At 72.8% G+C, this 114,667-nt stretch carries 104 protein-coding genes and 2 tRNA genes (2 of these 106 cut by a window edge); 45 read left to right on the forward strand and 61 right to left on the reverse strand.

The window, feature by feature from the left end:
- On the forward strand, positions 1-630 hold the 3' portion of the coding sequence (locus ACWAT2_RS02570) for a beta-ketoacyl-[acyl-carrier-protein] synthase family protein (protein ID WP_402371307.1). The gene continues 621 nt to the left of window position 1, outside the view; the window shows 630 of its 1,251 coding nt (coding positions 622-1,251); the start codon falls outside the window, past its left edge; its stop codon occupies positions 628-630.
- A gap of 77 nt (positions 631-707) precedes the next feature.
- Here ACWAT2_RS02570 and ACWAT2_RS02575 read toward each other — a convergent pair whose 3' ends face one another.
- Together ACWAT2_RS02575 and def are read right to left on the reverse strand one after the other, a co-directional pair.
- Complete coding sequence (locus tag ACWAT2_RS02575; protein WP_402371305.1) at positions 708-1,208, reverse strand: DUF3145 domain-containing protein; 501 nt, start codon at positions 1,206-1,208, stop codon at positions 708-710.
- Between the two features lie 160 nt (positions 1,209-1,368).
- Entirely contained in the window at positions 1,369-1,854 is a 486-nt protein-coding gene (def, locus tag ACWAT2_RS02580; RefSeq protein WP_402371302.1) for a peptide deformylase, read from the reverse strand.
- Positions 1,855-1,958: 104 nt separating this feature from the next.
- On the opposite strand from def, the gene ACWAT2_RS02585 reads away from it, so the two are divergent.
- The 3 genes from ACWAT2_RS02585 to ACWAT2_RS02595 all read left to right on the forward strand — a co-directional run bounded on the left by ACWAT2_RS02585 (position 1,959) and on the right by ACWAT2_RS02595 (position 3,672).
- Positions 1,959-2,035 (forward strand) — tRNA-Ile (locus ACWAT2_RS02585).
- 47 nt (positions 2,036-2,082) lie between these two features.
- On the forward strand, positions 2,083-2,265 hold the full coding sequence (locus tag ACWAT2_RS02590; protein ID WP_402371300.1) for a hypothetical protein: 183 nt from the start codon (positions 2,083-2,085) through the stop codon (positions 2,263-2,265).
- 18 nt (positions 2,266-2,283) lie between these two features.
- Positions 2,284-3,672, forward strand: coding sequence for a metallopeptidase domain-containing protein (locus ACWAT2_RS02595; RefSeq protein WP_402371297.1), 1,389 nt, complete (start codon positions 2,284-2,286; stop codon positions 3,670-3,672).
- Positions 3,673-3,696: 24 nt separating this feature from the next.
- On the opposite strand, the gene ACWAT2_RS02600 is transcribed toward ACWAT2_RS02595, so the two are convergent.
- Positions 3,697-3,870, reverse strand: coding sequence for a CsbD family protein (locus ACWAT2_RS02600; RefSeq protein WP_402371295.1), 174 nt, complete (start codon positions 3,868-3,870; stop codon positions 3,697-3,699).
- 94 nt (positions 3,871-3,964) lie between these two features.
- Here ACWAT2_RS02600 and ACWAT2_RS02605 point away from each other — a divergent pair, with 94 nt between their 5' ends.
- The 3 genes from ACWAT2_RS02605 (at position 3,965) to ACWAT2_RS02615 (ending at position 6,144) form a co-directional block, all read left to right on the forward strand.
- Complete coding sequence (locus ACWAT2_RS02605) at positions 3,965-4,480, forward strand: hypothetical protein (protein WP_402371293.1); 516 nt, start codon at positions 3,965-3,967, stop codon at positions 4,478-4,480.
- A 29-nt stretch (positions 4,481-4,509) separates the two neighbouring features.
- Positions 4,510-4,582 (forward strand) — tRNA-Asn (locus tag ACWAT2_RS02610).
- 101 nt (positions 4,583-4,683) lie between these two features.
- On the forward strand, positions 4,684-6,144 hold the full coding sequence (locus ACWAT2_RS02615) for an MDR family MFS transporter (RefSeq protein ID WP_402371291.1): 1,461 nt from the start codon (positions 4,684-4,686) through the stop codon (positions 6,142-6,144).
- 14 nt (positions 6,145-6,158) lie between these two features.
- Here ACWAT2_RS02615 and ACWAT2_RS02620 read toward each other — a convergent pair whose 3' ends face one another.
- The 3 genes from ACWAT2_RS02620 to ACWAT2_RS02630 all read right to left on the reverse strand — a co-directional run bounded on the left by ACWAT2_RS02620 (position 6,159) and on the right by ACWAT2_RS02630 (position 9,627).
- Positions 6,159-6,725, reverse strand: a complete 567-nt coding sequence (locus ACWAT2_RS02620) for a Dps family protein (protein ID WP_402371289.1) — start codon at positions 6,723-6,725, stop codon at positions 6,159-6,161.
- Positions 6,726-6,789: 64 nt separating this feature from the next.
- The gene (gene dnaG / locus ACWAT2_RS02625) at positions 6,790-8,745 is read right to left on the reverse strand and encodes a DNA primase (protein ID WP_402371286.1); all 1,956 of its coding nucleotides are present in this window, start codon (positions 8,743-8,745) and stop codon (positions 6,790-6,792) included.
- Between the two features lie 9 nt (positions 8,746-8,754).
- Positions 8,755-9,627, reverse strand: coding sequence for an AraC family transcriptional regulator (locus ACWAT2_RS02630; RefSeq protein WP_402371284.1), 873 nt, complete (start codon positions 9,625-9,627; stop codon positions 8,755-8,757).
- 78 nt (positions 9,628-9,705) lie between these two features.
- On the opposite strand from ACWAT2_RS02630, the gene ACWAT2_RS02635 reads away from it, so the two are divergent.
- A complete protein-coding gene (locus ACWAT2_RS02635) occupies positions 9,706-10,164 on the forward strand; it encodes a VOC family protein (RefSeq protein WP_402371282.1) in 459 nt (152 codons plus the stop codon).
- Between the two features lie 63 nt (positions 10,165-10,227).
- On the forward strand, positions 10,228-10,833 hold the full coding sequence (locus ACWAT2_RS02640) for a GrpB family protein (protein ID WP_402371280.1): 606 nt from the start codon (positions 10,228-10,230) through the stop codon (positions 10,831-10,833).
- A gap of 20 nt (positions 10,834-10,853) precedes the next feature.
- Here ACWAT2_RS02640 and ACWAT2_RS02645 read toward each other — a convergent pair whose 3' ends face one another.
- The 7 genes from ACWAT2_RS02645 to ACWAT2_RS02675 all read right to left on the reverse strand — a co-directional run bounded on the left by ACWAT2_RS02645 (position 10,854) and on the right by ACWAT2_RS02675 (position 18,040).
- On the reverse strand, positions 10,854-12,185 hold the full coding sequence (locus tag ACWAT2_RS02645) for a deoxyguanosinetriphosphate triphosphohydrolase (protein ID WP_402371278.1): 1,332 nt from the start codon (positions 12,183-12,185) through the stop codon (positions 10,854-10,856).
- A 33-nt stretch (positions 12,186-12,218) separates the two neighbouring features.
- Positions 12,219-12,977, reverse strand: a complete 759-nt coding sequence (locus tag ACWAT2_RS02650; RefSeq protein ID WP_480048424.1) for a metallophosphoesterase family protein — start codon at positions 12,975-12,977, stop codon at positions 12,219-12,221.
- Between the two features lie 9 nt (positions 12,978-12,986).
- Positions 12,987-13,502 carry a mycothiol transferase gene (locus ACWAT2_RS02655; protein WP_402371275.1) on the reverse strand — a complete coding sequence of 172 codons (516 nt, stop codon included), beginning with the start codon at positions 13,500-13,502 and terminating at the stop codon, positions 12,987-12,989.
- 41 nt (positions 13,503-13,543) lie between these two features.
- Positions 13,544-14,116 carry a hypothetical protein gene (locus ACWAT2_RS02660; protein ID WP_402371273.1) on the reverse strand — a complete coding sequence of 191 codons (573 nt, stop codon included), beginning with the start codon at positions 14,114-14,116 and terminating at the stop codon, positions 13,544-13,546.
- Between the two features lie 54 nt (positions 14,117-14,170).
- Positions 14,171-15,085, reverse strand: coding sequence for a sugar ABC transporter permease (locus ACWAT2_RS02665; RefSeq protein WP_402371272.1), 915 nt, complete (start codon positions 15,083-15,085; stop codon positions 14,171-14,173).
- 1 nt (position 15,086) lies between these two features.
- Positions 15,087-16,724: an ABC transporter permease subunit gene (locus ACWAT2_RS02670; RefSeq protein WP_402371269.1), complete on the reverse strand. Its 1,638-nt coding sequence runs from the start codon at positions 16,722-16,724 to the stop codon at positions 15,087-15,089.
- A gap of 68 nt (positions 16,725-16,792) precedes the next feature.
- The gene (locus tag ACWAT2_RS02675; RefSeq protein ID WP_402371267.1) at positions 16,793-18,040 is read right to left on the reverse strand and encodes a sugar ABC transporter substrate-binding protein; all 1,248 of its coding nucleotides are present in this window, start codon (positions 18,038-18,040) and stop codon (positions 16,793-16,795) included.
- A gap of 193 nt (positions 18,041-18,233) precedes the next feature.
- Between ACWAT2_RS02675 and ACWAT2_RS02680 the strand changes: the two genes are divergently transcribed.
- Together ACWAT2_RS02680 and ACWAT2_RS02685 are read left to right on the forward strand one after the other, a co-directional pair.
- The gene (locus tag ACWAT2_RS02680; protein WP_402371265.1) at positions 18,234-19,256 is read left to right on the forward strand and encodes a LacI family DNA-binding transcriptional regulator; all 1,023 of its coding nucleotides are present in this window, start codon (positions 18,234-18,236) and stop codon (positions 19,254-19,256) included.
- Positions 19,257-19,394: 138 nt separating this feature from the next.
- Positions 19,395-21,143 carry a glycoside hydrolase family 13 protein gene (locus tag ACWAT2_RS02685; RefSeq protein WP_402371264.1) on the forward strand — a complete coding sequence of 583 codons (1,749 nt, stop codon included), beginning with the start codon at positions 19,395-19,397 and terminating at the stop codon, positions 21,141-21,143.
- 46 nt (positions 21,144-21,189) lie between these two features.
- On the opposite strand, the gene dusB is transcribed toward ACWAT2_RS02685, so the two are convergent.
- Positions 21,190-22,443 (reverse strand): tRNA dihydrouridine synthase DusB, encoded by a 1,254-nt coding sequence (dusB, locus tag ACWAT2_RS02690; protein ID WP_402371261.1) that lies wholly within the window; start codon positions 22,441-22,443, stop codon positions 21,190-21,192.
- A gap of 157 nt (positions 22,444-22,600) precedes the next feature.
- Between dusB and ACWAT2_RS02695 the strand changes: the two genes are divergently transcribed.
- The gene (locus tag ACWAT2_RS02695) at positions 22,601-22,750 is read left to right on the forward strand and encodes a hypothetical protein (protein WP_402371258.1); all 150 of its coding nucleotides are present in this window, start codon (positions 22,601-22,603) and stop codon (positions 22,748-22,750) included.
- 94 nt (positions 22,751-22,844) lie between these two features.
- Here the strand turns inward: ACWAT2_RS02695 and ACWAT2_RS02700 are convergent, their stop codons facing one another.
- Positions 22,845-24,233 (reverse strand): glycine--tRNA ligase, encoded by a 1,389-nt coding sequence (locus ACWAT2_RS02700; protein ID WP_402371255.1) that lies wholly within the window; start codon positions 24,231-24,233, stop codon positions 22,845-22,847.
- A gap of 165 nt (positions 24,234-24,398) precedes the next feature.
- On the opposite strand from ACWAT2_RS02700, the gene ACWAT2_RS02705 reads away from it, so the two are divergent.
- From ACWAT2_RS02705 to ACWAT2_RS02755, 11 genes are all read left to right on the forward strand, one after another.
- Entirely contained in the window at positions 24,399-24,524 is a 126-nt protein-coding gene (locus ACWAT2_RS02705; protein ID WP_402371252.1) for a hypothetical protein, read from the forward strand.
- Positions 24,521-24,925 (forward strand): type II toxin-antitoxin system VapC family toxin, encoded by a 405-nt coding sequence (locus tag ACWAT2_RS02710; RefSeq protein WP_402371250.1) that lies wholly within the window; start codon positions 24,521-24,523, stop codon positions 24,923-24,925. The genes ACWAT2_RS02705 and ACWAT2_RS02710 overlap by 4 nt, the downstream gene beginning before the upstream one ends.
- Before the next feature lie 77 nt (positions 24,926-25,002).
- Complete coding sequence (locus ACWAT2_RS02715; protein WP_402371247.1) at positions 25,003-25,956, forward strand: metal ABC transporter substrate-binding protein; 954 nt, start codon at positions 25,003-25,005, stop codon at positions 25,954-25,956.
- Entirely contained in the window at positions 25,953-26,756 is an 804-nt protein-coding gene (locus ACWAT2_RS02720; protein WP_402371244.1) for a metal ABC transporter ATP-binding protein, read from the forward strand. Before ACWAT2_RS02715 ends, ACWAT2_RS02720 begins: the two co-directional genes overlap by 4 nt.
- Positions 26,757-26,770: 14 nt before the next feature.
- On the forward strand, positions 26,771-27,679 hold the full coding sequence (locus ACWAT2_RS02725; RefSeq protein WP_402372077.1) for a metal ABC transporter permease: 909 nt from the start codon (positions 26,771-26,773) through the stop codon (positions 27,677-27,679).
- On the forward strand, positions 27,676-28,104 hold the full coding sequence (locus tag ACWAT2_RS02730) for a Fur family transcriptional regulator (protein ID WP_402371242.1): 429 nt from the start codon (positions 27,676-27,678) through the stop codon (positions 28,102-28,104). The genes ACWAT2_RS02725 and ACWAT2_RS02730 overlap by 4 nt, the downstream gene beginning before the upstream one ends.
- Positions 28,105-28,118: 14 nt before the next feature.
- A complete protein-coding gene (locus ACWAT2_RS02735; RefSeq protein ID WP_402371239.1) occupies positions 28,119-28,679 on the forward strand; it encodes a DedA family protein in 561 nt (186 codons plus the stop codon).
- 57 nt (positions 28,680-28,736) lie between these two features.
- Entirely contained in the window at positions 28,737-29,774 is a 1,038-nt protein-coding gene (locus ACWAT2_RS02740; RefSeq protein WP_402371236.1) for a FecCD family ABC transporter permease, read from the forward strand.
- 1 nt (position 29,775) lies between these two features.
- Positions 29,776-30,804, forward strand: coding sequence for a FecCD family ABC transporter permease (locus ACWAT2_RS02745; RefSeq protein ID WP_402371233.1), 1,029 nt, complete (start codon positions 29,776-29,778; stop codon positions 30,802-30,804).
- On the forward strand, positions 30,801-31,703 hold the full coding sequence (locus tag ACWAT2_RS02750) for an ABC transporter ATP-binding protein (protein WP_402371231.1): 903 nt from the start codon (positions 30,801-30,803) through the stop codon (positions 31,701-31,703). Before ACWAT2_RS02745 ends, ACWAT2_RS02750 begins: the two co-directional genes overlap by 4 nt.
- Positions 31,704-31,827: 124 nt before the next feature.
- Positions 31,828-32,877 carry an iron-siderophore ABC transporter substrate-binding protein gene (locus ACWAT2_RS02755; protein ID WP_402371229.1) on the forward strand — a complete coding sequence of 350 codons (1,050 nt, stop codon included), beginning with the start codon at positions 31,828-31,830 and terminating at the stop codon, positions 32,875-32,877.
- A 119-nt stretch (positions 32,878-32,996) separates the two neighbouring features.
- Here ACWAT2_RS02755 and ACWAT2_RS02760 read toward each other — a convergent pair whose 3' ends face one another.
- The 13 genes from ACWAT2_RS02760 to hrcA form a co-directional block, all read right to left on the reverse strand.
- Positions 32,997-33,791: an isoprenyl transferase gene (locus tag ACWAT2_RS02760; RefSeq protein ID WP_402371226.1), complete on the reverse strand. Its 795-nt coding sequence runs from the start codon at positions 33,789-33,791 to the stop codon at positions 32,997-32,999.
- Entirely contained in the window at positions 33,791-34,525 is a 735-nt protein-coding gene (gene recO / locus ACWAT2_RS02765; RefSeq protein ID WP_402371225.1) for a DNA repair protein RecO, read from the reverse strand. Before recO ends, ACWAT2_RS02760 begins: the two co-directional genes overlap by 1 nt.
- A 39-nt stretch (positions 34,526-34,564) precedes the next feature.
- Entirely contained in the window at positions 34,565-36,346 is a 1,782-nt protein-coding gene (gene leuA / locus ACWAT2_RS02770) for a 2-isopropylmalate synthase (RefSeq protein ID WP_402371222.1), read from the reverse strand.
- 184 nt (positions 36,347-36,530) lie between these two features.
- Complete coding sequence (locus ACWAT2_RS02775) at positions 36,531-38,222, reverse strand: DUF7937 domain-containing protein (RefSeq protein ID WP_402371220.1); 1,692 nt, start codon at positions 38,220-38,222, stop codon at positions 36,531-36,533.
- Between the two features lie 98 nt (positions 38,223-38,320).
- The gene (locus ACWAT2_RS02780; RefSeq protein ID WP_402371218.1) at positions 38,321-39,901 is read right to left on the reverse strand and encodes an alpha/beta hydrolase family protein; all 1,581 of its coding nucleotides are present in this window, start codon (positions 39,899-39,901) and stop codon (positions 38,321-38,323) included.
- 57 nt (positions 39,902-39,958) lie between these two features.
- Entirely contained in the window at positions 39,959-40,909 is a 951-nt protein-coding gene (gene era, locus ACWAT2_RS02785) for a GTPase Era (RefSeq protein ID WP_402371216.1), read from the reverse strand.
- Entirely contained in the window at positions 40,906-42,228 is a 1,323-nt protein-coding gene (locus tag ACWAT2_RS02790; protein WP_402371214.1) for a hemolysin family protein, read from the reverse strand. Before ACWAT2_RS02790 ends, era begins: the two co-directional genes overlap by 4 nt.
- Before the next feature lie 8 nt (positions 42,229-42,236).
- Entirely contained in the window at positions 42,237-42,689 is a 453-nt protein-coding gene (ybeY, locus tag ACWAT2_RS02795) for an rRNA maturation RNase YbeY (RefSeq protein ID WP_402371212.1), read from the reverse strand.
- Positions 42,686-43,750: a PhoH family protein gene (locus ACWAT2_RS02800; protein WP_402371210.1), complete on the reverse strand. Its 1,065-nt coding sequence runs from the start codon at positions 43,748-43,750 to the stop codon at positions 42,686-42,688. Before ACWAT2_RS02800 ends, ybeY begins: the two co-directional genes overlap by 4 nt.
- Before the next feature lie 2 nt (positions 43,751-43,752).
- Entirely contained in the window at positions 43,753-44,106 is a 354-nt protein-coding gene (locus tag ACWAT2_RS02805; protein ID WP_402371207.1) for an HIT domain-containing protein, read from the reverse strand.
- A 10-nt stretch (positions 44,107-44,116) separates the two neighbouring features.
- Entirely contained in the window at positions 44,117-44,899 is a 783-nt protein-coding gene (locus ACWAT2_RS02810; RefSeq protein WP_402371205.1) for a 16S rRNA (uracil(1498)-N(3))-methyltransferase, read from the reverse strand.
- 1 nt (position 44,900) lies between these two features.
- Positions 44,901-46,022, reverse strand: a complete 1,122-nt coding sequence (gene dnaJ / locus ACWAT2_RS02815; RefSeq protein ID WP_402371202.1) for a molecular chaperone DnaJ — start codon at positions 46,020-46,022, stop codon at positions 44,901-44,903.
- A gap of 49 nt (positions 46,023-46,071) precedes the next feature.
- Positions 46,072-47,103, reverse strand: a complete 1,032-nt coding sequence (gene hrcA / locus ACWAT2_RS02820; protein WP_402371199.1) for a heat-inducible transcriptional repressor HrcA — start codon at positions 47,101-47,103, stop codon at positions 46,072-46,074.
- Between the two features lie 265 nt (positions 47,104-47,368).
- Here hrcA and ACWAT2_RS02825 point away from each other — a divergent pair, with 265 nt between their 5' ends.
- The 3 genes from ACWAT2_RS02825 to ACWAT2_RS02835 all read left to right on the forward strand — a co-directional run bounded on the left by ACWAT2_RS02825 (position 47,369) and on the right by ACWAT2_RS02835 (position 51,462).
- Positions 47,369-47,548: a hypothetical protein gene (locus tag ACWAT2_RS02825; protein ID WP_402371197.1), complete on the forward strand. Its 180-nt coding sequence runs from the start codon at positions 47,369-47,371 to the stop codon at positions 47,546-47,548.
- 56 nt (positions 47,549-47,604) lie between these two features.
- On the forward strand, positions 47,605-50,463 hold the full coding sequence (locus tag ACWAT2_RS02830) for a helix-turn-helix transcriptional regulator (protein WP_402371195.1): 2,859 nt from the start codon (positions 47,605-47,607) through the stop codon (positions 50,461-50,463).
- A 117-nt stretch (positions 50,464-50,580) separates the two neighbouring features.
- On the forward strand, positions 50,581-51,462 hold the full coding sequence (locus ACWAT2_RS02835) for a DUF3097 domain-containing protein (RefSeq protein ID WP_402371193.1): 882 nt from the start codon (positions 50,581-50,583) through the stop codon (positions 51,460-51,462).
- Here ACWAT2_RS02835 and ACWAT2_RS02840 read toward each other — a convergent pair whose 3' ends face one another.
- Entirely contained in the window at positions 51,463-51,981 is a 519-nt protein-coding gene (locus tag ACWAT2_RS02840; RefSeq protein WP_402371191.1) for a DUF4282 domain-containing protein, read from the reverse strand.
- Positions 51,982-52,099: 118 nt separating this feature from the next.
- Between ACWAT2_RS02840 and ACWAT2_RS02845 the strand changes: the two genes are divergently transcribed.
- Positions 52,100-52,495 carry a DUF4870 domain-containing protein gene (locus ACWAT2_RS02845; RefSeq protein ID WP_402371189.1) on the forward strand — a complete coding sequence of 132 codons (396 nt, stop codon included), beginning with the start codon at positions 52,100-52,102 and terminating at the stop codon, positions 52,493-52,495.
- A gap of 117 nt (positions 52,496-52,612) precedes the next feature.
- On the forward strand, positions 52,613-53,050 hold the full coding sequence (locus ACWAT2_RS02850; protein ID WP_402371187.1) for a DUF4870 domain-containing protein: 438 nt from the start codon (positions 52,613-52,615) through the stop codon (positions 53,048-53,050).
- Positions 53,051-53,092: 42 nt separating this feature from the next.
- On the opposite strand, the gene hemW is transcribed toward ACWAT2_RS02850, so the two are convergent.
- Together hemW and lepA are read right to left on the reverse strand one after the other, a co-directional pair.
- Entirely contained in the window at positions 53,093-54,367 is a 1,275-nt protein-coding gene (gene hemW / locus ACWAT2_RS02855) for a radical SAM family heme chaperone HemW (RefSeq protein ID WP_402371185.1), read from the reverse strand.
- Between the two features lies 1 nt (position 54,368).
- Positions 54,369-56,264, reverse strand: a complete 1,896-nt coding sequence (gene lepA, locus ACWAT2_RS02860) for a translation elongation factor 4 (protein ID WP_402371182.1) — start codon at positions 56,262-56,264, stop codon at positions 54,369-54,371.
- Between the two features lie 144 nt (positions 56,265-56,408).
- Between lepA and ACWAT2_RS02865 the strand changes: the two genes are divergently transcribed.
- The gene (locus ACWAT2_RS02865) at positions 56,409-57,179 is read left to right on the forward strand and encodes a maleylpyruvate isomerase N-terminal domain-containing protein (RefSeq protein ID WP_402371180.1); all 771 of its coding nucleotides are present in this window, start codon (positions 56,409-56,411) and stop codon (positions 57,177-57,179) included.
- 107 nt (positions 57,180-57,286) lie between these two features.
- Entirely contained in the window at positions 57,287-58,075 is a 789-nt protein-coding gene (locus ACWAT2_RS02870) for an enoyl-CoA hydratase/isomerase family protein (RefSeq protein WP_402371177.1), read from the forward strand.
- Between the two features lie 6 nt (positions 58,076-58,081).
- Here ACWAT2_RS02870 and ACWAT2_RS02875 read toward each other — a convergent pair whose 3' ends face one another.
- Positions 58,082-58,894, reverse strand: a complete 813-nt coding sequence (locus tag ACWAT2_RS02875; RefSeq protein ID WP_402371175.1) for a MerR family transcriptional regulator — start codon at positions 58,892-58,894, stop codon at positions 58,082-58,084.
- Between the two features lie 11 nt (positions 58,895-58,905).
- Positions 58,906-59,433, reverse strand: coding sequence for a VOC family protein (locus ACWAT2_RS02880; protein WP_402371173.1), 528 nt, complete (start codon positions 59,431-59,433; stop codon positions 58,906-58,908).
- A 57-nt stretch (positions 59,434-59,490) separates the two neighbouring features.
- Between ACWAT2_RS02880 and ACWAT2_RS02885 the strand changes: the two genes are divergently transcribed.
- Complete coding sequence (locus ACWAT2_RS02885; protein ID WP_402372076.1) at positions 59,491-60,033, forward strand: type II toxin-antitoxin system PemK/MazF family toxin; 543 nt, start codon at positions 59,491-59,493, stop codon at positions 60,031-60,033.
- A 150-nt stretch (positions 60,034-60,183) separates the two neighbouring features.
- Positions 60,184-60,444 (forward strand): 30S ribosomal protein S20, encoded by a 261-nt coding sequence (gene rpsT / locus ACWAT2_RS02890; protein ID WP_402371171.1) that lies wholly within the window; start codon positions 60,184-60,186, stop codon positions 60,442-60,444.
- A gap of 79 nt (positions 60,445-60,523) precedes the next feature.
- On the opposite strand, the gene holA is transcribed toward rpsT, so the two are convergent.
- Both holA and ACWAT2_RS02900 read right to left on the reverse strand, forming a co-directional pair.
- A complete protein-coding gene (holA, locus tag ACWAT2_RS02895) occupies positions 60,524-61,549 on the reverse strand; it encodes a DNA polymerase III subunit delta (RefSeq protein ID WP_402371168.1) in 1,026 nt (341 codons plus the stop codon).
- A 72-nt stretch (positions 61,550-61,621) separates the two neighbouring features.
- Positions 61,622-64,780 (reverse strand): glycoside hydrolase family 9 protein, encoded by a 3,159-nt coding sequence (locus ACWAT2_RS02900; protein WP_402371165.1) that lies wholly within the window; start codon positions 64,778-64,780, stop codon positions 61,622-61,624.
- 150 nt (positions 64,781-64,930) lie between these two features.
- On the opposite strand from ACWAT2_RS02900, the gene ACWAT2_RS02905 reads away from it, so the two are divergent.
- Positions 64,931-66,070: a glycosyltransferase family 4 protein gene (locus ACWAT2_RS02905; protein ID WP_402371163.1), complete on the forward strand. Its 1,140-nt coding sequence runs from the start codon at positions 64,931-64,933 to the stop codon at positions 66,068-66,070.
- A gap of 77 nt (positions 66,071-66,147) precedes the next feature.
- Positions 66,148-68,343, forward strand: coding sequence for an ATP-binding protein (locus tag ACWAT2_RS02910; RefSeq protein ID WP_402371161.1), 2,196 nt, complete (start codon positions 66,148-66,150; stop codon positions 68,341-68,343).
- Between the two features lie 133 nt (positions 68,344-68,476).
- Here ACWAT2_RS02910 and ACWAT2_RS02915 read toward each other — a convergent pair whose 3' ends face one another.
- The 3 genes from ACWAT2_RS02915 to ACWAT2_RS02925 all read right to left on the reverse strand — a co-directional run bounded on the left by ACWAT2_RS02915 (position 68,477) and on the right by ACWAT2_RS02925 (position 72,879).
- Positions 68,477-70,918, reverse strand: coding sequence for a ComEC/Rec2 family competence protein (locus ACWAT2_RS02915; protein WP_402371159.1), 2,442 nt, complete (start codon positions 70,916-70,918; stop codon positions 68,477-68,479).
- Positions 70,915-71,871 carry a ComEA family DNA-binding protein gene (locus ACWAT2_RS02920; RefSeq protein WP_402371157.1) on the reverse strand — a complete coding sequence of 319 codons (957 nt, stop codon included), beginning with the start codon at positions 71,869-71,871 and terminating at the stop codon, positions 70,915-70,917. The genes ACWAT2_RS02915 and ACWAT2_RS02920 overlap by 4 nt, the downstream gene beginning before the upstream one ends.
- 93 nt (positions 71,872-71,964) lie before the next feature.
- Positions 71,965-72,879: a DegV family protein gene (locus ACWAT2_RS02925; RefSeq protein ID WP_402371155.1), complete on the reverse strand. Its 915-nt coding sequence runs from the start codon at positions 72,877-72,879 to the stop codon at positions 71,965-71,967.
- A 102-nt stretch (positions 72,880-72,981) separates the two neighbouring features.
- On the opposite strand from ACWAT2_RS02925, the gene ACWAT2_RS02930 reads away from it, so the two are divergent.
- Positions 72,982-73,161 carry a hypothetical protein gene (locus ACWAT2_RS02930; RefSeq protein WP_402371153.1) on the forward strand — a complete coding sequence of 60 codons (180 nt, stop codon included), beginning with the start codon at positions 72,982-72,984 and terminating at the stop codon, positions 73,159-73,161.
- 55 nt (positions 73,162-73,216) lie between these two features.
- On the opposite strand, the gene ACWAT2_RS02935 is transcribed toward ACWAT2_RS02930, so the two are convergent.
- The 10 genes from ACWAT2_RS02935 to ACWAT2_RS02980 form a co-directional block, all read right to left on the reverse strand.
- On the reverse strand, positions 73,217-75,697 hold the full coding sequence (locus ACWAT2_RS02935; protein WP_402371151.1) for a glycogen/starch/alpha-glucan phosphorylase: 2,481 nt from the start codon (positions 75,695-75,697) through the stop codon (positions 73,217-73,219).
- Positions 75,698-75,829: 132 nt separating this feature from the next.
- On the reverse strand, positions 75,830-79,207 hold the full coding sequence (locus ACWAT2_RS02940; RefSeq protein ID WP_402371149.1) for an ATP-binding protein: 3,378 nt from the start codon (positions 79,205-79,207) through the stop codon (positions 75,830-75,832).
- The gene (locus ACWAT2_RS02945) at positions 79,204-79,947 is read right to left on the reverse strand and encodes a DUF4194 domain-containing protein (RefSeq protein ID WP_402371146.1); all 744 of its coding nucleotides are present in this window, start codon (positions 79,945-79,947) and stop codon (positions 79,204-79,206) included. Before ACWAT2_RS02945 ends, ACWAT2_RS02940 begins: the two co-directional genes overlap by 4 nt.
- A complete protein-coding gene (locus tag ACWAT2_RS02950) occupies positions 79,940-81,445 on the reverse strand; it encodes a DUF3375 domain-containing protein (protein ID WP_402371143.1) in 1,506 nt (501 codons plus the stop codon). Before ACWAT2_RS02950 ends, ACWAT2_RS02945 begins: the two co-directional genes overlap by 8 nt.
- A gap of 55 nt (positions 81,446-81,500) precedes the next feature.
- Positions 81,501-84,458 (reverse strand): leucine--tRNA ligase, encoded by a 2,958-nt coding sequence (gene leuS / locus ACWAT2_RS02955; protein WP_402371141.1) that lies wholly within the window; start codon positions 84,456-84,458, stop codon positions 81,501-81,503.
- Between the two features lie 51 nt (positions 84,459-84,509).
- On the reverse strand, positions 84,510-85,172 hold the full coding sequence (locus tag ACWAT2_RS02960) for a vitamin K epoxide reductase family protein (protein WP_402371139.1): 663 nt from the start codon (positions 85,170-85,172) through the stop codon (positions 84,510-84,512).
- A 46-nt stretch (positions 85,173-85,218) separates the two neighbouring features.
- The gene (locus ACWAT2_RS02965) at positions 85,219-86,427 is read right to left on the reverse strand and encodes an MFS transporter (protein WP_402371138.1); all 1,209 of its coding nucleotides are present in this window, start codon (positions 86,425-86,427) and stop codon (positions 85,219-85,221) included.
- 86 nt (positions 86,428-86,513) lie between these two features.
- Positions 86,514-87,209: a metal-dependent transcriptional regulator gene (locus ACWAT2_RS02970; protein WP_402371136.1), complete on the reverse strand. Its 696-nt coding sequence runs from the start codon at positions 87,207-87,209 to the stop codon at positions 86,514-86,516.
- A 29-nt stretch (positions 87,210-87,238) separates the two neighbouring features.
- Positions 87,239-88,924 carry a metallophosphoesterase family protein gene (locus ACWAT2_RS02975; RefSeq protein ID WP_402371133.1) on the reverse strand — a complete coding sequence of 562 codons (1,686 nt, stop codon included), beginning with the start codon at positions 88,922-88,924 and terminating at the stop codon, positions 87,239-87,241.
- 49 nt (positions 88,925-88,973) lie between these two features.
- On the reverse strand, positions 88,974-90,503 hold the full coding sequence (locus tag ACWAT2_RS02980) for an MFS transporter (RefSeq protein WP_402371130.1): 1,530 nt from the start codon (positions 90,501-90,503) through the stop codon (positions 88,974-88,976).
- A gap of 102 nt (positions 90,504-90,605) precedes the next feature.
- On the opposite strand from ACWAT2_RS02980, the gene ACWAT2_RS02985 reads away from it, so the two are divergent.
- The gene (locus tag ACWAT2_RS02985) at positions 90,606-91,145 is read left to right on the forward strand and encodes a TetR/AcrR family transcriptional regulator (RefSeq protein WP_402371127.1); all 540 of its coding nucleotides are present in this window, start codon (positions 90,606-90,608) and stop codon (positions 91,143-91,145) included.
- A 24-nt stretch (positions 91,146-91,169) separates the two neighbouring features.
- On the opposite strand, the gene ku is transcribed toward ACWAT2_RS02985, so the two are convergent.
- The gene (gene ku / locus ACWAT2_RS02990; protein WP_402371125.1) at positions 91,170-92,021 is read right to left on the reverse strand and encodes a non-homologous end joining protein Ku; all 852 of its coding nucleotides are present in this window, start codon (positions 92,019-92,021) and stop codon (positions 91,170-91,172) included.
- Between the two features lie 46 nt (positions 92,022-92,067).
- On the reverse strand, positions 92,068-92,298 hold the full coding sequence (locus tag ACWAT2_RS02995) for an SCO4848 family membrane protein (RefSeq protein WP_402371123.1): 231 nt from the start codon (positions 92,296-92,298) through the stop codon (positions 92,068-92,070).
- A gap of 124 nt (positions 92,299-92,422) precedes the next feature.
- Between ACWAT2_RS02995 and ACWAT2_RS03000 the strand changes: the two genes are divergently transcribed.
- Entirely contained in the window at positions 92,423-94,054 is a 1,632-nt protein-coding gene (locus ACWAT2_RS03000; protein ID WP_402371121.1) for an RICIN domain-containing protein, read from the forward strand.
- 93 nt (positions 94,055-94,147) lie between these two features.
- Here ACWAT2_RS03000 and ACWAT2_RS03005 read toward each other — a convergent pair whose 3' ends face one another.
- Together ACWAT2_RS03005 and ACWAT2_RS03010 are read right to left on the reverse strand one after the other, a co-directional pair.
- Entirely contained in the window at positions 94,148-94,831 is a 684-nt protein-coding gene (locus ACWAT2_RS03005; RefSeq protein WP_402371119.1) for a response regulator, read from the reverse strand.
- Complete coding sequence (locus ACWAT2_RS03010; RefSeq protein ID WP_402371117.1) at positions 94,828-95,967, reverse strand: sensor histidine kinase; 1,140 nt, start codon at positions 95,965-95,967, stop codon at positions 94,828-94,830. Before ACWAT2_RS03010 ends, ACWAT2_RS03005 begins: the two co-directional genes overlap by 4 nt.
- A 112-nt stretch (positions 95,968-96,079) precedes the next feature.
- Here ACWAT2_RS03010 and ACWAT2_RS03015 point away from each other — a divergent pair, with 112 nt between their 5' ends.
- Genes ACWAT2_RS03015 through ACWAT2_RS03025 form a run of 3 tightly spaced genes read left to right on the forward strand, consistent with a single transcriptional unit; the run spans position 96,080 to position 100,198 of the window.
- Positions 96,080-96,814 (forward strand): ABC transporter ATP-binding protein, encoded by a 735-nt coding sequence (locus ACWAT2_RS03015; RefSeq protein ID WP_402371115.1) that lies wholly within the window; start codon positions 96,080-96,082, stop codon positions 96,812-96,814.
- Entirely contained in the window at positions 96,811-97,599 is a 789-nt protein-coding gene (locus tag ACWAT2_RS03020; RefSeq protein WP_402371113.1) for an ABC transporter permease, read from the forward strand. Before ACWAT2_RS03015 ends, ACWAT2_RS03020 begins: the two co-directional genes overlap by 4 nt.
- 43 nt (positions 97,600-97,642) lie before the next feature.
- The gene (locus ACWAT2_RS03025; RefSeq protein ID WP_402371110.1) at positions 97,643-100,198 is read left to right on the forward strand and encodes an ATP-dependent DNA ligase; all 2,556 of its coding nucleotides are present in this window, start codon (positions 97,643-97,645) and stop codon (positions 100,196-100,198) included.
- Positions 100,199-100,222: 24 nt separating this feature from the next.
- Here the strand turns inward: ACWAT2_RS03025 and ACWAT2_RS03030 are convergent, their stop codons facing one another.
- Positions 100,223-101,044, reverse strand: a complete 822-nt coding sequence (locus ACWAT2_RS03030) for a siderophore-interacting protein (RefSeq protein WP_402371108.1) — start codon at positions 101,042-101,044, stop codon at positions 100,223-100,225.
- 107 nt (positions 101,045-101,151) lie between these two features.
- Between ACWAT2_RS03030 and ACWAT2_RS03035 the strand changes: the two genes are divergently transcribed.
- Positions 101,152-101,925 carry a DUF2599 domain-containing protein gene (locus ACWAT2_RS03035; RefSeq protein WP_402371107.1) on the forward strand — a complete coding sequence of 258 codons (774 nt, stop codon included), beginning with the start codon at positions 101,152-101,154 and terminating at the stop codon, positions 101,923-101,925.
- 42 nt (positions 101,926-101,967) lie between these two features.
- On the opposite strand, the gene ACWAT2_RS03040 is transcribed toward ACWAT2_RS03035, so the two are convergent.
- From ACWAT2_RS03040 to ACWAT2_RS03050, 3 genes are read right to left on the reverse strand one after another with little or no spacing between them, the layout of a single operon-like run.
- Entirely contained in the window at positions 101,968-102,543 is a 576-nt protein-coding gene (locus ACWAT2_RS03040) for a GNAT family N-acetyltransferase (protein ID WP_402371105.1), read from the reverse strand.
- Entirely contained in the window at positions 102,540-102,776 is a 237-nt protein-coding gene (locus ACWAT2_RS03045) for a VOC family protein (RefSeq protein ID WP_402371103.1), read from the reverse strand. The genes ACWAT2_RS03040 and ACWAT2_RS03045 overlap by 4 nt, the downstream gene beginning before the upstream one ends.
- A gap of 45 nt (positions 102,777-102,821) precedes the next feature.
- A complete protein-coding gene (locus ACWAT2_RS03050; protein WP_402371100.1) occupies positions 102,822-104,183 on the reverse strand; it encodes an MFS transporter in 1,362 nt (453 codons plus the stop codon).
- A gap of 71 nt (positions 104,184-104,254) precedes the next feature.
- Between ACWAT2_RS03050 and ACWAT2_RS03055 the strand changes: the two genes are divergently transcribed.
- The 3 genes from ACWAT2_RS03055 to mqo all read left to right on the forward strand — a co-directional run bounded on the left by ACWAT2_RS03055 (position 104,255) and on the right by mqo (position 107,872).
- A complete protein-coding gene (locus tag ACWAT2_RS03055; protein WP_402371098.1) occupies positions 104,255-105,484 on the forward strand; it encodes a GNAT family N-acetyltransferase in 1,230 nt (409 codons plus the stop codon).
- Between the two features lie 19 nt (positions 105,485-105,503).
- A complete protein-coding gene (locus tag ACWAT2_RS03060; protein ID WP_402371096.1) occupies positions 105,504-106,199 on the forward strand; it encodes a pyridoxine/pyridoxamine 5'-phosphate oxidase in 696 nt (231 codons plus the stop codon).
- A 101-nt stretch (positions 106,200-106,300) separates the two neighbouring features.
- Positions 106,301-107,872 (forward strand): malate dehydrogenase (quinone), encoded by a 1,572-nt coding sequence (gene mqo / locus ACWAT2_RS03065; RefSeq protein ID WP_480048444.1) that lies wholly within the window; start codon positions 106,301-106,303, stop codon positions 107,870-107,872.
- 16 nt (positions 107,873-107,888) lie between these two features.
- Here mqo and ACWAT2_RS03070 read toward each other — a convergent pair whose 3' ends face one another.
- From ACWAT2_RS03070 to ACWAT2_RS03085, 4 genes are all read right to left on the reverse strand, one after another.
- Complete coding sequence (locus ACWAT2_RS03070) at positions 107,889-108,818, reverse strand: ketopantoate reductase family protein (RefSeq protein ID WP_402371093.1); 930 nt, start codon at positions 108,816-108,818, stop codon at positions 107,889-107,891.
- Between the two features lie 25 nt (positions 108,819-108,843).
- On the reverse strand, positions 108,844-110,247 hold the full coding sequence (gene pntB / locus ACWAT2_RS03075) for a Re/Si-specific NAD(P)(+) transhydrogenase subunit beta (protein WP_402371091.1): 1,404 nt from the start codon (positions 110,245-110,247) through the stop codon (positions 108,844-108,846).
- Complete coding sequence (locus ACWAT2_RS03080; protein WP_402371089.1) at positions 110,244-111,839, reverse strand: Re/Si-specific NAD(P)(+) transhydrogenase subunit alpha; 1,596 nt, start codon at positions 111,837-111,839, stop codon at positions 110,244-110,246. The genes pntB and ACWAT2_RS03080 overlap by 4 nt, the downstream gene beginning before the upstream one ends.
- An 88-nt stretch (positions 111,840-111,927) precedes the next feature.
- A complete protein-coding gene (locus tag ACWAT2_RS03085) occupies positions 111,928-112,785 on the reverse strand; it encodes a formate/nitrite transporter family protein (protein ID WP_402371087.1) in 858 nt (285 codons plus the stop codon).
- A 227-nt stretch (positions 112,786-113,012) separates the two neighbouring features.
- On the opposite strand from ACWAT2_RS03085, the gene ACWAT2_RS03090 reads away from it, so the two are divergent.
- A complete protein-coding gene (locus tag ACWAT2_RS03090; RefSeq protein WP_402371085.1) occupies positions 113,013-113,141 on the forward strand; it encodes a hypothetical protein in 129 nt (42 codons plus the stop codon).
- 170 nt (positions 113,142-113,311) lie between these two features.
- Here the strand turns inward: ACWAT2_RS03090 and ACWAT2_RS03095 are convergent, their stop codons facing one another.
- Positions 113,312-114,667, reverse strand: the 3' portion of a protein-coding gene (locus ACWAT2_RS03095; RefSeq protein WP_402371083.1) for an aldehyde dehydrogenase family protein. Its footprint extends 27 nt past the window's final position; only the last 1,356 of its 1,383 coding nucleotides appear in the window; its start codon lies beyond the right edge, outside the window; its stop codon occupies positions 113,312-113,314.

Genomic DNA, 114,667 nt, shown 5'->3' on the forward strand with positions numbered 1-114,667 from the left:
TCCCGCACCCTGTCCCTGCGCAACGACGACCCGGCCGGCGCCTCGCGGCCGTACGACGTCGACCGCGACGGCTTCGTCATCGGCGAGGGCGCGGCCGTCGTCGTGCTGGAGAGCGCGGAGCACGCCGCTGCCCGCGGCGCCCGGGTGTACGCGCAGCTCGCCGGAGTGGGCCTCTCGGCCGACGCCTACCACATCACCTCCCCGGACCCCGAGGGCAAGGGGCAGGTCTCGGCCATGCGCCGGGCGCTCGCCGACGCCGGCGCGACCGGGCCCGACGTCGTGCACATCAACGCGCACGCCACCTCCACCAAGGTCGGGGACCTGACCGAGACGCGATCGATCCGTGCCCTGCTCGGATCGGACGCCGACCACGTGCAGCTCTCCGCGACGAAGTCGATGACGGGCCACCTGCTCGGTGGTGCCGGGGCGCTGGAGACGTTGTTCGCGGTCAAGGCCGTGCACGAGCGGCTCGCACCACCGACGATCAACGTCGCGAACCCTGATCCAGAGCTCCAGGTCCCGCTGGTCCGCGACCAGCCGTCGGCGCTGCCCGACGGTGACATCGTGGCGCTCAACAACTCGTTCGGGTTCGGCGGACACAACGTGGCGCTGGCGGTGACGAACGTCTGACCTGCGGAGCAGCCCGAGCGGGTGCAACGGCAGACGGCCCGGCGCGAGAGGTTCTCGCGCCGGGCCGTCTGCCGTTCTCACCCGACGCGGTGCAGCCAGCGCACGGGGGCGCCCTCACCGGCGTACCGGAAGGGCTCGAGCTCGTCGTCCCACGCGCTGCCCAGCACGAGGTTCATCGCTGCCCGCAACGCGTGCGGGTCGTGGATCGACTCCATCGCGCTGCGCACCCTGTCCTCGGGCACGACCACGTTGCCGTGGACGTCGGTCATCGCGTGGAAGAGACCCAGGTCCGGGGTGTGCGACCACCGGGCACCGTCCGCCCCATGGCTGGCATCCTCGGTGACCTCGTAGCGCAGGTGGTCCCACCCGCGCAGGGCGGAGGCCAACGCTGCACCCGTCCCCTGGGTGCCCTGCCACGGATATTCCGCGCGGTAGAGCCCTCTGGCCGCCGGCTGGGGCGACCAGTCGAGCGACACGTCTCCGCCCAGCACGTTGCCCGCCGCCCACTCGAGGTGGGGGCAGAGCGCGCGCGGCGCAGAGTGCACGAACAGCACGCCGCGGGTGATTGCGCCAGCCATCTTGTCCTCCCTGGGTTTCGAGGTCCGTCTTCCCCTACGTCCTCAAGACCCATGAAGCTGCTGGTCAGCGCACTTCTTCGGCGTGTCGCGTTGCGTTCCTCGTCACAGTCTGCCCGAACCCCCACGCCCGTGCGAGAGGAATCCAGACATTTGAGGCACCTCAGAGGCGCTCTCGCAGCTCCCGCATGGCCTTCTTCCGGGTTCCCCGCTCGAGGCGGTCCAGATAGAGCTTGCCGTCGAGGTGGTCGCACTCGTGCTGCAGGCACCTCGCCATGAGGTCGGTCCCCTCGACCACGACCGGCTCGCCGTCCAGGTCGATCCCCTCGACCCGGGCGTACCACGCACGCTCGGTCGGGTAGTAGAGCCCGGGCACGGAGAGGCAGCCCTCGTCGCCGTCCTGCGTCTCCTCGGAGAGGTCGACGATCCGGGGGTTGAGCACGTAGCCGATCTCGTCGTCGACGTTCCACGAGAACGCCCGCAGGCTCACCCCGATCTGGTTGGCGGCCAGTCCGGCACGGCCCTCGGCGTCCACGGTCTCGAGGAGATCGTCGACGAGTCCGCGGACCCGGTCGTCGATCGTCGTGATCTCGTCGCACGCCGTGCGCAGCACGGGGTCGGGCACCACCCGGATCTCTCGCATCGCCATGGCGGTCATTCTTCCACGTCGAGGCCATGACCTGCGGCATCCAGGCGCCCGACGACGGTACGTCACACCGGCGGGTCGGTGACGTTCCGATAGGCTCACGCCGCGCCCCGTTAGCTCAGCTGGTCAGAGCAGTCGACTCATAATCGATCGGTCGCGGGTTCAAGTCCCGCACGGGGCACCATCCCCCCTGCGGGTATCACCAGGCCGCCGCCCGGCCTCTCTTCGGGTATGGACATCGCACGTTCCGTGCTCGTCCTCGACGACAGCTCCGATCTCGCCGAGATGCTGGAGAGCGCCACCTGGCTGAACCGGCGTCGCGTCGACGACGTCCAGGTTCGCCTCCGCGCGCTCACCTCCTCGCCGCGAGCCGGGCCCGACTGCGCACCGAGCTGCGGCGGCTCGGCGCGCTGACCGGCCGAGGTGAGTCCGATGGCAGAGATCTGCCGTGACATCGACGAATGGATCGAGGAGGAGGTCTCCCGCCCCATCGAGGAGTGGGAGGAGCGACAGGAGGAGAGGTGCCGCGAGGAGGAGTGCAACTGGTGGATGCTCTGCCTGAACAAGCTCTTCTGCTGGTTGGTGACGGTACTGGTCAAGGTGGTGCGCTGGATCGTCGTCACCGTCGGGCGCTGGGTGACCCGCACCGTGTGCACGATCATCGCCATCGTCGTCGACCTGGTCGTGGCGCTCGCGACCGGGCTGTGGGACGTCGTCGTCGGCATCTTCACGTGGGACTGGGAGCGGGTGCGGGACGGCTTCGTCACGGTCCTCGGCGGCGCGCTCGTGGCCGTGCTCGGGCTGCTGCGCGTCGGCCTGCTGCTGGACACGGTCGACTTCGTCCGCGAGGAGATCCAGGAGTCGCGGCTGCGCGATCACGTCCGCGGACTGCTCGCTCGCCGGTTCGCCAGGGATCCCGAGGCCCTCGCAGCGGCACGTCGGGCGACGGGAGTGGACCACGGCGCGTTCGGCCTGCGCCTGCTGGGCCGGGCCACGCGGGCCTTCGTCCGGTCCGACCGCACCGGTCCGGACGGTGGCGTCCCCGAGCTGGTCCGCTGGCACGAGGACCCTGCGCTCGACATCGACGTCCGCGTGCTGGCCGGCTACGACAGCGAGGGCTTCTGGCGACACGGACGCCCGCAGGTCGTCGGGGCCGATGAGAGGCAGGTGGACGCCTACCTGCGCGACCGCGGCGGCCGCAGCTTTCAGATCTACCCGATGAGCGAGGGCACCCTGCGGCACAAGACGTCTGTCTGTGCCGAGCGGTCGCGCGAGCTGGGCCTCATCTACCAGTTCGTCCTGGACGAGCGCGAGGTCACCGACCCGGCCCACGTGGTGCTCACCACGGGTCAGGACGACTACGACATCGACGTGCTGGGCCGGGTCAACGAGCGCGTCGACCCGGTGGGTGCACGCGAGGACCTCCCGACGCCGCACGCCGGGACGGTCTTCGCGTATGCGGGCACCCTCATCGGGTTGAGCGCCCACCTCGACGACGCCACCGGCGTCGACGGCACGCCGTTCCCCGGGAGCTTCACGTCGGGGGTGTCCGTACGGGACCGCGTCCCCGACCTCGTCTACGAGTACGTCCTCGCGCACGAGCTGGGCCACTACTTCGGTCTGACCCATGTGGACGGGTACCACCGGATCATGTACACGGCGAACCCCGATGCCGGGACGGCACCCGTCACGTGGTGGACGCTGCCGTCACTGATCCTCGTCGAGCAGCAGCCCAAGTTCGTGCTCGACGAGGCCAAGGCGGTGTGGGACTACATCGTCGCGGGCTTCCCGACGGAGGCGCTCACGACGCGCGCGCACTGACGCACGTCGTGAGTGCTCGTGTCGCTACTTCTTGAAGGCGTCCCTCACGTTGTCCCCCGCCTGCTTGAAGTTGGCCTTGGACTGGTCCGTCTCGCCCTCCGCCTGCAGCTTCTCGTCGTCCGACGCCTTGCCCGCGCCTTCCTTGAGCTTGCCCGCCGCCTCTTCCGCGGCGTGCTTGGCCTTGTCGCCGATACCCATGAGTGGCCTCCTTCGTCGGGCTATCGACGATACGAGCGCCAGGGTGTCGTCGCACCCGGGACATCGGCTGTCCGGCGGCCGCTACCGTGGCCCCATGTTCTCGCGCCGCCGACAGCTCACGCCCGCCGCCCGCCGTGCCGTCCCCGTCCGGGGAGGCGAACGGCACCTGGCAGCGGCCGAGCTGGCCGACGGCGGCCGGGCCGTGGCGACGACGGCGAGCCTGGCGGTCGTCAGCGGCGGCGACGACGCTCTGCTGACGCTGCGGCGCCCGTGGTGCGACGTCGACCGGGCGGCGTTCGACCCGGAGCGGTCGGTGCTGACGGTGGAGTGGGTCGACGCCGAGCCCGACCTGCGCCTGCAGATGACCGACCCGACGGTGACCGACCTTCCCGCCGTCCTGCACGAACGCGTCCTGTGGTCCGTCGTCCTGGCCGAGACCGTGGACGTGCCGGGCGGTCGGGTGAAGGTGGCGGTGCGGCGCCGGCCCGACGGCTCGCTGTTCTCCCAGGCGCTCGCCGAGGAGGGTGTCGACCTCGCCCGGCCGGAGATCGCCCACGTGGTGAACGCCACCGAGTCCAACCTGCGGGGTGCGTGCGGACTACCCCTGTGAACCTGGTATTGTTTTCTCCGGTTCGCCGATCCCGCGTAGCTCAGCTGGCAGAGCATCCGACTGTTAATCGGACGGTCACTGGTTCAAGTCCAGTCGCGGGAGCACCAGAAGAGGCCCTGTCACCGAGTTCGGTGGCAGGGCCTCTTTGCCGAGGTTCCTTCCGTAGCGGAATATCGCACCGCCGCCGCACGCTTGCCAGTGACGTGGCCCACAACACCTCCGTCGGACTGCGTTCCGAACGCGGACCGATCCTCCTCGCCCTCATGCTCTCCACAGCGTTGGTCGCGCTGGACGCGACGATCATCGCGACCGCGTCGGCGACCATCGCCAGAGACCTGGGCGGGTTCGAGCAGCTCCCGTGGCTCTTCTCGACCTATCTCCTGGCGCAGGCGGTGGGGACGCCGCTGTCCGGCCGCCTGGCGGACGTCCTCGGCCGCAAGCGCATGATGCTGGCCGGTGTCGCGCTGTTCTTCCTCGGGTCGGTGCTCTGCGGGGCCGCATGGTCGATGGGTGCCCTCATCGCGGGCCGCGTCCTGCAAGGGCTGGGCGCAGGTGCCGTGATGCCGGCGTCGCTGACCATCGCCGCGGACATCTACACGCTCGAGGAGCGCGCCAGAACGCAGGGCTATCTCGCGTCGGTGTGGGCGATCTCGTCGGTCGTCGGCCCGACGCTCGGCGGGGTCTTCTCGGAGTTCGTGAGCTGGCGCTGGATCTTCTTCGTCAACATCCCGCTCTGCGCGTTCGCCGCCTGGATGCTGGTGCGCCGCTACCACGAGTCCCCACGCGAGGGCGCACGGGAGCCCATCGACTACCTCGGTGCGGCCCTGCTGGCGAGCGGCAGCACCTTCCTGCTCCTGGGACTGCTGGAGGGCGGCAGCTCGTGGAGCTGGGACTCCCCCGCGTCCGTGGCGATCTTCGTGGCCGCCGCGGCCCTGCTCGCCGGGTTCGGGCTGCGGGCGCGCCGTGCGCGGCACCCGATCATCGACCTGGGCATCCTGCGACGGCGGGTGGTCGCCGTCCCCACAGCCGTGGCGCTGATGGTCGGCGTCATCGTGCTGGGGCTGGCCACCTACGTCCCGATCTACGCTCAGGGGGTGCTCGGCGTCGGACCCCTGGTGGCCGGCTTCGCCCTCGCGGCGATGATGGTCGGGTGGCCGCTGTCCGCCACCAACGCCGGCAGCCTCTACCTCCGGATCGGGTTCCGGCTGACCGCGATGATCGGTTCGTCCCTCGTGCTCACCGGGCTGGTGCTCGCCCTGCTGCTCGGCGCGTCGAGCGCGGTCGTCGCCGTCGCCGGCGTGTGCTTCCTGGTGGGCGTCGGGATGGGCCTCACCGCGGTTCCCACCTTGATCGCCGCCCAGTCGTCGGCGTCCTTCTCCGAGCGCGGCGCCGTGACGGGGACCAACATGTTCGCCCGGTCGCTGGGTTCCGCCGTCGGGGTCGCCGTCTGCGGGGCGATCGTCAACGCCCGCACCACCGCGGGGCCGGACGGCGTCCCGGAGGGTCCCGGACTCCTGTCGGCGATGCACGTCGTGTTCATCATGCTGGCCGTGTGCGCCGTGGTCCTCGTGGCGCTGACCACGCTGATGCCGGTCGACCGGCAGGAGGCGCGCGGACGCCGCGCGGGTGTGGCGGAGGATCCCGCCCCCACCCGCGCGGCATAGCGGCGGTCAGGTGGTCAGTCCGCGTCCCGGGCAGCTCGAGCCGCACCGAGCTCGGAGCTCTCACCAGCCGTGGACAGCTTCCCCGACGCCGACTCGAGGTGTGCCCGCACGAACCAGTGGAACTGCTCCAGGTCGCCCAGGTGCCCGATCAGCATGTCGTTGGTGACGTCGTCGAGCTCCTCGGTCGCCTTGGCGGCCTCGCGATGTGCGGTGATGACGCCCTCGTAGACCTCGTCGAGCGCGCCGAGGTGCTCGATGGTCGTGGCCCTGCCGAGGTGGTAGTCCTCCCAGGTGCGGGACGCGACGAGGGCTCCCGGCGTGCCCACGGGCTCCGCACCGAGCGTCGCGATCCGCTCGGCTGTGGCGTCCGTCATCAGGCGCACCGCGTCGACCTGCGGGTCGAGCATCTCGTGCACCGCGATGAAGTGCGGGCCCACTACGTTCCAGTGGACGTGCTTGAGGGTCAGGTGCAGGTCGGTGAGCGAGTTCAGCCGGCCCTGCAGGATCTCGGCGACCTTCGCACCGTCCTCGGCCGTCAGCGACGGCACGGTATAGGTGGGCACGTGCTTGGCAGCGGACATCAGCAGCTCCTTCTCTCGGGTCCGCCCATCGTGCCCAGGTGTGCTCGCCGCCGCGACCGGGGCGTCACGCGCTGTCGCGCAGCTCGCGACGCTCCTTCTCGATCGCGACGAGGCGTTCGAAGGCGATCCGGTAGGCCTCGGCGTCCGCAGCCGGGTCGAGCCGCTGGACGCGGCTCTTGGCATCCGCGATGCGGCGCGTGAGGCCGAGGTCGATGACCTTGCGGACGACGTCGGCCACGTAGGCCGCGATCACGTTCTCCCGGTCCTCGGGCACGGGAGCCACGGCCAGCTCCGTGACGAGGGGCCCGACGGCGTCGCCAGCCTCTTCGACCACCGACTCGACCCAGCGGCTCCCGCCGAGCCCTCGGCCGGTGCCGACGCCGCCGGCCGCCCGGACGGCTGCGTGCACGGCACGCCACGCGGGCGTGGCGAACGCGTCCTCGTCCAGCCCGTCGAACGTCGCGGGGACGTGCTGGGGATACTGCAGCGCGACGACCAGGGCGAGCCGCTCGATGCGCGCCACCGGGTCGCGCGGGTCCGGTGCCGTCACCAGGGGCGTGACCGGCCCGTCCGTGCCCGACGCCGGCGCCTCGGCGCGCGAGCCCCGGACGTCGCGCTCGTCCCGCCGTCGGCCCGGCGCAGGGCGTCCGGAGACGCTGCCCACCTCTCGGCGGACCTCGTCCGGGTCGAGGCCGATCCACCGGGCGAGAGAGCGGCTGTAGCCGAGCTGCATCGAGCGGTCACGGATACCGGCCACGAGCGGCGCCGCTGCTCGCAGCGCGCCCACCCGGCCCTCGACGGTCTCGAGGTCGTAGGCGTCCAGGGTGGTGCGGATGACGAACTCGAACAGCGGGACACGGCCGTCCACGAGGGACTTGACCGCCTCGGGGCCGCGAGCCATGCGCAGGTCGCAGGGATCCATGCCGCTCGGCTCGACGGCCACGAACGTCTGGGCGTGGAAACGCTGGTCCTCGCCGAACGCCCGCATCGCCGCCTTCTGCCCGGCGGCGTCGCCGTCGAACGTGAAGATGATCTCGCCGCCCAGGGAGGCTCCCGAGGCGAGCTGGAGGCCGCCACCGGCGGTGGTGTCCCCCATGAGCCGCCGCACCACCTTGGCGTGGTCGCCGCCGAACGCGGTACCGCAGGTCGCCACGGCCACCTCCACGCCGGACAGGTGGGCCGCCATGACGTCGGTGTACCCCTCCACGATCACCACGCGCTTGGACTGCGCGATCGCACGCTTGGCCAGGTCGATGCCGTACAGGACGTGCGCCTTCTTGTAGAGGCTGGTCTCGGGGGTGTTGAGGTACTTGGGTCCCTGGTCCTCGTCGAACAGCTTGCGTGCGCCGAAGCCGATGACCGCACCGGTGACGTCGCGGATCGGCCAGACGAGCCGGCCGCGGAAGCGGTCGTAGATGCCGCGCTGGCCCTGGCTGACGAGCCCGGAGGCAACGAGCTCCGCCTGGGTGAAGCCGCGGCCCTGCAGGTGGCGCATCAGTGCGTCCCATCCGGTGGGCGCGAAGCCGAGACCGAACGTCTCGGCGTCGTCGCGGCCGAAGCTGCGCTCGGCGAGGAACGCCCGCGCGGCCTGCGCCCCGGGGGCGAAGAGCTGGTCGGCGTAGAACTCCGCGGCGACGCGGTGGGCCTCGATGAGCCGCTGCCGCCGTCCCGGCTCCTCCCGGGGTCCGCGCTGGGCGGCACCGCCGGTTCGCGAGTCCTCGTAGCGCAGCTGCATGCCGACCCGGTCCGCGAGGTGCTCGACGGCGTCGGTGAAGCCCATGCCGTCGATCTTCTGCACGAACGAGATGACGTCGCCGCCCTCGCCGCAGCCGAAGCAGTGCCAGCGGCCGACCCCCGGGCGCACGTGGAACGACGGCGTGCGCTCGTCGTGGAAGGGGCAGAGACCCTTCATCGAGCCGACGCCGGCCGTCTTCAGGGTGACGTACGCCGAGACGATCTCCTCGATCCGCGCGCGCTCGCGAACGGCCTCGACGTCCTCCCGTTTGATCAGCCCAGCCACGCAGGGAGTCTATGCCCGGGAGAGAGCCCCCTCCCGCGCTCGTGCACAACGCCGGGCGTAGGCGGCCGGTGTCGTGCCGAGGACGCGGGCGAAGTCGGCCCCGAGGTGCGCCTGGTCGTAGTAGCCGACCGTTGTCGCCAGCATGGCGAGGTCGGCCGAGGGGTCCGCTGCGAGCGCCTCCGCCGCCACGTGCACCCGGTGGCGCGCCAGCACCCACTTGGGGCTCACGCCGACCCAGTGGGCGAACAGCCGCTGCAGCGTGCGTGGTGTGGTCCCGGCGAGCGTCGCGAGGTCGGGCACGGTGGCGTGCGGGCCGACGGCGCCGCTCACGACCGCGCTCAGCACGTCGGCCACCTGGGCGAGCGCCGCGGCCGACCGCCGGGTGCGCCCGCGCTCCGCGGCGGCGAGCAGCAGGGGCGTCACCGCGGCGACCGCCTCGGCGTCGCGCCCGTCCCGCGCCGCGAGGACGGCTGCTGCTCCCGCGGTGCCGGCCGCCGGTCCGAGCACCCGTTCGGCGGGCAGCACGACGTCGGGCCGGACGGAGTCCGGGTGGTCGACCAGCAGGCGCAGCGCTCCGGGGCGGAGCTTGGTCCCGACGACGGCGCCGCTCCCTCGCAGCGTCCGGTCGAACAGCCCGGAGGGGATGCCGTGTGCGGCGAACACGTCGGCCTCGGCGACGACATTGGCGTGCGGGTGCGGGATGACGGTCTGAGTGAACTCCGCGCCGGGCGGCAGGTCCCAGCGGATCACCCAGTGCCGCTCGACGACGTCGGCCAGGTCGGGTGCCGGCTCCAGCCGGACGAGCTCGAACGCGCGGCGCGCCGCCGCCGGGTCCACGATGCCCGCCTCGCCCCGTGGCCCGGGCACCGGTCGCTCGAACACCTGTCGCATTCTTCCAAGAATGGCACGCACCGCCGACAGCACCATGGGAGCACGACCACCACCAGACCGGGAGGAACCATGGACCTGTCCCCGCTGCACCCCAACCTGACCGTCGCCGACCCCCGTGCCGCCATCGACTTCTACGTCGCCGGCCTCGGCGCCGAGCTCCTCGACGAGATCACCGCCGGCGACGCGATCATCCACTCCGACCTGAGGATCACGACGGCGCGCGGCAGCTCGACGTTCACCGTGGCCGCGGCGTTCCCGGGGGCCGGCGCCGTCGCTCCCGAGCCGGACGGCGGCACGACGGCGTCGTTCACGCTGCACGTCGAGGACACCGACGCCGCGCACGACCGCGCCGTCGCGGCGGGCGCCACCAGCGTGCAGCCTCCGGAGGACTGGTTCCCCGGCTTCCGGCAGGCCGCCGTGCGATGCCCGGCCGGGCACCGCTGGTTCCTCGTGACCGTCGCCGACCACGTCACCACCGCGGACATCCAGCGGGCCAGCGACGCGTGGATGGCCGACCAGCAGTCGTGACGTCGTTGCGGCGACGGGCCGGTGCCGCACCGGCGCCGCCCGCGTCCGGATAGGGTGCGGAGAATGCCCACCGCCGCGCAGATCGTGACCTTCGACGACGCACCCGGACCACCCGGCAGCACGCCGTGGGTGGACGGCGCCCTCCTCGAGACCGACGTGGCGATCGCCGACCACGACCCGGCCTGGGCAGACCGCTTCGCGCAGGTCGAGAGCCTGGTCCGCGGGGCGCTGGACTTCCGCGCGCTCGTCGTGGAGCACGTGGGGTCCACCGCGGTGCCGGGCCTGCCGGCCAAGCCGATCATCGACATCGACCTCACGGTCGCCGACTGCACCGACGAGCAGGCGTACGTGCCCGCCCTGACCGCTGCCGGGTTCGTGCTCCGCGTGCGCGAGCCGTGGTGGTACGAGCACCGGTGCCTCCGCCACGACGGCCTGCCGACCAACCTGCACGTCTGGTCCCCGGGGAGCCCGGAGGCGTTCCGGCACCGCCTGTTCCGCGACTGGCTGCGCTCCGCGCCCGAGGACCGCGCCCGCTACGGGCACGCCAAGCTCGCAGCGGCCGAGGCGGCGAACGCGGCCGGAGAGCACGTCATGCAGTACAACGCCCGCAAGCAGCAGGTCGTGCGGGAGATCTACGCGCGCGCCTTCGCCGCGGCAGGGCTCGTCTGACCCGCCGGCCCGGTACGCGGTCAGTCGCCGCGCACCAGCCGCGCGTGCAGCTGCATCGCCGAGACGTCGGTGAGCGAGGCCACCTGGTCGACGACGACGCGCAGCCGGGCGTCGTCGTCGGCCGCCTCGGCCCAGTCGGCCGCGAAGGCCGGCTCCAGCGCCACCGGCGCCCGGTCCGCGATCGCCGTCACCAGGTCGGCGATGATCTCCCGCTGCGCACCGTAGACCGGCTCGGACTCGCGCGGCGCCATCACGTAGGTCACGGCCACGCCCTTGAGCGCGAGGATCTCGTCGGCCGTGTCGTCCGGGACCACCAGCCGGGCGGAGTACCGGGTGAGCGGGCCGTCGCCGTAGACGTCACGCGTCGCGCGCTGCGCCGCGCCGCTGAACCGGCCGATGAGCTGGCTCGTGGCGTCCTTGAGCGCGGCGAGCGACCGCCGTGAGCCGTCGAAGTCGGTCACGAGATGGCCGGTGCCCAGCAGCCGGCACAGGGCGGCGTCGAGCGCCTCGGGGTCGTGCCAGTCGCCGTACCAGGACCGCACGTGCTCCACCACCCGCCGGCGCTCGGACTCGTCGTCCAGCAGGCGCAGGTCCACCCGGCCGCCGACCACGGCGTCCTCGACGTCGTGCACCGAGTAGCTGATGTCGTCGGCCAGGTCCATCACCTGGGCCTCCATGCAGCGCACTCCCCCGCGCGGCGCTCCCTGGCGCAGCCACGCGAACACCGGGGCGTCGTCCGGGTAGACACCGAACTTGTGGGTGGAGCGGCCGTCGGGCCGTGGCGGTCCCTCGCCGAGACGCCACGGGTACTTGACGCTGGCGTCCAGCGAGGCACGCGTGAGGTTCAGACCGCGGGGGGCGCCGTCGTCGGCGATGATCTTCGGCTCGAGGCGGGTCAGGAGCCGCAACGTCTGGGCGTTGCCCTCGAACCCGCCGATGCCGGCCGCGATGTCCGCGAGCGCCCGCTCGCCGTTGTGCCCGAACGGCGGGTGGCCGAGGTCGTGCGTCAGGCAGGCCGTGTCCACGAGGTCGGGGTCGCAGCCCAGCGCGCGGCCCATCTCGCGCCCCACCTGGGCGACCTCGAGGGAGTGGGTCAGGCGCGTCCGTACGAAGTCGTCGCTGCCGGGGGTGAGCACCTGGGTCTTGGCGCCGAGGCGGCGCAGCCCCGAGGAGTGCACCACCCGCGCCCGGTCCCGCTCGAAGGGCGTGCGGTGCTTCGACTTGGCGGGCTCGACCGCCCACCGCTCGGTGTCGGCGTCGGTGTACGACGCCGTACCCTCCTCGCCCGGGGCGGGGCGCGGCCCGGTCCCGACGACGGTCGGGTCGAACGCGTCCTGCGAGAACGTCTGCACGGGGAGCAGCCTACCGAGCACCACCGACGGTGCTCACGGCGTCAGCGCCCGGTAGACGGCGGTACGCAGCTCCTGCTCCCAGGCGGCGTACTGCGGCATATCCGCCGCGCGGGCGGCGGCGAGCTCGGCGTCGACGTCGTAAGGCAGCCGCACGAGCTGCAGACCGAACGGAGCGGGGTAGACGGTGTCGGGCACGCCCTCGAGGATCGCGTAGGCGGCGCTCGGCTCGTCGAGGGCGTTGCCGACGCTGCCGACGTTGAACAGCGTGCGGCCGCGGTCCGTCTCGACGTAGGCGTCGTGCACGTCGCCGTAGCCCACCATGTCGGGCTCCGGGCCGGGACCGGTGAGCTCGGTGGCGGCGAACATGCCGGCGAACTCCTCCGGCGTGTGGTGGAAGTGCACGCGCGTGTGCACGCTGGCCGCCGAGGCGTGGAACAGGCGGATGCGCCGACCGGACAGCCGCAGGTCGTGGCACAAGGGTCGGCGCCGGATCGCCGCGAGCCGGTCGGCGCCGACCTCGTCGCGCCACCACACCATCTCCGGTGCGCCGTCGTCGAGGATCTGCGGCAGGAAGTCGTCCCAGTTGCCGCGCACGTTGACCTCGCACACCTCGGTGGTGCGGTCGACGACGGCACGCCCCCGCGGCCCCTTGCCGACGTCGTCCCCGAGGTTGACGACGCGCTCGATGCCGCGCGCCGCGACGTCCGCGAGGACCGCCTCCAGCGCGGTGAGGTTGCCATGGACGTCGGAGATGATCGCGATCCGCTCGGTGGCCACGCCCGATGCTCCCACAGCCGACGGCTACGCCCGCCCCGTCCTCTCGAGGACGCCGCGCAGGTAGTCGATCTGCGCGGCGTGCTCCAGGGAGTCGACGGCGATGCTCACGAGGCGGGCACCGAGCGTCACCGGCGGGTCCCACGACCGGTCGACCACCGTCTCCAGGTCGACGTCGGCCAGACCGGTGAGCACGTCGAGGGACTCGTTCTGGACGTCCTCGACGTAGCCCAGCAGCAGCTCGGCAGGTGCGCGTACCGCTGCGACGTCGTCCGCGGTGTGGCCGTTGCCGGAGTCCTCCGGGCCGAACGGCAGCGCGAACTTCTCGTCCCACGCGCCCGCGGTCCACACCTGTTCACGCTCGCAGGCTTCGGACACCTGCAGGTCCTGCCCCCGTGCGGCGTGCCAGGCGAGCCACGCGATGGTGTTCGACGCCGGGTCGAGCCGTGCCGTCAGGGCGTGGTCGGACACCCCCTCGACGCCACGGCGCAGCGTGGGCCCGATCCGTGCGTACAGGTCCTCCAGCAGCTGCATGCCGTCCATCAGTCCTCCGTGCTTCCGGGTGGTTCGGCTCGGGGCGGGCCTCAGCGTCGGCGGCGGCCGAGCGCCCACCCGGCGGCGAGCGCGACCGCGATCCCGACGACCTGCCCGCCGAGGATCACCTTGTTCAGGTCGAGCACGGGCTGCCAGCGGGCACCCTCCGGCGAGACGACGTAGACGCCGAGCGGCTTGACCTGGAGACCGAAGCCGCCGCCCCCGCCCCCACCTTCGCCCGACCCTTCGCCGTGGGTCTCGGCGCGGATCTCGCCCTGGGCGTCACCGGAGGCGTCACCCGCGTCGGACCCGTTCGCCGAGTCGTCGCCGGGCTCGTCGGCAGCCCTGGAGCGCGAACCGAGCTGGAAGCTCCGGGACCAGCCGCCGAGGTGGCCGGAGCCCTTCCCCGTGCCGGTCCCCTGCCCGGAGCCGTGGCCTGCGCCCGTGCCGCCGCCACCTCCGGAGCCCGTGCCGATCCCGCCCCAGACCTTGGCGACGGGGATGACGAGGTGGCCCTGATGCTCATAGGGCTCGCCGTACGCGCGGCGCACGGAGAACGAGTCGTCGGCGGCGTCGGTGAGGCGCCCGAGATCCGGGGTGTAGCTGCGCGTGTCATCCGTCATGTGCTCAGGCTAGAGCCGGGATGTGACCACCGCCACAGCCCGCGCGGATGTTCGTCAGCCCTTCACCGACCCGGCGGTCAGCCCGCCGACGATGTACTTCTGCAGGAACAGGAACAGCGCGAGGATCGGGATCGTCGAGATGACGGCGCCGGCGGCGAACAACCCCCAGTTGGCCTCGAGCAGGCTGGACACCCACGAGTAGAGGCCGACGGCGAGGGTCCAGTTCGACTCGGACTGCAGCAGCACGCGCGCGATGACGAACTCGCCGAACGTCGCGATGATCGACAGCAGCGCGACGACGGCGAGGATCGGCGTGACCAGCCGCAGGATGATCGTCCAGTAGGTCTGCGCGTGCGTGGCGCCGTCGATCTTCGCGGCCTCGTCCAGCTCGCGCGGGATCGTGTTGAAGAACCCGTACATGAGGAACGTGTTCACGCCCAGCGCCCCGCCCAGGTAGACGCACACGAGCGCCACCTTGGAGTTGAGCCCGAGGGCCGGCACCACCTCTCCGAGGCTGATGAGCAGCAGGAAGATCGCCACGAACGCGAGCATCTGCGGGAACATCTGCACGATCAGCAGCGTCGTGAGCCCGGCCCGGCGGCCCTGGAAGCGGAACCGGCTGAGGGCGTACGCCGCGGCCGCCCCCATCAGCACGGTGCCGATCGAGGTCACCACCGCCACCTGGACCGAGTTGACGAACCAGGACCAGAACGCCGTGCCGGACAGTGCGGCGTAGTTCCCGCCGTCGATCGAGTCGAAGAGCTGGTTGGACCCCGTCAGGGTGCCGCCCTCGGAGAGCGACGCCGAGAGCACGTAGACGATCGGGAACACGGCGTAGACGACGAACACGACGCCGACGACGTGCCGCCAGCCGGTCTCGGCGAACCAGCGTCCGGCGGGCTGCCGACGACGGGACGCCGCCGCCACCGGACGTGCGGCACGGTTCTCGGGGAGCGTGGAGGCGGTCATGTCAGTTGATCTCCTCGAGCGAGCGGGTCCGCTTGAACGCGATGGCCGAGATCGTCGCGATGATCACGAAGATGACGATGGACAGCGCGCTGGCCAGCCCGAAGTTCTTGGGTGCGCTGCCGTCCAGCCCGGCCACGGAGTAGACCATCGTGATGAGGATGTCGGTGTGGCCGAGCGGCACGGAGGCGTCGTCGAACCGCGGCCCGCCGCCGGTGAGCATGTAGATCAGCGCGAAGTTGTTGAAGTTGAACGCGAAGCTCGAGATGAGCAGCGGCGTGGTGGAGACCAGCAGCAGCGGCATCGTCACCGAGCGCCACGTGCGCAGCCGCCCCGCGCCGTCGATCTTGGCCGCCTCCAGCACGTCGGTGGGCAGCGACTGGAGAGCCCCGGTGCAGATGAGGAACATGTAGGGGAACCCCAGCCACAGGTTGACCGCGATGATCGAGAACTTCGCGAGCCAGGGGTCCGTGAGCCACGGGATCGCGGCCCCGCCGAGCAGCACCTGGTTGACGAACCCGAAGCTGCGGTTGAGCAGACCGGACCACAGCAGCGGCGCGACGAACCCGGGGATCGCGTACGGCAGGATCAGCAGCGTGCGGTAGAGCTTGCGGCCCCGGATCGGGGCGTTGAAGACGGTCGCCAGGAACATCCCGAGCAGGAACGTGGTGGCCACCGACGCGAACGCGAACACGAAGGTCCACACCACGACCTGGAAGAACGGGCCCGCGTACCGGGAGTCGGAGAACGCCGTGGTGAAGTTGTCGAACCCGACGAACACGCGCCAGCCCACCTGCAGGGTGGTGCCGTCGGCGGCCTCGAACTGCCCGTCGTCGTTCGGGGCGTAGACCGTCCCGGTGACGGTGTCCGTCATCGTGTCGGCGGCCTCGTCGTAGACGAGAGTCGGCTTGAACGTGTACCCGGTCCGGGCGTCCTGGGTGCGGACGGACCCGTCGTTCGGGTCGTCGGAGACCGGCACCCGCAGGTCGGTGACCTCGCCCTGACGTTCGAGGATCTCCTGGCGGTCCAGGACCTCCCAGCCGTCGACGGCCGTGACCTGTCCGTCCGTCACCGTCGCCTCGACGGGGGCGAGCGCGTCGTCCGCGTCGCCCACCGCCGTCGTGCCGTCCGGACGGACGACGGCGAAGCCGAGGTCGTCGCCGTCGGTCACGACGGTCACGGGCAGGCTGGGCGAGCCCTCGACGCGGCGCTCGTTCTGCGCGAGCAGCGCGGTGATCGCGTCGTCCTTGGTGGAGTTGTGGCCGTCGCCGTAGTTCGTGAAGGCCACCCAGCCGGTGTACGCGATGGTGAAGATCTGGAACGTGAACAGGAAGACCAGGCCGGGCAGCACGTACTTCATCGGCACGGTGCGCCGGGAGAAGTAGACCCAGTTCGCGACGGCGAGCATCGCCACCATCGCGCCCAGGATCACCCAGGACTCCGCGACCCACGCCGACCAGACGACGTAGACGCCGAACGCGTCGATGACGGCCATCAGCGCGAGCTTGACGAGGAACCCGGGGCCGTAGCGCCCGGCCGGGGACTCGTCGCGTCGCGCGGCCCGACGGCGGCGCTCGTCAGGGGGCGGGGTGGCGTCGCCGGACGTCTCGCGGGCGTCGGCGACGTGCTGCAGGTCGGTCATCGGTGGCCTTCCGGGCTCGCGTGCCGGGCCGCGGCGTCACCGCGGCCCGGCACAGGGAGGTCAGGACGTCAGGAGTCGAGCGCGCCCTCGATGTCCGAGATCATCTTGTTCCACGCCTCGGCCGGCTCGGCCTTGCCGGAGATGATGCCGGCCTCGGTCACGCCCCAGAAGGCCCACACCGAACCCATCTCGGGGATGGAGGGCATCGGCACGGCGTCGGCGCCGACCTCGCGGAAGCCCCCGACGATCGGGTCAGACGACGCGGCGTCGGCAGCGGCCGTCAGGGCCGGCGGACGGCCGCCCGCCTCGAAGAGCGCCGTCTGCGCCTCCTCGGTGGACAGGTAGTTGACCAGGAAGTCGTTGGCGAGCAGGGCGTTCTCGCTCTTCGCGCTGACGTAGAAGCCCTGGACGCCGACGAACGGCTGGGCGGGCTCGTCACCGGGAGCCGGGACGGGGTCGATCGCCAGGTCGAGGTCGGAGAACTGCTCGAGCATCCACGGACCCCCCACGATGAAGGGCGACTCGCCGTTGGCGAACGCCTCGACCGCGATGTCGTAGGTGGTGTCGATGGTCAGGTTGCCGGCCTCGCCCTGGTCGGCGAGCCACTGCGCGTAGGCCTCGCCGTTCTCGCCGCCCATGGCGAGCTCCGGGGAGTAGGAGCCGTCGGCGTTCTGCTCGAAGACGGGGGCGCCGAACGACGTCTGGAAGGGGTAGTACGTGTACGGGTCGCCGTTCTCCCCGTCGGACTGGATGAGGAACGGGAACTTCGTCCCCGCGTCCTTGCCGGCGGCGATCGCGTCGTCCCACGTGGCCGGGGCGGAGTCCGCCAGCTCGGTGTTGCGGATCAGGGCGATGTTCTCGATCGCGTACGGCAGGCCGTAGACCTGCTCGTCGGCGGTGAACGCCTGGACGGCGACCTCCTCGAACTCGGCGGCCTTGTCGCCGAGCTCGACGGGTGCCACGACGCCGTTGGTGATGAGCTCGCCGAGCCAGTCGTGCGCTCCGACCGTCACGTCGGGGCCCTCGCCGGTGGGGACCTGCGCGATGAAGTCGGCGCGGATGTCCTCGAACGGCTTGAGGACGAGCTCGACCTCCGCGCCCGTCTCGGCCTCGAAGTCCTCGGCGGCGGCCTCGACGGCAGCCTGCCGGGTCTCGTCGACCCAGACCGTCAGGGCGCCGCCGTCCGCGGCGGTGTCCTCGGCGGCCGACTCCTCGGTGTTCCCCTCGGCTGCCTCACCGGCATCGTCGGTCCCGCCGCACGCCGACAGGGCGAGGGTGGTGACCAGGGCGGAGGCAAGAAGGATGCTCCGTCGCATCGTGGTACTCCCAGCGTCAGAAGGATGGCCCGACGGCTTGGACGCCGGTGGGCCCTGCTGGCGGAGAATCTAGGAGGTTCAGTCGCCTTTTGCAAGATCTTGCAATAACATTTCTGCAACACGACGTACGAACTGGCGTCCAGCCGATGGTCGCCCAGGACGAGGGGGTCCGTTGTCACCTACGATCGGCGGCGTGCGAACCCGACTGAGCGACCTGGCCGAGCAGGCCGGCGTCTCCACCGCAACGGTTTCGCGCGTGCTCAACGGCAAGCCAGGCGTCGCCAGCTCGACGCGACAGGCCGTCCTGGCCGCCCTCGACGTCCTCGGGTACGAGCGGCCCACCGCCCTGCGCGGGCGCTCGGCCGGGCTCGTCGGCCTGGTCGTCCCCGAGCTGACGAACCCCGTCTTCCCCGCCTTCGCGCAGGCCGTCGAATCGATCCTGGCGCAACGCGGCTACACGCCGCTGCTGTGCACCCAGGCACCCGGCGGCACCACGGAGGACGAGTACGTCTCCACGCTGGTGGACCACTCCGTCGACGGCATCGTCTTCATCTCCGGTCTGCATGCGGACACCCGGGCGGACCACACCCGCTACGAGCTGCTGCGCGGACAGGGCATCCCCATCGTGCTGGTCAACGGCTACGCCCCGGGGATCGACGCCCCGTTCGTCTCCCCCGACGACGTCGCCAGCGTGGACGTCGCGGTCCAGCACCTGGTGACGCTGGGTCACCGCCGGATCGGCCTCGCGATCGGGCCCGAGCGGTACGTCCCGGCCCAGCGCAAGGTGGCCGCGTTCATGGCGGCGCTCGTGCGGCACGGGCTGGCCGACGACGAGGCCGACGCGCGCGGCCACGTCACCAGCACGCTGTACACGCTGGAGGGTGGTCAGGCCGCCGCCGCGGAGCTCCTCGCCTCCGGCCACACGGCCGTCGTCTGCGGCTCGGACCTGATGGCCCTCGGGGTCGTGCGGGCTGCCCGGGCGCGCGGGCTCCGCGTCCCGGAGGACGTCTCGGTCGTCGGGTACGACGACGCTCCGCTCATCGCCTTCACCGACCCGCCGCTGACCACCGTGCGCCAGCCGGTCGAGGCGATGGCCCACGCCGCGGTCAGCGCGCTGCTGACCGAGATCGGCGGCGACCCGGCCCCGCGCACGGAGCTGCTGTTCGCACCGGAGCTGGTGGTGCGCGGATCCACGGGCATCGCCCCCCGCGCCTGATTTGCCCGCACCCAGCCTGCCACGCAGGCTGGTCTGCAAGTGCGACACGCCCGGGCGCGCCCCGCGCCAGCGTTGCAAACCTTGCAGCAAGGAATACACTCGACCGACATACCTACCGCCGACTCATCGAGGACCCTCATGGCCACCACCGAGCCGACCCCTCCGACGCCCGCGCCGCTCACCGCCGACGGCACCGTGCACGTCGGATCCGCCGCAGCCCGCGAATGGTGGCGCGACGCCGTCATCTATCAGGTCTACCCGCGCTCCTTCGCGGACGGCAACGGCGACGGCATCGGTGACATCCCGGGCATCACGTCCCGGCTCGACCACCTGCAGACCCTCGGGGTCGACGCCGTCTGGCTCTCGCCGTTCTACCGGTCCCCGCAGAAGGACGCCGGCTACGACGTCGCCGACTACCGCGACGTCGACCCGCTGTTCGGCACCCTCGCCGACTTCGACGCGATGCTGGCCGGCGCCCACGAGCGCGGCATGCGGGTCATCGTCGACCTGGTCCCGAACCACACCTCGGACCAGCACGTCTGGTTCGCCGAGGCGCTGGCCGCCGAGCCCGGGGCGCCCGCGCGCGACCGCTACATCTTCCGCGACGGCCGCGGGCCGGACGGCTCCGAACCGCCCAACAACTGGCAGTCGATCTTCGGCGGCGCGGCCTGGACGCGCGTCGACGACGGCCAGTGGTACCTGCACCTGTTCGACGCCTCCCAGCCCGACCTGGACTGGAACCACCCCGAGGTCCGCGCGGAGTTCGAGGACGTGCTGCGGTTCTGGCTCGACAAGGGCGTGGACGGGTTCCGCATCGACGTCGCCCACGGCATGGTCAAGGCCGACGGCCTGCCGGACTGGCACGGTCACGTCTCGATGGTCGAGGGCAGCGCCGCCGAGGAGGACCAGCCCGTCGACCCCGGCGCGCCCGAGGACGGCTCCACCGGTGCCGGCAACCAGGGCCCGATGTTCGACCAGGACGGCGTCCACGAGATCTACCGGTCCTGGCACCGCGTGCTCGCCGAGTACGACGGCGACCGCTGCCTCGTGGCCGAGGCATGGGTGGAGCCCCTCTCCCGCCTGGCGCGCTACGTGCGACCGGACGAGATGCACCAGGCGTTCAACTTCTCGTTCCTGACCACCGCGTGGGACGCGGCCGCTCTGCGCCGCGTGATCGCGGCGTCGTACCGTGCCAACGACGAGGTGGGCGCCCCCACGACGTGGGTCCTGTCCAACCACGACGTGGTGCGCCACGCCACCCGCCTCGGGCTGCCGGAGGTGGGCGTGCGCCCGAACGGCGTGTTCGCGACCGACCCGCAGCCCGACGAGGAGCTGGGTCTGCGCCGGGCGCGGGCCGCCTCGCTGCTCATGCTCGGCCTGCCTGGCTCGGCCTACATCTACCAGGGCGAGGAGCTCGGCCTGCCCGAGCACACGACACTGCCGAACGAGGTGCGCCAGGACCCCGGACACTTCCGCACCGGTGGCGCCGAGGCCGGCCGCGACGGCTGCCGCGTGCCGCTGCCCTGGGAGGCCGACGCCCCCGGGTACGGGTTCGGACCGTCCGGTGAGACCTGGCTCCCCCAGCCCGAGTCCTACGGCCGCTACGCCGCCGACACCCAGTACGGCGTCGACGGCTCGACGTTCGAGCTGTACCGGGCGGCGCTGGCGACGCGGCGCGCCGAAGGGCTCGGGCACGGCGGGCTGACCTGGCTCGAGGCCTGGGCCGACTCCCCCGACGTCGTGGCGTTCGTCGACCGTGGCGTCGCCGTCGTGGCGAACCTGGGATCCGATCCGGTCGCGCTGCCCGAGAACGAGGTGCTCCTTGCCTCCGGCGACCTTGCCGAGGGCATGCTCCCGGCCGACACGACGGTCTGGCTGCGCGTCTGACGCTCCGAGGGTTCGCGCCGAGGTAGTGGGGCGGTCTCGGCGGGGATCAGCCGCCGGAGACGCTCAGCTCGGCCTCGCGCAGCTTCGCCTCGAACTCGGCGTCCAGCTCGCGCGAGTCCAGCCAGCCGTAGGGCAGGTGCGGCTTCTTCGGCGTGCCGGCGCGCCCGCGCGGCCCTTCGGCGTCGGCCCCCGGGTAGCCGAGCGTGAGGTCGAGCGTGTCGAGGAGCGTACGCAGCTCGTCGAGCGTGGACACCATCGCCAGCTCACGGCGGGTCTCGCCGCCGACGGCGTAGCCCTTGAGGTACCAGGCCATGTGCTTGCGCAGGTCGCGCATCGCCTTGGACTCGTCGCCGTCGTAGTAGGAGATCATCAGCTCGCCGTGGCGGTGGATCGTCCCGGCCACCTCGCGCAGACCGGGCCGCACCCGCTGGTCGGAGCCGTTGAAGGCGGCGGCCAGATCGGCGAACAGCCAGGGGCGGCCCTGGCAGCCGCGGCCGACGACGACACCGTCGGCGCCGGTCTCGCGGACCATGCGCAGTGCGTCCTCGGCGGACCAGATGTCACCGTTGCCGAGCACCGGCACCGTGGTCACGGCCTCCTTGAGGCGAGCGACAGCGGACCAGTCCGCCGTCCCGGAGTAGTGCTCCGCCGCCGTGCGGGCGTGCAGCGCGACGGCGGCCACCCCGAGGGACGCGGCCGTCCGGCCGGCGTCGAGGTACGTCAGGTGGTCGTCGTCGATGCCCTTGCGCATCTTGACCGTCACGGGGACGCCGTACGGCTCGGCGGCGTCCACGGCGGCGCGCACGATGTCGCTGAAGAGCTGCTTCTTCCACGGCAGCGCGGAGCCGCCGCCCTTGCGGGTCACCTTGGGGACGGGGCAGCCGAAGTTGAGGTCCACATGGTCCGCGCGGTCCTCGCTCGCGATGATCTTCACGGCGGCGCCGACGGTCGCGGGGTCGACGCCGTAGACCTGCGCCGAGCGCGGCGTCTCGTCGTCGCCGAAGGTGACGATGCGCAGCGCCTCGGTGTTGCGCTCCACGAGCGCCCGGCTCGTGACCATCTCCGCCACGTAGAGCCCCGGGTCGAACCCGGTGGAGCGGCCGGCCTCGCGGCACAGCGTGCGGAAGGCGCGGTTGGTGACGCCGGCCATGGGTGCGAGGACCACGGGCGTGCCGACGGTGATCGGCCCGATCTGCAGCGGGGGCAGCACGCGCGTGCCCGACGACGGAGCCCCGGTCGCGGTGGCGGGCTGCGGCGTCGTCGTGCTGACGGGTTCGAGCGTGGAAGTCACATCCGCCATTGTCGCAAACGTCTCCCGGCGACACCGGGCCGTCAGAGCCTCCCGGATGCGTGACACCGGTCACCGGACGATCGCTCGACGTGCCTGCACAGCGATCCTGTGCCAGGTTCGGAACATGTCGCGACAAAAACTGTCGTGACGGACGAAGGAGGTCGACATGCCCCTCTGGCTGATTCTGATCCTGATCGGCGTGGTGCTGGTCATTCTCGGTGTTGCGACCGAGATCGGGATGTTCCTGCTCTGGATCGGCGTCGCGGTCCTGGTCGTCAGCCTCGTGCTGGCGCTCATGAGGCGCGCCAAGACCTGATCGTCGTCTTGACGTGCTCCCGCCCGAGTGCGGGAGCAGAACGGGGGCCGTCCACTCGGGACGGCCCCCGTTCGCGTGCTCGGGCGGATCAGCCTCAGACGCCTGGCATCCGCTGGGCGAGGTAGCCCGCGACCTGGTCGAGCGCGACACGCTCCTGGGCCATGGTGTCCCGGTCACGGATCGTGACGGCCTGGTCCTCGAGGGTGTCGAAGTCGACCGTCACGCAGTACGGCGTGCCGATCTCGTCCTGACGGCGATACCGCTTGCCGATCGCCTGGGTGACGTCGTGGTCGACGTTCCAGTGCTGGCGCAGCTCGGCGGCGAGCTTGTCCGCCGTGGGCAGCAGGTCGGCGCTCTTGGACAGCGGCAGCACGGCGGCCTTGACCGGCGCGATGCGCTTGTCGAGACGCAGCACGGTGCGCTTGTCGACGCCGCCCTTGGTGTTGGGGGCCTCGTCCTCGGCGTAGGCCTCGACGAGGAACGCCATGAGCGACCGCGTCAGGCCGGCGGCCGGCTCGATGACGTACGGGAAGTACTTCTCGTTGGTCACCGGGTCGCGGTACATCAGGTCCTTGCCCGAGTGCTTCGCATGCGTGCTGAGGTCGAAGTCGGTGCGGTTCGCGATGCCCTCGAGCTCGCCCCACTCGCTGCCGGTGAACCCGAAGCGGTACTCGATGTCCACGGTGCGGGTCGAGTAGTGCGAGAGCTTGTCCTCGGGGTGCTCGTACAGGCGCAGGTTCTCCGGGTCGATGCCCAGGTCGGTGTACCAGGCCATGCGCGTGTCGATCCAGTACTGGTGCCACTCGGCGTCCGAGCCCGGCTCGACGAAGAACTCCATCTCCATCTGCTCGAACTCGCGCGTGCGGAAGATGAAGTTGCCCGGCGTGATCTCGTTGCGGAACGACTTGCCGATCTGCGCGATGCCGAACGGCGGCTTCTGGCGGGACGCGGCGGCCACGTTGGCGAAGTTCACGAAGATGCCCTGCGCCGTCTCGGGACGCAGGTAGTGGCGGCCCGACTCGTCCTCGACCGGGCCGAGGTACGTCGAGAGCATCATGTTGAAGTCGCGCGGCTCGGTCCACTCGCCGCGGGTGCCACAGTTCGGGCAGGCGATCTCGGCGAGCCCGCCCTCAGGCGCGCGGCCCTTGCGCTCGGTGAACTCCTCGATCATCTGGTCCTCGCGGAACCGCTTGTGGCAGCTCAGGCACTCGGTCAGCGGGTCGGTGAACGCACCGAGGTGGCCGGAGGCCTTCCACACGGGGGTGGGCAGGATGACGGCCGAGTCCAGGCCGACGACGTCGGGCCGGCGGGTCATCGCCTTCCACCACTGCCGCTTGATGTTGTCCTTGAGCTCCACGCCCAGCGGGCCGTAGTCCCACGCGGAGCGGGTCCCGCCGTAGATCTCGCCGGACTGGAAGACGAACCCCCGGCGCTTGGCGAGGGAGACGACGGCGTCGAGCTGGGCGGTCGCGGATGCAGCCACGGATCACTCCTGAGGTCGACCCCGCAGGTGGCTCCTGCGGGGCGGGTGTGCACGGTAGGTCGGCGCCTGCGAACTGCCGGCGGCGCCGGTCTGCCAGCCTACCGGGCGGGGCGGAGCGAGCCTGCGACCCGACTGCTGACACACCTGATCGAAGAGGGCGCCACCGTGATCGAGCAGGAGTGCGGCTCTCGCGATGTCGAGCACGATCGGGCCGTGGAGGAGCTCACCTCCTTGGCCGCCTTCTACTCGAAGGGATACCTGGACGACGTGCGTGAAGGGTGGGGCGAGTGATCGTCGCCGACGCGAACGTCGTGATCGCCGCAGCCCAACCGGACCACGTCCACCACTCAGGTGCCCGACGCATCGTGCGGGAACACGGACTCGAGCACATCGCGATGCACTCCCTGACCCTCGCCGAGCTCCTCGTCGGCCCGGCCCGCGTGGGTGCTCACGCCTCAGTCCGCGCGAAGCTCGCCGAAGCCGGGTTCGCGCTCTCCCCTCAGGGCGACCCGGCGCCGGAAGCGCTCGCCGTGGTGCGGGCCGAGACGTCGTTGAAGATGCCTGCCGCATGCGTGCTCGCACTCGCCGAGCACCTCGACGTTGCTCTCGCCACCTTCGACCAACGCTTGGCCCGCGAGGCCGGGGCGCGTGGGAGGCACGTCTACGGACTCGAGTCGGGCTACCACGCCTGACACTCGGCGCGCAGCGTGACGAACGCCCCACCCGACCTCTTTGACAGAGGTTCCTGCCAAGGCTGAGAATGGTTCTCATGCCCCGACGCCTCGCGCTGCCCGTCGCAGCCGCCCTGCCCCTCGCTCTCGTCCTGGCCGCCTGCGGCACCGACGGTGTGGGTACCGGAGCCGACGGCACGGGCGACGGGATGCAGGTGCTCGCCTCCTTCTACCCGCTGCAGTACGTGGCCGAGCAGGTCGGCGGCGACCTGGTGAGCGTCGACAACCTCACTCCCCCGGCCGCCGAGCCGCACGACCTCGAGCTCGCGCCCTCCCAGGTGCGCGAGGTCGGTGACGCCGACCTGGTCGTCTTCCAGTCCGGGTTCCAGCCGGCCGTCGACGAGGCCGTCGAGGCCCGCGCCCCCGAGCACGTGGTGGACGCCGCCGAGCTCGTCACGCTGGAGGAGAACCCCGGGTCCGCCGAGCACGCGGACGAGGAATCCGGCGACACCCACGATCACGGCAACACCGACCCGCACTTCTGGCTCGACCCCACCCTGCTGATCCCCGTGGCCGACGAGGTCGCCACCGAGCTCGGTGCCGCTGACCCGGACAACGCCGCCACCTACACGGCCAACGCGGACGCCCTCCAGGCCACGCTCGAGGACCTCGACACGGAGTACGCCGCCGCGCTGGAGCCGTGCCAGGGCGAGACCCTCGTGACGAGCCACGCCGCGTTCGGGTATCTCGCCGAGCGGTACGGGCTGTCCCAGATCGGCATCTCCGCCCTCGACCCGGAGGCCGAGCCGTCCCCGGCCCGCCTGCGCGAGATCGGCGACGTCGTCGCCGACAACGACGTGCGGACCATCTTCACCGAGACCCTCACCAGCCCGAAGGTCGCCGAGACCCTCGCCGACGACCTCGGCGTGACCACCGCCGTCCTGGACCCGCTGGAGGGCCTGTCCACCGACGCCGCGGAGTCCGGGGCGGACTACCTTTCTGTCATGGACAACAACCTCGCCGCCATCACCGAGGGGCTGGGCTGCGCGTGACCTCTCCCGTCATCGACGCCCGTGACGTGCACGTACGCCTCGGCGCGAGCCACGTGCTGCGCGGCGTGGACCTGCGCGTCGACGCCGGCGAGGTCGTCGCCCTCCTGGGCGCCAACGGGTCCGGGAAGTCGACCCTCGTGCGCACCGTGGTCGGCGTCCTGACCCCGTCGCAGGGCGAGGTCAGCATGCTCGGCCATCCGCTCGGCAACGGCGTGCCCTGGCAGCGCATCGGCTACGTCCCCCAGCGGGTCAGCGCCGCCGCGGGTGTCCCGTCGACGGCGGCCGAGGTCGTCGCCTCCGGGCTGCTGCACGGCCGCCGTCTCGCCCTGCCCCGCGGCTGGCGGAGCCGGGCGCGCGACGCCCTCGACCAGGTCGGCCTCGCCGACCGCGCCGACGACGCCACCAGCCAGCTCTCCGGCGGGCAGCAGCAGCGCGTCCTCATCGCCCGCGCCCTGGTGCGCGAGCCCGAGGTGCTCGTGCTCGACGAACCCGTCGCGGGCGTCGACCGGCCCAGCCAGGAGGCGTTCGCCGCCACCATGACGCGGCTCGTCGGCAGCGGCCTGACCGTGCTCGTCGTCCTGCACGAGCTCGGTGAGCTCGCCGGTCTCGTCACCCGCGCCGTCGTGCTGCGGCACGGCAAGGTGGTGCACGACGGCGCCCCGCCCCGCCCGCACGGCGCCCACGACGCCACGGGCCACGAGCACGTGCACCCGCACACCTCGGAGCTGCCCGTGCAGACGCCGGAGGTCGGCCTCTCCGACGGCCCCCTCGGTACCGGATCGACGGAGGCGGGCTCGTGAGCGAGATCGGCCTCATGCTCACCGACCCCCTCATGCAGCGGGCGCTCGTCGCAGCCCTGCTCGTCGGCGTGAGCGCGCCCGTGGTCGGCACCTACCTGGTGCAGCGCCGGCTCGCGCTGCTCGGTGACGGCATCGGGCACGTCGCCCTCACCGGCGTGGCGCTCGGCTGGCTCGTCGGGGCGGCCCTCGGCCTGGTGCCGGACGACGTCCTGGCCATCCCGGGCGCCGTCGTGGCCGCCGTCGTCGGCTCCGTCCTCATCGAGGTGGTCCGACGGCGCGGGCGCACCTCGGGCGACCTGGCCCTGGCCATCATGTTCTACGGAGGCATCGCCGGCGGCGTGCTCATCATCGGGATCGCCGGCGGCTCCTCGGGAAACCTCATGGCCTACCTGTTCGGGTCGATCTCGACGGTGACCAGCACCGACCTGATCCTGACCGTGGTGCTGTGCGCCCTCATCCTCCTGGTGGGCGTCGGGCTGCGGCCCGCCCTGTTCTCCGTGAGCCACGACGAGGAGTTCGCCATCTCCTCCGGCCTACCCGTCTGGGCGCTCAACATGGCCGTCGCCGTGCTGGCGGCCCTCACCGTCACCGTCGCGATGCGCGTCGTCGGGCTGCTGCTCGTCTCCGCGCTCATGATCGTGCCCGTCGCGATCGGCCAGCTCGTCACCCACTCGTTCCGGCGCACCATGGCCGTCGGCTCGGTGATCGGGGTCGTCGTGTGCGTCGTCGGGCTCAGCATCACCTACTGGTACCCGGTCTCCCCAGGTTCCCTCATCGTGGTCCTGGCCATCGCGGTGTACGCGGTCGTGGCAGGCTTGCACCCGCTGCTGGCCCGCCGCCGGCCGGCACGCGACCCGCACCCCGACATCCCCGACGACGTCGAGGTGGGGACCACCAGCGAAGCAGGAGAGTGCGAAAGATGACCCAGCAGCTGCGCATGACCAAGCAGCGAGCCGCCGTCGCCGGCGCGCTGGACGCCACCGACGAGTTCCGCAGCGCCCAGCAGCTGCACGAGCAGCTGCGCGACCGCGGGGACGCCGTCGGCCTCGCCACCGTCTACCGGACACTGCAGGCGCTCGCCGCCGGCGGCGAGGTGGACGTGCTGCGCACCGACGACGGCGAGGCCCTCTACCGTCGCTGCGCGCGGACCGAGCACCACCACCACCTGGTGTGCCGCTCCTGCGGCCGGGCGGTCGAGATCGACGGGCCCACCGTCGAGTCGTGGGCCGCGCAGGTGGGCGCGTCGCAGGGGTTCACGGACATCGAGCACACGGTGGAGCTCTGGGGCACGTGCACCGACTGCCGACCGTCGGCAGGCAGGAAAGTTAGGCCAGGCATACCTCAGTAGGGCATGATGGCGGCATGCTCGCCGCCCTGACCGCCACCGCGACCGACGAGGTCGGGCGCCATGGCGTCTTCACGCTCGAGGGTTTCCCGTTCTGGGCCGTGTACGTCATCGCGTTCTGCATCGTCATGGCTCGCGCCCAGGCGACGTACTGGCTCGGCCGCGGCGTCGCCCGCGGCATGGGCGGCACCCGAGTGGCACGGCTGCTGGCCTCCCCGCGCGCCGTCCAGGTGATCGACCGCATCCACCGCTGGGGGCCGGCGGCGGTGACCGTGTCCTTCCTCACCGTGGGCATCCAGACCGTCGTCAATCTTGCGGCCGGCTACCTGCGCATGCCGCTCGGGCGCTACCTCATGGCACTGACCCTCGGCTGCCTCCTCTGGGCGGCCATCTGGACCACCGTCGGCACCGCCGTGGTCTACGGCGCGATCCTGCTGTTCCTGCTCGACCCGGCAGCCCTCGGGGCTGCCGGTGCGCTCGCGATCGGGCTCACCGCCTGGCTGTTGCGCCGCCGTCGGGCCCGGGCGGGCGCGGCACGCCCCGTCGCCGCTGTCGAGGCGGCGGCCGAGCGGGGCTGACCTCTCACGGGCCGGACGGGTGCGTGAGCACCCCGAGGCCTGTGTCAGACTTAGGCAATGCTTACCTCACCACCGGTCACGTCCTCGGACGCGGCCCGTCAGGTGGGACAGCGGACCCGTCGCAAGATCGCCGCCTGCGCGGTCGCCCTCGGAGTGCTGGCCCTCATCGTGGTCGCGAGCCTCGTGCTCGGCGTCCGCGACGTCTCGCTGCCCGTCGTCTGGGAGGCACTCACCGCCCCCGCAGCCGGCAACGTGGACCACCAGGTCATCATGGGCCAGCGCGTCCCCCGGGCCCTCGTCGGCCTCGCCGCCGGCCTCGCCCTCGGCGTCACCGGAGCCGTCATCCAAGGCGTCACCCGCAACCCGATCGCCGATCCCGGGCTGCTCGGGCTGAACTCCGGAGCCTCGCTCGCCGTCGTCTGCACGGTCTGGCTGCTCGGGCTGACGGCGCCCTCGCAGTTCGTGTGGTTCGCCTTCCTGGGCGCCGCGGCCGCCGCCGCTCTGGTGTTCTCCATCGGCTCCGGACAGCCGGTGAGGCTCGCCCTCGTCGGCGCAACCGTCACCGCGCTGATCACACCGCTCATCACCCTCGTGCTGCTGCGCGACCCGCAGGCCTTCAACCTCTACCGGTTCTGGGCGGTCGGTTCACTGACCGGCCGCGGGCTCGAGACCCTCCTGGTCGTCCTGCCCTTCGTCGCCGCCGGCACCGTGCTCGCCGCAGGGCTGGCACAGCGGCTCAACATGCTCGCCCTCGGCGACGACGTCGCCCGCGGGCTCGGCCAGCGGGTGGGCGTGACCCGGGCCGTGGCCGGACTGACGATCGTGCTCCTGGCCGGCTCCGCGACGGCGCTCGCCGGCCCGATCGCCCTCGTCGGCCTCGCCGTCCCGCACGCCGCCCGGCGCCTCGTCGGCACGGACTACCGCTGGATCCTCGTGCTCTCCGCGCTGCTCGGGCCGGTCATGCTGCTCGGCGCCGACGTCATCGGCCGCCTGCTGCTGCCCGGCACCGAGCTGGAGGCCGGAGTCGTGGCGGCCGCGATCGGCGCCCCGGTCCTGGTCGCGGTGGCACGTGGCCGCAAGGTCGCGGGGGTGTGAGATGACTGTCCTCACCGCGGCCCAGGACGTGCGCAGCCGTCGCCACCGCCGCAGGGTCGCCGTGCTCGCCTCCCTCGCCGTGCTCGTCGTCGTCCTGACCACCTTGGCACTCACCCTCGGCGCCGCCTCCCTCCCACCCGGGCGCGCCCTGCTCGCCCTGCTCGGGATCGGCGACGACGGCGACCTGTTCGTCGTCCAGCGCCTGCGGCTGCCCCGGGTCGCCACCGCCCTGCTCGCCGGCGCCGCGTTCGGCCTCGCTGGCGCGCTCTTCCAGTCGACCCTGCGCAACCCGCTCGCCAGCCCCGACATCCTGGGGATCGCCAGCGGCGCCTCGGTCGGTGCCGTGGCGGTGCTGCTGGGCCTCGGCATGTCGGGCCTGGCCGTCTCGGTAGGGGCGTTCGTCGGGGCGGCCACCATCGCCCTGCTCATCTGGTTCTTCGCCTGGCGCCAGGGCCTGCACTCGATCCGGTTCGTGCTGGTCGGCGTCGGGTTCGCCTACCTGGCCTCCTCCGTGCTGGCGTGGATGCTCGCGAGCGCCGGGGAGCGCGACGCCGCCGCCGCCCTCGTGTGGACCGTCGGGAGCGTCGCGGACGTCCGGGGCGCCGAGCTGGCCGTCCTGGGCGGCGGGTTGGTCGCCCTGACCGTCGCCGCCGCTGTCGTCTCCCGCTGGCAGCACCCGCTCGCTCTCGGGGACGACCATGCGCGCGGCCTGGGCGTGGCCACAGACTCCGCCCGCGTCATCACCCTCCTCGTCGCCGTGGGGCTCGTTGCCCTGGCCACCGCGACCGTCGGGCCGCTCGCGTTCGTCGCGCTGGTCGCACCGGCCATCGCCCGCCGTCTCACCGACGACGGCGGGCCTGCCCTGTCCGTCTCCGTCGCCACCGGTGCCACGCTGGTCCTGGCTGCCGACATCGTCGCCCAGCACGGTCTGCTCGGGGTCGCCGCCCCGACCGGCATCGTCACGGGCATCGTCGGCGCCCCCTACCTGCTGTGGCTGCTCGCCACCCACGAGAGAAGAACTCGCGCATGATCGACATCCCGCACGGCATCGACGTGGCACGCGCCTCCGACGCCCCGAACGGCCCGAGCACCCGAGCCGGCGACCTCTCGGCGCACGGCGTGTCCATCGGGTACGACGGCCACCCGGTCATCGACGATCTCGACCTCACGCTGCCCCATGGCGTGGTCACGGCGATCGTCGGGCCGAACGCCTGCGGCAAGTCCACGCTCCTGCGTGGGCTGGCACGGCTGCACCCGCTCACCGCCGGTCGCGTGACCCTCGGGGACCGCGACGTGACCGGGATGCCCCGCAAGGAGCTCGCCCGCCTCGTCGGCGTCCTGCCGCAGTCGTCGATCGCCCCTGACGGCGTCCGGGTGGCCGAGCTCGTCTCCCGCGGCCGCTACCCCCATCAAGGCTGGTTCGGGCGGCACAGCAGCGACGACGACGTCGTGGTGCAGCGCTCGCTCGAGGCGACGGGCGTGGCGGACCTCGCCGACCGGCCCGTGGCGGAGCTGTCCGGCGGCCAACGTCAGCGCGTGTGGATCGCGATGGTGCTCGCCCAGGAGACCGACGTGGTGCTCCTGGACGAGCCGACGACGTTCCTCGACGTCACCCACCAGGTGGAGCTGCTCGACCTGCTGCACGACCTCAACCGCGAGCGCGGCACCACGGTGGTGATGGTGCTCCACGAGCTCAACCTCGCCGCCCGCTACGCCGACCACCTGGTCGTGATGAGCGCGGGACGGGTGGTGGCGCAGGGGGCTCCGGCGGAGGTCCTGGACGAGGCCACGGTGCTGTCGGCCTTCGGGCTGGACGCCCGGGTCGTGCCGGACCCGGTCGCCGGCAGCCCGATGATCGTGCCTGTCGGGCGGCACCATCGGCCCGACGGCACGCCGGCTCCGGACGGGTCGACCGAACCGACCTCGTGAGCGACCTCACATCACCGATTGCTCACGAAGCGGTCTCCAGGGTTCCACGTCGTGAGCCAGTGAGGTTAGCCTTGCCTCATTAGCCGTCCCTCGCGCTCCGAGCGCGAGCAACCGAGGAGTACCCGTGCGCCTTCACCGTTCCCTGACCACCGCCGTCGGTCTCGCCGCCGTCGGCGCGCTCGCCCTGTCGGCCTGCGCGTCCGATCCCTCCACCGAGGCGGGCACGACCGAGGCGACGGCGGCGACCGGAGGCGCTACCGACGAGTTCCCCGTCACCATCACCCACGCGCTGGGCGAGACGGTCATCGAGGCCGCGCCCGAGCGGGTCGCGACGTGGGGCTGGGGCTCCACCGAGGCCGCCCTCGCCGTCGGCGTCACCCCCGTCGCGGTCGCCGAGCAGTCCTGGACCGTCGGTGAGGGCGCCCTGCTCCCCTGGGTCGAGCAGGAGTACGACGACCTCGGCGTCGACCACCCCGCCGTCCTCACCGACGCCGAGGGCGGCGCCACGGTCCCCTACGAGGAGTTCGTCGAGGCCGACCCGGACCTCATCCTCGCGCCATACTCGGGCATCACGGCCGAGCAGTACGAGGTGCTGTCGGACATCGCCCCGGTCGTGGCCTACCCCGACACCCCGTGGACCACCCCCTGGGACGAGGTCATCACGACGACGGCCGAGGCCCTGGGCCGCTCCGACGCCGGTGAGCAGGTGCTCGCGGACGTCGACAGCTACATCGGCGACCTGGCCGACGAGCACCCCGAGATCGAGGGCAAGACCTTCGCCGCGATCGTCGACTCCCCCTCCGAGGGACTCGTGTACGTCTACACGCCGGCCGACCCCCGTGTCGGGATCCTCGAGGGCCTCGGCGTCATCTCGGCACCGTCGGTGACCGAGCTCGACACCTCGGACGGCGGGTTCTTCTACACGCTGTCCTACGAGGAGCTGGACAAGCTCGAGTCCGACTTCCTGGTCGCCTACACCTACACCGAGGAGGAGGCCGCCACCTTCGGCGAGGGCGAGGAGCTCCAGGCGATCCCGGCTGTCGCGGCCGGCGACGTGGTCAAGGTCGTCGGCAACGTCGCCGTGTCGTCCGTCTCCCCGCCCACCGCGCTGTCCTACGACTGGGCCGACGGCGTGCCCGCGATCGTCGACCAGCTCGCCGAGATCTACGGCTGACCGACCTTTGACGCCGGCCGGACGAACCCGCCGCACGATCGTCGCCTTCCCGAAGTGGAGCGCCCCCAGGGCGCGTGAACGCGATCGTGCGGCGGGTTCGTCCGGCCGGCGTCGATGTGTCAGGTCGTCGACGCGGCGTCCACCGCTCCCCCGTAGCGACGGTCGCGCCGGGCGTACTCCTCGACCGCACGCCACAGGTGCCGCCGGTCCACGTCCGGCCACGGCTCCGGCAGGAACACCAGCTCCGCGTACGCGGCCTGCCAGATCATGAAGTTGCTGGTGCGCTGCTCGCCGGACGAGCGCAGGAACAGGTCGACGTCCGGCAGGTCCGGCTCGTCCAGGTACTTCTGCACCGTCTTCTCGGTCACCCGGTCCGGGTTGATCCGGCCCGCCGCCGCCTCCCGGGCGATCGCCGCGGCCGCGTCCGCGATCTCCGCGCGGCCGCCGTAGTTGACGCACATCGTCAGCGTGCAGCGGTCGTTCTCACGGGTCATCTCCTCCGCGACCTGCAGCTCCTTGATCACCGAGCCCCACAGCCGCGGACGGCGCCCCGCCCAGCGGATCCGCACGCCCCACGACGACATCTCGTCCCGCCGTCGGCGGATGACGTCGCGGTTGAAGTTCATCAGGAAGCGCACCTCGTCGGGCGAACGCTTCCAGTTCTCGGTGCTGAAGGCATACGCCGAGACGTGCTTGACGCCGATCTGCACCGCGCCCGCGACGACGTCCAGCAGCGACTTCTCGCCCTCCTTGTGACCCTCGACGCGCGGCAGGCCGCGCGCGTTCGCCCACCGCCCGTTGCCGTCCATCACCACGGCGACGTGGTTCGGCACGAACTCGGCCGGGATGGCCGGCGCAGTGGCTCCGGACGGGTGGGGGTACGGCTCGGCGTACTGCTGCGGGGCGCGGGGCATCAGGCCTCTCTCTCGATCATGCGCAACGAGCGCAGGGTGCGCTCGAGGTAGAACTGCGAGTAGGCGGCCACCAGCCCGGCCGCCTCGGAACGGTGCCGCCGGTCCGCAGCGTCGGCCACGGCCCAGTCCCCGGCGAGCAGAGCGGCCAGGAGCGTGAAGGTCTCGGGCGCGGGGGCCGTCGCCCCGGGCGGGCGGCAACGCAGGCACACCGCCCCGCCCTGGGCGACCGCGAACGCGTGGTGCGGGCCCGGCTCGCCGCACCGGGCGCAGTCGGTGAACGACGGCGCCCACCCGGCCACCGACAGCGCCCGCAGCAGGTAGGAGTCCAGCACGAGGCCCGGCGCATGGGCACGGCCGGCCAGGGCGCGCAGCCCGCCGGCCAGCAGCCAGTACTGCTGGACGGCGGGCTCGTGCTCCGCGGCCACGAGTCGGTCCGCGGCCTCGAGCATCGCGGCACCCGCCGTGTACATCCCGTAGTCCGCGCAGATCGCGCCGGCGTACGCGCCGAGCGTCTCGACCTGGGTGACCGAGTCGAGGCTGCGACCGGTGTGCAGCTGGACGTCGACCGCCATGAACGGCTCCAGGCGCGCGCCGAACCGCGACGAGGTGCGCCGCACCCCTCGACCGACCGCCCGCACCTTGCCGTGCTCGCGCGTCAGGAGCGTGATGATGCGGTCGGCCTCACCCAGCTTGTGGGTGCGCAGCACGATCGCGTCGTCTCGGTACAGGGGCACCGTGCCATTGTCCCAGGTGCGGCCGACACCAGACGGCGGTCAGCGACGCTCGGCGCGGTTGACGGCCGAGACGATCGCCTTGAGCGACGCCGTGGTGATGGACGGGTCCACGCCCACGCCCCACAGCACGTCGTCGCCGACGGCGCACTCGACGTAGGCGGCCGCCGAGGCGTCCCCGCCCTCCGACAGGGCGTGCTCGGTGTAGTCCAGCACCCGGACGTCGAGGCCCACGTGGGCGATCGCGTCGACGAACGCCGCGAGCGGCCCGTTCCCGGCACCCGTCAGCGTGTGCTCCTCGCCCCGGTCGACCACGTCGACCTCGAGCAGCGTGGCGCCGTCCTCCGCCGACGAGGTCCGCGTGCGCCGCAGACGCAGCCTGCCCCAGGGCTCCAGGCCCGACGTCGCGTCGACGGGCAGGTACTCGTCGGAGAAGATCCGCCAGATGTCGGCGCCCGTGACCTCCTTGCCCGCCGTGTCCGTGTGTCGCTGCACGGCGGCCGAGAACTCGATCTGCAGACGCCGCGGCAGCTCCAGGTGGTGCTCGGTCTTGAGCAGGTAGGCGACGCCACCCTTGCCGGACTGGCTGTTGACCCGGATCACGGCCTCGTAGGAGCGGCCCAGGTCCTTGGGATCGATCGGCAGGTAGGGCACGCCCCAGGTGAGGTCGTCGACGTCCTTGCCCTCGGCCTCGGCACGGGCCGCCATGTGGTCGAAACCCTTGTTGATCGCGTCCTGGTGCGAGCCAGAGAACGCCGTGAAGACCAGGTCGCCCACGTACGGGTGCCGTTCGTGGACCGGGAGCTGGTTGCAGTACTCCACCGTCCGGCGGATCGCGTCGATGCCGCCGCCCACGGTGAAGTCGATCTGCGGGTCGATGCCCTGGCCGAACAGGTTCATGCCCAGCGTGACCAGGTCGACGTTGCCGGTGCGCTCGCCGTTGCCGAACAGGCAGCCCTCGATGCGGTCGGCGCCGGCCTGGTAGCCCAGCTCGGCCGCGGCGACCGCGGTGCCGCGGTCGTTGTGCGGGTGCAGCGACAGGACCACGTTCTCGCGGTACTTCAGGTTCCGACTCATCCACTCGATGGAGTCGGCGTACACGTTGGGCGTGGCCATCTCGACGGTGGCCGGCAGGTTGACGATGACCGGGCGGTCCGCCGTCGGCTCGAGGACGTCAAGCACCTCGTTGGAGATCCGTGCGGCGAACTCGAGCTCGGTACCGGTGTAGGACTCGGGCGAGTACTCGTAGTAGACCGTGGTCTCCGGGACCGTCTCCTCGAGCTTGCGGCACAGCCTGGCGCCCTGCAGCGCGATGTCCACGATGCCGTCCATGTCGGAGCGGAAGACGACCTCCCGCTGCAGGATCGACGTCGAGTTGTAGATGTGCACGATCGCCTGCTTCGCGCCACGGATCGCGTCGTAGGTGCGCTCGATGAGGTGGTCACGGCACTGTGTGAGCACCTGGATCACGACGTCGTCGGGGATCCGGTCCGACTCGATGAGGGTGCGCACGAAGTCGAAGTCGGTCTGGGAGGCCGAGGGGAACCCGACCTCGATCTCCTTGTATCCCATCCGCACGAGCAGCTCGAACATGCGCAGCTTGCGCTCCGCGTCCATGGGCTCGATGAGTGCCTGGTTGCCGTCCCGCAGGTCGACCGCGCACCAGCGCGGCGCCTTCTCGATCCGACGGTCCGGCCACGTGCGGTCCGGCAGCTCCACGGTGATCTGCTCGTGGAACGGTACGTAGCGGTGGTACGGCATCCCCGAGGGGCGCTGCGGGTTGGCGGCGGCGATCCCGGTGGTGTTCGGTTCGGCAGTCTGCATCAGGGGTGTCCTTCGGTGTGGGGCTCACGATCGGCCGGCGCACCACGATCCACCGCGGCGAGGTTCCGGCCTCTTAGTAGGCCTCGCCGCGGCACCGAAGGAGGAGGCTCACCGCGTGCTGCACAGTGCCACCGTACACCGAGCGTGCCGTACGTCACGTCGGTGCCCGCAGACGCCGGAGCGGTCACCGACGGGTCCGCAGCGCCGCGTCCACGGACGGGTCGCCCAGGGCGCCGAGCCAGTCGAGCAGCGCCGGGTACGTCGACGGGTTCGCCGCCACGTGGGGGCGCAGGTGCGGCGCCTCCTGGACGATCTGGGCGAGGTCCGCCAGCGGCGTCGTCGGGTCGAGGGCGCGCTCCGGCGTCCAGCGGGAGCCAGGCACGTCCGCCACGGGCTGGAGCACCTGGGTGTGGTCCGGCCGCTGGACCGGCTGGTCGTCGGCGGCCGACCGCGCGGCCTCGACGGGCGCCATCTGCTGCGTCGCGTCCGTCCCGGCCGCCCAGGTGCCGCGCCAGCGCGAGCCCGCGTCGGCAGCGGGCGCGGCGGACGGCGCGGCGACCGGCTGCTGGACGGCGGTCTGCTCGACGCCGGGCTGCCCGGGGCGTGCCACCTCGCCCAGGGGCACCGCTGACGCCATGGGACCGGGTGTCTGCCACTCGCCGGTCGACGTCCCGTCCCGCACCGGCTCTGCCGGCTCGCCCGACCCGACGAGATTCCGGACCGACGGCGGCACGAGCAGCGCGACGAGCACCATCGCCGGCAGCGCGAGCGCCAGCAGGAGTTCCTCGACGTGGGAGCGGGTGCCGACACCGGCACGCGCCACGATGATCACCAGGCCCAGCACGACGATCACGCAGGCGGCGCCGACGGCGGTGGCGTGCGCCGTGCGCGCGTCACGCACCAGGGCGCGCCGCGCGAGGAACGCCATGACGACCACGACGACACCGACGATCAGGCGCAGGACGGGCTCCACACCGAAACCGAACCCCGGGATGTCCGCCGTCGCCGCGGCGACGAGTCGCACGATCGCGACGAGCGCGACGAACGCCGCCACGACCATGACCAGGTCGAGCGCACGTACCGCGACACGGATCCACCGGGCCGCGCTGATCTCCTCCGGTTCACCGGCCCGCGTCGCCGCCCGCTGCAGGACCACCGGCACGGCGGACGCTGCGACCACCGGCAGCAGGAGCAGCCCGTAGCGGTCCGCGTGCAGGGACTCGACCCAGCCGTGCCGTGCACCGCCGCCCAGCAGCGCGAGCTCGAGCGCGACCGCGCCGCCGACGGCGAGGAGCACCAGACCCGCCGCGTCGTCCTGGTGGCGCAGGAACGCCCCGGCCGTCAGCCACAGGACCCCGACCACGAGCAGCGCGGCCAGCACGCCCCCGACCACGGCCGGCCAGGGCAGACCGTCCACGACCGAGATCAAGGGCGTCAGCACCGCGGCGGCCGCCACCAGCACCGCCGACACGGTCAGTCCCCGGGACGTCGGCAGTGCGGCGGCCAGCACCGCGCCCGCGATGCCCAGCGCAAGGCCTGCCCCGATCCCCCCGTCGCCCACCGAGAACAGGTCGAGCACGACGTAGAGGAGCGCCACGAGGGCGTAGGGGGCGAGCCCGACGAGACGCGCCCGCGGTGCGGCGACGCCCGACCAGCTCTCCGGCACGAGCCCGGCCCGCCGCGCGTACGGAGCGGCGACCGCCAGCAGCGCGACCACCGTCGTGAGCACCACCCACAGCAGGTCGCTCCCCCGGAGCGCCACGTCCCACGGCAGCGGCAGCGCCACGAGGAGCGCGACGGCGGCGATGGCGTCGCGCACGATGTCGCGGGTCGGGACGTCCGCGAACGGAGACCGGGGATGAGCGACGTCGGACATGGGTACTGACTCCCTGCATGAGTGGACGACCGAGGGGACCGGTCGGGTCGTTTCTACCCGACTCGACCCCCTCACGTCAGATCGGGCGTGTCGGCGCGTCAGATGCCGAGCTGGTAGACACCCCAGTACGCGAGCGTCAGCAGCAGCGACACCGACCCGACGACGACGCACCACAGCACGACGGCTGCCGGTGCTGCGCGGGTCACGACGACGTCGCCACCCGCCCGACGTGCCGAGCGTACGTCGGCGATGCGCTGCAGCAGAACCGCTGCCGCCACCGCGGTGGCGACGCCGAGGAGCCGGACGGTCACCCACCCGCCCTGGACGATCACGTCGTTGCGCTGGTAGTCGAACGCGAGGCGCGCGACGAGCAGCAGGTACGCGGCCAACGCGCCCGTGGTGGCGACGGACCCTGCTCCGAGCGCCACGAGCGAAGGCCCGACGCCCGGCGCGAAGGGCTGCACCGGGCCGCCACGGCGCCGTCGGGCCAGCGGGACCACCAGTGCCGCGACGCCCCACGCACCGAGCGGGAGCACCACCAGACCCGTCCCGCCGAGGACCGCCGCCACGACCACGTCCCCGTTGCCCCACCAGAGCGGCTGGGGCACGGGGGCCGCCAGGAAGAGCTGCTCAGGGGTCGCGCCCGCCACCTGCGGTGCTGCGTCCGCCGTTCCCGGCTGACCCTGGATCCACGCGGCGAGGTCGGGCACGAAGTCGCGGTGCAGCGGAGCCACGCCGCCCTCGGGCACGCCGTCACGCACACGGATCCCGTGATCGGCACCCGCGTAGTAGCGGACGGTGACGGGTGCGTCCCCAGGCCCGGCGGCGGTGTCGGCCAGGACGATCCGGGCCCCCTGCTCGATGGGCATCGACGGGTCGGCGGCGCCGTACACCACCAGCACCGGCGCCGTCTGGGCCGCGAGCCAGGGTCGCACGTCGAAGTCGGCGTACGTGAAGCCGCCGCCGGGGAACTGCATCCCGACCGCCCGCGGGATCGCGCGGAACACCTGGTCGGGCACACGGGTGTTCCGCAGATAGTTGTCGACGGCGTACGCCGCCTGCTCGCGGGGCGGCACGACGGGTGCCGACGTCAGGACCGTGAACGCGATCGTGGGGTCGTCAGCCTGCAGGACGGGCACGATCCAGGTGCCTTCGGACTCGCCGTACAGCCCGACGCGCGCCGGGTCGACGCCCTCGACGGTACGCAGGAGGTCGACCGAGTGGTGGTAGTCGAGCGCCATGGCCTCGTAGTCGCGGTCACGCAGCGAGTAGGTGTCCATCCGCTTGTCGGGCACGAGTGTGACCACCCCGGCGCTGGCGAGGCTCGCTGCCGTCTCCGCGAAGGCCTCCGCGGCCCGCCCGGTGCCCGCACCGTGGACGAAGACGACGCCCGGCCGTCCCGTCATCAGGTCGCCGTCGCCGTCCAGCGGACGGCGCAGCAGGCCGTCGACGGTCGCACCGTCGAGCTCGATGGTCACCGGGTCGGTGCGGACCTCGTGGTCGCCCACCCCGCCCACCTCACCGGCGGCAGCGTCCACGCCGCCGATCGTCGTGTCCTCGGTCGCCGGCACGACGTGCTCCGTGACCGGTTGCGGGTCCCACTGCGGTCCCGCGACGGCACCCGCGACGGCCAGGCCGACCAGCAGCGCTGCGCTCGTCGCGATCGTCCGGAACACCACCCGTCGGATGCTACTCGCCGGAACCGCGCGGCGGGCGGTCGACGCCCGCGGGCGCGGTCAGAAGCCCATGCGTTGCAGCTGCTTCGGGTCCCGCTGCCAGTCCTTGGCGACCTTGACGTGCAGGTCGAGGTAGATGCGCGTGCCGAGCAGCTTCTCGATGCCCTCGCGTGCGACGGTCCCGACCTCGCGCAGCCGCGAACCACCACGCCCGATGATGATGCCCTTCTGGCTCTGCCGCTCCACGAACAGCGTGACGCGCACGTCCAGCAGCGGCCGCCGGCCGGCCTTCTCGTCCCCGCTGCCCTCGCGCTCCACGATCTCCTCGACCGAGACGGCCAGGGAGTGCGGCAGCTCGTCCCGGACGCCCTCGAGGGCGGCCTCGCGCACCAGCTCGGCGATCATGACCTCCTCGGGCTCGTCCGTGAGCTCGCCGTCCGGGTACAGGTCCGGGCCCTCCGGCAGGTGCGCGCCCAGCACCTCGGTGAGCTCGTCCACCTGGAACCCGCCCTTGGCGGACACCGGCACGATCGCCGACCAGTCGAGCTCCATCGACCGGGCGAGCTGGTCGACCGCCATCAGGTGCTCGGCCAGCCGGCCCCGGTCCACCAGGTCCGCCTTGGTCACGACGGCGACCACCGGCACCGGACTGCGCCCCTGCATCAGCGGAGCGAGCTTGCTCGCGATGTACTTGTCACCCGGACCGATCTTCTGGTCCGCCGGGAGGCAGAAAGCCACGACATCGACCTCGCTGAGCGTGTCCTGGACCAGCGTGTTGAGCCGCTCGCCCAGCAGGGTGCGTGGCCGGTGCAGGCCCGGGGTGTCGACCAGCACCAGCTGGAAGTCCTCGCGGTGCACGATGCCGCGGATGGTGTGTCGCGTCGTCTGCGGCCGCGCCGACATGATCGCGACCTTCTCCCCGACCAACGCGTTGGTGAGGGTCGACTTGCCGACGTTGGGCCGGCCGACCAGGCAGGCGAAACCTGACCGGTGGGGGATCTCGTGCGTCATGCGGGGACGTCCTTCTGATCGTGCGGCACGACGTCGTCGTCCGCTGCTTCGGGTGTGCTCCTGCGCACCAGGATGCTGGCGACCTGCTTGCGGCGCCCCTCGACGCGCTCGGCTTCGAGGCGCAGCGCGCCGACGTCGGCGCACGCGCCGGCGAGCGGCACCTTGCCGAGCGCCTTGGCGAGCAGGCCGCCGGCGGTGTCGACGTCGTCGTCGTCGAGCCGCAGGTCGAACAGCTCGCCGAGCTCGTCGACCGGCAGCCGCGCGGGCACGCGCCACAGCCCGTCGCCGAGGTCCTCCGGCTCCGGCTCGGGCGCCGTGTCGTGCTCGTCGGTGAGCTCGCCGACGAGCTCCTCGATGATGTCCTCGACCGTGACCAGGCCCGCCACCCCGCCGTACTCGTCGACGACGATCGCGATGTGCGAGCGCCGCGCCTGCATGTCCCGCAGCAGGTCGTCGGCGGGCTTCGACTCGGGGACGAACACCGGCGCACGGACGTGGTCGATGACCGGGCTGTCCTCGGCGGACGGGTCGGCGTCCAGCAGCCGGGCCACGTCCTTGAGGTAGACGACGCCGACCAGGTCGTCCACGGTCCGGCCCACGACGGGGACCCGGGAGAAGCCGGACCGCAGGAACAGGCGCATCGCCTTGCGCAGCGACGTGTCCTCGCTCGTCGTGACCATGTCGGGGCGGGGCACCATGACCTCGCGCGCCAGCGTGCCGCCGAGCTCCAGGGCGGAGCGGAGCAGCTCGCGCTCCTCGGCCTCGATGGCCTCGTTCTCCCGCACCCTGTCGGCCATGTCGCGCAGCTCGTCGGTCTCGGGGGCGGGCGCCTCGCCGGGTGCGCGTCGCCGCGGGACCCAGTCCACGGCCCGGTGGACTGCGGCGAGCGGGCCGCCCAGCGTGATGAGGGCCCGCGCCGGGTGGTGGTGCGCCCACGTCCGCGGGCTGAACCGCAGCAGCAGCACCCCGGCGGCGAGCCCGGCGACGGCGACGCCCAGGAGCGCCTCCCACCACCCATCGAACCAGTCGGCCAGGAGCAGTGCGAAAGAGCCCACGGCGACGGCCTCCGCGAGGACCCCGACCAGACCCAGGGACACCGGGACGCCCGGGTCGGCAGCCAGCTGCTGCGCACGCCGGATCCGGCGGGTGCGTGCGGGAGCCGCCGGACCGTCGTCGTCCCCGGCGAGCGCCTCGGCGAGAGCGTCAGCCAGCGACGCGCGCGTCACCCGCTGCACCGCCGTCCGCCCCGCGCTGAGCAGCGCCGAGAGCATCAGCGCGACGACGAGCGTCATCCACAGGACGACGTCGGGAGCATCCACCGCGCCCGTCACCGCCCGGCGAGGAAGGTGAGCAGGAGGCGTCGCTGCAGCGCGAACATCTCCTTCTCCTCCTCGGGCTCGGCGTGGTCGTAGCCGAGGAGGTGCAGGATGCCGTGCGTGGTGAGCAGCAGCAGCTCCTCCACCGTCGAGTGGCCCGCCGCCTTGGCCTGCTGCGCCGCCACGTCCGGGCACAGGACGATGTCGCCGAGCGTCCCCGGCGGTGCCTCCTCGCCCTGGCGGCCGGGGCGCAGCTCGTCCATCGGGAAGGAGAGCACGTCGGTGGGGCCGGGCTCGTCCATCCACTGCACGTGCAGGTCCGTCATCGTGGCCGTGTCCACGAACAGGACGGACAGCTCGCTGGCCGGGTGCACGTGCAGGCTGTCGAGAGCGAAGCGGGCCAGCGCCGCGAACTCCGCCTCGTCGACCTCGTGGCCCGACTCGTTGTTGACCTCGATGCTCACCGGCGTCCCCCTCGGTCGTTCCGGCTCCCCCGGCCGGCGCCGTCGCCGCGGGGCCGCGTGGTGTCCCACCGCGCGTAGGCGTCGATGATGTCGCTCACGAGCCGGTGCCGCACGACGTCGGAGCTCGTCAGACGGCAGAACTCCACGTCGTCGACGCCGGTGAGGATGTCCTCCACGACCCGTAGGCCCGACGTCGTGCCACCCGGCAGGTCCACCTGCGTGGCGTCACCGGTGATGACCATCGTGGAGCCGAACCCGAGCCGGGTGAGGAACATCTTCATCTGCTCCGCAGAGGTGTTCTGCGCCTCGTCGAGGACGATGAACGAGTCGTTGAGCGAGCGGCCCCGCATGTACGCGAGCGGGGCGACCTCGATCGTGGAGGAATCGATGAGCTTGGGGATCGAGTCGGGGTCGACCATGTCGTGCAGCGCGTCGTACAGCGGCCGCAGGTACGGGTCGATCTTCTCGCTGAGCGACCCGGGCAGGTAGCCGAGCTTCTCGCCCGCCTCCACGGCGGGGCGCGTCAGGATGATCCGGTTGACCTGCTTGGCCTGCAGGGCCTGGACCGCCTTGGCCATCGCCAGGTACGTCTTGCCGGTCCCGGCAGGGCCGATGCCGAACGTGATGGTGTTCGCGTCGATGGCTTCGACGTAGCGCTTCTGCCCGACGGTCTTGGGCCGGATCGTGCGGCCCCGGCTGGACAGGATGTCGAAGGTCAGGACCTCGGAGGGGAGCTGGACGGTCTTGGCCGTGAGCATCGCCACGGACCGCGAGACGACGTCCGGGGTGAGCGGCGTCCCGGACTCGACGACCTCGACGAGCTCGTCCAGCAGCCGGGAGACGATCGCGACCTCGGCGGCCGGGCCGTGCACGGAGATCTCGTTGCCCCGGGCGTGCACGTCGACGCCGGGGAACCCGTCCTCGACCGCGCGGAGCACGGAGTCGCGGCTGCCCAGCAGGGCGACCATCGGTACGTGGGCCGGGACGACGACGCGGTGCTCGGCGGTGTACCCGGCAGGTTGCTGGCCCGGGGGCCGATCGGAGGCGGCAGAGGTCGACATGCTCAGGCGGGGCTCCATCCGAGCTGGGTCCCGGCGATGACGTGCCCGTGCACGTGGAAGACGCTCTGGCCCGCTCGCGGGCCGGAGTTGAAGATGAACCGGTACTGCCCGTCGGCGAGGTCGTGCGCCACGGTGTCGGCGACCTCGACCACCTCGGCGAGCAGGCCGGGGTCCGCCGCGGCGAGCACGGAGACGTCACCGTGGTGCTCCTTGGGCACGACGAGCACGTGCACAGGAGCCTGCGGGTCGATGTCGCGGAACGCGATCACGCGTTCGGTGGTCTCGACGACGTCGGCTGGCAGCTCGCCCGCGACGATCCTGCAGAACAGGCACTCGGGATCAGTGGTGTCGGTCATACCGTCCACGCTACCGCCACCGGCCCAGACGTTCGCTCAGGAGTGCGACGGCGACGGGTCCGGCCGTCGAGGTGCGCAGCACGTGCGGGCCGAGGCGTGCCGCGGTCGCGCCCGCCGCGACGAGCGACGCGAGCTCGGCCTCACCGATCCCGCCCTCCGGCCCCACGACCACGAGCAGCTCGGGCGCGACGGCCCCGGAGGCCCGCTCGGCGGCCGCGGGCAGCGCGACGTCCGCGAGCGCCGTCGTCGCCTCCTCGTGGAGGACGACGACGGTACCCCCGGCGGCCGCGACCTCACGGGTGCGCGCCGCGAGCTGCTTGGTCGTGACGTGCTCGGACACCGCGGGCAGGTGCGCCCGGCGCGCCTGCTTCACGGCGGAGCGCACGGTCGACTCCCAGCGCGCCCGGGACTTCGCGGCCCGGGCGCCTCGCCAGACGACGACGGACCGGTCCGCCTGCCACGGCACGACGGCGTCGGCCCCGACCTCCACGGCCGCCTCGACCGCGAGCTGGTCGCGGTCGCCCTTGGCGAGCGCCTGGACGAGCGTGAGGACGACGCCGGGTGCCGGCTCGGTGGCACGCTCGGCCACCCGCAGGCGGACGTCGGTACCGTCGACCGACTCGACGACGCCGCGCAACCGGGTCCCGCCGCCGTCGACCACGTCGAGGGTCTCGCCGGGTCCGCGGCGCTGCACGACTCCGGCGTGGCGGCCCTCGTCACCGCCCAGGACGTAGACCTCGCCCGGTGCGACCCTGCTCAGGTCGTCCGCCGAGAGGAAGACGGGCGCGCTCACCTCAGCGGCCGCTCAGCTTGTCCTTGAGGCGGGAGAACACACCCGGGTGCGCCGCGACGAGCCGTGGCTCGGGCCGCTCCTCACCGCGCAGGCCGGCGAGCTGGTGCAGCAGCGCGGACTGCTCCTCGCTCAGCTCCGTGGGCACCTGCACCTCGACGTGGATGTTCAGGTCACCCCGGCCGTTGCCGTGCAGGTGCCCGACGCCGAGACCCTTGAGGGTGATGATCTGGCCCGGCTGGGTGCCCGGGCGCAGGTCGATCTCCTCGGCACCGTCGAGGGTGTCGAGCTCGAGGACCGTCCCGAGCGCCGCCGCCGTCATGGGCACGGGCAGGGTGCAGTGCAGGTCGTCGCCGCGGCGGACGAAGACGTCGTGCGCCCGCTCGCGGATCTCGACGTACAGGTCGCCGGCGGGACCGCCGCCCGGGCCGACCTCCCCCTGGGACGTCAGCTTGATCCGCGTGCCGGTGTCGACGCCGGCCGGGACGTTGACCGTCAGGCTGCGGCGCGAGCGCACGCGACCGTCGCCGGAGCACTCGGCGCACGGCTCGGGGATGACCGTGCCGAAGCCCTGGCAGGCGGCGCACGGCGCCGTGGTCATGACCTGCCCGAGGAAGGACCGGGCCACGCGCTGGACGTTGCCGCGGCCGTGACACACCTCGCAGGTGCGCACGTCGGTGCCGGGCCGGCAGCCGTTGCCGCCACAGGTGCCGCAGACGACGGCCGTGTCGACCTGGAGCTCACGCTTGGCGCCGAACGTGGCCTCGACGAGGTCGATGTCCATGCGTACCAGCGCGTCCTGGCCGCGGCGCGCGCGCGGTACCGGGCCGGAGGCCTGGCCACCGCCGAAGAACGTCTCGAAGATGTCCTGGAAGCCAAAGCCCTGGCCGAAGCCGCCGCCGGCGCCCCCGCCCGGCGCGGTCGGGTCCACGCCGAGGTCGTACTGCTCGCGCTTCTCGCGGTTCGACAGCACCTCGTACGCGCGGGCGACGTCCTTGAACTTCTCCTCGCCGGCAGCCCCGGCGACGTCCGGGTGCAGCTCGCGAGCGAGCTTGCGGTATGCCTTCTTGATCTGCTCGGGAGAGGCGTCGCGCTCGACGCCCAGGATCTCGTAGTAGTCGGTCACAGTTCTCTCTTCGGTGACGTACGCGGTCTGGTCAGGGTTTCCGCGTGGCTCAGCTCGGCAGCACGCGGGAGAGGTAGCGGGCCACGGCGTGCACCGAGGCGATCGTGCCGGGATAGTCCATGCGGGTCGGGCCGATCGAGCCGAGGGACGCGACGGGGTCGCCGCCCGACCCGTAGTCGGAGACGACGACGGATGCCTCGGTGAGGCCGTCCAGCCGGTTCTCGTGACCGATCCGCACACCGACGCCGTCGCTCGACATCTCGGTGAGCAGCCCCAGCAGGATGACCTGCTCCTCGAGCGCCTCCAGCACAGGGCTCAGCCCTTGCTCGAAGGTCGCCTCGGAGCGGGCGAGGTTCGCCGTGCCCGCGAGCACGATCCGTTCCTCGTTCTCCTGCCCGAGGGTGTCGACCACCAGGTCGGCCACGGCACCGGCGACACCCGCCAGGTCCGGGCCGACGGCCTCCACCACGGCGGCGAACGCCACGGGGAGGTCCGCGAGCCGTTTGCCGGCCGCCGCGGCGTTGAACCGGGCGCGCAGCTCGGCCAGCGTCGCCTCGGCCAGCGGGCTCCCGCCGTCGGCGGTGCCGGGCAGCTCGCAGAAGCGCTGCTCGACCCGGCCCGTGTCCGTGATGACGACGACGAGCAGGCGTCCCTCCCCCACGGGGACGATCTCGAGGTGGCGCAGGCCCGACCGCCGCAGCGACGGGTACTGCACCACGGCGACCTGCCCGGTGAGCTGGGCGATCAGCCGCCCGGCCCGCACGAGGACGTCGTCGAGGTCGACGGCCTCGGACAGGAACGTCTCGATGGCGCGCTTCTGCGGGATCGTCAGGGGCCGCACCTCGGCGAGGCGGTCGACGAAGAGCCGGTAGCCGGCGTCGGTGGGCACGCGCCCGGCCGACGTGTGCGGCTGGGCGATGTAGCCCTCCTCCTCGAGCGCCGCCATGTCGTTGCGGATCGTGGCGGGCGAGACACCCAGGCGGTGGCGCTCCGTCAGCACGCGCGAGCCCACGGGCTCCCGCGTCGTGACGTAGTCCTCCACGATGGCGCGCAGCACCTCGAGACGACGTTCCTCGCTCACTCTCCTGCGCCTCCCTCCGCCGAGCACCCTGGCGTTCGTGCGTGGCCGTACCTTTAGCACTCTCGATCGTTGAGTGCCATCCTACGCGTCCCGACGGACAGAACCACGAGTGCCGCCCACCGGCCCGGTGAGGTACCTCAGACCGCTCGAGGGCCTTGCGGTGCGCCGAGAACCGGGCACCTGCCCGATCCACGCGCCTGCCTCACCCGTCGAGGCTGGTCGACGACGGGTCACCCGGCCCGGCACGACAGTCACGGAGGCGATCATGCACCCGATCGAGCACCACACCCTCTACCGCCGCCAGGAGTCCGAGCTCGCCCGACGTGCCGAGCAGGTGCGTCAGGCACGCGAGCGCCGCACCGCAGAGCCGGAGCGCGCCACGGGGCGACGGGAGCCTCGGGCGGAACGTCACCGCCTCACGCTGCTGTGGCGCCGCACGGCGTGAGCACCGCCGTGCCCCCGGTCCGGGGCGACCACGCCGCCACCTGGCACGATGACCAGGTGAGCCTCGAACCCTCTCCGCTGGTGGGCCGCGCCGACCAGCTCGGCACGCTGCGCGGCACCCTGTCGTCGGCCCGGCACGGCCAGGGCGACACGGTGCTGCTGTCGGGCGAGGCGGGGATCGGCAAGACCCGCCTGGTCACCGAGCTGCTCGCCGCCGTCGGCGACGACGTCCTCGTCGTGCGCGGACAGTGCGCCGACTCGGGCTCCGGCCCGGTCCCCTACGCGGGCGTCGAAGGCGTGCTGCGCGAGGTCGTCGCCGCCCTGGGGCCCGCCGACGCCCTCGCCGCCGCCGGCCCGGCCGCGGACGCGCTCGGCGCCGTCCTGCCCGAGCTCGTCGACGTCCGCCCCGACGTCGGCACCGGGCGCGCACCCGACGTGCTGGCCGACCTCCTCACGACGCTCGCCACCGAGCGGCCGGTCCTCGTCGTCGTCGAGGACCTGCACTGGTCCGACGACGTCACCCGCGCCGTCGTGTCCCGCCTGGCCCGCGCGGCACGCACCACAGCCCTGTGCCTGGTGGCCACCTACCGCAGCGACGACGTCGGCCGCCGGCACCCGCTGCGCACCACCCTCGCCGAGCTGGACCGGGCGCGGCTCGTCACCCGGGTCGAGGTCCCGCGCCTCGGTGCGCCCGAGGTCGCCGAGCTCGCCCGGACGGTGCCCGACGGCGGCAGCCCCGTCGCGCTCGACACCACCGCCCTGGCGGATCTCGTCGAACGCTCCGAGGGTGTGCCCTTCTACGTCGAGGAGCTCGCCCGCTGCCTCGACGCGGAGATGCCGACCTCCCTGCGCGACGTGCTGCTGCTGCGCTACTCCCAGCTCTCGGCCGGGGCGCAGGAGTTCTGCCGACTCGTCGCGGCCGCCGGCGCACGGGCCACCCACGACGTCCTCGCCGGCGTGCTGGGCGACGACGCGCTCGCCGCCGCCGAGCCTGCCGCACGCGAGGCGGTGGACGCCCTCGTGCTGCTCGCCGAGCCGGACGGCTACCGGTTCCGCCACGCGCTCATGCAGGAGGCCGTCGACGCGGAGCTCCTGCCGACCGAGCGCCGTCGCCTGCACACCGGGTACGCGCAGACGCTCGCGAGCGGCCCCCGGACCGTGCCTCGGCTCGCCGAGATCGCGGACCACTGGTGGCGGGCCCGGGTCCCCGGCAAGGCGCTCGCCGCCGCGGTCACCGCCCACGCGGCCGCCGGGCACGACGCCGCGGTCTCCACGGCGGCGGCACTCGGCGAACGAGCCCTGGAGCTCTGGGAGCTCGTCGAGGACGCCGAGGCCGTCACCGGCACGACCCACCACGACCTGCTGCTGCGGGTCGCCGACACGCAGCAGCTCGCGACCCGTGCGGACCGCGCACTGACGCTCGGCCGTCAGGCGCTCGTCGAGTGGCCGGCCCGCGACCCTGGCGGACGTGCACAGGCCCTCGGCCAGGTGGCCCTGTACTCGCTGCGCACCGGCGACCCCGCCGGTCAGGACCTGCTGTCCGAGGCGCTCGAGATCGCCCCTGCCGACGACGCGGACACCCGGCTGTGGCTGCTGCGCGCGCAGGCACGCACCGCGATGCTCGCCGGCCGGGCCGACGAGGCGATCGACGCCGCGACGCGCGGTCTCGAGGTGGCGACGGCGTCGGGCGACGCGGTCACCGCGTCGATCCTGCACAACACCCGCGCCGTGGCCCGGATCAACACCGGCGACCTGGTCGCGGTCGACGAGCTCGTGGCGGCCCGCGACCTGGCCGGGGACGACTGGCACGCCGTCAGTCGGTACTTCACGAACGGTTCGGACGCCTTCATCAAGCTCGGCCGGTACGCCGACGCGCTCCGGCTCGCGGCGGAGGGCGCCGACCGTGCCCGCCGCAGAGGTGCGGGCATGGTCAGCCGCACCATGCTCGAGGGGAACGTGGCCGAGGCCCTCGTCATGATGGGCCGGTGGAGCGAGGCCGACGCCTGGTACGAGCAGGCCACGACCCAGGTCGAGCCCAGCACGTTCGCCGTGTACCTCGCCGAACGGTGGACGTGGCTGACCCTGTGGCGCGGTGACGTCGACGGGGCGTTGGCGATGGCCCGCCGCCACCGTCCGGTGTGGATGCGCCACGAGCGCATCGAGACGCAGGTCCGCTACCGGATCCGCACCACGCTGGCCGAGCTGGCCCTCGTGCGCGACGACCTCGACGACGCACTGGACCTCGTCGGCATCGTCACCGACCACCACGATGGCGCCATCCCGTACGCCCTCTCGTTGCTCGGGGTGGCCGGACGAGTGCTGGCCCGCGCCCGCGACGAGGGCCGGGACGTCGACGTCGTGCCCTATCGCGACGCACTGGAGCGGTGCGCCGTGTGGCCCACCCACCCGGTGTGGGAGGCGGTGTTCGACGCCGAGCTCGGCGAGGGGCCCTGGTCGGCCGTCGCTGACCTCGGCCCCGACGACGGCGCGCCGGCTCATCTACGGCCCTACGCCCTGTGGCGCGACGGCCGCGCACGGCTCGACGGCGGCGACACGGCGGGGGCCCGCGGCCTCCTGACCGCCGCCGTCGAGGCGGCCGAGGCGATCGGTGCGGGCTACGTGCGGGACCGGGCCCTCGCCCTGCTCGACGACGCAGGGCCCGCCGTCCCTCGACGTGCGCCGCGTCAGGGCTCCCGGTCCGGCCTCGGCGGCCTGACCGACCGCGAGCGCCAGGTGCTCGGCCTCGTCGCGGAAGGGCTGACCAACGGCGAGATCGCCGAGCGGCTGTACATCTCGCGCAAGACGGCGTCGGTGCACGTCTCGGCGATCCTGCGCAAGCTCGGTGTCGCCTCCCGCACGGAGGCGGCCGTCGTCGCCCGCACCGACTCTCACAAGGACTCGCACACCGCGAGGTAGGGCCGCCTGCCGTCCAGGAGTGCCCGCGGGCCACTTCGCCACCACCGGAGGCACTACTTGGCAGTGACGGGGTGTCGGTCACCGCCGCGGCCGCGACCGCTGCCTAGGCTCGCCTGCGTGCACGACCGCTACGGATCCGACGTCCTCGCCACCGCCTCGACCCGCGTGGCGGGCACCCCCGACGGGTCGGCGCACCATCGCCGACGACCCGCGTCACGACCCCAGGCAGCCGAGCCCGGCCTGGTGGTCGAGGAGGTGCAGACCGGCTGGGTGGGCGCCGTCGTCCGCGTGGAGAAGTCCGGCGGGATGCACCTGGTGGTGCTCGAGGACCGGCGCGGCAAGACCCGCTCGTTCCCCCTGGGGCCGGGATTCTGGGTCGACGGGCAGCCGGTCGAGCTCACCGCGCCCGTGACGTCGCGGGCACCCGCCCCACCGGCCCGGACCGCCTCCGGGTCGGTCGCCGTCCACGGCGCGCGGGCACGGGTCGCCCGCGGCTCACGCATCTGGGTGGAGGGCAAGCACGACGCGGAGCTCGTCGAGAAGGTCTGGGGCGACGACCTGCGCGTCGAGGGCGTGGTCGTGGAGATGCTCGACGGGGTGGACAACCTGGCCGCCGCCCTGGCGGAGTTCGGCCCCTCCCCGGAGCGCCGTGTCGGGGTGCTGGTCGACCACCTGGTGCCCGGCGCGAAGGAGCAGCGGCTGGCGGACGCCGCGCTGCGCACCGTCCGCCCTGGCACGGTGCTCGTCCTGGGACACCCCTACGTCGACGTCTGGCAGGCGGTGCGCCCGGCACGGGTCGGGCTGCCGGCGTGGCCGGCGATCGACCGCGGCACCGAGTGGAAGATCGGCATCCTGCGCGAGCTCGGCTGGCCGGCGTCGGGCCCCGCGGACGTCGGCCGGGCGTGGCAGCGGATCCTCGCCTCGGTCCGGGACTTCCGAGACCTCGACCCGGCCCTGCTGGGCCGGGTCGAGGAGCTCATCGACTTCGTGACGGCGTGATCACAGCATCCCGTCACGCCGGGCGTAGTGGTTGACCTTCTCGGAGATCGACACCACGGCCAGGTAGAACTCGAGCGTGATACGGGCGATCGCGAGATAGACCAGCGCGATGATCCAGCCGAAGAGCAGGAACCCGATGCCCGCCCACACGCTGTTGCTGAACGCCGCCACGAGCGCGACCAGCCAGCCGAGCGCGATGAGCACCGTCACGATGACGTAGACGATCTTGACGACCTTGGGCGTCACGTAGCTCATGAACGAGTAGTCGAACAGCGCCCCGAAGAATCCCTTGGTGTCGTTGCGGGCCACGTCCGCCGCCGACGACGCCGCACCGGCGTAGAACGGGGGGTCGCCCGCGGGCGGCTCGCCGACCGGCCGCTCGCCGATCGGCTGCTGGTACGGCTGGGCCGGCTGCTGGTGAGGCTCCTGGTGGTACGGCTGGTGGGGCGGCTGACCCGGCGGCGGCTGGCCGTACGGGTCCTCCGGCTCTCCGGGGGGCCTCGGCGTGTTCTCGCTCATCGTTCCTCCTCATAGGTGGGCCAGCACCACTCTCGGCCCGCCGGACAGGGCACGCCACCGGTGCGTCCGGTTCGTCCGGCATCTGGGAAGCCGCACCGCCCTCTGCCAGGATGGATGCATGACCCACAACCCGCCGCCTCCCGACCAGCACTACGGGCCTCGGCCGCTCTCGCAGCCCGACGAGCGGACCTGGGCGATCCTCGCCCACATCGGCCCCCTGCTGGTGGCGGCGATGACCGGCGGGACGCTCGGACTCCTGGCCCCGTTGATCATCTGGCTCGTGCTCCGCGACCGCAGCGCCTTCGTCGCCGACCAGGCCAAGGAGGCGCTGAACTTCCAGATCACGCTGCTCATCGCGGTCATCGTCGGCTGGGTCACCACCATGATCCTCGTCGGCTGGCTCGTCCTCGTCGCGGCCTGGATCACCGGCCTGGTGCTCGCGATCATCGCGGCGATCACCGTGAACCGCTACGAGCTCTACCGCTACCCGATCATTCTTCGCCTGGTGAAGTGACCGGGTGAAATCTTGTCGCGGCCGTGGAGGCCCGCACCACCAGCCCTGCGCGACCGGTAGGTTCGCCCGGGTGCGCCCGGCGCCAGAGTGCGCCATCCGACGATGGAGAGGAATCAGATGACCGAGCAGTCACCCGACCCGAACGCAGGTCAGGACCCCCAGCAGCCGCCCCAGCAGCCCTACGGCCAGCAGCCGCCCCAGCAGCCCTACGGCCAGCAGCCGGGCGGCCCCGTCTCGCCGTCGGACGAGCGCACCTGGTCGATCGTCGCGCACGCCGGCGGCATCCTCGTCGGCTTCGTCGCACCGCTCGTCGTCTGGCTGATCTTCAAGGACCGCAGCCAGCGCCTGAACGACCAGGGCAAGGAGGCGCTGAACTTCCAGCTCACGCTCCTGCTCGCCTACGTCGTCGGGTCGGTCCTGACGATCATCCTCATCGGCGGACTCATCCTCTTCGCGGCCTGGGTCTGCGCCATCATCTTCGGGATCCTCGGAGCGATGGCCGCCTCGCGCGACGAGCTGTACCGCTACCCGTTCAAGATCACGTTCATCAAGTGACGCGGATCCCGGCGCCCGGCGGCATGCCGCCGGGCGCCGGGATCAGGCGGTCAGCTCCCGCACCACGGAGTCGGCGAGCAGCCGTCCCCGCCGCGTGAGCACCGCGCGCCCCTTCACGGCGGCCGTACCGTCCAGCAGTTCCCGGGCCACGAGCCCCGCGACGGCGCGGCGGCCGTCGGCGTCCAGGACTGCGAGGTCGAGCCCTTCAGCCAGCCGGACGCCGAGCATCACCCGTTCGAGGTGCGCCTCCTGCGTGGCCAGCAGCTCGCGTCCAGCACCCGGTGACCTGCCCGCCTCGAGTGCCGCGGCGTAGCGCCGCGGGTGCTTGACGTTCCACCAGCGCACACCGGAGCGACCACCGTCCGCGGCGCTGCCGTCGGCCCCCGAGCGTGCCCCGACGTAGGAGTGCGCACCCGGGCCGATCCCCCACCAGTCGTCCCCGCGCCAGTACGCGAGGTTGTGCCGACAGGCGTGCTCGGACCCCCGCGCCCAGTTGCTGACCTCGTACCAGGCGAGCCCGGCGGCGGTGAGCAGGTCGTCCGCGATCTCGTACTTGGTGGCCTGGTCGTCCTCGTCCGGCAGCCGGACCTCGCCGCGACGCACCTGGGCGGCCATCTTCGTGCCGGGCTCGACGACGAGCGCGTACGCGGAGACGTGGTCGACGCCGGTGGCCAGCGCAGCCTCCACCGACGCCCGCCAGTCGGCGGCGGACTCCCCCGGCGTGCCGTAGATCAGGTCGAGCGAGACGTCCAGACCCGCCTCCCGGGCCCAGCGCACGACGTCGGGGATGCGGTCGGGGTCGTGGGTGCGCTCGAGGGTGGCCAGCACGTGCGGCACCGCGGACTGCATCCCGAAGGAGACCCGGGTGAACCCGGCCTCGGCGAGCAACGCCAGCGACTCCGGAGTCACCGAGTCGGGGTTGGCCTCCGTGGAGACCTCCGCGCCGGGCGCCAGTCCCCAGGCGTCACGCACGCCGGTCAGCACCCTGGCGAGGTCGGTGGCCGGCAGCATGGTAGGCGTCCCGCCCCCGAAGAACACGGTCGAGACCGGCCGGTCACCCAGGCCTGCGTCGTCCAGCACCCGGGCGGCCAGGTCGACCTCCCGGAGCGCCGTCGTCGCGTACGCGAGCTGCGACGCCCCACCGCCCAGCTCCGAGGCGGTGTAGGTGTTGAAGTCGCAGTAGCCGCACCGCACCGAGCAGAACGGCACGTGGACGTACACGCCGAACCGCGCGCCGTCGTCCGTCGCCGGCCCGGCCACGAAGGAGGGCAGGGCCCCGTCCGCCGGGACGGCCTCGCCGTCGGGAAGAGCGGGCACGCTACTTCTTCTTGTCCTTCGTCTCCTTGCCGCCGGCGCCGTCGGAGGACAGCGCGGCGATGAAGGCGTCCTTCGGGACCTCGACGGACCCGATGTTCTTCATGCGCTTCTTGCCCTCCTTCTGCTTCTCGAGCAGCTTGCGCTTGCGCGAGATGTCGCCGCCGTAGCACTTGGCGAGCACGTCCTTGCGGATCGCGCGCACCGTCTCGCGGGCGATGACGCGGGCGCCGACGGCCGCCTGGATGGGCACCTCGAACTGCTGACGCGGGATGATCTCCTTGAGCTTGGCGGTCATCTTCACGCCGTACTCGTAGGCCGCGTCCTTGTGCACGATGGCGCTGAACGCGTCGACCTGGTCGCCCTGCAGCAGGATGTCCACCTTGACGAGGTCCGCGGCCTGGTCGCTGACGGGCTCGTAGTCCAGGGAGGCGTATCCCCGCGTGCGGGACTTCAGGGCGTCGAAGAAGTCGAAGACGATCTCGGCCAGGGGCAGCATGTAGCGCAGCTCGACGCGGTCCTCGGACAGGTAGTCCATGCCCTGCATGGTGCCGCGACGGTCGGTGCACAGACCCATCACGGTGCCCACGAACTCGCTGGGGACCAGCACCGTGGCCTTGACCACCGGCTCGCGAACCTCCTTGATCTTGCCGCCCGGGAACTCCGACGGGTTGGTCACCTTGACCTCGGTGCCGTCCTCCATCGTCACGTCGTAGACGACGTTCGGGGCGGTCGAGATGAGGTCCAGGTCGAACTCTCGCTCCAGACGCTCGCGCACGATCTCGAGGTGCAGCAGCCCGAGGAACCCGACACGGAACCCGAAGCCGAGCGCGACGGACGTCTCGGGCTCGTAGTTCAACGCCGCGTCGTTGAGCTTGAGCTTGTCGAGGGCGTCGCGCAACGTCGGGTAGTCGGAACCGTCGACCGGGTACAGCCCGGAGAACACCATCGGCTTGGGCTCGGCGTACCCGCCGAGCGCCTCGGTGGCCGGCTTGTTGGCCGTGGTGACCGTGTCACCCACCTTCGACTGGCGGACATCCTTCACACCGGTGATGAGGTAGCCCACCTCGCCGACGCCGAGGCCGTTGGTCTTGATCGGCTCCGGAGCGAGGACCCCGATCTCCAGCAGCTCGTGCGTCGCCCGGGTCGACATCATCTGGATGCGCTCGCGCGGGTTGAGGTCGCCGTCGATCGCGCGGACGTACGTCACCACACCCCGGTAGGTGTCGTAGACGGAGTCGAAGATCATCGCGCGTGCCGGCGCGTCCGGGTCGCCCACGGGCGCGGGGACACGCTCGACGATGCGGTCCAGCAGCGGCTCGACGCCCTCGCCCGTCTTGCCCGAGACCTTGAGGACGTCCGCGGGGTCACCGCCCACGAGGTGGGCGAGCTCCTCGGCGTACTTCTCCGGCTGCGCGGCCGGCAGGTCGATCTTGTTGAGGACCGGGATGATCTCCAGGTCGTTCTCCATCGCCAGGTACAGGTTGGCGAGGGTCTGCGCCTCGATCCCCTGGGCGGCGTCGACCAGGAGCACGGCTCCCTCGCACGCGGCGAGCGACCGGGAGACCTCGTAGGTGAAGTCGACGTGGCCCGGCGTGTCGATCATGTTCAGCGCGTAGGGCGTCAACGGCTCGTCGGCCGTGCTGCCGGCCATCGCCCACGGCATCCGCACGGCCTGGGACTTGATCGTGATGCCGCGCTCGCGCTCGATGTCCATCCGGTCGAGGTACTGGGCGCGCGCGTCGCGCGGCTGTACCACACCGGTGAGCTGCAGCATGCGGTCCGCGAGCGTCGACTTGCCGTGGTCGATGTGCGCGATGATGCAGAAGTTGCGGATCAGCTCGGGCGCCGTGGCGTTGGGCTGGATGCGCTCGCTCAGCGCGGGGGACGGGATGGGCAACGCGTCTCGCTCCGTCGGGTCAGGGCCGGTGGGGATGGGCCTGGTCATTGTCCCATGCCGCCGACGGTCCGGATGGCAGCACCTCGACGGCCCCTGGCAGGCCGAGACCTTCATCTCGGACGCGCCGCCCTCTAGCGTGACGTCATGATCACGGCCGCACCTGTCGTCGACCCCCGCTCCGGTCGCCGCCCCGACGCCGCGGACGATCTCGACCACCTGGCGTTGCTGGGCGGCCTGCAGCAGGCCTTCGCTGTGGACGTCGAGAGCGCGGACCCGGACGCCCGCGTCCCGGCGTGCGGACGCTGGCGAGTCCGGAACCTCGTCACCCACCTCGGGCGCATCCACCACTGGGCCGCAGGCCAGGCCCGTCGCGTGCAGGAGACACCGCTCGGCCGCGGCCCGTTCGACCTCGCGCCGTTCTACGCGGAGCAGGCGGCCGAGGTCCGCGAGGCCCTCGCGACGCTCGGCCCTGACGCCAGGTCGTGGACCCTGCTCGGCAACGGTCCCGCCTCGTTCTGGCGACGCCGGCAGGCGCACGAGACGCTCGTGCACCTGCACGACCTGCGGGCCGCGCGCCAAGGTTCCGCCATCGCCGTCGGGCACGGGGCACCGATCGACGTCGCGGCGGAGGTCTGGGCCGACGCCGTCGACGAGGTCGTCAGGATGTTCGCCCCGCGCCAGGTGCGGCTGGGTCGGATGGACCCGCTGACCGTCGCCGTCGGGCTGGAGGCCACCGACGTCGGCTGGTCCTGGACGCTGGGCGGCGGCACCGGACCGGACGTCGTCGTCCGCGGCTCGTCCCGCGACCTCGCCCTGGTGCTCTGGCGGCGCCTCACCCCCGCCGAGGCGGACGTCGAGATCGTGGGCGACGTCGCGGCGCTCGGCAGCGCTCTCGCCGCGCCGATCGTGCCCTGAGGAGACACGGTCTCGCTCGCCACCCGTCCGCTGCCCTGGTTCACTGGACCGCCGACCGGTCCGTCCGCGGTCTCCCCCGGCCGCTTCACCGCCCTGAGGAGCACCCTGTGCCGCACACCGTCACTGTCGAGGACGACGGCGCCGTCGCCGTCGTCACCCTGCAGCGTCCCGAGGCCCGCAACGCCCTCGACCTGACGCTCAAGGAGGAGCTGCTGGCCGCGCTCGGCGAGGTGGGAGCCGATCCCGAGGTGCGCGCCGTCGTCCTCGCCGGCGCCGGCCCCGCCTTCTGCGTCGGTCAGGACCTGCGCGAGCACGTCGCGTCGCTCGACTCGGGCGCCTGGGCCACCCAGCGCACCGTCGAGCGGCACTACAACCCCATCGCGGAGGCGCTGACCACGATGCCCAAGCCGGTCGTCGCCGCCGTGCACGGCGCGTGCGTCGGGGCAGGCCTCGGCATCGCGCTGGCCTGCGACCTGCGGGTGCTCGCCGACGACGCCGTGCTCGGCACGGCGTTCGGCGGCGTCGGCCTGACGTTCGACACGGGGCTGTCGGCCACGCTCACCTGGGCGGTGGGAGCGGCGCGAGCCCGCGAGCTGGTCCTGCTCGGCGACACGTTCGACGCCCGGAGCGCCGTCGCGTGGGGTATCGCAGGGCGCGTCGTGCCCGCCGAGGACGTGCTGACGACCGCCCGCGAGCTCGCGGGGCGGCTCGCTGCCGGCCCGACGCTCGCCCACGCGGCGTCCAAGCGACTCGTCGCCGCGGCGACGACCCAGCCGTTCGCGGAGACGTTGGCGGCGGAGGCCGAGGAGCAGGAACGCCTCGGACGGTCTGCCGACCACCGCGAGGCGGTCGACGCGTTCCTCGCCCGTCGCCGCCCGACGTTCGGCGGGCGGTGACCGGACCTACTCCCAGGTCGCGGTGGCGGGGTCGATGCCGTGGGTCCGGGCGTTCGCGTCGACGATGCGCCGGAACCACGAGGCAAGACCCGGGCGGACGCCGTCGTAGTGAGCCGCGAAACCCGGCTCCGCCTCGAACCGGCGCGCGAGGCAGACCTGCATCTGCCGGCTGAGGGGGAAGCACGAGGCCGAGAAGACCTCGCGGTGCCGTTCGGCGAGCCGGTTCGCCTCGGGACCACCCGGGACGACGCCGTCGTCCATCGCCTCACCGAGCGCGACCTCGACGCCGGCCAGGGCGTCAGCCGCGCCCTGCCACTCCTGCGGACCACGAGAGGCCGAGCGTTCGGCGTAGCGCAACCACTCGGCCGTGTCTCCGTAGCGCCGGCGCGCCTCGGCGGACCAGCCCGGGTCCCAGCCCGGGCCGAGGATCGCGGCCTGCTGCTCCGCGGTGAGCAGCAGGCCGCGCTCGTGGGCCTCGATCATCCGGTCCAGACCGACGCCGAGCTGCCGGAGTCGCTCGGCGCGGGCGGCGACCTCGGCACGCTGCGCCCGCAACGCGGCGGGCACGTCCGTCGTCGGACCGTCCAGGACCGCACGGACCGCGTCCAGCCCGAGGCCGGTCTCGCGGTAGACGACGATCCGCTGCAGGCGTTCCACGTCGTCCGCCGTGTAGAGCCGGTACCCCGCGGCGGTGCGCGCGGACGGGCGCGCCAGGCCGATCTCGTCCCAGTGGTGGAGCGCGCGGACCGTCACCCCCAGGCGGGTCGCGACCTGGCCGACCGTCAAGCCGTCGGAGGGCGCGGGCGGGGCAGCAGGCATGCTCCTCAGTATCACCGCCCGTCGCCGTCCCCGGCGTGCGTCGGCCCGGTGATACCGATGTCCGCGAGGTTCCGCGCCTCCTCGCTGTCCCCGTCGTACTGCTTCGCGGCCGTGAGCACGACCCGCGCGTTCTCGGGCGTGATCACCTCCACGTCCCGGGTGTTCCACGGTGTGTCCCGGGGCCCGTGGACCCCGTGCGGTCGCAGGGCACGGCAGGCCTCGGCCACCTCGTCGACCTGGCTCAGCACCCCCGCGAAGCTGTAGCTCATGGCCGGCGGCTCCTCCGGGACGCTCGCCGCGGTGACGAGCAGCACGTCCTGGAACGTCCACCGGCGCAGATGCACCAGGACGCCGGGGATGCCGAACAGCTCGAAAAACCCGAGCCCTCGGACCCAGAAGTCGGTCGAGCCGGCAAGATCGGTCGTGGGAACCGTCACGAACGCCGGCATCCCGTAGATGCCGCGGAACGGCTCCGGCGGGACGGCGTCAGGGCCGGGGGCGGGGACAGGGCTGATCTCGAACGCGTGGTAGAAGGTCATGCGCCCACCCTCCGGCCTCACGCCGCGTGAGGGTCAAGCTATGCTGCCCGCGTGAGAATGCCCCGCTGGTCGACGCTGCGACGTGCGGCTCGAGTCCTCGGTTCCGCGATCGGCGCCCGGCCGCGGGGCCGGCGCACCCCGGTCGGCACGACGCCGCGGTCCGGCGGCCCGGCACCGAGCGCCCCGACGGCGCGAGGGACCTACCCGGGGGACTACGACGGCGCCGTCCGCGCCAGCTACTCCCCGCGCCCCGACGGCGCACCGGACCCGGGCGAGATCGTCTGGACGTGGGTGCCCTACGAGGAGGACGCCACCCAGGGCAAGGACCGGCCGGTGCTGCTCGTGGGCCGCGACGGCCCCTGGCTGCTCGGCCTGCAGCTCACCAGCCGGGACCACGACCTCGACGCCGCTCAGGAGGCCCGGCACGGCCGGTACTGGATGGACATCGGCAGCGGCCCGTGGGACCGCCGGCGGCGACCGAGCGAGGTCCGGCTGGACCGGGTGATCCGTGTAGACCCGGGGGCGGTGCGCCGCGAGGGCGCCGTGCTGGACCGGCACGTCTTCGACCGGGTGGCCGAGGCGATGGCGCGAGGGGCCTGAGGCTGGTAATCTAGTGCGCTGCGTGTCCGCCCAGGTCGGCGGGCACAGCCACAGTTCCTCTCCACGGGTCCCCACCCCAGTCCCGGAGCTGCGGCCGCCCTCTACGACCTATCCGCTCGCCGTCAGGCGAACACACCAGGAAGTACTCCAGTGGCAAACATCAAGTCCCAGATCAAGCGCAACAAGACGAACGAGAAGGCTCGTCTGCGCAACAAGACCGTCAAGTCGGAGCTGAAGACGCACATCCGTAAGGTTCGTGCCGCCGTCGCCGCCGGTGACAAGGAGGCCGCCTCGGCTGCCCTGCAGACCGCGACGCGCAAGCTCGACAAGGCCGTCTCGAAGGGTGTCATCCACTCCAACCAGGCGGCCAACCGCAAGTCGGCCATCGCGAAGGCTGTCGACTCGCTCTGAGCTGACACCGAACGCTGGTGCGAGAGGGCGCCGTTCCCGGACGGGACGGCGCCCTCTCGCTGTTCCAGCGCCCGCGCCGTCAGCGCATACCACGGGCGCGCGCGATCGTCAGGACGGCCTTCTCGACCGCGTAGACCGGGTCACGCCCCCCGCCCTTGACGTCCGCGTCGGCCTGCGCCACCGCCGCGATCGCCGCGGCCAGGCCTTCCGGTGTCCACCGGGAGAGGTCTCGGTTCGCGTTGCGCACCTGCCACTCCTGGAGCCCTTGCTCCCGCGCCGTCGTCGAACCACCACGGATCGCCGCGACCCGAGCGAGAGTACGCAGCCGCAGCGCAAGAGCCGCCACCACCGGCACCGGGTCCGCCCCGGTGTCCAGGGCGTGCCGCAGGAGCGCCACCGCTGACCCGGCGTCCCCCGCCACGGCGGCGTCCGCCACCTTGAACCCCGTCGCCTCGACGCGCCCGCCGTAGTAGCGGTCGACGGTCGCCTCCCCGATCGTGCCGGTGGTGTCGGCCACGAGCTGAGCGCACGCCGAGGCGAGCTCGCGCAGGTCGTTGCCGAGGGCGTCCACCAGGGCACGCACGGCCGCGGGCTCAGCCCGCCGCCGAGCAGCGCGCAGCTCACCGGAGACGAACGCCACCTTGTCGGCGTCGCGACTGATCGCGTCGCACTGCAGCACCGGCGCGCCGGAGGTAGTGATGGCGTCGAGCATCCGTTTGCCGCGGTTGCCGCCGCCGTGCACCACGACGACCACGCCCTCCGGGTCAGGGGCCGCGACGTAGTCGACCAGGTCGGCCACCAGGTCCTCCGTGCACGCCTCCGCGCCGCGGACCACCACCACCTTGGCCTCGCCGAACAACGACGGGCTCGCGGCGACCGTCAGCTCACCGCCGACGTAGGCGGCGGCCTCGAGCTCGACCTTCTCGATCTCCGGGTCGCGCGACCGCGCGAGGTCCACGACACCGTCGACCGCGCGTTCCGCGAGGAGTCCCTCCGGTCCGCGCACGAGCACGACCGGGGCGAGCGTCGGGTCGTCCCAGGGCCGGGTGTTCGCCGAGGCCTTCGGGCGCCGCGCTGGGCGAGGACGAGAAGAGGTCGATGGCACGGGCCCAGCCTGCCAGACCGCACCGACAGTCGGCGCGGCCCGGCAGGCAGGGCGAACGGTCGCTCGGACCGGTCAGTCCGTGGCGCAGCGCACCCCGTCGAGGTGGAACACCTCGGGCTCGTCGCCGTCGGCACTGCTGCTCAGGTACCCGAAGGTCGCGGTGTCTCCGCGGACTTCGGTGCCGTCCGGGTCGGCCAGACGGCCGTTCCACGAGGCGTTCCCCGCCGTGACCGTGGCGCCCTCCTGCGTGACGTCGGCGCTCCACGACCGCGTCACCGACTCGCCGTCACCCAGCTCCCAGGCGAGCTCCCAGCCGTCGATCGCACCCGGACCGAGGTTGGTCACCCAGACCTGGGAGTTTGCCCCGCCACCGGGCCACGTGCCGTGCCGGGTGTACGACACCTGGCACGTCGGCGTCGGCGGCTCCCACGCCGTCGCGCCGTCGCCCATGTCGGCCGCCCAGGAGGCGTACCAGGCGAGCGCGGCATTCCAGTTGATGGTGGTCTCGTTCGTCGACCACGAGTCGGCGTCGTCGATGTAGCACGCCTGGGGCGCGCAGCCCTGGAGGTTGGCCTGCGCCACCGGGTCCTCGATGCCCGAGTTCGGGCCACCGGCCACCTTCCCGTCCGGGAAGGGCGGCAGGCGATCGGCGGAGGCGTACCAACGGCTGTGCATGTTCTGCGAGAAGTGCGATCCGTACGCCGTGACGTACGAGTTGTTGATCGCGTTGCGGCCGAGCACGTAGTCGATCGACTCCAGCGCCGCGGCACGGTACTTCTCCTCGCCGGTCAGGTCGAACGCCGTGGCGATGATCACCGCGTTGTTGAGGACCTGGTGGGTCGAGCCCCAGACGTAGCCCCCCGGGTTGTACGGGTGGCCGAACGGCTCGCCCTGCTGGATCTCCAGGTAGCCGTCCGCGCCCTCCACCACGGAGTCGATGACGTCCCCGCGGCCGGGCAGGTTGTTCGGCACCGTGGCCAGGTCGAGACGGCCGGCGACAGCCGTCCTGCCCCAGTCGAACCCGGTGGGCGACCAGATGTCTCCCTGGTCACCGCCGACGTGGTACTCGGACTCCAGGACCGCATCGGCGAACTCTTCCTCACCCGTGGTGAGGAAGAGCTGGGCCGCAGCCCAGTACCGGTCGTCGTCGAGCTCGTCGTCGTTGTACGGGCCACCACCCGGGTTCGGGTCGAGGTCGTTCGTGTTGGGCGCGAGGATGTCCGGGTGGGCACCCGCGGCCTCCCACGCACGCCGGGCGGCGTCGAGCAGCTCGTCGGCGTACGCCGCATCGTGCTCGGCGTACAGGCGGGCGCCCTGGGCGGCGGCGGCGGCGAGGTTGAGCGTGGCCGCCGTCGAGGGCCGGTGCACGTAGCGCGGCATCGGGTCCTCGTGGGGCAGCGTGTTCAGCCCGGTCCAGGCGATGTCGTGGAGCTTGTGGTGCACCAGCCCGCCCGCGTCGACCTCGTCGCCGTCGATGGTCATGTCGACGCCGTCGGCCACCTGCATCTTCAGCATCCAGTCGAGGTTCCAGCGCACCTCGTCAAGGACGTCCGGCACATCGTTGCCTCGCTCGGGGATCACGAGGGTGGAGTCGCCGAGCGCGCCCTCGTTCACCACGCCGGCGTGCAGCGAGCGCTCGTAGGCCGAGAGCAGCTGGTAGACCGAGATGCCCGAGTTCACGACGTACTTGCCGTGGTCGCCCGCGTCGTACCACCCGCCGGACGCGTCGATGGTGTACCCCTCGGGGCAGGCCCACCCGTCGGCACCGTAGTGGTCGTCCCCGCCGAGCTGGGGCGAGCCCTGGTGGTCGACGGCACCGGTGGGCGGCAGGCAGGGCACGTCGACGTCGCCCTGGTTGACGTCGCTGCCGCCGAACTTCGACACGTGACCGGCCGGGCGGACGTACTCCTCCTTGTGCAGCTCGCCGTCGATCTCGATCGGCTCGATCTCGATGCCCGAGCGCTGCGTGTAGTAGATGCCGAGGGCGTCGGTGCGCAGCCGCTCGTACAGCGACGGCGTGATCTCGAACGGGTACGACTCCTCGCCGTCGGCAGCCAGGCGGAAGCCGGTGCCCGTCTCGGCGACGTCGCCGAAGTCGATGGTGTGCACGTCCAGGCCCGCCGACTCGTCGAAGCCGGCCGGTTCCGACTCGCCGGAGGCGACGACGTCGCCGTCGTCGTCGAGCAGCTCCCACTCGACCGGGTCGACCGCTTCCGTCACCAGGGTGGCGTTCTTCGGGCCGTCCGGCAGGTATCCGAGCTGGTTCACGCGCACGCGCGGGCCGGTGTCATGCTCGAACTCGGCGACCTCTCCGCCGGTGGTCAGCGAGACCAGGTCCAGGCAGACCTCGAAGTCGTCCTCGTTGCCGCCGAGCTGGAGCTGGATCTCCGACTCGGCGTCGGCCGCCACCTCGAAGGTCTCGCTGAACGACTGCCCGTCGGGCCGCAGCGTGACGTCCGCGAAGTAGAGCGGGGGCCACTCGGTCTCGGGGTCCGGAACGATGACGCGGGCCGAGGCCTGCGGCTCGGCGCTCGCGGTCACCGTGACGGTGTAGGCACGACCGGCCTCGAACGCGAGGCCGCCCTGGCCGACGATGACGTCCCACTGCTCGCCGCCGCCCGGCACGACTCCGCACAGGCGGCCGTCGGACTCTGCCAGCGTCACGTCGCCCGCGGTCCACCACGGCTCGAGCCCGTCGAACGTCGGGTTGGCCAGCAGCTCGGCGACCGGGTTGACGTGCACCGACGTCAGGCACAGCTCGCTGGCAGGTTCGGCACCGGAGAGCTCGAACTGGATCCGCTGCGCGTCGCCGGAGGCCGTGAACGACCACTCGTACTCCTGCGCCTCGGGCGAGACGGCGAACGCCTCCTGGACGTCGTAGGTCACGTCACCGGCGGCACCGTCGGACTGCACGCTCATCTGCAGGCCGGCCGTGCCGGGTTCGCCGTGCGCGGTGAAACCGACGGAGTACGTCTCGCCCGCGACGAGGTCGAGGTCGACGAAGTTGCCGAACCGTTCCACCTCCGGGACGCCGAGGCAGAGCTCGCCGTCGCTCACCTGGCTGTCGTCGATCCCCCACCACTGGCCGGCCACACCCGGTTCGAACGAACCGTTGGCGACGAGGTTGGGGGCGTCCTCGGCCTGGGCACCGATCGGTACCAGGGTGGCGGCGAGGGCGAGTGCTGCTGCGGCGGCCACGACCGGACGGCGTCGTTGCTGTCTTGGTCTCACGCTGTCTCCTCTGTGAGAGCGCTTCCATCTTTGGACGCCCCGAGCCTAGCGCGTGAGACAGATCACGTGAACCCGTGCCCGAGTGGATTCGATCCTGTGCCCACGCCGCCGCCCCTCCCCACTCGTGCCGGCCCCCGGTAGCCTGAGCCGGTGCCCCGGACCCTCGTCGTCACCAACGACTTCCCCCCGCGTCAGGGCGGTATCGAGACGTTCGTCCACGCGATGACCTCCCGGTTCGACCCGGCCGAGGTGGTCGTCCACACGTCCGCCACCCCCGGCCAGGACGCGTTCGACCGCACCCTGCCCTACCCCGTGGTGCGCGCGGACACCCGCATGCTGCTGCCGACCCCCGCGCGCACCCGCCAGGTGGTGCGGCTCGTCGAGGAGCACGGCTGCGACAGCGTGTGGTTCGGCGCTGCGGCCCCGCTGGGGCTCATGGCTTCCGCGCTGCGTCGTCGCACCTCCGTGCGCCGCATCGTCGCCACCACCCACGGCCACGAGCTGTGGTGGGCCCGGGTCCCGGGCACCCGCGCGGCGCTGCGACGCATCGGCCGGGACGTGGACCACCTCACCTACCTCTCGGACCGCACGGTCGACACGCTCGCGGCCGCCGTCGGACCGCAGGCCGCGGCGCGCGCCGTCCGCCTCTCCCCCGGCGTCGACCCCGAGACGTTCGCCGGCGCCGACCCGGCCGGGGGCCGGGAGGTGCGCACCCGCTACGGGATCCCGCCGGACGCGCCGGTCGTGCTGTGCGCTGCCCGGCTGGTGGAGCGCAAGGGGCAGGACACGCTCGTCCGCGCCCTGCCGGCGGTCCTGCGCGACGTGCCGGACGCGCGGCTGCTGATCGTCGGGGACGGGCCGGACGCCGACCGCCTGCGCCGGCTCGTCCACGACCGCGACCTGGCTGACCGCGTGGTGCTCGCCGGCGGGCACCCGCACACGGCGATGCCCTCGTTCTACGCGGCGGCCGACGTCTTCGCGATGCCGTCGCGCAGCCGGCGCGGCGGGCTCGAGGTCGAGGGCCTGGGCATCGTCTACCTCGAGGCCCAGGCCGCCGGGCTGCCCGTGGTGGTGGGCAGCTCCGGTGGCGCCCCCGACGCGGTGCGCGACGGCAGGACCGGGTTCGTCGTCGACGGCACCGACCCGGACGACGTCGCCCGCCGCCTGGTCGAGCTGCTCGCGGACCCGGCCCGGTGCCGACGCATGGGGGCCGACGGGCCGGGCTGGGTGCGGGGCGCCTGGACCTGGGACCAACGGTTCGACACGCTCCACCGGCTTCTCACGGCCTGACGCCGGGAAGCCGGCGCGCGCCTGACACAGCGTGGACTTCCGCTGCTGTCGCCCCGCGCACGTGGTTGCATGATCCGGTGGACCGCTACCTCGCCGCCGCGCCGACCTTCGCCGCCCGCCGCACGCGGCTGCTGGGTCGCGAGCACGAGGTCCAGGCGGTCCTGGAAGCCGTCGACGCGGCCAGCCAGTCCGTCGTGACCATCACCGGCGTCGGCGGGTCCGGCAAGACGTCCCTCGCCGTCGAGGTCGGCCACCTGCTCGCCGGTCAGTTCGGGCGTCGATGGTTCGTCGACCTCACGGTCGTCGACCAGTCCGAGGACGTCGTGGTGCACGTGCTGCACGAGGTCGGGCTGCGCTCCTCGCTGGGCGACCCGCACGACGTCCTCGCGGCGGAGCTGCGCAGCGGGCCCGCCCTGATCGTCCTCGACAACTGCGAGCACGTCCTCGACGCCGCGGCCCACCTCGTCGGCATGGTCGCGGCGGCGTGCCCCGAGCTGACGATCGTCGCGACGAGCCGGCGTCCCCTGGACGTTCCGGGCGAACGCCGGCTCGGCCTCGGTCCGCTGCCGCTGACCGACGACGGCGAGCCCGGCCCGGCGGTACGGCTGCTGGCCGCACGGGCGAACGCCGTCGGAGCCCGGGTGGACCCGAGGGGACCGGAGGGCGCCGCTCTGCTCTCCGTGTGCCGGCGGCTCGACGGGCTCCCCCTGCCGCTCGTCCTGGCCGCCACGCAGCTGCGCACCATGACGCCGGCCGAGCTCGACGCCGGCCTCGCCGAGCGATTGCGGCTGCCCGCGATGCGCGGCGGCACCGCCCACCAGCGCACGATGACCGCCTCGCTCGACTGGAGCCTGGCGCTCCTGACCGACGACACCACTGATCTCTACCGGCGGCTCGGCACGTTCGTGGGTGGCTTCGACGCCTCGCTGGCCGGTGCGGTCTGCCCGCCCGGCTCCTCGCCAGCACAGGTCGTGACGGGCCTCGCCGAGCTCGTCGACCACTCGCTGCTGGCCGTCGACACCACCGGTGCCACGACGCGCTACCGCATGCTCGCCGTCGTCCGCGAGCACGCCCGGGCCTGCCTGGACGACGCGGCTCGCGTCGAGGTGACCGCCGCGCACCGCCAGGCCGTGCTGGCCCGGATCTCCGCACAGCGCGACCGTGACCGCTACTTCTCCCCGGAGCAGATCCACGAGCTCGAGGAGCTGCACGACGACATCGTCGCGGCCATCGACAGCGCCATCGCCTGCCGCGACGCCCCCACCCTGGTCGGTCTGCTCACCGGCACGATCCGCTTCTGGCGGGTGACGGGTCGGATCCGGTTCGGGCTGGATCGCAGCAAGGCCGCCATCGCCGTCCTCGACGGCGCCGGGCGTGCCGTCCTGGAGTACATGCTCGCGGACCAGGAGCGCATCCTCGGCCTCCTCGACGACGCGGCCGAGCACGCGCGCGACGCCCTCGAGAAGATCCGTCGTCGCGGTGAGCCGGCCTCCTGGCTGCCCTTCGCCCTGGGGGTCAGCGGAGACGTCGCGGCCGCCCAGGGGCGGTTCGACGACGCCCGCGACGCATACCGGCAGGTGCGGGAGCTGTACGACCCGCAGACGGACCCCCGCCTGCACGCTCTCTGGTGCGCCAACCTGGGCGGGATCGAGCTCGAGGCCGGCGAGGACGCCGTCGCGGAACCGCTGCTGGAGGAGGCCCGGGAGATCTTCGCGGTCCACCCTCCGGTCTGGCTGGCGGGCCGCGTCCGCGGGCACCTCGGGGTCCTGGCTCGACGCCGCGGCGACTTCGGTGCGGCCGCGACGCTCCTGCTCGAAGGGCTCGACGACCTGGCGCCGTACCACGCGCTCGCCGAGGCCGCTCCCCTGGTCGACGAGCTGGCGCTCGTCCTGGAGGCCACCGGTAGGGTGCGGGACGCGAGCGACTGCCACCGCGCCGCGGCGGAGATGCGTCGCCGCATCGGCTCCGCCGAGCCTGGGGACACCGAGACGATGGGCGGTCAACCGGCGCTCTCGATCGCGGAGGTGGTGGCGCTGGGCCGTCGCACGACGACCCGCAGGCGTGGCGCGGCCGTCCTCACCCCGCGCGAGCTCGAGGTGGCCGAGCTCGTGGCCGAGGGCCTCACGAACCCGCAGATCGCCGAGCGCCTCGTCATCTCCCCCGGCACGGCTCGGACGCACGTCGAGCGGATCCGCACCAAACTGGGCGTCGGCTCGCGTGTCCAGGTGGCTCGATGGGTGCTCGAAGAATACGTCGAACGACAGACGCGCTGAGCCCACCCGGCGGCGCAGGATGGAGCCAGATCGGGTGCGGGGTTCGAGACGCCGCGCCCGAGACGGTGCGAGCCGTTCCCCCGGCGGCTCACCTGGCACCACGGTGGCGTCGGCGCTGTCGGCGCCACCGATGTCATCCGCCCCTCGCGCAGGTGAGCACCAGGCCGCCCTCGCGCACCGCGAGCGCCGACGTACCGCACTCGTCCGTGCGCACGAGGCGCGAGCCCACCGAGGTGTACATCGCGAGCGCCGCCTGCGTGGGGTGGCCGTAGTCGTTCTCCCCGACGGGCACCAGCGTCACGCGCGGCGCCAGCAGCCGCGCGAGCTCCGCGGACTGCGACGCCGAGCCGTGGTGGGCCATCTTGAGCACCTCGACCGGCTCCTCCGGGAGTCCGGACGCCTCCAGCAGCCGCACCAGCCGTTCCTGGCCCGGCTGCTCCAGGTCGCCGAGCGTGACGACATCGATGCCGCCGGCGGTCCGCAGTGTCAGCACCACGCTCGCGTCGTTCGCCCCGGCCGCGCCGCTCGCGGACGACGCCTCGGGCGCCAGCACCCGCCATGCCACCGTGCCCGCGACCCCCTGCTGCTCGAGGCTGCCGACCACGACGGGCACGCCGGCGTCGGCGAGCGCACGCCGGGCGCGCCGTGCCGGCGCCGCCGGTTCGTCGAGCGGTGAGACGACGGCGGCGCGCACGCTGCGTCCGGCGAGCACGGCGTCCAGCCCGCCGACGTGGTCGGTGTGGAAGTGGCTCAGGACGAGCAGGTCGATCCGCTCCACCCCCAGCCGCCCGAGGCACCGTGCGGCGGCATCGCCCGGTGGGCCGACGTCGACGACGACACCGGCGCGTGCGCCGCTGCGCACCACCAGGGTGTCGCCCTGGCCGACGTCGCAGGCCACCACCTGCCAGTCGTCCGGCGCCTCACCGGGGCCGCCGGGGACGAGCCGTGGTACCACCAGTCCGACCAGCAGCGCGCCCGTGACGAGGAGGCCCACGCACAGCACGCCGCGGACCCGGCGTCCCGGGCGCCGGTCGAGACGGCGCGAGCCCCGGGCGACGTGGCGCACCGCCTCCGCCAGGAGCTCGTGGGGTGGGCGCCGCCACCCCCGGCCCGGCGGCCTGCGCAGCAGGACCCACAGCACCGCCGTCGTGGCCGCTGCGAGCAGGAGGGCACCACCGACCCCGCCCGGCCACGGCAGGCTCGCCCCGGGCAGCCCGGCGAAGAACCGGGCGACCGCCGCGATCCACGCGGTCGCCATCCCCGCGAACCACGCCACCACGCCCGCCGTCGCCGGTGCCCAGGGCGCCAGGAGCGTGGCCACCAGCCCCAGCACCGTGGCGGGTACGAGCGCCGGTGCCGCCAGGAGGTTGGCGGGCACTGCCGTCGCGGGAAGCGCAGGGTCGAGGAGGACCAGCACGGGCCCGCACGCGGCCTGCGCGGCGAGCGGCACACCGACGGCGAAGGCGAGGGCTCGCCCGCACCACGGCGCGAGCCGTCGGACGACCGGCCCGGTGAGCAGGATGATGCCGGCGGTCGCGGCGCACGACAGCGCGAACCCGAACGACCGTGACATCCACGGGTCGACGAGGAGCAGCACCGTCGAGGCCACCGCGAGCGCGGGCGGCCCGGCAGCGGGACGCCCGAGCGCCAGGGCGAGCAGCGCGACGGCGCAGGTCCAGGCCGCCCGGAGCACGCTGGGCTCGGGACGGACCAGCACCACGAAGCCTGCCGCACCGAGAACCAGGAGCACGACGCGTGCGGCGCGGGGTACCCGCAGGAGCACGCAGGCGACGGTGAGCGCTGCCACGACGATCGTGAAGTGGCTGCCGGAGACGGCGGTGACGTGCGTCAGCCCGGTGGCCCGCATGGCCTCGTCCAGGTCGTCGGGGAGCCGGGTGGTGTCTCCCACCGCAGCGCCCGGCACCAGTCCGCGGGCCTGCGGCGACAGCCCGTCGGTGACCTCCAGGAGCTCCTGGCGCAGGATCGTCGTCGCTCGCAGCACGGCACCGGGCGGGGTGGTGGTGCGTACCGCTGTCGCGGCCGCGGACGCGACCGTCCCCGCACCGATGCCCGGCGGGCCGAGACGCACGTCGACGACGACCGTGGCCCCGTAGCGCGGCGGAGGACCGGGCGCCGTGACCTCGACGTGCCCCCGCGCCGCCGACCCCGTGCCGCGGGCCCACACCTGTGTCACGGCGACCTCCCAGCGGGTCCCGGCACCGAACGTCGCCGGCCGCGGCTCGGAGACGACCGTGCCGCGCAGGGTCGCGACGGCACCGTCACCGGCAAGCTCCGGCAACGGGGCACGTGCCGCGACCTGGGTGTGCACCGAGACGCAGAGCGCGACCAGGCACACGCCGGCCAGCAGGAGGTGGCCGATGGCAGGCCGCCGGGACCGGCGCACGGCGACGAGACACCCGAGCGCGACCGCCGCGGCGAGGAGCGCGACGGCGAGCACGGCACCCCTGCCGGTGTCAGCGCCGTCGTCCGCACCGGGCTCGACGGTCCCGGTGAGGCACCACGCCGCGACCCAGACGACGAGTGCCGTCGGGGCGAGCCGCAGGTCCGACGTCACAGCACGACGAGGTCGCGCACGTCCGCGAGCAGCGCGGGGCCGATCCCCGAGATCTCCGTCAGCTCCTCGACACGCGTGAAGGGGCCGTGCTCGTCGCGCCAGGCCACGATGCGCTCGGCGATCACCGGTCCCACACCGGGAAGGGAGGTCAGTGCTTCCGCCCCGGCGGTGTTCAGCGCCACGGGTGCGCCGCCCGCACCGTCCGCCGTGCCGTCCGTCGAGCCTTCCGGGACGGGTGCCGGCACGGCGGGCGGGTCCTCCCCCGGCGCGGGGACGTGGACCTGCTCGCCGTCGACGACGGCCCGGGCGAGGTTGAGCGCCGCCAGGTCGGCGTCGTCGCCGGCCCCGCCCGCGCCCTCCACCGCGTCGGCCACCCGGGCTCCGGCCGGCAGGTCGACCAGGCCGGGTTCGGCGACCTCGCCGGTCACGTGGACGACGACGGCCGCCGGCGCCGTCGCGGACGCCGCAGCCGGCGCCGGGCTCGCCGACCCGTCCACGATGCCGGGCTGCGGGGCGAGGAGGTCCGTCACCGCCTCCTCCTCCGCGGGCCCCGCCTGCGGTCCACCGACGGCGACCCCCAGGTCCTCGCTGCTCGCGCCGGAGAGGTAGGCGAGCGCTGCGACGGTCAGCGCCAGGGCCAGGGTCACACCGCAGACGGCGACGGCGACCGGACCGGACAGCGCCCAGCGGCGACGCACCCCGCCGTCGTCCGCCGTCACCGGGTGGCCGTGCGCCGCGCTGTACGCGGCGGCCACGTGCCCGGCCGACCGGCGGGATCGCAGGCGCTCGACCAGCTCGGGGTCCGGCACGTCGGGCGCCATGCGTGCATCCGTTCCCGGCAGGGGTGCTGCCACGGGTGCGGACGGTTCCGCGACCGTCTCGTCGAGGGCTGCTCGCAAAGCGTCGAGTCGTGCGGCGGCGTCGGGGGTGCGCGGCGTGGCGGAGGTGGTCACGACGCGACGCTAAGGACCTCGTCGACCGTCGTGCCGCCGTCGACCGCTGATCTGTGGACGTCCCCGCCCGGGGGTGGCCTCTGGCGCTCGGGCCTACCAGGGACCGCCCGGCTCGAGGTCGTGGACGTGCCCGCCGCGGTCGACGACCATCACCGCCAGCGCCCCCGGCCCGACGTGCGCCCCCAGCACGGCGCTGACCGGCGTGACGACGGGCCGCAGGCCCAGCCGGTCGGCCAGCACCTCGGCCACCTCAGCGGCACGCTCCGGAGCGCCGAGATGATGCACCGCGACGGCCGGCCGGGTGGCCCGGCGCGCACGCTCGACCGCGATCGCCACGAGGCGCGCGACGGCGGCCCGGCGGGTGCGCACCCGCTGCACCAGCTCGACGCGGCCGTCCCGCACCCCGAGGATCGGCCGGACGCCGAGCGCCGTGCCCAGTGCCGCCGCGGGGGCCGAGAGCCGCCCACCGCGGCGCAGGTGGTCCAGGGAGTCCACCAGGAACACCGCCTCGGCCGAACCGGCGACCTCCGCGGCACGCCGCGCGACGTGCTCGGTGTCACAACCCGCGGCGGCGCACCGGGTCGCCTCGACCGCCGCGAACCCGAGGGCCATCGCCGCGGTCCTCGAGTCGACGGCGCGCACCGGGATCATCGCCCGGTGCCCGGCACGCTCCGCCGACGCGAAGGTCCCCGACAGCTCGCCCGACAGGTGCACGGAGACCACCGAGCGGGCACCGTCGGCGGCGGCCGCGCGGTAGGCGTCGGAGAGCTCGACCGTCGAGGGCTGCGACGTCGTCAGGCGCTCGCCACCGCTGATGCGTGCGGCCACGTCCTGCGGGCTGACGTCCACACCCTCGCGCAACGTCCCGTCCTCGGTGACGACCCGCAGCGGAACCACCATCGGGCCGCGGTCCAGCCCCTCCCAGAGCTCGGCATGTGCCGCGTCGTCGGGCGCGGGCAGGCAGGCGGTCGAGTCGGTCACGACGCGCACGGCGACAAATTCAGGCATCGCTGCCGAGTGTAGCCAGGCCCACGCCGCGCACCACGGCGCTCGCGGTCGTGGCGGCTCCTGCGCGCGCGGATCACGCCGAGTCGCGTTAGCGTGCACGACATGCCCGACGACGCCAAGCCTGCCGCCCACGCCGCGGTCCGGGCCGTCGGAGGTGCCGGGGAGCACACCGGCCGGGCGCTCGTCACCGCCGGCAACGCCGTCGTTCCGGAGGAAGGGAGGCACGCACCAGGGCGTGCCCGACACCACCGTCCGGACCACGGCCGCCGGCGACGTCCCTGACAGGGGGAGCGATCGTCGTCGGGTGCCGGAACCATCGGCACCCGACGACGGCGGCTCATGGCGAGGGCAGCACGCCCGCGTGCCAGACGCGGTCCAGGTAGTCCCGCATCGAGCGGTCCGAGGAGAAGAATCCTGAGCGGGCCACGTTGAGCACGGCGGATCGGCTCCACGCGTCCGGGTCGCGATAGGCCTCCTCGACCCGCTCCTGGGCGGCCAGGTAGGACCGGAAGTCGGCCAGGACCATGAAGCGGTCCTCCCCCAGCAGGTTGGACACCACCGGCTCGAAGGTCGACCGGTCGCCCCCGGAGAACTCCCCGTGGGCCACGAGGTCCAGCGCCCTGCGCAGCAGCGGGTCCGACTCGTAGTACGACGACGGCCGGTACCCGGCCTCCTGCATCGCGGCGGCCTCGGGCTCGGTGAGCCCGAACAGGAAGAAGTTGTCGTCCCCCACGAGCTGGCGGATCTCGACGTTCGCGCCGTCGTCGGTGCCGACGGTCAACGCGCCGTTGAGGGCGAACTTCATGTTCCCGGTGCCGGACGCCTCCTTGCCCGCCAGCGAGATCTGCTCGGACAGGTCCGCAGCCGGGATGAGCGTCTCGGCGACCGTGACGTTGTAGTTCGCCGGGAACGCGACCCGCAGCACCTTCGAGACCTCGGGATGGGCACCCACCACCGCTCCGACGTGATTGATCAGCGCGATGATCTCCTTGGCCATGACGTACCCGGGCGCCGCCTTGGCGCCGAAGACGACGGTGCGCGGCACCACGTCGTCGACGTCGAGCTCGCCCGAGACGATCCGGTCGTAGACGCTGATCACGTGCAGGATCTTCAGCGTCTGACGCTTGTACTCGTGCAGGCGCTTGACCATCACGTCGAGCATGGTGGACGAGTCGACCTCGATCCCGTCCCGGCGCGCCAGGAGCTCGACGAGCCGGTCCTTGCCGGCCGCCTTGACCTCGCGGAAGCGGCGACGGAACTCGGCGTCGTCGGCCAGCGGCTCGAGCTCGCGCAACCGGTCGAGGTCGGTCACCCAGCCGTCCCCGATGGCCTCGGTGATCAGTGCGGACAGCCCAGGGTTGGCCAGCCGGACGAACCGGCGCGGCGTGACGCCGTTGGTCACGTTGGTGAACTTCTCGGGCCACAGCCGGGCGAAGTCCGCCAGGACCTTGTCCCGCAGGAGCTGGGAGTGCAGCTCCGCGACGCCGTTCACCTTGGTCGCGGCGACGGTGGCCAGGTGGGCCATCCGCACGCTCCGCGAGGGGTGCTCGCCGATGATCGACATCCGCCGCACCAGCAGCTCGTCGTCGCCGGAGTGCTCCCGCACGCGGGCCAAGAACTCGTCGTTGATGCGGTAGATAATCTCCAGGTGCCGCGGCAGCAGGCGCCCCAGCAGGTCGACGGGCCACACCTCCAGCGCCTCGGGGAGCAGCGTGTGGCACGTGTAGGCGAAGCAGCCCTGCGTGACCTCCCAGGCCTCGTCCCAGTCGAACCCGTTCTCGTCCACGAGGATGCGCATCAGCTCGGGCACCGCGATCACGGGGTGCGTGTCGTTGAGCTGGAAGCAGATGCGCTCCGGCAGCCGGTGCAGGTCGAAGTCCTCCGGCAGCAGCTGGTCGATGAAGTCCCGCAGCGAGCACGCCACGAAGAAGTACTGCTGCTGCAGCCGCAGCTCCTTGCCCTGCGGCGTCGAGTCCTCTGGGTACAGCACCTTGGAGATGTTCTCGGCGAAGGTCCGCGCCCGCACCGCGTCGGCGTAGTCGCCGTGGTTGAAGATCTTCAGGTCGAAGGCGTGCGTCGCGCGCGAGCTCCACAGTCGCAGCGTGTTGACCTGCCCGTTGCGGTAGCCCGGGACCATGTAGTTGTACGGCACGCCGAGCACCTGCCAGCCAGGCACCCAGCGCGTGCGCTCGCGCGCCGTCTCGCCCTCGCCCTCGGTGTACGTCTCGGTGCGCCCGCCGAAGCTGACCGTCACCTCGTGCTCAGGGTGCGCGAACTCCCACGGCGACCCGCCGGACAGCCAGTCGTCCGGCTCCTCGACCTGCCGGCCGTCGACGAACGTCTGGCGGAAGATCCCGTACTCGTAGCGGATGCCGTAGCCGATCGCGGGCACGGACATCGTGGCCAGCGAGTCGATGAAGCAGGCCGCCAGCCGGCCGAGGCCGCCGTTGCCGAGGCCCGGCTCGACCTCTGCCTCGCGCAGCACGGCGAGGTCGATGCCCAACGAGGCGAGCGCCTCGGCGGCGATCTCCTCCAGGTCGGCGGCGACGAGCGCGTTGTCGAGCTGCCGGCCGAGCAGGAACTCCGCCGACAGGTAGGCCACGGCCTTGGGCTGGCGGCGGTAGTGCTCGGTCGTGGTGGTGATCCACCGGGCCATGAGGTAGTGGCGCACTGTGCGTGCCAGGGCGAGGTACTGGTCGTTGACGCTCGCCCGCTGCAGGATGGTGCCCTGCGCGAAGTTGAGCTCGCGCAGGTACTCGCGGACGAAGCCCTCGACGGTGTGCTCCGGCGTGGCGATCAGGGGGGTCGATTCGGTCACGGTCTCGACATTACCCACCGCCCGGCCCCGTGTCCCGGCACTCTATGGTTCTGCTCGTCCTTCCGCCCCCGACGTCGTGGAGCTCCGGTGACCGGTACCGCCCGACATCGTCTGGCCGATCGGCTGACTCGATCAGGCGCCGACGAGCGTCACCAGCCGTGAGCGCCCCGCAGCGTCCTTGACGGCCTGCAGCACGACGTCGACGTGCGGCTCGAGCGCGCTGACCTTGTCCAGCGGCGCACCGATCACGAGCTGGAAGCCCAGTCCGCGCCACGCGCCCACAGCTCGCCCGGCGAACCGCGCGTCGGCCTTGATGAACGCCTCGTCGAGGAACACTGGCGCGTACCGCGGGCGCTCGGCATCGGCGTCACCGAGCTGGTAGCGCAGCGCCGCCCCGACGATGAACGCCACGAGCTCCTGCGACTCCCCTCCGGACTTGCCGGCGATGTGGTCGTAGACGCTCACGTGGTGTCCTGCGAGGTCCACGCACTCGGCGCTGATGCGCACGTGCTCACGGACGTCCACCAGTCGGCGCCGCTCCGGCGAGTCGGGCCGGATCCGATCGACGAGGCGCGCCATGCGCTCGTACCTCCGCTGGCGCTCCGCGGGCGTCTGCTCGCCCGGGTCGCCGGCCAGGTCGCGCAGCTGCCGGCGGAACGAGGCCACGTCGCGCGCCTCGGTCACCTGGGCGGTGATGCGCAGGCGGTGGGTGTCGTCGCGGAACGGCAGCGTGGCCAGGATCGCGTTGACGGGTTCCATCCGCTCGCGGATCTCCGCGACCGACCGGTTCATCACGTTGCCGAGCAACGTCAGGTCGTGCCCGCTGAGCCGACCCAACGTGCGCGACCAGCGCTCGGTGAGCTGGTAGAGGCGCTGCTCCTCGATCTCGTCGAGGATCCGTGCGAAGTCGTCGTAGGACTCGTCGGGGTCCGTGCCCAGGTTGGGGTTGGGCCACGCGTCGCAGAACCGCTCGAACACGTTGCGCAGCGCCGCCCGTGCGGAGCGACCCGCCTCGAGCGCCTCGTCGCGGTCGCGCACGAGCTCGCGCACGACGCCGGCGGTCGCCTGCTCGAGCGCGGCGAGCGACAGCGTCTCCGGGTCCGACGGCGCCACCGCGGCCAGCGCCGCGTCCAGGCGGTCGCGCTGAACTGACGACGGCGCCACGTCCGCGCGCTCGGCCTGGTCGACCGAGTCGGTCACCCGGTCCACGAGGTCGGTGATGGCCGCCCACTGCTCACCCAGCTCGCGCACCCGGTTCTCGGCGTCGGCTCGCTCACGGTAGAGCTCCGTGAGGCGGGAGCGTAGGCGCTGCTCGTCCTCGGCGAGGCCTCGCGCCGCGTCGGATCCGTCGCGCAGCGCCGCGAGCCGTGCGGTGCGGTCGGCCACCGCCTGCTCGGCGCCGGCGACGTCGACGTCCTCCCAGGACAGGCGGAGGGCCTGGCTGGCCGCCACGAACTCGTCGGTGTGCGCCGCCTGCCGCAGCCGAGCCCCCTCCAGCGCGGCACCGGCGTCGCGCAGTGCCGCCCGAGCGTCATCGACGTCGTGCTCGATGCGCGTGCGCCGGCGGGTGTTCGAGAACCCGAGCACCGACGCGCGTCCCGCACCGCCGTGCGCGCCGCGGGCGCCGTCGGACATCTGGCCCGTGCGCGTGAGCGCCCGCCGGTGGGCGCGCAGCTCGGTGGGGTCGTCCACGCAGACGTAGGCGTACTGCTCGGCCAGGCGTCGGGCGAGCCAGCCGCCGAACGGGCCGGCCTTGACCTCGAGCCGGCCGGGCAGGGTCGACGGGTCGGCGTCGTCGTCGAGCGGCAGCCCGGTGGGCACCCCCTCGAACCGGACGCGCCGGCGCAGCGGCACCCCGTCGATGGCTGCCCGGAAGTCCGCCAGCCGCTGTGCGTCGACGAGCAGCGTGGTGGCGAACCCGCCGAGCGCGACGGAGACGGCCTCGCGCCAGGGCTCGTACTCGCCGCGCACCTCGATCAGCTCGCCCACGAACGGCAGCTCGTCGACCTCGAGGCCGGCCGCCTCGGCCAGCGCGAGCCGCGCCGCGTGGTCCTCGGCCAGCATGTTGCCGCGACGTCCGGACAGCGACGCGCGCTCCTGCTCGAGCCGCGCGAGACGCTTCTCCGCCTCGGCCACCGCCTGGCGGGCAGCGAAGACCTCCTCCTCGTGCTCCCCGGCCCGGCGCGTGCGCGACTCGACCAGCTCGTGCGCGCGGCGCAGCACCCGGTCGAGGTCCCGGCGCGTGGCGACCTGCTCCTGCAGGACCCCGAGGTGGGTCTCCAGGCCGGTACGGGCCGTACGGGTCTCCTCCAGAGCCTCGGTCCGACGCCGGATCTCCCGCTCCGTGGACTCGATCGCGTCGCCGCCCTGGCTGCGCAGGGACGCCCGCACGTCCTCGAGGTCCGCCTCGGCCGACGCGATCCGCGCGACCGCGGCGGTACGACGCTCCTCGGCGGCACGGTGCGCCGACCTGTTCGCGCCCTCCTCCGCGCGCACCAACGCCAGCCGGCGACCGTCCCGCCAGGCACCGAACACCGTGGGGCCGGCGGACTCGCCCCCTGCACCGTTGTCGGGCACCCCGAGGGTGTCCAGCAGCGCGACCGAATGCTGCGCGGCCTCCGCCTGCTCGCGCAAGGTCCGCATCGGGCGGAGCACCTCGACCTGCCGGTTCGCGGTGAGCATCTCGGTGCGCACGGCGCTGAGCTCGTCGAAGTGCTCGACGGCGCGGTCCGCGACCTCGAGCGTCTCGGGCTCGGTGAGCACCATCGCCTTGTACAGCGCGTCGACGGTGGTGATCGCCTGCCCCGCTTGGATGCGGCCCAGCAGCTGCATCGCCTTGTGGCCGTCACCGGCGGCGCCGATGCCGAGCGCCGAGTGCAGCCGCGTGGCGAAGGCGACATCCGTGTCGTACGTCGTGAGCCCTGCGTCGGTCAGCCCTGCCCGGGCGAACCGCCCGGCGGCCAGCGGCTCCAGCTCGCGCAGGTCGAACGTGTCGTCGGCGGTGGCGCGCACGACGACGCACTCCTCGTTGCGGGTCGCCCCACGGGGCACGTACCAGGCGCGCAGCGCCGTCAGGACCCCGCCGGACTGGTCGGACCACGACATCGCGATGGCGGTCCACGTGTCCGCCCCGTCCCCGCGCAGCACCTGCTCGCGGCTCGTGGTGCCGTCCGCGCGGGACTCGTCGAGCTTCCCGCGCGCGTAGGACAGCACGTTGCGCTGCTCGCGTCCTCGCGCCCGGCCGGCCGCAGCGCCGTTCGAGGCGCCGTTGAACGGCGTCGTGTGGCTCATCATCAGCGCGATGTAGGCGTCCAGCAGGGTCGACTTGCCGGAGCCCGACGCACCCGAGAGCAGCGTCGCCGCCGCGGAGAAGCGCACCTCGTGGTGCCCGTGGTAGCCGCCCCAGTTCACGAGCTGCATCGACCGGGCCGTCCACTGCCGGCCGTCCGAGGCCGCGGGGATCAGCCCGAACAGGGAGTCGTTCATCCGTGTCGGGGTCGTCACGCTCATTCGTCCGCCTCCTGCGGGCTCGCCGCGATGTCCTCGTCCGGCTGCGGGGCAGGCACGGCCTGCTCGTCGGCCCCGTGCAGCCACCGGGTCAGCTCGCGCAGCCGGTCCACCGGCAGCAGGATCTCCACCACCGGCAGGATCCGGTAGCGACCGGTGGCGACCTCCTCCAGCACCCGCTCGCGCGCCAGCGCCGCCACCGCGTTGTCGATCTCCCGCCTCCGTGCGGACAGGTTGGTCTCGTCGTGCGCCAGGAAGCCCAGCGCGTAGTCGGCCATCTCCTCGGCGTCCACGTAGGCCGCCGCCTGGCCCGCGCCCTGCTCCTGACGGAACCGGTTGCGCACGAACAGCATGAGCAGGGTCTCGACCCGCTTGTACGGCTCGTCCTTCAGCAGCACCGGGATGGTCAGACCGTCGGAGCGGACCTGCCGCTTGTAGGCGATCTCGTAGTCTCGGTCCACCACCAGCTCGACGAACAGGTCGTGCAGGCGCGAGGACACGACCTGCTGGTGGGTCAGCAGCGCCTTCCACTCCACCGGGTGGTCCGCCGCGGCGAGGTAGCGCCGCTGGAGCAGCAGCGCCAGCACCCGGCGGGCCTCGAACGGCAGCACACCGGTGTCTCCCGGGAAGAGCCCCGGATCGTCGTCCTCCACCGCCAGGGCCTCGACGAACGTGCCCGACGGCGCGGCCTCGTCCGGATCCGGCGCCTGCGCCGCGCGTGGCTCCGTGTCCAGCTCAGTCATCCGTCCTCCTGATCGGGGTGCGGGGCAGCACGAAGTCGCGGACCGTCCCGTCGGGACGTCTCGTGGCGACCTGTTCGAGGCCGTCCGCCGGGACGTCGCCCGACGCCCCGCCGTCGTCGGCGGCGAGGTCCAGGTAGCCGAGCAGCTCCACCGGGCGGCGCAACGACCCCGGGCCGGCGGCGAACGCCTGGCCGATGCTCGACGCGCCGTCGATCGTGCCCAGGTGCGCGAGGATCTCGGCGTGCTGCGGTCCCCCCATGGCGCGCAGGTCGGCGATCTCGTCGCCCGGGACGAGGCCGTCGGACCAGTCCTCCAGATCGTCCGGCGGGGTCTCCGGGCGCAGGTCGTGCAGCGCGGTGCGCAGCCGTCCGGGCCGCGCACGCTCGAACCAGCGCAGCGGCTCCACCCGCGCGGCGCGGCCCGAGGCGGGGAACCACTCGGCCATCGCGGCGGTCGCCTCGCGCAGCGCGTCGTCGAGCTCGCGGTCGCGCAACGGGTTGTGGTGGCGGATCTGCGCGGTGACCGTCCGGGACGCCCGTGCCTGCGCGGCCAGCACCACCTCGATCGCACCGACGAGCTGGGCCCGCAACGACTGCAGCACCGCCCGGTGGTCCGGCGGCAGCTCGGCCGCGAACGGGTGCTCGAGGATCGACCGGACCCGGTGCTCGAGACCGTCGAGCAGGTCCGGGTCGCCGAGCAGCTCCATGGCGCCGGCGAACGCCCGGCCCTCCGGCGTCCGCTCCAGGAGGTTCTCCGAGGCGTCCAGGTACTCGGCGACGACCACGCCCGTGGTGCGCTCGTCCTGCCGCAGCCGCGTCACCATCTCGCGCTGCAGGCCGGCGATCGACTCCGCGACCCGCGCGAAGTCGGCCGGCAGCTCGCGCACCAGGGAGAGCACGTGGTCGTACTGCTCGGCGAGCCGCGCTGGCTCGACGGACTCCACCTCTCCCCCGGCCTCGAGCCGGCCCAGCTCCGCCTGCGCCTCGTCGATGCGGGACCGCAGCTCGCGCATCCGGGCATCCCGGTCCGGGTGGGCGTCGCGCGCCAGGTCCTCCACCGTGACCAGCAGGGTCCGGATGCGCGACTCGCTGACCAGGCCGCGGGTGCCCTGGGTGCGGGCGACGACGTCGAGCGCCTCGGCCGCGTAGCTGGAGAGCCGGTAGCGCTCGGCGCCGTCGTCGTCCAACGACCGCACCAGCCACCGCTCGCGCACCCACCGCGTGCACAGCACGCGGGCCGGGTCGTCCGGGACCCCAGGTCCCCGAGCGACGTCGTCGGCCGTGTCGCGCGGTTGGGTGGCTGCTCGCAGCTCGGCCAGCAGGTCGTCGACCTCCACGTGCAGCTGCTCCGTGGCGACCGTGGGCCGGTCCGGGGTGAAGACGCAGCGCAGCACCGCCACCACCAGCGGGGCCTCCGCCTTGTGCAGCAGCCCGAGCGTGGGCGCGGCGAAGGCGCGCCCGACCCCGGCGAGCGCCGTCGCCAGTCGTGCGCTCGTCACGAAGCCGCCAGACGACCGTGCCCTGCGTCGTCCGAGCCTGCGGTTCCGCTCCGGCTCAGACGACAATGTTCACGAGCTTCGGCGCACGCACGATCACCTTGCGGATCTCGGCGCCGTCGATCGCACGCTGCACGTTGGGCTCGTCCAGCGCGGCGGCCTGCAGGTCCGCCTCGGAGATGTCCGGCGCCACCTCCAGGCGGCCCCGCACCTTGCCCTTGACCTGCACCACGCAGGTCACCGTCTCCGCCACCAGGTACTGCTCGTCGGCGACGGGGAACGGCTCGCGGGCCAGCGACTCGTCGTGGCCCAGCCGCTCCCACAGCTCCTCGGCGATGTGCGGCGCGATCGGCGCCACCATCTGCACCAGCGGCTCGACGGCGGCGCGCGGCACCGACTCCAGTCCCGTCAGGTGGTTGTTGTAGGTGATGAGCTTGGCGATCGCCGTGTTGGGCCGCATCTGCTCCATCTCGACGCGGACGTCCGCGATGGTGCGGTGCAGCGCGCGGAGCGTCTCGGTGTCCGGCTCGGCATCGGTCACGACCGTACGGCCGGACTCCTCGTCGATGACATTGCGCCACAGCCGCTGCAGGAACCGCTGCGAACCGACGACGTCGCGGGTGTTCCACGGGCGCGACAGGTCCAGCGGGCCCATCGCCATCTCGTAGACGCGGAACGTGTCGGCGCCGTACTCGGCGTACATGTCGTCCGGCGTCACGACGTTCTTCAGCGACTTGCCCATCTTGCCGTACTCGCGCTCCACCGGTGCGCCCTCATACGTCCAGCCGGTCTGCTCGTCGCCCTCGACCTCCGCGGCCGGGACGTACGTGCCCCGCTCGTCGGTGAAGGCGTACGCCTGGATGTAGCCCTGGTTGAACAGCTTGCCGAACGGCTCGCGGGAGCTGACATGGCCCAGGTCGTACAGCACCTTGTGCCAGAACCGGGCGTACAGCAGGTGCAGCACGGCGTGCTCCACGCCGCCGACGTAGAGGTCGACGCCGCCGGCCGGGCCGGAGGTGTCGTTGTGCCGCGGACCCATCCAGTACCGCTCCAGCTCCGGGTCGACGACGGGGGTGCCGTCCGCCGCGTCGCCGGAGCGCTCCGAGCCCCAGGTCGGGTCCAGGTAGCGCAGGTAGTACCAGCACGACCCGGCCCAGTTCGGCATCGTGTTGGTGTCGCGGCGGTACTGCCGCGGCCCGTCGCCGAGGTCCAGGGTCACGTCGACCCAGTCCTGGTTGCGGCCCAGGGGCGCCTCCGGCTCGGAGCCGGCGTCGTCCGGGTCGAACGTGCGCGGGGAGTAGTCGGGCACCTCGGGCAGGTCGACCGGCAGCTGGTCGCCCGGGACGGCGACCGGGCGGCCGTCCTCGTCCCACAGGATCGGGAACGGCTCGCCCCAGTAGCGCTGGCGGCTGAACAACCAGTCGTTCAGCCGGTACGTCGTGGTGCCCTCGCCGGCACCCTTCGCCTCCAGCCAGTCGATGATCTTGGCCTTGGCGTCCGCGACGCCCAGGCCGTCCAGCGAGATCTCGTCGTTGGCCGAGTTCACGGTCACGCCGTCGCCGGTCCACGCACCCTCGTGGCCGTCCGGCAGCCCGCCCGCGGGCTCGACGGTGTGCACGACCGGCAGCTCGAAGGCCCGGGCGAACGCGAAGTCGCGATCGTCGCCGCCGGGCACCGCCATGATCGCGCCGGTGCCGTAGCCCATCAGCACGTAGTCCGCGGTGAACACCGGCACGGTGGCGCCGTTGACGGGGTTGACCGCCAGGTGGCCGGTGAAGACGCCCGTCTTCTTGCCGGCGTCGGCCTGCCGCTCCACCGCCGTCTTGGCGGCGGCCTCCTTGCGGTAGGCGGCGACGGCGTCGACCGGGCTGGTGTGCCCGCCCGTCCACGCGTCGCGCGTGCCGTCGGGCCACGAGGCGGGGACCTCGTCCAGCAGGGGGTGCTCCGGGGAGACCACCATGAACGTCGCACCGAACAGCGTGTCCGGACGGGTGGTGAAGACCTCGATCTCGCCGCCGGCGCCCGCGGCGTCCACGGCGGCATCGCCGGAACCGACCACGTGGAAGCGCACGTTCGCGCCGGTGGAGCGGCCGATCCAGTTCCGCTGCATCGCCTTGACCTTGTCCGGCCAGTCGATGAGGTCCAGGTCGTCGGTCAGGCGGTCCGCGTAGGCGGTGATGCGCATCTTCCACTGGCGCAGGTTCTTGGTGAAGACCGGCATGTTGCCACGCTCGGAGCGGCCGTCGGAGGTGACCTCCTCGTTGGCCAGCACCGTGCCCAGTCCGGGCGCCCAGTTGACCGGCGAGGAGTCCACGTAGGCCAGGCGCTGGGAGTCCAGCACGTCGCGCTGCTCGCCCTCGCTCAGGTCGGTCCACGCGTCCCCGCCGGGCACGGTCCGGGTCCCGTCGGCGTACTCGGCCTCGAGCTCGACGATGCGACGGGCCTTGCCGCGGCCGCCGTCCGACCGCACGAACTCTGGGTCGTACCAGGAGTCGAAGATCTCCAGGAAGATCCACTGGGTCCAACGCACGTAGTCGGAGTCGATGGTCGCGAAGGAGCGCCGCGGGTCGTGGGCCAGCCCCATGCGCCGCAGCTGGCGCTTGTAGACCGTGATGTTGCGCCCGGTCACGCCGCGCGGGTGCTCGCCCGTCTGGACGGCGTACTGCTCGGCGGGCAGGCCGAACGCGTCGAAGCCCATGGCGTGCAGCACGTTGTCGCCGCACATCATCCGGAACCGGCCCACCACGTCGGTGGCGATGAAGCCGAGCGGGTGCCCCACGTGCAGACCCGCCCCCGAGGGGTACGGGAACATGTCCATGATGAAGAACGGCTTGCCGCCGCCGGCGCGCTCGCCGTCGCCACCCGTGAGCTCGCCCGTGGGGTTCGCGGCGTAGAACGTGCCGCGCTCGTCCCAGCGGTCCTGCCAGCGCTCCTCGATCTCCTGCGCGAGGGCAGGCGTGTAGCGGTGGGCGGGCTCGGCGGGGCGGTGCTGCGTCTCGGTCTCTGGCGTGCTCACGCCGGCGAGTCTACCGGCCGGGCGATCGTCGCCCGGCCGGTGTTCCACGGCTCAGAACGAGGCGACGAGGGCCGGTCCGACGGCGAGCAGCAGCCAGGCCACGGAGACGACGTAGCCGATGGCGAGGATCACCCAGCGGTTGCCCACGACGGCGCGTCGCAGCCCGTCGCCCGCCCGGAGGTCACCGGTCTGCACGGCGTGCACGACCTGCACCCACAGCAGGGGCCACATGATGGTCCACACCACCATGCAGGCCGGGCACAGCGCCACGAGGGCGTAGAAGCTGGTCCACATCAGGAAGACGATCAGCCCTTGGCCCAGGACGCTGCCGGCCAACAGGCTCAGCATGTACCAACGCGGCAGACGTGCCCCGGTGAGCAGCACGATCCCGGTGGTGATCACCACCGGGAAGGCCGCCACCCCGAGGAACGGGTTGGGGAAGCCCAGGATCGCACCCTGCCACGAACCCATGGCGACACCGCAGTCCAGGAACACGTTGATGCTGCACGACGTGACGCGGTCCGGGTCCTGCAGCTTGAGGACCTTCTCGATCGCGAGCCACAGCGAGCCGCCGAACCCGATCCCGCCGAGCACCACCAGCAGCGTGCCGAAGGTCCGGCCGGACAACCTGCGCAGCCCGGGTGCGGCGCCCGCGCGGTCGAGGTCGTCAGGGCTCCCGTGGGAGCCGTCGGTGCTCACCGTCGTGTCGCTCACGCGGGTGAGGCTACCGCACGGTTCTGGGAGGGCGCTGGGTGCATCGTCAGGAGCTCGCGGCGCTCACCGGGGCGCGACGCACCCTGGTCCGCGCCGAGGCGAGCACGATAGCCAGACCCACGAACGTCAGCGCGAGGCCGGTCCAGGCGGGCGCGACGTACCCGTACCCGGCGGCGATGACGAGCCCGCCGAAGAACGCACCGCCCGCGTTGGCCAGGTTGAGGGCCGAGTGGCACAGCGCGGCTCCGAGCGACTCCGCCCGCGGCGAGAGGTCCATGAGCCGTGTCTGCATCGCCAGGCCCAGCACCTGGGAGGTCACGCCCAGCAGGAAGAGCCCGGCCACGGCACCGACCGGCGACCCTGCCGTCAGCGCGAACAGCACGAGCGCCGCGGCGGTGGTCAGGAATCCGCCGATCACCGTGCCGAGCACCGAGCGGTCGGCGAGCCGGCCGCCCACGAGCGTGCCGACGGTCATCCCGACGCCCATCACCGCCAGCACCCAGGGCACGGAGCCCTCCGACATCCCGGTGACCTGCGTGACCGTCGGCGCGACATAGGTGTACACGGCGAACAGCCCGCCGAAGCCGATGGCACCGGCCACGAACGCCACCCACATCGGCCCGTTCGCCAGCGCGCCGAGCTCCTTCCGCACGCTCGACTCCACCGCCCCCTGCTCGGGCACGAACCGCCAGAGCCCGACCAGCGCCGCTCCCCCGAGGACGCCGATGAGCACGAAGGCGAGGCGCCAGCCGAAGGCCTGGCCGACGGCGGTGGACAGCGGCACGCCGACCACGTTGGCGACCGTGAGCCCGGTCATCATCACGGCCACCGCGTGCCCGCGCCGTCCCGGTCCGGCGACGGAGGCGCCCACCGCCGCCCCGACGCCGAAGAACGCTCCGTGCGGCAGCCCGGCGAGGAACCGGCCGGCCACCAGCCACTCGATGCTCGGCGCGGCGGCCGAGAGCACGTTCGCCACGGTGTAGCACCCCATGAGCCACAGCAGCAGCCGACGGCGCGACATCCGCGCCGCGGCGACGGTCAGCAGCGGCGCGCCCACCACGACGCCGATGGCGTAGGCGGTGACGGCGTGCCCGGCCGTCGGGTCGCTGACGCCGAGGTCGGCGCCGAACTGCGGGAGCATGCCCATGGTCGCGAACTCGGTGGTGCCGATCGTGAAGCCCCCGAGCGTCAGGGCGAAGAGCGCCCAGGAGGCCGGGCTGAGGCGCGAGGCGGGGCGGGAGGGAGCCAGGGTCACAGGGGTCCTCGGGGTTCGGAAGCGCTCGAAACGATTCGACGGCGCGTCGCAAGCATCGCGAGCACGCCGTCGGGGATGCGCCCAGCCTACGCGGGGACCACGCGGATGCGCGAGGCCGCCAGGTGCCCGAGATCCACGGACACCGGCCCCTCCGCCCCGGTCCAGGTCACCGACAGCGTCCCGGCGTAGTCCCGGCGCCGGACCACGGTGACCTCGACGTCCAGCTCCAGGCCGAGCCCGGCGAGGTACCGCAGCGCCTCCGGGTCGGCGTCGGAGATCCGCGCGACGACACCGCTCTGCCCGGCGGCGAGGTCGGCGAGCAGCACGGCGTCCGGCCGCACGACACGGCCGTCCGCCGTCGGGATCGGGTCCCCGTGCGGGTCGCGGTCCGGGTGGCCGAGGCGCGCGTCGATCCGGGCCACCAGGCGGTCGGAGACCGCGTGCTCGAGCACCTCGGCCTCGTCGTGCACCTCGTCCCACGTGTAGTCGAGCTCACGCACGAGCCAGGTCTCGATCAGCCGGTGCCGCCGCACCATCGTCAACGCGTGCCGCCGTCCGAGATCGGTCAGCCACACCCCGCCGTAGGGCTCGTGGCCCAGCAGACCCTGCGCCGTCAGCCTCCGGACCGTCTCGGAGACGGTCGACGGACCGACGCCGAGCCGGTCGGCGAGCAGCCCGGTGGTGACCTTCTCGTCGCTCCACTCCTGCGCGGACCAGATGGTCTTGAGGTAGTCCTGCGCCACGGACGTGAGGTCGGCCGGCTGCGTCTCGGTGTCGGTCACGCCTGAAAGCCTACGCGGGGCCCGCTCGCTCAGGGCGCGAGCGGGCCGTCGACGGCCGGGGACCCCGAGGGCGAGCTCGTGCCGGACGGCTCGCCCTCCGGCGTCGGCGAGACGGGCGTGGTCGTGTCGTCCAGCTCGCCGACCGGCGGCACGACGGCGGGCATCGGCACGCGGTCGTAGACCGTCGCCTGGCCGGTCGGCGTGACCGCGATCACCTGGCTGTCCAACCACTGACGGGCCTCCCGGTCGAACCGCAGCAGGGTCATCTCGGCCGTGCCACGCAACGGGCCCACGGTGGGCTGCCCGGACGCGGCACCGGCAGTGCTGGCCGAGACGTGCCGGAGCCCGCGGCCCACCTGCTCCGGGCCGGAGCGCCGGTGGGTGTGCCCGGAGACCTGCAGCGGGACGCACCCGGACTCGAGGGCGGGCAGGCCGATCACCGGGGTGTGGACGAGGAGCAGGTCCACGTCGTCCTCGCACGCCGTCACGGCCAGCTCGGCGGCCTGCTCGTCCGGCAGCTGCTCACGGGCCGCCTGCGTCCCCTCCCCGACCCGGGTCTCGAGGACGTCGCGGTCACCGAGCACGCGGACGCCGGCGATCTCGACGACGCTGCCGTCGAGCACGACCTGGCCGTGGGCGGCCTCCTGCTCGGACGTCAGGACCGAGTCGTGGTTGCCGTCGGCGACGACCATCTCGACGCCGTCGGGCACGGCAGAGGCGAACGCGTCCACGCAGACCTTCTCGACGGCGGTGCCGTTCATGGTGGTGTCGCCGGCGTTGAGCACCACCTCGGCGCCCGAGCGCTGGACTGCCTCCTCGATCACCGTCGACATGCCGGTGTTGCAGTGCAGGTCCGACACGACGAGCATCGACACGACGTCCTCGCCGTCGTCCCCCGCCACGGCTTCGTCCGCACCGTCGTCCAGCTGCTCGGCCAGGCTCGTCCGGACGGCGTGCCGGATCTCCCACGCGTTCCACGCGCTGCCCAGGTCGTCGCGCGCGGCCTCGTAGAACGCCTCGTTCTCGTCGTACAGCTCCACGAGCTGACCGCCGTAGGTGTCGATGACCCCGGCGAGGCGCCCGGTGATCCGCGCACCCTCCAGCGCCGTCCCCTCGAACACAGCCGAGGCGGGGCGGCCCGAGCGCGGCACGTCGACGTCGGCCGAGACGAGCGACGTGCCGATGAACGTCACCACCAGGACGCCGGCCGTGATCTGCCACGTCCGCGGCGCGAGGACCCTGGCCAGCTCGCGCCGCCGGGACCGGCCGAGCACCGCCCGCACCCCCCAGCCGACGAGGCCGACGAACGCGAGCGCGAGCAGCGTGCGCCGGGCGGCATCGGTGAGCAGCGCCGCGGTCACGGCGTCGACCGTCACCTGGGGGCTGTCGTAGAACTGCAGGTAGCTGTCGAGGTCGCCCACGAGCCGGTCGAGCGTCGACGACGCGCCCACGGCCGAGAGATCGGCGGGGATCTCCTTGACGGTGATGTCGACCCCGAGACCGAGCGGCAGCGGCGAGTCGATCTCGAGCGTGCCGAGCGGCCCGAGGTCCACCACGACGAGCCCGTCGGTGTCCACCGCGTAGTCGGCCTCATGGGGCCCGAGGCTCAGCGTCGCCGTCGCGGTCGTCACCCCGAGACCGACGCAGAGGACGACGGCGGCGAGGGCGGCGAGCGCCCAGCGCAGCCAGCGGGGCGGAATGGGTCTGTCGCGCATGGTGGACCAACGATCACCGACGAAGCGGCCCGCTCACAACCCGGCGCGCTCAGCGGCGCTGGTCTCGTAGCGTGAGCAACGCGACACCGGCTGCGACGAGCATCAGCACGACGCCGATCGCCGCCGTGAGCCCCACCCCGCCGGCGAACGCCTGCTGGGCCGACTCGACGAGCGCCCGGGCCGTCGCCGCCGGCAGCCCCGCCGCCACCTCGGCTGCGCCCCCGAGGGTCTGGGTGGCCGCCGCGGCGTCCGACGCCGGCACCTCGGCGGGCACCACCACGGACGCGGCGTAGCTCGCCGTCAGGATGCTGCCGAGCACGGCGGTGCCCAGGACGGCGCCGAGCTCGTACGCGGTCTCGGAGATCGCCGAGGCGGCACCGGCCTTCGCGGCCGGCACGCTGGAGACGATGAGGTCGTTGCTCACCGTCTCGGCGGCACCGATCCCCAGCGAGAGCACGACGAAGGCGACGACCAGCGGGGCGAACAGTCCCGATCCCCCGAAGAGGGCGACCAGCAGGTAGCCGAGCGACGAGACGAGCAGTGCCGTCGCCACGACGCGCTGCGCCGGGAGCCGCCGCACGATGCGCACCACGCTCAGGCCCGCGACGACCATGGCGACCGTGCCGGGCAGGAGCGCCAGCCCTGCCTCGACCGGGGCGAGCCCGTGCACCAGCTGCAGGTCCTGGGAGACGAAGAACAGGAAGCCCACCAGCGAGAACACGCTGAGCAGGTTGACCACGACGCCGCCGCCGAACGCCGGGATCCGGAACAGCCGGACGTCGAGCATCGGCACCGGCCGGCGCAGCTGGCGGTGCACGAAGAGGATGCCGCTCACGACGCCGACCGTCACCGCGGCGAGCGCGGTCGCCGTGACGCCGTCGGCGGCGACCTTCTTGACCGACCAGACGAGCGGGGTCATGGTGACCATGGCCAGGGCCACGGAGACGAGGTCGAGCGGGCCGGGCTCCGGGTCCTTCGACTCGGGCAGCACGGCAGGCGCGAGCAGGAGGAAGACGACCAGCACGGGAACGGCCAGGAGGAAGACGGAGCCCCACCAGAAGTGCTGGAGCAGCAGCCCGCCCACGATGGGACCCAGAGCGCTGCCGGCCGCCCACCCCGTGGCCCAGATCGCGATCGCCAGCCGCCGCTCCTCCCGGTCGACGAACACGTTGCGCAGGAGCGAGAGCGTCGAGGGCATGAGCATCGCCCCGAAGAACCCGAGAGCAGCACGGGTGGCCACGAGCATGTCGGCGGTCGGCGCGAAGGCGGCGACGGCGGAGACCACGGCGAAGCCGATCGACCCGACGAGGAGCAGCCGCCGGCGGCCGACGCGGTCGGCCAGGGATCCCATCGGCACGAGGAGGCCGGCGAGGACGAGCGGGTAGACGTCCACGACCCACAGGAGCTGCGTGCCGGTGGGCCGCAGGTCTGCCGAGATCTGCGGCAGGGCAAAGCTGAGGACGGTGTTGTCCACGGACACGAGCAGCACCGGCAGCATCAGGGCGACGAGAGCGATCCAGCGACGGTCGCGGAGCGCGGGTGCCGAGGGCTGCGGTGTCGTCACCGAGATGGTGGTCACGACGTTCCTCTCACGACGAGCGGCGGCCAGGGCGACGCCGCGCGCCGATCTTCTGTACCGTCCAGACGGTACAGTAACGCTTGGCCCGCTACCCTGACAACCATGCCTCCCGCCCCCGCCGCACGAGCCAAGGTCCTGCACGCCTTCGCCGAGCTCCTCGTCACCTCGGGCGAGCGGTCCGCCACCCTCGACGCGGTCGCGGAGCGCGCCGGCGTCTCCAAGGGCGGCCTGCTGTACCACTTCCCCACCCGGGACGCGCTGGTCGACGGGCTCGTGGACCACCTGCACGCCCTCATCGCCGCCGACGTGGCCGTCATGACGTCCGCACCCGAGGGGCCCGTGGCCTACCTGCTGCGGAGCTCGCTGGAGACGGGCGGCGAGCTCGACCTCGCGTTCCGCGGCGTGTCCCAGCTCGCGCAGGGATCCGCACCGCACGCCCGCACCGCGCTCGACACGGCGCACGACACCTGGACCCGGGCCGTCACGACCCAGGTCGAGGACGCGCCGACCGCGCACGCGATCATGCTGATCAGCGACGGTCTCTACCACCGCAGCTCGATCGGGGCGCAGTCGCCCGACCTGGACGAGCTCCTGCAGATCGTCGATCGGCTCGTCGCGACCCAGCCCACCCGCACCGGCTGAGGTGGGGCGCTCCCGCCCGGCGGGTCAGCCGGTCTGGCGTTGGGACGACTTCGAGGACTTCGACGACTTCGACGACGAACCGGACTTCGACGACGACCTCGACGACTCGACGGACCGCTTCAGCGCCTCCATGAGGTCCACGACCTCCGCACCCTCGCCCTCCTCCTTGGCGCCGAAGGTCTCGGCCGGGTCGAGGGTGTCGCCCTTCTCGATCTTGGCCTCGATGAGCTGGCGCAGCTGAGCCTGGTACTCGTCGGTGTAGTCCTCGGGCGTGAAGTCGGACTCGTAGCTCGACACCAGCTGGGCGGACATCGCCAGCTCCTTGTCCGAGACGGAGGTCGAGCCGTCCAGGGACGGGAACTCGGCCTCCCGGATCTCGTCGGCCCACAGCAGCGTCTGCAGGGTGAGGACCTCCTCGCGCACCCGCAGCGCGGCCAGGCGGGTGCGCTGGCGCAGCGCGAACTTCACGATCGCGGTCCGGTCCGTCTCCTCGAGCGTGCGCCGCAGGAGCACGTACGCCTTCGGGCTCTTGGAGTCCGGCTCGAGGTAGTAGGTGCGGTCCAGCAGCACGGGGTCGACCTGGTCGCTCGGCACGAACTCCACGACCTCGATCTCGCGGTTGGTCTCGGCCGGCAGCGCGGCGAAGTCGTCCTTCGTCAGCACCACCATGCGCTCGCCGTCGTCGTAGGCCTTGTCGATGTGCTCGTAGGGCACCGTCTCGCCGTCGAGCTCGCAGACGCGCCGATAGCGGATCCGGCCGCCGTCGGCGTCGTGCACCTGGTGCAGCGAGACGTCATGGTCGGACGTCGCGCTGTACAGCTTCACCGGGACGTTGACGAGACCGAACGTCACCGCACCCTTCCAGATGGCCCTCATGACCCCATGGTCACGCGCAACGCGCGTGCGCGCAGCACGTCGCGGGTCAGCCGCCGTTCCCCAGGACGCCGAGCACCCCCACGACCCCGACCAGGAGGGCGAGGGCGACCGAGACGCCGACGAGGACCGCGTGCACGGTGTAGAAGCGCGTGGGCCGCCCGGCCTCGTCGCGGGCGCGCGGGTCCTTCGTCACGCGGCGCCAGAACTGGGGCCAGACCACGAGGTTCCACACGGCGGCGAGGATCAGGACGAGGGACCACACGACAGGGAGCTGCACGCCCCCGAGTATCCCACCGGGTGAGACAACGCTTCCCCCCGGCGACGGAACCGCTGTACGTTCATCGATGTAGAGCCGCGGCGAGGGGGCCGCCCGGCACGCCATCGATGCAAAGGAGCACGACGTGCGAACGATCGCTTTCCCGAGCACCACCCCGTGGCGGACCAGCAGGCGCCTGCTGGCGTCGCTGGTCGCCCTGATCATCGCCGCGGCGACGCTGACCGTCGCCGGAGCGCCCGCGGCCCGGGCCGCCACGATCGACACCGGCACCGAGTACGTGCTGGTCAACCGGCACAGCGGCCTCGTCGCCGACGTGCTCGACGCCTCCACCGAGAACGGCGCCGAGATCATCCAGTGGCACCGCACCGACGCGGCCTGGCAACGGTGGCACTTCGTCGACGCCGGCTCCGGCTACTACCGCATCGTCTCCGTCCACTCCGGCAAGGCCCTCGACGTCTGGGAGAAGTCCACGGCCGACGGCGCCGAGATCCGTCAGTACACCGACACCGGGGGCGCCAACCAGCAGTGGCGGCCGGTCGACACCGACGGCGGCGTCCAGCTCGTCAACCGCAACAGCGGCAAGGCGCTCGAGGTGTGGGAGTGGTCCACCACCCCGGCGGACCGGCTCAGCCAGTACACGTCGCTCGGCGGCGCCAACCAGGTCTGGGACCTCGTCCCGGTCGGCGACGAGCCGGGGAGCACCGAGTGCGGCAGCGGGAGCTTCACCACCGAGGCCGTCCGTTCCGGCTCCACCTGGACCGCGCACCGCGGCGGGACGACGCTCTACTCCGGCTCCGACATGGCCTCGGCCGTCCGTGCCGCCGTCGGCGGGCTCACCGCCGGCCGCACGACCCAGGAGCGCGTCGTCGTGCGCGGCTCCGGCTCGATGTCCGCCTCCAGCTCGATCGACCTGCCGAGCCACACCTCCCTCGAGGTCTGCGGCACGATCGACGTGACGGGCTCGGCCAGCGGGAACAACGCCCCGATCCGCATCCGCCACGCCCGCGACGTGTCGGTCCCCCACCTCAGCCTCACCGGCGCCCCGTACTTCGGGGTCTGGGTACGCACGTCCTCCGACGTGCATCTCGGCCAGATCGACCTGCGGCTGTCCGGCGGCCTCGGCATCCGCATCGACTCCCGGGACGACGATGCCGTCCGCGAGGCGCGGAACATCCGGATCGACGACGTCTACGTCTCCGGCACGAACAACCACGGGGTCGAGACCTACGGCGTCGACGGCCTGACCATCGGGACCGTCACCGCCCGGAACACCGGGTACTCCGGCCTGCTCCTCAACGACACGGTCAACGCCACGGTCGGGAAGGTCGACGCTCAGGGCGCGGGCACCGGGACCGGCTATGCCGCGTTCCGCATGGCCAACCGCAACGGGTCCGTCGGTGGCTCCTACCCGACCAACATCCGGGTCGGTGAGGTCGTCGCCCGCGGCGGTGGGCGCGGCATCTTCTGCGTCTCGGAGTCGGGCGGAGCGGTGATCGAGCGTGTCGACATCGCCGACACCGGGTCCAACGCGATCCTCGTCGAGAACTGCTACAACGTGACGATCGCGTCCCAGGGGGGCACGGTCTCCGGCCCGGGAGACATCCGCATCGCCGCCCGCTCGGAGTTCGCGAACACCCGCGACGTCACCTTCGCGAACCTCTCCCTGCACGGCACGTCGATCCGTGAGTCGCCCTGCGGGGACAACACCCGGCTGACGAACATCACCTGGAACGACAGCAGCAACCAGACCTGCTGAGCAGGGTTGTGGGCGGGAAGTCTGGCGCCGACATCCGTACCAACCAGGCATATCGGGCCAGATTTCCCGCCCACAACACAGCTTGCTTGCGTCTCAACCGAGCAAGCCGTGGTGCAGCGCGCGCAGCACCGCCTTGGTCCGGTCGGTCGTGTCCAGCTTGAGCAGCACCGCCGAGACGTGGTTCTTCACCGTGCCGGGCGCCAGGTGGAGCACGTCGGCGATCACCCGGTTGGTGCAGCCCTCTGCCATCAGCCGCAGCACCTGCGTCTCACGCTCGGTCAGCGGCTGGACGAACGCCTCCCGCAACCCGGGCGCGACCTCCGGCACGGCACCCGACCCCAGCGCCCGGACCAGGCGGGCCGTCACCGACGGCTGGACATGGGTGCCGCCGTCGGCCAGCGTGCGGACCGCGCCCGCGAGCTGCTCGACCGTCACGTCCTTGAGCAGGTAGCCCTGAGCGCCCGCTCGCAGCGCCGCCAGCACGAGCTCGTCGTCGTCGAACGTGGTCAGCACCAGCACCGGCACGTCCAGCCGACGACGGCGGAGCTCGCCCAACGCCCACAGCCCGTCGGTGCCGGGCATGCGCAGGTCGAGGAGCACCACGTCAGGATCGTGCTCGACCACGGCCGAGACCCCGGAGCCGCCGTCGTCCGCCTCCGCGACCACCTCCACCCCGCCCGCGATCTCCAGCAGGCTGCGGATGCCGTGGCGCACGAGTGTCTGGTCGTCCACCAGCACCACCCGCGTCGCGGGTGACCCGCCGCCCGCGACGCTCACGAGAGCACCCGCTGCGGCATCGCGACCTCGAGACGGAACCCGCGTCCGCCGGCGTACCGCACGCTGCCGCCCAGCGCCTCCGTGCGCTCGACGATCCCCCGCAACCCGTTGCCCGGCGTCACCCGGCCCGCGCCGTAGCCGTCGTCCTGCGCCACGAACGTCAGCATGCCGTTCGCGACGCCGACCTCGAACGTCAGCTGCGTCACCTCCTCCGCGTGCCGCACGGCGTTCGTCGCGGCCTCCTGGGCCACCCGGACCAGCGCTGCGGTCTGCTCCTCGTCCGCGGAGACGTCGTCGGCGACGGACACCACCACCCGGGGGTGCGGTACCGCGTCAGCCACCGCACCGAGCGCCTCGCGCAGGTCGGGTGCCCGACGGCGCAGCTCGCCCACCGTCGTCCGCACGTCACCCAACAGCTCGCGCGCCATGCTCCGCGCACGCTCCACGTGCTCGGTCTGCGCGGCACCCGTGCGGTGGGTCGCCGACTCCAGCTCCAGCGTGAGCACGGTGAGCTGGTGGCCGAGCAGGTCGTGCAGCTCGCGCGCGATCCGCAGCCGCTCCGAGGCGCGGCTCGTCTCGTCGCGCAGCACGGTGGCTGCGGCGAGGTCGGTGTGCGCCACGGACAGCTCGGTGCGCAGCCGCTGCTCGCGCTGCAGGACGGCGCTGACCAGTGCCGACGCGACCTGGAGCAGCAGGTACAGCCCGGCGCTCAGCACGATCTCCACCACCGGCACCTCGCTGTCCCGCAGCCGGGCGCCCAGCACCAAGCCGACCACCAGGACTGCGGTGTTGACGACGATGACCACCGCGGTGGCCCGCCACGACACCAGGTAGGTGCTCAGCGCCGCGCCGAACACGAGCAGGATCGGCAACCACCCGGCGCCCGGGACGCCGATGATGAGGACGCCGGCCAGCGCCGTCTGCGCGGCGACGCCGGCGACCGTACGGCGAGCGCCCGACGGCTGCATCATCACCCAGACAGTCACCGACAGGTAGCACACGGCCGCGACCCACCAGGTCCACACCGGGATGAGGTATGCCGGGCTCTCCACGGCGAGCGGGACGATCAGCACGACGGTGAAGCACACCGCCAGCACGGTCAGGCCTGAGACGGTCTCGGCTCCGGGGCGTCGCACGGTCTAACGCTACGGCAGGTCCGCGACGTGCGGCGGGTGCCACAAGTCATGGGTGCAGGTCATGACCCGTGGCACGCGACCGCCGGTGCCCGGCGTCCCTAGCGTCGAGACCATGACAGCGATACGAGCGAGGAACCTGCGCAAGGAGTTCCGCCGTCGGGGGCGGACCACCGTGGCGCTGGACGACGTCAGCCTCCATGTCGAGGTCGGCGAGATCGTCGGGCTGCTGGGCCGCAACGGGGCCGGCAAGTCCACGACGGTCGACCTCATCAGCGGCCTGCGCGCCCCCGACGCCGGCACCGTCCGGGTGCTGGACCACGACCCCCGGACCGACCGCGCCAAGGTCCGTGGCGTCCTGGGCGTCCAGCTCCAGCAGCCCCGCCTGCACGACGCCCTGACGGTGCTCGAGCTCGTGCGGCTGCACCGCTCCTTCTACCCGACGGGCCGCGAACCCGACGAGCTCATCGAGGCCATGGGCCTGACCGGCAGCCGCCGTACCCGGTTCTCCGACCTCTCCGGCGGGCAGATGCAGCGCACCTCGATCGCCGTGGCACTGGTCGGCAACCCGCGGGTGGTGATCCTCGACGAGCTCACCACCGGCCTCGACCCCGAGGCCCGGCGCGGCATGCTCGACCTCGTCCGCGGCCTGCGCGACGACGGCACCACGGTGCTGCTGGTGAGCCACCACATGGACGAGGTCGAGAAGCTGTGCGACCGCGCCGTCGTCCTCGAGGCCGGCCGCGTCGTCGCCGCGAACACGCCGGCCGGCCTGGCCGCCGACGCCGGCCTGGCCCCGGACGCCGGGCTCGAAGAGGCGTACCTGACACTGACCGGAGGGACCCGATGACCGACACCCTGACCCCGTCCCTGCCCGAGGTGCGCCCCGGAGCCCGGGCGTGGCTGGCGATGACGGCCGCCGAGGCGAAGGTGGTCGCACGCGACACCGCCGGGCTCATCGTCCCCCTCGGCATGCCGACGCTCATCCTGGTCATGAACGGCATCAGCTTCGACACCGACGTCGTGATCCCCGGCACCGGCGGCCGCACGGCCCTCGACATCTTCGTGCTGCCCATCACCCTGGCCTTCGTGGTCGCCATGGTCGGCGTGGTCAACATGCCGAGCTTCCTGGCCGCCTACCGGCGCACCGGGATCCTGCGCCGCCTCGGCGTGACGCCCGCCTCCCCGGTGATGGTGCTGGTCGCCCAGGCGGTGGTCGGGATCGTGCAGATCCTGCTCGGCCTGGTGCTCACGCTGGGCGTCGCCTGGGTCGCGTTCGGCGCCCACCCGCCGGTGGACGGCTGGACGGCCGTCGCGGTGCTCGCCCTGACCGTCGCAGCCATGTACGGCGTCGGCATGCTCGTCGCCGCGATCGCGCCGACCCCGCAGTCGGCCGTCGCGATCGGCCTGGTCGCCTTCTTCGCGATGGCCGCGCTGGGCGGCATGTTCGGCCCCCGGGACAACCTGCCGGAGCCGCTCGCCGACGTCGGCGGGATGCTGCCCTTCGGCGCGGCGGTCGACGCGCTCGGGGCCGCCTGGGCGGGCGACGTCGTGCCCCTGTCCGCCGTCGCCGGGCTCGCTGTGGCGACCGTGGTCAGCAGCGCCCTGGCCGCGCTGTGGTTCCGGTGGGAGTGAGCCCGGACCTGCGCGTCGGCCCGGTGCGCGGCAGCATGGGCGCATGGCAGCAGCCGACGCGCCCCGGACCCGGCCCCAGACGGTCTCGGTCGACGGCCACCGGCTGCAGCTGACCAATCTGGGCAAGGTGCTCTACCCGGCGACGGGCACCACCAAGGGTGAGGTGCTGCACTACCTCTCTCAGGTGGCGCCCGCGCTCGTGGCGCACGCCGCGCACCGTCCGGCCACGCGCAAGCGGTGGCCGGACGGTGTCACCGGGCAGATGTTCTTCCAGAAGAACCTCGATGCCTCGACGCCCGAGTGGGTGCCGCGGCGCACCATGCGGCACACGTCCTCCACCAACGACTACGTGCTGGTCGACGACCTCGCCACGCTGACCTGGCTCGGGCAGACGGCCACGCTCGAGATCCACACCCCGCAGTGGCAGTTCGGTCGCACCGGTGCTCCGCTGGCCCCGGACCGTCTGGTCCTCGACCTCGACCCCGGGCCCGGGGCGGGCCTGGCCGAGTGCGCCGAGGTCGCCCGGCTGGCCCGCGACATCCTGGTCGGCATGAACCTCGAGCCGCTGCCCGTCACCAGCGGGTCCCAGGGCATCCACCTGTACTCGGCGCTCACCGCGGCGCACGGCGAGCTGACGTCCGACGACGTCTCCGCCGTCGCGAAGGAGCTCGCCCGCCACCTGGAGTCCGCCCACCCCGACCTCGTGGTGAGCGACATGAAGAAGTCGCTTCGGGCGGGCAAGGTGCTGGTCGACTGGTCGCAGAACAACGGCGCCAAGACGACGATCGCGCCGTACTCGCTGCGCGGCCGTGAGGAGCCCACGGTCGCCGCGCCGCGGACCTGGGACGAGCTCGACGACCCGGACCTGCGCCAGCTGGGCTACCCGGAGGTCCTGGACCGACTCGAGCGCGACGGCGACCTGCTCGCCCCGCTGCTCACCGGCCACCTGTCCCGGCTCGAGCCCACGCCGGAGCGGCTCGCCTCGTTCCAGCGGCTCGAGACCTACCGGTCCAAGCGCGATCCCGGCAAGACCCCGGAGCCGTTCGGCCCGGGTGCCGACCGCACGGACCCGCCCGGAGAGGCCGCGGGGACGACCGGCCCGTCGTTCGTCATCCAGGAGCACCACGCCCGGCGCCTGCACTGGGACTTCCGGCTGGAGCACGACGGCGTGCTCGTGAGCTGGGCGCTGCCCAAGGGCGAACCGACCGACCCGGCCCAGAACCACCTGGCGGTGCAGACGGAGGACCACCCGCTGGAGTACGGCGGCTTCGAGGGGACGATCCCTGCCGGCGAGTACGGCGCCGGCGAGGTGACGATCTGGGACGCGGGCAGCTACGAGCTCGAGAAGTGGCGCGAGGGCAAGGAGGTCATCGTCACCCTGCACAGCGAGCGGCGGGGACGACGGCGTCTCGCCCTCATCCAGACGGGCGGGCGCGACGGCAGCGAGAGCTCCTGGCTCATCCACCGCACCAAGGACCAGCCCGACGACGCGGGCGCACCGACGACCGGACCCGACGAGGTTGCGCCGTCGTCCACCACGGGGCGCGGATCGCCGGGCGCGCGCCTCGGCGCTCCACCACGCCCGATGCTCGCGACCACCGCCGCCCCCGCGGAGCTGACCAGGCTGGACACCGCCGAGTGGGCGTTCGAGGCCAAGTGGGACGGTTTCCGGGCCGTCGTGGAGGTGCTGCCCGGATCACCGGCTCGGGTGCGCCTCACCTCCCGCTCGGGCCGGGACCTCACGCCGACCTTCCCGGAGCTGGCCGCGATCGGCGAGATGGTGCCCGACGCCGAGCTGCCCCTGGTGCTGGACGGCGAGATCGTGGCGCTGGACGGGAAGGGGCGACCGAGCTTCCGGCGCCTGCAGCAGCGGGCCAACCTGGTCAGGCCGCGCGACGTCGAACGGGCGCGCCGCGGGGTGGGTGTGGACCTCGTGCTCTTCGACGTGCTGCGCGTGGCGGGCGTCGACGTCACGAACCACACATACGACGAGCGCCGCGAGATCCTGGCGCGGGTGATCGCCCCCCGCCGGCCGGTGCACGTGCCGGAGGCGCTGCCCGGTGACGCGTCCGAGGCGATGGCGGAGTCCCGGCGGCTCGGGCTCGAGGGTCTCGTCGCGAAGCGGCGTCGGTCCGGGTACACGACCTCTCGTCGGTCGCGCGACTGGCTCAAGCTGAAGCACGCGCACACCCAGGAGGTCGTCGTGGTGGGTTGGCGCCCGCTGCACGCCGGGAGCGGTCGGGCCGACGTGCGCAACGTGGGATCGCTGCTGCTCGCCGTGCCGGTGCCCGTGCCCGACGGCGGGACGCGGCTGCGCTACGTCGGCAAGGTGGGCACGGGGTTCCGCGAGCGCGACCGTCGCGACCTCGCGGCCCGGCTCGCGGACCTGGAGCGCGACGACGCCCCGTTGGACGGCGTGCCGGCCTCGGAGGCGGCGCACGCCCGCTGGACGGAACCGACCCTGGTGGGAGAGGTCGAGTACGCCGACTGGACCGCTCGGCCGGACGACGTGGGTGCCGACGACGAGTCGCGGCTGCGGCACGCGGTGTGGCGCGGCTGGCGACCCGACAAGACCCCGCAGGACGTCACCACGGAGTGACACCCGCCGTGGTCGTCGAACCGCTCAGCTCGACGCGGCCCTGCCGTGGCGCCAGTAGCCGAGGAACGTGATGTGCGTCTTCGGCATGCCCTCGGCCACGAGGTGGCGTCGCACGCCGGTGGCCAGCCCGGCCTCACCGGCCGCGTAGGCGGAGCCGACGCCGTCGGGCAGCGTGAGCCCGCACACCTCCGCGAGCGCGGCCTGCCCCGGTACGGCGTCCGCGCCGGTGGTCTCGTCGCGGGCGACCCAACGCACCTCGAGGCCGGCCGGCGCCCGGAAGTCCTGCTGGTCGTCCGCCGTCGGGACCTCGATGACGGCGGTGCCGCGGGCGTCGGCAGGCAGCGACTCGCAGATGCCGGCCACGGCCGGCAGTGCCGTCTCGTCACCCACGAGCAAGGTCCAGTCGTGGTCGTGCTGCGGGTCGTAGGAGGCGCCCTGGTCGAGCAGTCCGACGGTGTCGCCTGACCGTGCCGTCGTCGCAAAGTCTGCGGCCGGCCCGGTGCGGCCCTCCGCGTCGGCGTGGAGGACGAAGTCGACGTCGATCTCGCCCAGGTCGAGGCGTGCGGCGCGCACGGTGTAGTTGCGCACCCAGGGCCGCCGGGACTTCGGGGTGGCGAGGTACTGCAGGTACCAGCCCCACTCGGAGGAGCGGGTGGGCGGGCGCAGCACGTCCTGGCCGGGCCGCTGCAGGAACAGCCGGAACCACTGGTCGTACCCGAGTGCGGAGAACCGGTCGAGCCCGCCCAGCGTCACGCGCATCATGTGGGGCGTGACCTGCTTGGTGCGCACGACCTCGGCGACGACGACCTGGGGATCGACCGGCTTGCGACCGTGGTGAGACGACATACAGATAAGGTTAGGCGAACCTCATCCGTCAGGGAAGGGGCGTCCCGCCACGCGGACGCTCGACCGAGGTGCCCGGCGCCGCAGCCGTCGTCGGGCACGATGGGCCTGTGCGCCGGCCATCGCTCCCCGCCCTCGTCGTCCTGTCCTGCTGCCTGCTCGGAGCCTGCACGGCAGAGCCCGACGAGGCCGGGACCGAGGCGCCGTCGCCGGCCGCCGCGGCATCACCGAGCACCGGGCCACCGGCCGGCACCGCCGGACCTGCCGAGAGCACCTCGACGGAGGCGTCCTCCGCAGACACCGCCCTCACCGTCTCGGCGCCCGGCGAGAGCGGCCCCTCCGGCATCGAGGTGGTCCACGGGGACGACGGCGTGACCACGATCCGGACCGGCGCAGCCCCGGGCGCACCGGCCACGATCACGCTGGACTCCCCCGGCCGCCTGCGGGTGAACGCCGACTCCACCGTGACGATCCTGGACGACGACGGCGCCCCGGTCGCGGGCCTCTCGCGCGTCACCGGCGGCGCGCAACTCACCGCGGTCGACACCACGACCGTGCACGTCGAGGCGTCGGAGGCGACCACCGCCGAGACGATGCTGGGCACCGAGGCCGTCGAGAGCACCGCCTGGGGCCAGCGCGAGGGCGGCCGGTCGCTCGCCGTCGCCCCCACCCGCTGGGCACGGTCCGCCGGCGAGGCCGGGACGGACCTCGTGTGGGCCGAGCTCGTCGCGGCAGATCCCGAGGTGGACCAGCCCGGCATGCACGACCAGCTCGTCTGCCACTCGATCGGCGCGCCCGACAAGGACACCTGGAACCTCGAACCGTGGCGGCCCGACGTCGGGCTCGTGGCCGTGCTGGCCGACCGCTGCAACCCCACGGACTAGGCACCCGGGCCGCAGGCTGCCGCTGTGCCGGGCCGCCGCACCTCAGCCGTAGACCGCTGGGTAGCCGATCGCACCGCGCAGCGACCTGTCGCCGGCGTCGTAGGACGAGAGCAGCCGCACCTGACCGGCCTCGGGCGGTGCCCAGTCGGGCAGCGTGAGACGGATGCCGTGGGGACGCGCGTCCTCGAAGCCGAAGCGTCCGTAGTAGTGCGGACTCCCCTCGAGGACGACGAACGGCTCGCCCGCGCGGTCCGCCAGCTCGAGCACCGACCGGACCAGGGTGGCGCCCCGCCCGCGCCGCTGCCGGTCGGGAGCGACGGCCAGCGGAGTCAGCATCGCCACCGTCCGTGACCCTGCCGGCCCGGTCACGGTGCACCCGGTGACCATCACGAAGCCCGCGACGCTCCCGCTGGTCCGCTCAGCGGTCTCCGCGTCGATCGCCACGAGCGAGAGCTCCGGGCGGTAGATCCACGACGCGCGGATCCGTTCCACGCCGTCGGCCACCTCACCACCGTCGTCGAAGGCGGCGGTGAGCAGCGCACGGACGGCGGCGAAGTCTGCCGGCCGCTCCGGCCGGATCAACCCGGTCCCTCCGGCCGCGGGGGTCGCCGCAGTCATCGGGCCTGACGTTCTGCCGCGGACCGCAGGACGCAGGACTCGTTGCCCTCGGGGTCCGCGAGCACCTGCCAGCCGCTCCCGGGCCCGATGCCGCGGTGGTCCGCGACCAGGGTCGCACCACGGCTCAGGAGGGCCTCGACGTCGTCGACGTAGCCGAGCGTCCTCTTCCACCATCGCGACAGCCCGTAGGCGTCGGCGCAGTCGATGACCAGGTTCGAGACGAGCGAGAGCATCCCTCGACCGTCCCACGGCGAGCGGCCGGGTGCACGGATTTTTCGTCAGCCCGCGGGCGTGGTCTCCCGCGGGCGGTCCCTGATCCCCACCATGCTCACCAGACCGCCCGCCACGAGCAGCGCGGCCGTCACGACCAGTGCCCGGTGGAACGAGTCGACGTCGAGCACCCCGCCGAGGATGACGCCGGCGAACGCGATGACCACCAGGCCCGCGACCCGGGAGACGGCGTTGTTCACCGCCGAGGCGATCCCGGCGTCGGTGGGCGGCACGGCACCGAGGATCGCAGCCGTCAGCGGCGCGACCGTGATGGCGAGGCCGAGCCCGAAGACGAGGATCCCGGGGAGCACCTGGGTCAGATAGCTCGCGTCGGCGTCCATGGTGAGCATCAGCAGGAACCCGCCCCCGGCGACGATCGGACCGATCGTCATGAACCACCGCGCCCCGAAGCGGCCCGCGAGCGCCCCGAAGCGGGTGGACAGCGCCAGCATCGCGAAGGTGATGGGCAGCTGCGCCACGCCGGCGGCCGTCGCGGAGTAGCCCGCGACCTGCTGCAGGAACAGCGTGAGCACGAACCCGCCGAAGGCGAGCGCCCCGTAGACGGCTGCGGTCGCGATGTTGCCCCACGCGAAGTTGCGCACGGCGAACAACCGCATCGGCAGCATCGGGTCGGGCGCGCGGCGCTCGTAGAGGACGAACGCCACCAGCAGCACGAGGCCGACACCGGCGAGCGGCCATGTCTCCTCGATGAGCCCGTACACCGTGGCCCCGAGCCCGACGGCGGCGAGGGCAGCGCCGGGGACGTCGACGCGGCGGCCGCTCGTGGCCTCCGACGGCGGTACCGCCCGGAGCAGGTACAGGGTCACCGCGACGACGGGCACGTTGATCCAGAACACCCCGCGCCAGGAGACGAGGTCGACGAGCCCGCCCCCGACGAACGGTCCGACGATCATGGCGGTGCCGGTCCAGGCGGTCCAGGCCCCGATGGCCCTGCCCTGCGCCTGGCCCTCGAACGTCGAGATGATGAGCGCCAGGGAGCTCGGTACGAGCATCGCTCCGGCGACCCCCTGCAGCAGCCGGGCACCCACGAGCACCGCACCGGTGGGTGCCACCGCGCACAGCACGGAGGCGACGGCGAAGCCCAGGAGGCCGACGAGGAGCACCTGACGGCGTCCGTGCACGTCCGAGAGCGAGCCGGCCGCGAGGATGAGGGCGCCGAGGGTCACGAGGTAGCCGTCGACCACCCATTGCTGGAGCGTCAGTCCCGCCTCCCCGGGCCCCCCGAGCTCGTCGGCGATCGCGGGCAGCGCGACGTTGACGACGGTCCCGTCGAGGAACGAGACGAAGGACGCCAGGATCGCCACGAGAAGTACGCGTCGCTGCGTCGGCGTGGTGGTCACGCGCTTCACGCTACGACCGCCCGGCGGTCCTGACCAGCCGCACCCGGAGATCGGGGGCGCCGGGTGGGTAGCGTGGGTCCATGGCCCTCGAGATCCGCCGTTCCGTCGTTGCCGACGCGCCTGCCGCCCGCCGCCTCGGCGAGGAGGCGTTCGGCTCTCCCGCGGCGCGGCAGCCAGAACCTGAGGCCCGTCGCTGGCCGTCGGCGAACGTGCGCCCGTGGTCCGCTCACGACGGCGCGGAGCTCGTCGCCGCCCTGGGGGTGCGCCGCTTCACGTCCTGGTTCCACGGTGCCGCCGTGCCGACCGCCGGGTTCGCGGGGGTCACCGTCGCCGCCGAGCACCGCGGCGAGGGTGTGCTCGGTCCGCTCTTCGCCGCCGCCCTCACCGAGGCGCGCGAGCAGGGAGAGGTCGTCTCGACCCTCTACCCGAGCGCCGCCGGCATCTACCGCGGGCTCGGGTACGAGGTGATCGGCTCCTACGACGAGGTGCAGCTGCCGATGTCCGCGCTCGCCGCGGTGCGGCCGCCGTCCGGCGAGGTGCGCGCCCGGCGCGCCACCCCGGCCGACGTCGAGGCGATCCGCGCCGTGTACGGCTCCTGGGCCGCCCGGCAGAACGGCCCGCTCACCCGCGAGGAGAAGCCGTTCACCGTCGAGCCCGAGGAGATGTTCGGGCCGGACGCGGCCTACACGGGAGTCAGCCTCGCCGTCGGCCCGGGCGACGAGGTGCTCGGGTTCGCCAGCTGGACCCGCGGCGCCGGGTACGACAGGACGGGCGCCCTCGAGGTCGACGACCTGGTCGCGCTCACCCCGGACGCCGCGCGGGCGCTGTGGCGCGTGCTGGGGTCGTTCACCGCCGTCGCCGGCTCGGTGCGGCTCTCGACGTCGGGCGGGTGGACCGGCTCTGACCCGAGCCGCCTGGTGCTGCCCGACCACACCGCCACCACCACGAGCCGCCCGTACATGCTGCGTCTGCTGGACGTCGCCGGGGCGCTCGGCGCCGCTCACCTACCGCCGGTGAGCGCTCAGGTGCCGTTCGCCGTCGTCGATCCGCGGACCCCCGACATCGAGGGCGCGTGGACGCTCGTCGTGGACGACGGCGTCGCACACGTCCGCCCTGACGCCCCGCCCGCCCCGGGGGCGGGACCAGAGCGGCTGACGTTCACCTCCGCCGGTCTCGCCCTGAGCTACGCCGGTGCGGCCTCGACCGCGAACCTCCGGCTCGCCGGCCTCGTGTGGGGGCCGGCGACGCACGACCGGCTGTGGGACGCCCTGTGGCACGGCCGGGACGTGCACGTGCGCGACTACTTCTAGAGGGACGAGGACACACCCCGTGACCACCTTCCGCGAGCGCCTGCGCGCGCTGCCCGTCCTGCCCGACGGCCTGCCCGGCTGGGAGGTCGACGATCTCGCGAACCTCCCCGCGACGCCCTACGAGCTCTTCGAGAGCTGGTTCGACGAGACGGTCGCCGCCGGGGCGACCGGTCCGCACGCGATGACCCTGTCCACCTCGGACGGGCGCGGGGAGGTGCGCGCCCGCACGGTGATCCTCAAGGACCTCACCGCCGGCGGCTGGTGGTTCGCCGGCCACTCGACGAGCCCGAAGGGCCGTGACCTGACGGCCGACCCCCGGGCCGCCCTGACGTTCCTGTGGCGCGAGACGGGTCGCCAGGTGCGTGTCATCGGCACCGCCACGTCGCACCCCGACGCCGGCGGCGCAGACTTCCGCGCCCGCCCGGACGCCTCGCGCGCCGCCGGGCTGGTCGACCACCAGAGCGAGGTGCTGGACGATCTGGCGCAGCACCGTGCGGCGTGGGCCGACGCCCTGGACACCGTCCGCGCCGACCCCGAGCTCGTCGCGCCCGCCTGGACGGCCTGGCGGCTCGCTCCGCGCGAGGTCGAGTTCTGGCAGTCCGGCACGGGCACCGGGCAGACCCGCGTGCGATACCGCACCGACGCCCCGGCCGGCGCCACCGGCGCACCGGGGACCACCGACACCCCCTGGACCAAGGAGCTGCTGTGGCCCTGACCCCCGACACCTGATGTGATCCACATCACTGCAGGTCAGAGGGCTTGTGACCTTCCTCTCATTCTTTGTGACACTTTTCACCAGCGTCGTAGCATGGCGAGGTGACTTCGCGCGAAACGACCTCCAGCAACGGCTCCTCCGACGCTGTCGACGTCGTCCTCATCGGCGGCGGCATCATGAGCGCCACCCTCGGCACGCTGATCCAGCAGCTCGAGCCGACATGGCCGATCCGCATCATCGAGCGCCTCGACGAGGTCGCGCTCGAGTCGTCCAACCCGTGGAACAACGCGGGCACCGGGCACGCCGCGCTCTGCGAGCTGAACTACACCCCGGAGAAGCCGGACGGCACCGTCGACATCTCCAAGGCGGTGGCGATCAACGAGCAGTTCCACACCTCGCGAGAGCTGTGGAACCACCTGCTCGCCACCGGGCGCCTCGAGGACTCCTCGTTCATCAGCCGCACGCCGCACATGACGTTCGTGCGCGGCTCGAAGAACGTCGACTACCTGCGCCGCCGCCACCAGGCGCTCAGCGCGCACCCGCTCTTCCGCGATCTCGAGCTCTCCACGAACCGGGCCGACATCGAGCGCTGGGCACCGCTGCTCACCACCGAGCGCGACACGGACGAGCCGATCGCGGCGACGCGGTCCGCCGCCGGCACCGACGTCGACTTCGGCAACCTCACGCGCCAGCTCATCGACGGCCTCGTCGCCCACGGCGCCGAGCTCCAGCTCCAGCACGAGGTCCGCTCGCTGCGGCGCACCCGTGACGGCGGCTGGCGCCTGCGCGTCAAGGACCGCACGTGGAACGCACCGGAGCGGATGTCCACCGTCACGGCGCGCTTCGTGTTCGTCGGCGCCGGCGGTGGCGCCCTGCCGCTGCTCCAGTCCGCCCGCATCCCCGAGATCAAGGGCTTCGGCGGCTTCCCCATCTCCGGCGAGTTCCTGCGTACCGACAACCCGGAGCTCGTGGCGCAGCACCAGGCCAAGGTCTACGGCAAGGCCGACGTCGGCGCCCCGCCGATGTCCGTCCCCCACCTGGACACGCGCGTGGTCGACGGCAAGAGCTATCTCATGTTCGGCCCGTACGCCGGGTTCAGCCCCAAGTACCTCAAGAAGGGCAAGTACCTGGGCCTGCTCACCTCGATGCGTGCCCACAACCTCACGTCGATGATCGGCGCGGGCCTGAAGAACCTGGACCTCACGCAGTACCTCGTGGGCCAGCTCGTCGCCGCCCCCGAGACCAAGTTCCACGCGCTGCAGCAGTTCATGCCCACCGCGCACCCCAAGGACTGGGAGACGATCACCGCCGGTCAGCGCGTGCAGGTGATCAAGCGGGACGCCGACGGCAACGGGGTCCTCCAGTTCGGCACGGAGATCGTGTCCGCCGCGGACGGCTCGATCGCCGGCCTGCTCGGCGCCTCGCCGGGCGCCTCGACCGCGGTCTCGGCGATGGTCGACCTCCTCGGCCGCTGCTTCCCCACCGAGTTCGCCTCCTGGCGCCCGCGGCTCGCCGCGATGATGCCGAGCCTCGACGGTGTCCCCGCGGACGCCCGCGAGATCGACACCACGACCGACGCGGCTTCCGAGCTCTCCGCCGGCGAGCTCGCCGCCCGCAACGGCGGCGTCCTGCCCGCCAGCGTCTACGAGTCCCGCGCCGACTCCCGCATCTGAGCCGGCCGGACCACGGTCAGCCGACCCCGGCGCCGAGCTGCGCCACGACACGCTCGATCGTCGGGGTCGGCACCGACCGTGCCGCACCACGCCGCGCCACGGCGCCGCCGATCGCGTCGAGCTCGCCCGCGTGGCCGACCGCCAGGTCCGCCTGCAGCGACGACCGCATCGTCGGCGGGAACCCGCGCAGGATGCCGCGCAGGTCCCCTGGCGTCGTCGCGACCCCCTCGGCCGAGGCCACCGCGGCCACCTCTCCGAGGACCCCGTCGGTGAGAGCCGGATCGGCGTCCATCGCCTCACCGATCCCGGTCCGGTGCACCGACGTCAGCAGCGCCAGCGGCGCGAGGAAGCGCAGCTTGGACCACAGCACCTCGGTCTCGCTGCCCGCCGTCGCCACCTCGATGTCGGTGTCGCGCACGGCCTGGACCACGTCGAGGTCAGCAGCCTCCGCCGGCACGGTGATCCGCAGCAGCCCGCCGCGGTGCCGCACCGTCAGGGCCGTGTCCGGCCCCGACCCGGTTCGCAGCGTCTCGCCCGCGTAGGACGCGCCGACGACGACGCTCCCGTCCGGGTCCTCGCCGTCGGGCACCGCGAGCGACGCGCGCAGGGCCGCCATGTGCTCGATCCCGTTGAGGAGCGAGACCACCTCGGGCGGCCGCGCCGCCGCGATCGTGCCGGCGACCTCGGCGACACCCTCCGCCTTGACGGCCACGAGCACGCGCGCGCCGCGAGGTACCGACGTCGTCGCCCGGAGCGGGGCGTGCCAGGCACCGAACCGGTCCGTCACGATCTCGATCCCGTGCTCGGTGACGCGTCGGGCCGTGCCGGGCCGCCCGACGAGGACGACGTCGTGCCGCGCCTTCTGCAGGAGGGCGGCGACGAGGCCGCCCACCGCCCCCGGACCGACGACGGCGATGAGTGGGCGGTGTGCGTTCGCGCTGGTCATCGCCCGATGGTAGCGCTCAGAGCACTCACAGTGACTGGATGATCCGCTCCACCTGCTCCTTCGCGTCACCGAAGACCATCGCCGTGTTCTCGCGGAAGAACAGCGGGTTCTGCACGCCCGCGTAGCCGGTCGCCATCGACCGCTTGAACACGACGACGTCGCGGGCCCGCCACACCTCCAGCACGGGCATCCCCGCGATGGGCGACGCCGGGTCCTCCTGGGCGGCAGGGTTCACGGTGTCATTGGCCCCGATGACCAGCACGACGTCCGTCGCACCGAAGTCTCCGTTGATCTCGTCCATGCCCAGCACGACGTCGTAGGGCACCTTGGCCTCGGCCAGCAGCACGTTCATGTGGCCCGGCAGCCGGCCCGCGACCGGGTGCACGCCGAAGCGCACGTCCACGCCGCGGGCGCGAAGCTTCTCGGTGAGGTCGGCGACGGGATGCTGCGCCTTCGCCACCGCCATGCCGTAGCCCGGCACGATGATGACCGACGTCGCGGCCGTGAGCTGTTCCGCCACGTCGGCGGCGAACGTCTCGCGGTGCTCGCCGGCCGCGCCCTCCGCGACCGTGCCCGGGTCCGTGCCGAACCCGCCGAGGATCACCGAGACGAAGGACCGGTTCATCGCCCGGCACATGATGTACGACAGGATCGCGCCGGAGGAGCCCACGAGGGCACCGGTGATGATCAGCAGGTCGTTGCCCAGCATGAAGCCTGCCGCCGCCGCAGCCCATCCCGAGTACGAGTTGAGCATCGACACGACCACCGGCATGTCACCGCCGCCGATGGAGGCGACGAGGTGCCAGCCGAGCGCGAGCGCGACCAGGGCGGCGAGGACGAGCGCCGTCAGCGCGGCGGCGTCCGCCCCGGCGCTCGCCGCGGCGAGGAACCAGGTGAGCAGGCCGGCCGACGCGACGACGAGCCCCAGGTTGATCGCGTTGCGGCCCGGCAGGTTCAACGGCGCCGACCTGATCCTGGCGGCCAGCTTGAGGTTGGCGACGATCGACCCGGTGAAGGTCACCGCGCCGATGAGGATCCCGAGGAACACCTCGACCAGGTGCACGGTGTCCGACTGCGGCTCCGTGAGGTACGAGCCGAACCCGACCAGCACGGCCGCCAGGCCGACGAACGAGTGCAGGAGCGCGATCAGCTCCGGCATCTGCGTCATCTCGACCTTGCGGACCCGCCAGGTGCCGACGCTCGCCCCGACGACGAGCACCAGGAGGATCAGGACGGCCGTCACCTGCCACGGACGCTCAGAACGCTCGAGTGCCAGGACGACGGTGGCCACCAGCGCCAGCGTCATGCCCAGCACGCCCAGCACGTTGCCGCGCCGGGCCGACTCCTGCTTGGACAGACCGGCCAGCGACCCGATGAACAGGACGCCGGAGACCACGTAGGTGGCCTGGACGACAGACAGGACCGTCATCGGGCCACCCCCGGCGTGACGGGAGCAGCCGACGGCGCCCCCTTGCGGAACATACGGATCATGCGGTTCGCGACGAGGAACCCGCCGAACACGTTGATCGATGCCAGGGTGGCGGCGACCACGGCCAGCGACGTGACGAGCCAGTCGTCGACGCCGATCTGCAGCAGCGCACCGACCAGGATGATGCCGCTGATCGCGTTCGTCTGGGCCATCAGCGGGGTGTGCAACGCGTGGGTGACCGCGGAGATGACGTAGTAGCCCACCACGACCGCCAGGGCGAACACCGTGAAGTGGCCGACGGCGTCCGGCGGCGACGCGGCGACGGCCAGGCCTGCCAGGAGCGCGGCGAGCACCGTGAGCACCCCGTTCCGTCGCGACCTGCCGCGCCGTGCAGCCGCCTCCTCACCAGGGCTCGGGGTGCGGGGCGCGGGCTCGGCGGCCGGAACCTCGGCGGGCGCGGGCGTCGCCGAGACCTGGACCGGTGGTGGCGGCCACAGCACCGCACCGTCACGGGTGAGCGTCATGCCACGCACCACGACGTCGTCGAGGTCGACCACGAGGTTCCCGTCCCGGCCCGGCGTCATGAGCGTGAGCAGGTTGACGACGTTGGTGCCCAGCAGCTGTGAGGTGTGCTGCGGCATGCGGCCCGGCAGATCGGTGTAGCCGAGCACGATGACGCCGTCGTCGCTCACCGTGCGCTCCCCCGGGACGGTCAGCTCGCAGTTCCCCCCACCGGCGGCGGCGAGGTCCACGATCACCGAGCCCGGGCGCATCGCGGCGACCATCTCGGCCGTGATGGTGGTCGGTGCGGTGCCGCGCACCAGCGCGGTGGTGATCACCACGTCCGCCCCGGCGGACTCGGCGGCGTAGGTCCGCTGCGTGGCCGCTTCCTGGTCGTCCGTGAGCGCGCTGGCGTAGCCGTCGGCGCTGACCTCCTGCGAGGCGCCCTCGACCTGGACGGCGGTCGCGCCGAGGGACTCGATCTGCTCGGCGACCTCGGGGCGGACGTCGAACGCACGCACCTTCGCCCCCAGCGACGAGGCGGTGCCGATCGCGGCGAGGCCTGCGACGCCCGCGCCGATCACGAACACGGTGGCGGGCGGCGTCGTCCCGGCGGCCGTGACCTGCCCGGTGAACATGCCGCCGAACTCCTCCGCGGCCTCGATCACCGCGCGGTACCCGGCCACGTTGGACTGCGCGGACAGCACGTCGAGCGCCTGGGCCCGCGAGATCCGCGGTACCGCGTCGAGCGCGAGCGCCGTCACCCGACGTTCCGCCAACGCGTCGACCAGCTCTGGTCGCGCCGCGGGGGCGAGCTGCGAGACGAGCGTGGCCCCCGGCCGCAGCAGGTCCAGCTCCGGTGCGGCAGGAGCGTTCACGCTCGTGACGACGTCGGCCGCCCACGCGTCGGCGTGTTCTCCGAGCCGGGCACCGGCTTCGACGTAGGTCTTGTCGGGCAGGTTCGCGCGCTCCCCCGCGCCGGCCTCGACGACGACGTCGTAGCCGAGCGCGGCGAGCTTGCGCACCGTGGTGGGCGTGGCGGCGACGAGTCGCTCGCCCGGGCGCGACTCGCGCGGGATACCGATCTGCACGGGCTCTGACCTCCTTTGGTCGAAACCCCTGCAACCTACCTGCTCGACCGGGTGAGGACGAGACTCGGTCGCTCCGTGAGACGAGGTATCAGCGGTCGGCCGTCACCAGGTCGTCCGGCTCCGCCTCCGGGACCGGCTGCGCGTTGCGCTTCGGCTTGGTCCGGTAGTGCGTGGTGTAGAGCATGAGACCGACGAACGTCAGACCCCCGACGAGATTGCCGATCACCGTGGGGATCTCGTTCCACACGAGGTAGTCGCCCACCGTGAAGCTGCCGCCCATGAGCAGGCCCGCCGGGAACAGGAACATGTTCACGATCGAGTGCTCGAACCCCATGTAGAAGAACAGCATGATCGGCATCCACATGCCGACGACCTTGCCGAGCACGCTCCGGGACATCATCGCGGCGACGACACCCGTCGAGACCATCCAGTTGCACATGACGCCCCGGACGAACAGCGTGAGCATCCCGCCGGCACCGTGCTCGGCGTAGCCGACGGTGCGACCCTCCCCGATGTGCCCGATCGCCTGCCCGACCTCGCTGGGCTCCGTGGACCAGCCGTAGGTGAAGTAGATGGTCATGAAGACGGCGACCATGAAGGCGCCGGCGAAGTTCCCCACGAACACCAGGCCCCAGTTGCGCAGCACGGCCGCCACCGTGACCCCGGGGCGCTTGTCGAGCCAGGCCAGCGGGGCGAGCGTGAACACACCCGTGAGCAGGTCGTACCCGAGCAGGTAGAGCAGGCAGAAGCCCACGGGGAACAGGATCGCTCCCAGGAGCGGGTTGCCGGTCTCGACCGACACCGTCACGGCGAAGGCCGCCGCGACGGTGAGCAGGGCGGCACCCATGAAGGCACGGATCAGCGTGTCGCGCGTGGACAGGTGGACCTTGGACTCGCCGGCGTCGATCATCTGCGTGACGAGCTCGTTCGGCTTCACATACGGCACGCGGTGCTCCTTCCCTCGGACCTCGGCCCGCCCCCGGGACCGCTGAAGGACCAGCGTCTGCCACGCGTCTTACCTCCGGAGCACGACGGCGTAACGCCTGTGGTGCTTCTTCCTCTCCGCCGGCCGCCTACCTCCGTGAGGCTGACGGGGGCCTCCTCCCAAAGGAGGACGCGACGAGGTACCTCAGGTGGATCCGCCGACGCCACCGCGCACGCGACGATGGACCCATGATGCGTACAGGGAAGTTGCTGCTGACCGTCGTGGCAGCCAGTGCGGTGCTCGCCGCGGTCGGGGCAGTCCTCGACGCCCGGGCCGGCCGCGCCGCGAGCACGCGAGGCCCGGAGGGAACGTCATGACCAGACGCTCGATGTCCCTGCTCATCGCGGCCACGCTGCTCGGCGCGGCAGGTGTCAGCATGCTGATCCTCGTCGTGGATCGCGTGCTGCCCGGCACGCTCATACCGTGACCTCGAGTCCCCGGGAGGGGACCACCTCGCCGGGTGCCCTCGTGCGGCCCGGGTGCACGGTCAGCCGCGGCGCGGCCCCACCCAGACCTGCTGGGCGTTGACGAACTCGCGGATGCCGTGCGGCCCCAGCTCGCGGCCGTAGCCGGAACGCTTGATCCCCCCGCTCGGCAACCGGGGGTCGGTCTTGACGATGCCGTTCACCGCCACCTGTCCGGCCGCGATCCGTCCCGCCATCGCCTCGCCGCGCTCCGGCGTCGACCAGACGCTGGCCGCCAGGCCGTAGTCGGTCCGGTTCGCCATGGCGAGCGCCTCCTCGACGTCGGCCGCCTCCATGACCACCATGACCGGCCCGAACGTCTCCTCCCGGCACGCCGTCATGCCCTCCGTGACGTCGGCGAGCAGCGTGACCGGGTAGAAGTAGCCCGGCCCCGGCGGGATCTCGCCGCCCAGGAGCAGGCGGGCGCCGGCGTCGACCGTCTCGGCCACCTGCCGGTGCAGACCGTCGCGCAGGTCCTCGCGCGCGATGGGGCCCACGTCGGTCCCTGCCGAGCGCGGATCTCCCACGGTCAGCTTCTCGAGTCGCACGCGCAGGCGCTCGACCATGTCGGCGTAGACCGCGGACTCGACGATGATCCGCTTCGCGGCGATGCACGACTGGCCCGCGTTGATGATGCGGGACAGCGTGATCGTGTCGGCTGCGGCGTCCAGGTCGGCGTCCGCCAGCACGAGGCACGGGTCCGAACCGCCCAGCTCCAGGACCGTGGGCTTGATCTCGCCGGCCGCCAGGCTCGCGACGGCCGCGCCGCCCTTCGCGGACCCCGTGAAGGACACCGCGTCGACACGCCGGTCGCGGATGACGTCGGCCACCGCGGGCGTCTCCAGGGGCAGGTTGCCGAACACACCGGCCGGTGCACCGGCCGCCGCCAGCTCGGCGCCCACCACCTGCGCGATCGCCCGTGCGCAACCGGGCACGTGCGGGTCGTGCTTCATCAGGCACGTGTTGCCCGCCATCAGCGCCGGGGCGGCGAACCGCGCGGCGAGCCAGAACGGTGCGTTCCACGGCAGCACCCCGAGGACGGTGCCGAGCGGCAGGTGCTGCACATAGCTGTGGGTGGCGTCGGAGTCGATGGACTCGGGAGCCAGGTAGTCGGCACCGTGGTCGGCGTAGTGCTCGAAGCACCACGCCGCCTTCTCCACCTCGCCGCGCGCCTCACCGATCGGCTTGCCCATCTCCTCCGTCATCAGCGGGGCCAGCTCCTCGACCTGTGCCCGCAGCCGGGCGGCCACCCCGCGCAGCACCTCTGCCCGCCCGTCCAGGCCTCGGTCCGTCCAGTCCGCCCGCGCAGCCTCTGCGGCGGCGAGCAACGGCTCCACCTCTGCCGCGCCGGCCGGCGCGACCTCTCGCACGACCTGTCC

The sequence above is a fragment of the Isoptericola sp. GX10416 genome (genome assembly GCF_056590155.1).

What these genes read in the sequence shown, in the direction of transcription:
- ACWAT2_RS02685 (WP_402371264.1), top strand. Translation starts at nt 19,395, where the DNA reads ATGGCCACCACCGAGCCGACCCCTCCGACGCCCGCGCCGCTCACCGCC.
- ACWAT2_RS02750 (WP_402371231.1), top strand. Translation starts at nt 30,801, where the DNA reads ATGATCGACATCCCGCACGGCATCGACGTGGCACGCGCCTCCGACGCC.
- ACWAT2_RS02805 (WP_402371207.1), bottom strand. Translation starts at nt 44,106, where the DNA reads ATGACCGACACCACTGATCCCGAGTGCCTGTTCTGCAGGATCGTCGCG.
- ACWAT2_RS02840 (WP_402371191.1), bottom strand. Translation starts at nt 51,981, where the DNA reads ATGAGCGAGAACACGCCGAGGCCCCCCGGAGAGCCGGAGGACCCGTAC.
- ACWAT2_RS02730 (WP_402371242.1), top strand. Translation starts at nt 27,676, where the DNA reads ATGACCCAGCAGCTGCGCATGACCAAGCAGCGAGCCGCCGTCGCCGGC.
- ACWAT2_RS03070 (WP_402371093.1), bottom strand. Translation starts at nt 108,818, where the DNA reads ATGACCAGCGCGAACGCACACCGCCCACTCATCGCCGTCGTCGGTCCG.
- ACWAT2_RS02760 (WP_402371226.1), bottom strand. Translation starts at nt 33,791, where the DNA reads ATGCCCCGCGCCCCGCAGCAGTACGCCGAGCCGTACCCCCACCCGTCC.
- ACWAT2_RS03020 (WP_402371113.1), top strand. Translation starts at nt 96,811, where the DNA reads ATGACCGACACCCTGACCCCGTCCCTGCCCGAGGTGCGCCCCGGAGCC.
- ACWAT2_RS02660 (WP_402371273.1), bottom strand. Translation starts at nt 14,116, where the DNA reads ATGACGGATGACACGCGCAGCTACACCCCGGATCTCGGGCGCCTCACC.
- ACWAT2_RS02875 (WP_402371175.1), bottom strand. Translation starts at nt 58,894, where the DNA reads ATGCCTGCTGCCCCGCCCGCGCCCTCCGACGGCTTGACGGTCGGCCAG.
- ACWAT2_RS03025 (WP_402371110.1), top strand. Translation starts at nt 97,643, where the DNA reads ATGGCAGCAGCCGACGCGCCCCGGACCCGGCCCCAGACGGTCTCGGTC.
- ACWAT2_RS02985 (WP_402371127.1), top strand. Translation starts at nt 90,606, where the DNA reads ATGCCTCCCGCCCCCGCCGCACGAGCCAAGGTCCTGCACGCCTTCGCC.
- ACWAT2_RS03045 (WP_402371103.1), bottom strand. Translation starts at nt 102,776, where the DNA reads ATGCTCTCGCTCGTCTCGAACCTGGTCATCGACTGCGCCGACGCCTAC.
- ACWAT2_RS03030 (WP_402371108.1), bottom strand. Translation starts at nt 101,044, where the DNA reads ATGTCGTCTCACCACGGTCGCAAGCCGGTCGATCCCCAGGTCGTCGTC.
- ACWAT2_RS03015 (WP_402371115.1), top strand. Translation starts at nt 96,080, where the DNA reads ATGACAGCGATACGAGCGAGGAACCTGCGCAAGGAGTTCCGCCGTCGG.
- ACWAT2_RS02670 (WP_402371269.1), bottom strand. Translation starts at nt 16,724, where the DNA reads ATGACCGACCTGCAGCACGTCGCCGACGCCCGCGAGACGTCCGGCGAC.
- ACWAT2_RS02885 (WP_402372076.1), top strand. Translation starts at nt 59,491, where the DNA reads ATGCCCCGCTGGTCGACGCTGCGACGTGCGGCTCGAGTCCTCGGTTCC.
- ACWAT2_RS03090 (WP_402371085.1), top strand. Translation starts at nt 113,013, where the DNA reads ATGATGCGTACAGGGAAGTTGCTGCTGACCGTCGTGGCAGCCAGTGCG.
- ACWAT2_RS03055 (WP_402371098.1), top strand. Translation starts at nt 104,255, where the DNA reads ATGGCCCTCGAGATCCGCCGTTCCGTCGTTGCCGACGCGCCTGCCGCC.
- ACWAT2_RS02975 (WP_402371133.1), bottom strand. Translation starts at nt 88,924, where the DNA reads ATGCGCGACAGACCCATTCCGCCCCGCTGGCTGCGCTGGGCGCTCGCC.
- ACWAT2_RS02590 (WP_402371300.1), top strand. Translation starts at nt 2,083, where the DNA reads ATGGACATCGCACGTTCCGTGCTCGTCCTCGACGACAGCTCCGATCTC.
- def (WP_402371302.1), bottom strand. Translation starts at nt 1,854, where the DNA reads ATGGCGATGCGAGAGATCCGGGTGGTGCCCGACCCCGTGCTGCGCACG.
- ACWAT2_RS02825 (WP_402371197.1), top strand. Translation starts at nt 47,369, where the DNA reads ATGCACCCGATCGAGCACCACACCCTCTACCGCCGCCAGGAGTCCGAG.
- ACWAT2_RS02620 (WP_402371289.1), bottom strand. Translation starts at nt 6,725, where the DNA reads ATGTCCGCTGCCAAGCACGTGCCCACCTATACCGTGCCGTCGCTGACG.
- ACWAT2_RS02775 (WP_402371220.1), bottom strand. Translation starts at nt 38,222, where the DNA reads ATGTCCGACGTCGCTCATCCCCGGTCTCCGTTCGCGGACGTCCCGACC.
- ACWAT2_RS02735 (WP_402371239.1), top strand. Translation starts at nt 28,119, where the DNA reads ATGCTCGCCGCCCTGACCGCCACCGCGACCGACGAGGTCGGGCGCCAT.
- ACWAT2_RS03040 (WP_402371105.1), bottom strand. Translation starts at nt 102,543, where the DNA reads ATGACTGCGGCGACCCCCGCGGCCGGAGGGACCGGGTTGATCCGGCCG.
- ACWAT2_RS02715 (WP_402371247.1), top strand. Translation starts at nt 25,003, where the DNA reads ATGCCCCGACGCCTCGCGCTGCCCGTCGCAGCCGCCCTGCCCCTCGCT.
- era (WP_402371216.1), bottom strand. Translation starts at nt 40,909, where the DNA reads ATGACGCACGAGATCCCCCACCGGTCAGGTTTCGCCTGCCTGGTCGGC.
- ACWAT2_RS02725 (WP_402372077.1), top strand. Translation starts at nt 26,771, where the DNA reads ATGCTCACCGACCCCCTCATGCAGCGGGCGCTCGTCGCAGCCCTGCTC.
- ACWAT2_RS02930 (WP_402371153.1), top strand. Translation starts at nt 72,982, where the DNA reads ATGCCCGACGACGCCAAGCCTGCCGCCCACGCCGCGGTCCGGGCCGTC.
- ACWAT2_RS02745 (WP_402371233.1), top strand. Translation starts at nt 29,776, where the DNA reads ATGACTGTCCTCACCGCGGCCCAGGACGTGCGCAGCCGTCGCCACCGC.
- ACWAT2_RS02945 (WP_402371146.1), bottom strand. Translation starts at nt 79,947, where the DNA reads ATGACTGAGCTGGACACGGAGCCACGCGCGGCGCAGGCGCCGGATCCG.
- ACWAT2_RS02640 (WP_402371280.1), top strand. Translation starts at nt 10,228, where the DNA reads ATGCCCACCGCCGCGCAGATCGTGACCTTCGACGACGCACCCGGACCA.
- dusB (WP_402371261.1), bottom strand. Translation starts at nt 22,443, where the DNA reads ATGGCGGATGTGACTTCCACGCTCGAACCCGTCAGCACGACGACGCCG.
- ACWAT2_RS02740 (WP_402371236.1), top strand. Translation starts at nt 28,737, where the DNA reads ATGCTTACCTCACCACCGGTCACGTCCTCGGACGCGGCCCGTCAGGTG.
- ACWAT2_RS02925 (WP_402371155.1), bottom strand. Translation starts at nt 72,879, where the DNA reads ATGCCTGAATTTGTCGCCGTGCGCGTCGTGACCGACTCGACCGCCTGC.
- leuA (WP_402371222.1), bottom strand. Translation starts at nt 36,346, where the DNA reads ATGCAGACTGCCGAACCGAACACCACCGGGATCGCCGCCGCCAACCCG.
- ACWAT2_RS02635 (WP_402371282.1), top strand. Translation starts at nt 9,706, where the DNA reads ATGGACCTGTCCCCGCTGCACCCCAACCTGACCGTCGCCGACCCCCGT.
- ACWAT2_RS02675 (WP_402371267.1), bottom strand. Translation starts at nt 18,040, where the DNA reads ATGCGACGGAGCATCCTTCTTGCCTCCGCCCTGGTCACCACCCTCGCC.
- pntB (WP_402371091.1), bottom strand. Translation starts at nt 110,247, where the DNA reads ATGACGGTCCTGTCTGTCGTCCAGGCCACCTACGTGGTCTCCGGCGTC.
- ACWAT2_RS02800 (WP_402371210.1), bottom strand. Translation starts at nt 43,750, where the DNA reads ATGTCGACCTCTGCCGCCTCCGATCGGCCCCCGGGCCAGCAACCTGCC.
- ACWAT2_RS02665 (WP_402371272.1), bottom strand. Translation starts at nt 15,085, where the DNA reads ATGACCGCCTCCACGCTCCCCGAGAACCGTGCCGCACGTCCGGTGGCG.
- ACWAT2_RS02605 (WP_402371293.1), top strand. Translation starts at nt 3,965, where the DNA reads ATGTTCTCGCGCCGCCGACAGCTCACGCCCGCCGCCCGCCGTGCCGTC.
- ACWAT2_RS02695 (WP_402371258.1), top strand. Translation starts at nt 22,601, where the DNA reads ATGCCCCTCTGGCTGATTCTGATCCTGATCGGCGTGGTGCTGGTCATT.
- ACWAT2_RS02940 (WP_402371149.1), bottom strand. Translation starts at nt 79,207, where the DNA reads ATGAGCGTGACGACCCCGACACGGATGAACGACTCCCTGTTCGGGCTG.
- ACWAT2_RS02600 (WP_402371295.1), bottom strand. Translation starts at nt 3,870, where the DNA reads ATGGGTATCGGCGACAAGGCCAAGCACGCCGCGGAAGAGGCGGCGGGC.
- ACWAT2_RS02880 (WP_402371173.1), bottom strand. Translation starts at nt 59,433, where the DNA reads ATGACCTTCTACCACGCGTTCGAGATCAGCCCTGTCCCCGCCCCCGGC.
- ACWAT2_RS02655 (WP_402371275.1), bottom strand. Translation starts at nt 13,502, where the DNA reads ATGGACGGCATGCAGCTGCTGGAGGACCTGTACGCACGGATCGGGCCC.
- ACWAT2_RS02595 (WP_402371297.1), top strand. Translation starts at nt 2,284, where the DNA reads ATGGCAGAGATCTGCCGTGACATCGACGAATGGATCGAGGAGGAGGTC.
- ku (WP_402371125.1), bottom strand. Translation starts at nt 92,021, where the DNA reads ATGAGGGCCATCTGGAAGGGTGCGGTGACGTTCGGTCTCGTCAACGTC.
- ACWAT2_RS02845 (WP_402371189.1), top strand. Translation starts at nt 52,100, where the DNA reads ATGACCCACAACCCGCCGCCTCCCGACCAGCACTACGGGCCTCGGCCG.
- ACWAT2_RS02865 (WP_402371180.1), top strand. Translation starts at nt 56,409, where the DNA reads ATGATCACGGCCGCACCTGTCGTCGACCCCCGCTCCGGTCGCCGCCCC.
- ACWAT2_RS02575 (WP_402371305.1), bottom strand. Translation starts at nt 1,208, where the DNA reads ATGGCTGGCGCAATCACCCGCGGCGTGCTGTTCGTGCACTCTGCGCCG.
- ACWAT2_RS02850 (WP_402371187.1), top strand. Translation starts at nt 52,613, where the DNA reads ATGACCGAGCAGTCACCCGACCCGAACGCAGGTCAGGACCCCCAGCAG.